87 protein-coding genes and 1 other annotated feature (2 of these 88 running past the window's edge) are annotated in these 115,343 nt (G+C 67.7%); of the genes, 32 read left to right on the top strand and 55 right to left on the bottom strand.

The genetic code is table 11. The annotated features are described in order from the left end of the window. On the top strand, nucleotides 1-190 hold the 3' end of the coding sequence (hemA, locus tag FHW97_RS09535) for a 5-aminolevulinate synthase (RefSeq protein WP_062784148.1). Its footprint begins 1,031 nt before the window's first position; only the last 190 of its 1,221 coding nucleotides appear in the window; the start codon falls outside the window, past its left edge; its stop codon occupies nucleotides 188-190. A 184-nt stretch (nucleotides 191-374) separates the two neighbouring features. Then, entirely contained in the window at nucleotides 375-1,316 is a 942-nt protein-coding gene (locus tag FHW97_RS09530) for a hypothetical protein (RefSeq protein ID WP_171798645.1), read from the top strand. A gap of 42 nt (nucleotides 1,317-1,358) precedes the next feature. Here the strand turns inward: FHW97_RS09530 and FHW97_RS09525 are convergent, their stop codons facing one another. Genes FHW97_RS09525 through FHW97_RS09515 form a run of 3 tightly spaced genes read right to left on the bottom strand, consistent with a single transcriptional unit; the run spans nucleotide 1,359 to nucleotide 3,729 of the window. Continuing rightward, on the bottom strand, nucleotides 1,359-2,135 hold the full coding sequence (locus FHW97_RS09525) for an SDR family oxidoreductase (protein WP_171798797.1): 777 nt from the start codon (nucleotides 2,133-2,135) through the stop codon (nucleotides 1,359-1,361). An 11-nt stretch (nucleotides 2,136-2,146) separates the two neighbouring features. Further along, nucleotides 2,147-2,947: an SDR family NAD(P)-dependent oxidoreductase gene (locus FHW97_RS09520; RefSeq protein WP_107715314.1), complete on the bottom strand. Its 801-nt coding sequence runs from the start codon at nucleotides 2,945-2,947 to the stop codon at nucleotides 2,147-2,149. A 2-nt stretch (nucleotides 2,948-2,949) separates the two neighbouring features. After that, the gene (locus FHW97_RS09515) at nucleotides 2,950-3,729 is read right to left on the bottom strand and encodes an SDR family NAD(P)-dependent oxidoreductase (RefSeq protein WP_370525361.1); all 780 of its coding nucleotides are present in this window, start codon (nucleotides 3,727-3,729) and stop codon (nucleotides 2,950-2,952) included. Between the two features lie 171 nt (nucleotides 3,730-3,900). Between FHW97_RS09515 and FHW97_RS09510 the strand changes: the two genes are divergently transcribed. Further along, nucleotides 3,901-5,361, top strand: coding sequence for an SRPBCC family protein (locus FHW97_RS09510; RefSeq protein ID WP_171798795.1), 1,461 nt, complete (start codon nucleotides 3,901-3,903; stop codon nucleotides 5,359-5,361). Nucleotides 5,362-5,429: 68 nt separating this feature from the next. After that, nucleotides 5,430-6,134 (top strand): ThuA domain-containing protein, encoded by a 705-nt coding sequence (locus tag FHW97_RS09505; RefSeq protein ID WP_216647727.1) that lies wholly within the window; start codon nucleotides 5,430-5,432, stop codon nucleotides 6,132-6,134. Nucleotides 6,135-6,262: 128 nt separating this feature from the next. Here FHW97_RS09505 and FHW97_RS09500 read toward each other — a convergent pair whose 3' ends face one another. The 4 genes from FHW97_RS09500 to FHW97_RS09485 all read right to left on the bottom strand — a co-directional run bounded on the left by FHW97_RS09500 (nucleotide 6,263) and on the right by FHW97_RS09485 (nucleotide 13,335). Further along, on the bottom strand, nucleotides 6,263-8,338 hold the full coding sequence (locus FHW97_RS09500) for a phosphocholine-specific phospholipase C (protein WP_216647710.1): 2,076 nt from the start codon (nucleotides 8,336-8,338) through the stop codon (nucleotides 6,263-6,265). A gap of 57 nt (nucleotides 8,339-8,395) precedes the next feature. After that, nucleotides 8,396-10,702 carry a TonB-dependent receptor gene (locus FHW97_RS09495; protein WP_054131408.1) on the bottom strand — a complete coding sequence of 769 codons (2,307 nt, stop codon included), beginning with the start codon at nucleotides 10,700-10,702 and terminating at the stop codon, nucleotides 8,396-8,398. A 126-nt stretch (nucleotides 10,703-10,828) separates the two neighbouring features. Next, nucleotides 10,829-12,241, bottom strand: a complete 1,413-nt coding sequence (locus FHW97_RS09490) for a cytosine permease (RefSeq protein ID WP_171793063.1) — start codon at nucleotides 12,239-12,241, stop codon at nucleotides 10,829-10,831. Between the two features lie 104 nt (nucleotides 12,242-12,345). Then, nucleotides 12,346-13,335, bottom strand: coding sequence for a GlxA family transcriptional regulator (locus tag FHW97_RS09485; protein ID WP_171798793.1), 990 nt, complete (start codon nucleotides 13,333-13,335; stop codon nucleotides 12,346-12,348). A 112-nt stretch (nucleotides 13,336-13,447) separates the two neighbouring features. On the opposite strand from FHW97_RS09485, the gene FHW97_RS09480 reads away from it, so the two are divergent. The 3 genes from FHW97_RS09480 to FHW97_RS09470 are packed head-to-tail and all read left to right on the top strand — an operon-like array spanning nucleotide 13,448 to nucleotide 16,895. Further along, complete coding sequence (locus FHW97_RS09480; RefSeq protein ID WP_022675654.1) at nucleotides 13,448-14,341, top strand: 3-keto-5-aminohexanoate cleavage protein; 894 nt, start codon at nucleotides 13,448-13,450, stop codon at nucleotides 14,339-14,341. Beyond that, entirely contained in the window at nucleotides 14,341-15,822 is a 1,482-nt protein-coding gene (locus tag FHW97_RS09475; protein WP_171798792.1) for a carnitine 3-dehydrogenase, read from the top strand. Before FHW97_RS09480 ends, FHW97_RS09475 begins: the two co-directional genes overlap by 1 nt. Before the next feature lie 17 nt (nucleotides 15,823-15,839). After that, on the top strand, nucleotides 15,840-16,895 hold the full coding sequence (locus FHW97_RS09470) for an alpha/beta fold hydrolase (RefSeq protein WP_253941703.1): 1,056 nt from the start codon (nucleotides 15,840-15,842) through the stop codon (nucleotides 16,893-16,895). A gap of 4 nt (nucleotides 16,896-16,899) precedes the next feature. Here the strand turns inward: FHW97_RS09470 and FHW97_RS09465 are convergent, their stop codons facing one another. The 16 genes from FHW97_RS09465 to FHW97_RS09390 all read right to left on the bottom strand — a co-directional run bounded on the left by FHW97_RS09465 (nucleotide 16,900) and on the right by FHW97_RS09390 (nucleotide 37,128). After that, nucleotides 16,900-17,439 carry an RES family NAD+ phosphorylase gene (locus tag FHW97_RS09465; RefSeq protein ID WP_245652472.1) on the bottom strand — a complete coding sequence of 180 codons (540 nt, stop codon included), beginning with the start codon at nucleotides 17,437-17,439 and terminating at the stop codon, nucleotides 16,900-16,902. A 2-nt stretch (nucleotides 17,440-17,441) separates the two neighbouring features. Next, nucleotides 17,442-17,804 carry an antitoxin Xre/MbcA/ParS toxin-binding domain-containing protein gene (locus tag FHW97_RS09460; protein WP_054131413.1) on the bottom strand — a complete coding sequence of 121 codons (363 nt, stop codon included), beginning with the start codon at nucleotides 17,802-17,804 and terminating at the stop codon, nucleotides 17,442-17,444. A 181-nt stretch (nucleotides 17,805-17,985) separates the two neighbouring features. Continuing rightward, the gene (gene treF / locus FHW97_RS09455) at nucleotides 17,986-19,533 is read right to left on the bottom strand and encodes an alpha,alpha-trehalase TreF (protein ID WP_171798791.1); all 1,548 of its coding nucleotides are present in this window, start codon (nucleotides 19,531-19,533) and stop codon (nucleotides 17,986-17,988) included. Further along, nucleotides 19,530-21,005 (bottom strand): tryptophan halogenase family protein, encoded by a 1,476-nt coding sequence (locus FHW97_RS09450; protein ID WP_171798790.1) that lies wholly within the window; start codon nucleotides 21,003-21,005, stop codon nucleotides 19,530-19,532. Before FHW97_RS09450 ends, treF begins: the two co-directional genes overlap by 4 nt. Next, complete coding sequence (locus tag FHW97_RS09445; protein ID WP_171798789.1) at nucleotides 21,002-23,020, bottom strand: hypothetical protein; 2,019 nt, start codon at nucleotides 23,018-23,020, stop codon at nucleotides 21,002-21,004. The genes FHW97_RS09450 and FHW97_RS09445 overlap by 4 nt, the downstream gene beginning before the upstream one ends. A 191-nt stretch (nucleotides 23,021-23,211) precedes the next feature. Next, nucleotides 23,212-26,046, bottom strand: a complete 2,835-nt coding sequence (locus FHW97_RS09440) for a TonB-dependent receptor (RefSeq protein WP_171798788.1) — start codon at nucleotides 26,044-26,046, stop codon at nucleotides 23,212-23,214. Between the two features lie 141 nt (nucleotides 26,047-26,187). Beyond that, on the bottom strand, nucleotides 26,188-27,171 hold the full coding sequence (locus FHW97_RS09435) for a FecR family protein (protein WP_171798787.1): 984 nt from the start codon (nucleotides 27,169-27,171) through the stop codon (nucleotides 26,188-26,190). Next, entirely contained in the window at nucleotides 27,168-27,764 is a 597-nt protein-coding gene (locus tag FHW97_RS09430) for an RNA polymerase sigma factor (RefSeq protein ID WP_253941702.1), read from the bottom strand. Before FHW97_RS09430 ends, FHW97_RS09435 begins: the two co-directional genes overlap by 4 nt. A gap of 65 nt (nucleotides 27,765-27,829) precedes the next feature. Continuing rightward, nucleotides 27,830-29,563, bottom strand: a complete 1,734-nt coding sequence (locus FHW97_RS09425; protein ID WP_171798786.1) for an FAD/NAD(P)-binding protein — start codon at nucleotides 29,561-29,563, stop codon at nucleotides 27,830-27,832. Between the two features lie 74 nt (nucleotides 29,564-29,637). Beyond that, on the bottom strand, nucleotides 29,638-30,234 hold the full coding sequence (pnuC, locus tag FHW97_RS09420; RefSeq protein ID WP_171798785.1) for a nicotinamide riboside transporter PnuC: 597 nt from the start codon (nucleotides 30,232-30,234) through the stop codon (nucleotides 29,638-29,640). Then, on the bottom strand, nucleotides 30,231-31,340 hold the full coding sequence (locus tag FHW97_RS09415; protein WP_171798949.1) for a phosphotransferase enzyme family protein: 1,110 nt from the start codon (nucleotides 31,338-31,340) through the stop codon (nucleotides 30,231-30,233). Before FHW97_RS09415 ends, pnuC begins: the two co-directional genes overlap by 4 nt. 26 nt (nucleotides 31,341-31,366) lie before the next feature. Further along, on the bottom strand, nucleotides 31,367-33,703 hold the full coding sequence (locus tag FHW97_RS09410; protein ID WP_253941701.1) for a TonB-dependent receptor: 2,337 nt from the start codon (nucleotides 33,701-33,703) through the stop codon (nucleotides 31,367-31,369). Nucleotides 33,704-33,805: 102 nt separating this feature from the next. Further along, entirely contained in the window at nucleotides 33,806-34,834 is a 1,029-nt protein-coding gene (arsB, locus tag FHW97_RS09405; protein WP_171798784.1) for an ACR3 family arsenite efflux transporter, read from the bottom strand. Nucleotides 34,835-34,837: 3 nt separating this feature from the next. Continuing rightward, nucleotides 34,838-35,266: an arsenate reductase (glutaredoxin) gene (gene arsC, locus FHW97_RS09400; RefSeq protein ID WP_168352276.1), complete on the bottom strand. Its 429-nt coding sequence runs from the start codon at nucleotides 35,264-35,266 to the stop codon at nucleotides 34,838-34,840. A 13-nt stretch (nucleotides 35,267-35,279) separates the two neighbouring features. Next, the gene (locus FHW97_RS09395; protein ID WP_169048394.1) at nucleotides 35,280-35,612 is read right to left on the bottom strand and encodes a helix-turn-helix transcriptional regulator; all 333 of its coding nucleotides are present in this window, start codon (nucleotides 35,610-35,612) and stop codon (nucleotides 35,280-35,282) included. Between the two features lie 46 nt (nucleotides 35,613-35,658). After that, entirely contained in the window at nucleotides 35,659-37,128 is a 1,470-nt protein-coding gene (locus tag FHW97_RS09390; protein WP_171798783.1) for a SulP family inorganic anion transporter, read from the bottom strand. A gap of 109 nt (nucleotides 37,129-37,237) precedes the next feature. Further along, nucleotides 37,238-37,293, bottom strand: a sequence feature (sul1 is cis-regulatory element that is thought to sense ions involved in sulfur or methionine metabolism; They are found in Alphaproteobacteria). Nucleotides 37,294-37,448: 155 nt separating this feature from the next. On the opposite strand from FHW97_RS09390, the gene nfsB reads away from it, so the two are divergent. Continuing rightward, on the top strand, nucleotides 37,449-38,147 hold the full coding sequence (nfsB, locus tag FHW97_RS09385; protein WP_216647726.1) for an oxygen-insensitive NAD(P)H nitroreductase: 699 nt from the start codon (nucleotides 37,449-37,451) through the stop codon (nucleotides 38,145-38,147). A 106-nt stretch (nucleotides 38,148-38,253) separates the two neighbouring features. Beyond that, a complete protein-coding gene (locus FHW97_RS09380; RefSeq protein ID WP_171798782.1) occupies nucleotides 38,254-41,271 on the top strand; it encodes a sensor histidine kinase in 3,018 nt (1,005 codons plus the stop codon). Here FHW97_RS09380 and pip read toward each other — a convergent pair. Both pip and FHW97_RS09370 read right to left on the bottom strand, forming a co-directional pair. After that, entirely contained in the window at nucleotides 41,259-42,203 is a 945-nt protein-coding gene (pip, locus tag FHW97_RS09375) for a prolyl aminopeptidase (RefSeq protein WP_054131427.1), read from the bottom strand. The two genes, FHW97_RS09380 and pip, sit on opposite strands and share 13 nt — an antisense overlap. 30 nt (nucleotides 42,204-42,233) lie before the next feature. Continuing rightward, a complete protein-coding gene (locus FHW97_RS09370; protein WP_171793047.1) occupies nucleotides 42,234-43,496 on the bottom strand; it encodes an MFS transporter in 1,263 nt (420 codons plus the stop codon). A 109-nt stretch (nucleotides 43,497-43,605) separates the two neighbouring features. Here FHW97_RS09370 and FHW97_RS09365 point away from each other — a divergent pair, with 109 nt between their 5' ends. From FHW97_RS09365 to FHW97_RS09350, 4 genes are all read left to right on the top strand, one after another. Then, complete coding sequence (locus tag FHW97_RS09365; RefSeq protein WP_171798781.1) at nucleotides 43,606-44,301, top strand: TetR/AcrR family transcriptional regulator; 696 nt, start codon at nucleotides 43,606-43,608, stop codon at nucleotides 44,299-44,301. Then, nucleotides 44,298-45,164: an alpha/beta fold hydrolase gene (locus FHW97_RS09360; protein WP_171798780.1), complete on the top strand. Its 867-nt coding sequence runs from the start codon at nucleotides 44,298-44,300 to the stop codon at nucleotides 45,162-45,164. The genes FHW97_RS09365 and FHW97_RS09360 overlap by 4 nt, the downstream gene beginning before the upstream one ends. Nucleotides 45,165-45,248: 84 nt before the next feature. Further along, nucleotides 45,249-46,496 (top strand): MFS transporter, encoded by a 1,248-nt coding sequence (locus tag FHW97_RS09355; protein ID WP_370525362.1) that lies wholly within the window; start codon nucleotides 45,249-45,251, stop codon nucleotides 46,494-46,496. 8 nt (nucleotides 46,497-46,504) lie between these two features. Next, on the top strand, nucleotides 46,505-47,755 hold the full coding sequence (locus tag FHW97_RS09350; protein ID WP_171798779.1) for an arsenic transporter: 1,251 nt from the start codon (nucleotides 46,505-46,507) through the stop codon (nucleotides 47,753-47,755). Nucleotide 47,756: 1 nt separating this feature from the next. On the opposite strand, the gene FHW97_RS09345 is transcribed toward FHW97_RS09350, so the two are convergent. From FHW97_RS09345 to FHW97_RS09330, 4 genes are all read right to left on the bottom strand, one after another. Then, the gene (locus FHW97_RS09345; RefSeq protein WP_171798778.1) at nucleotides 47,757-48,755 is read right to left on the bottom strand and encodes an alpha/beta hydrolase; all 999 of its coding nucleotides are present in this window, start codon (nucleotides 48,753-48,755) and stop codon (nucleotides 47,757-47,759) included. A gap of 34 nt (nucleotides 48,756-48,789) precedes the next feature. Continuing rightward, nucleotides 48,790-51,153: a TonB-dependent receptor gene (locus FHW97_RS09340; RefSeq protein WP_171798777.1), complete on the bottom strand. Its 2,364-nt coding sequence runs from the start codon at nucleotides 51,151-51,153 to the stop codon at nucleotides 48,790-48,792. A 205-nt stretch (nucleotides 51,154-51,358) separates the two neighbouring features. Continuing rightward, nucleotides 51,359-52,348, bottom strand: a complete 990-nt coding sequence (locus FHW97_RS09335) for a LacI family DNA-binding transcriptional regulator (protein WP_062784204.1) — start codon at nucleotides 52,346-52,348, stop codon at nucleotides 51,359-51,361. Between the two features lie 90 nt (nucleotides 52,349-52,438). Beyond that, nucleotides 52,439-53,560 carry an alpha/beta hydrolase gene (locus FHW97_RS09330; RefSeq protein ID WP_253941700.1) on the bottom strand — a complete coding sequence of 374 codons (1,122 nt, stop codon included), beginning with the start codon at nucleotides 53,558-53,560 and terminating at the stop codon, nucleotides 52,439-52,441. A 104-nt stretch (nucleotides 53,561-53,664) separates the two neighbouring features. Between FHW97_RS09330 and FHW97_RS09325 the strand changes: the two genes are divergently transcribed. After that, complete coding sequence (locus FHW97_RS09325) at nucleotides 53,665-54,189, top strand: DUF3237 domain-containing protein (RefSeq protein WP_171798776.1); 525 nt, start codon at nucleotides 53,665-53,667, stop codon at nucleotides 54,187-54,189. Here FHW97_RS09325 and FHW97_RS09320 read toward each other — a convergent pair whose 3' ends face one another. The 6 genes from FHW97_RS09320 to FHW97_RS09295 all read right to left on the bottom strand — a co-directional run bounded on the left by FHW97_RS09320 (nucleotide 54,190) and on the right by FHW97_RS09295 (nucleotide 63,285). Continuing rightward, nucleotides 54,190-55,917 (bottom strand): tannase/feruloyl esterase family alpha/beta hydrolase, encoded by a 1,728-nt coding sequence (locus tag FHW97_RS09320; protein WP_216647707.1) that lies wholly within the window; start codon nucleotides 55,915-55,917, stop codon nucleotides 54,190-54,192. 94 nt (nucleotides 55,918-56,011) lie between these two features. Then, entirely contained in the window at nucleotides 56,012-57,871 is a 1,860-nt protein-coding gene (locus FHW97_RS09315; RefSeq protein ID WP_171798775.1) for an aspartyl protease family protein, read from the bottom strand. Nucleotides 57,872-58,014: 143 nt separating this feature from the next. After that, the gene (locus tag FHW97_RS09310; protein WP_370525363.1) at nucleotides 58,015-58,551 is read right to left on the bottom strand and encodes a hypothetical protein; all 537 of its coding nucleotides are present in this window, start codon (nucleotides 58,549-58,551) and stop codon (nucleotides 58,015-58,017) included. 147 nt (nucleotides 58,552-58,698) lie between these two features. Continuing rightward, nucleotides 58,699-61,704 (bottom strand): TonB-dependent receptor domain-containing protein, encoded by a 3,006-nt coding sequence (locus tag FHW97_RS09305; RefSeq protein WP_171798773.1) that lies wholly within the window; start codon nucleotides 61,702-61,704, stop codon nucleotides 58,699-58,701. A 28-nt stretch (nucleotides 61,705-61,732) separates the two neighbouring features. Next, on the bottom strand, nucleotides 61,733-62,683 hold the full coding sequence (locus FHW97_RS09300; RefSeq protein WP_171798772.1) for a FecR domain-containing protein: 951 nt from the start codon (nucleotides 62,681-62,683) through the stop codon (nucleotides 61,733-61,735). Then, on the bottom strand, nucleotides 62,680-63,285 hold the full coding sequence (locus tag FHW97_RS09295) for an RNA polymerase sigma factor (protein ID WP_171798771.1): 606 nt from the start codon (nucleotides 63,283-63,285) through the stop codon (nucleotides 62,680-62,682). Before FHW97_RS09295 ends, FHW97_RS09300 begins: the two co-directional genes overlap by 4 nt. 220 nt (nucleotides 63,286-63,505) lie before the next feature. Here FHW97_RS09295 and FHW97_RS09290 point away from each other — a divergent pair, with 220 nt between their 5' ends. From FHW97_RS09290 to FHW97_RS09275, 4 genes are all read left to right on the top strand, one after another. Beyond that, complete coding sequence (locus tag FHW97_RS09290; protein WP_253941699.1) at nucleotides 63,506-66,328, top strand: TonB-dependent receptor; 2,823 nt, start codon at nucleotides 63,506-63,508, stop codon at nucleotides 66,326-66,328. 132 nt (nucleotides 66,329-66,460) lie between these two features. Next, nucleotides 66,461-67,711 carry a histidine-type phosphatase gene (locus FHW97_RS09285; RefSeq protein ID WP_253941698.1) on the top strand — a complete coding sequence of 417 codons (1,251 nt, stop codon included), beginning with the start codon at nucleotides 66,461-66,463 and terminating at the stop codon, nucleotides 67,709-67,711. Nucleotides 67,712-67,771: 60 nt separating this feature from the next. Further along, nucleotides 67,772-67,996, top strand: coding sequence for a DUF2945 domain-containing protein (locus FHW97_RS09280; RefSeq protein ID WP_022677806.1), 225 nt, complete (start codon nucleotides 67,772-67,774; stop codon nucleotides 67,994-67,996). A 4-nt stretch (nucleotides 67,997-68,000) separates the two neighbouring features. Further along, nucleotides 68,001-68,324, top strand: a complete 324-nt coding sequence (locus FHW97_RS09275) for a hypothetical protein (protein WP_171798770.1) — start codon at nucleotides 68,001-68,003, stop codon at nucleotides 68,322-68,324. Here the strand turns inward: FHW97_RS09275 and FHW97_RS09270 are convergent. The 4 genes from FHW97_RS09270 to iolC are packed head-to-tail and all read right to left on the bottom strand — an operon-like array spanning nucleotide 68,321 to nucleotide 73,373. Next, on the bottom strand, nucleotides 68,321-68,734 hold the full coding sequence (locus tag FHW97_RS09270; protein ID WP_233253881.1) for a hypothetical protein: 414 nt from the start codon (nucleotides 68,732-68,734) through the stop codon (nucleotides 68,321-68,323). The genes FHW97_RS09275 and FHW97_RS09270 overlap by 4 nt on opposite strands. A gap of 6 nt (nucleotides 68,735-68,740) precedes the next feature. Continuing rightward, a complete protein-coding gene (gene iolE, locus FHW97_RS09265) occupies nucleotides 68,741-69,658 on the bottom strand; it encodes a myo-inosose-2 dehydratase (RefSeq protein ID WP_171798769.1) in 918 nt (305 codons plus the stop codon). Continuing rightward, nucleotides 69,655-71,478 (bottom strand): 3D-(3,5/4)-trihydroxycyclohexane-1,2-dione acylhydrolase (decyclizing), encoded by a 1,824-nt coding sequence (gene iolD / locus FHW97_RS09260; protein WP_171798768.1) that lies wholly within the window; start codon nucleotides 71,476-71,478, stop codon nucleotides 69,655-69,657. The genes iolE and iolD overlap by 4 nt, the downstream gene beginning before the upstream one ends. After that, entirely contained in the window at nucleotides 71,469-73,373 is a 1,905-nt protein-coding gene (gene iolC / locus FHW97_RS09255) for a 5-dehydro-2-deoxygluconokinase (protein ID WP_171798767.1), read from the bottom strand. The genes iolD and iolC overlap by 10 nt, the downstream gene beginning before the upstream one ends. 156 nt (nucleotides 73,374-73,529) lie before the next feature. Between iolC and iolG the strand changes: the two genes are divergently transcribed. Continuing rightward, nucleotides 73,530-74,513 carry an inositol 2-dehydrogenase gene (gene iolG / locus FHW97_RS09250; protein ID WP_171798766.1) on the top strand — a complete coding sequence of 328 codons (984 nt, stop codon included), beginning with the start codon at nucleotides 73,530-73,532 and terminating at the stop codon, nucleotides 74,511-74,513. A 12-nt stretch (nucleotides 74,514-74,525) separates the two neighbouring features. On the opposite strand, the gene FHW97_RS09245 is transcribed toward iolG, so the two are convergent. The 3 genes from FHW97_RS09245 to FHW97_RS09235 all read right to left on the bottom strand — a co-directional run bounded on the left by FHW97_RS09245 (nucleotide 74,526) and on the right by FHW97_RS09235 (nucleotide 80,860). Beyond that, complete coding sequence (locus FHW97_RS09245) at nucleotides 74,526-76,877, bottom strand: GH92 family glycosyl hydrolase (protein ID WP_216647706.1); 2,352 nt, start codon at nucleotides 76,875-76,877, stop codon at nucleotides 74,526-74,528. Between the two features lie 92 nt (nucleotides 76,878-76,969). Beyond that, nucleotides 76,970-79,783, bottom strand: a complete 2,814-nt coding sequence (locus FHW97_RS09240; protein ID WP_171798764.1) for a TonB-dependent receptor — start codon at nucleotides 79,781-79,783, stop codon at nucleotides 76,970-76,972. Between the two features lie 156 nt (nucleotides 79,784-79,939). Next, nucleotides 79,940-80,860 carry a MurR/RpiR family transcriptional regulator gene (locus FHW97_RS09235; protein WP_171798763.1) on the bottom strand — a complete coding sequence of 307 codons (921 nt, stop codon included), beginning with the start codon at nucleotides 80,858-80,860 and terminating at the stop codon, nucleotides 79,940-79,942. A gap of 114 nt (nucleotides 80,861-80,974) precedes the next feature. Here FHW97_RS09235 and FHW97_RS09230 point away from each other — a divergent pair, with 114 nt between their 5' ends. The 5 genes from FHW97_RS09230 (at nucleotide 80,975) to FHW97_RS09210 (ending at nucleotide 89,058) form a co-directional block, all read left to right on the top strand. Then, complete coding sequence (locus FHW97_RS09230; protein WP_171798762.1) at nucleotides 80,975-82,372, top strand: APC family permease; 1,398 nt, start codon at nucleotides 80,975-80,977, stop codon at nucleotides 82,370-82,372. After that, nucleotides 82,369-83,304: a carbohydrate kinase family protein gene (locus FHW97_RS09225; protein WP_171798761.1), complete on the top strand. Its 936-nt coding sequence runs from the start codon at nucleotides 82,369-82,371 to the stop codon at nucleotides 83,302-83,304. Before FHW97_RS09230 ends, FHW97_RS09225 begins: the two co-directional genes overlap by 4 nt. After that, on the top strand, nucleotides 83,276-84,667 hold the full coding sequence (locus FHW97_RS09220) for a hypothetical protein (RefSeq protein WP_216647705.1): 1,392 nt from the start codon (nucleotides 83,276-83,278) through the stop codon (nucleotides 84,665-84,667). The genes FHW97_RS09225 and FHW97_RS09220 overlap by 29 nt, the downstream gene beginning before the upstream one ends. A 3-nt stretch (nucleotides 84,668-84,670) precedes the next feature. Further along, the gene (locus tag FHW97_RS09215) at nucleotides 84,671-87,568 is read left to right on the top strand and encodes a glycoside hydrolase family 2 TIM barrel-domain containing protein (RefSeq protein ID WP_171798760.1); all 2,898 of its coding nucleotides are present in this window, start codon (nucleotides 84,671-84,673) and stop codon (nucleotides 87,566-87,568) included. A gap of 98 nt (nucleotides 87,569-87,666) precedes the next feature. Further along, nucleotides 87,667-89,058, top strand: a complete 1,392-nt coding sequence (locus tag FHW97_RS09210; RefSeq protein ID WP_171798759.1) for an FAD/NAD(P)-binding protein — start codon at nucleotides 87,667-87,669, stop codon at nucleotides 89,056-89,058. A gap of 6 nt (nucleotides 89,059-89,064) precedes the next feature. Here FHW97_RS09210 and FHW97_RS09205 read toward each other — a convergent pair whose 3' ends face one another. Genes FHW97_RS09205 through FHW97_RS09185 form a run of 5 tightly spaced genes read right to left on the bottom strand, consistent with a single transcriptional unit; the run spans nucleotide 89,065 to nucleotide 93,019 of the window. Then, a complete protein-coding gene (locus FHW97_RS09205) occupies nucleotides 89,065-89,877 on the bottom strand; it encodes a copper resistance protein B (protein WP_171798758.1) in 813 nt (270 codons plus the stop codon). Further along, nucleotides 89,874-91,658: a copper resistance system multicopper oxidase gene (locus tag FHW97_RS09200; protein WP_370525364.1), complete on the bottom strand. Its 1,785-nt coding sequence runs from the start codon at nucleotides 91,656-91,658 to the stop codon at nucleotides 89,874-89,876. The genes FHW97_RS09205 and FHW97_RS09200 overlap by 4 nt, the downstream gene beginning before the upstream one ends. A gap of 4 nt (nucleotides 91,659-91,662) precedes the next feature. Continuing rightward, nucleotides 91,663-92,241 (bottom strand): RNA polymerase sigma factor, encoded by a 579-nt coding sequence (locus tag FHW97_RS09195; protein ID WP_062784246.1) that lies wholly within the window; start codon nucleotides 92,239-92,241, stop codon nucleotides 91,663-91,665. 14 nt (nucleotides 92,242-92,255) lie between these two features. Then, nucleotides 92,256-92,714, bottom strand: coding sequence for a periplasmic heavy metal sensor (locus FHW97_RS09190; protein WP_062784248.1), 459 nt, complete (start codon nucleotides 92,712-92,714; stop codon nucleotides 92,256-92,258). Then, nucleotides 92,714-93,019 (bottom strand): hypothetical protein, encoded by a 306-nt coding sequence (locus FHW97_RS09185; RefSeq protein ID WP_171798756.1) that lies wholly within the window; start codon nucleotides 93,017-93,019, stop codon nucleotides 92,714-92,716. The genes FHW97_RS09190 and FHW97_RS09185 overlap by 1 nt, the downstream gene beginning before the upstream one ends. A 160-nt stretch (nucleotides 93,020-93,179) precedes the next feature. Here FHW97_RS09185 and FHW97_RS09180 point away from each other — a divergent pair, with 160 nt between their 5' ends. Continuing rightward, nucleotides 93,180-93,557: a copper resistance protein CopC gene (locus tag FHW97_RS09180; RefSeq protein WP_171798755.1), complete on the top strand. Its 378-nt coding sequence runs from the start codon at nucleotides 93,180-93,182 to the stop codon at nucleotides 93,555-93,557. A gap of 1,075 nt (nucleotides 93,558-94,632) precedes the next feature. Here the strand turns inward: FHW97_RS09180 and FHW97_RS09175 are convergent. The 4 genes from FHW97_RS09175 to FHW97_RS09160 form a co-directional block, all read right to left on the bottom strand. Then, nucleotides 94,633-95,862 (bottom strand): replication initiator protein A, encoded by a 1,230-nt coding sequence (locus FHW97_RS09175; protein WP_171798754.1) that lies wholly within the window; start codon nucleotides 95,860-95,862, stop codon nucleotides 94,633-94,635. A gap of 286 nt (nucleotides 95,863-96,148) precedes the next feature. Then, the gene (locus FHW97_RS09170; RefSeq protein WP_171798753.1) at nucleotides 96,149-97,327 is read right to left on the bottom strand and encodes a ParB/RepB/Spo0J family partition protein; all 1,179 of its coding nucleotides are present in this window, start codon (nucleotides 97,325-97,327) and stop codon (nucleotides 96,149-96,151) included. Between the two features lie 64 nt (nucleotides 97,328-97,391). Continuing rightward, complete coding sequence (locus tag FHW97_RS09165) at nucleotides 97,392-98,594, bottom strand: AAA family ATPase (protein WP_028658115.1); 1,203 nt, start codon at nucleotides 98,592-98,594, stop codon at nucleotides 97,392-97,394. A 288-nt stretch (nucleotides 98,595-98,882) separates the two neighbouring features. Continuing rightward, nucleotides 98,883-99,890, bottom strand: a complete 1,008-nt coding sequence (locus tag FHW97_RS09160; protein ID WP_171798752.1) for an MBL fold metallo-hydrolase — start codon at nucleotides 99,888-99,890, stop codon at nucleotides 98,883-98,885. A 266-nt stretch (nucleotides 99,891-100,156) separates the two neighbouring features. Here FHW97_RS09160 and FHW97_RS09155 point away from each other — a divergent pair, with 266 nt between their 5' ends. Then, entirely contained in the window at nucleotides 100,157-100,855 is a 699-nt protein-coding gene (locus FHW97_RS09155) for a hypothetical protein (RefSeq protein ID WP_054131563.1), read from the top strand. A gap of 703 nt (nucleotides 100,856-101,558) precedes the next feature. After that, the gene (locus FHW97_RS09150; protein ID WP_253941721.1) at nucleotides 101,559-103,154 is read left to right on the top strand and encodes a PAS domain-containing hybrid sensor histidine kinase/response regulator; all 1,596 of its coding nucleotides are present in this window, start codon (nucleotides 101,559-101,561) and stop codon (nucleotides 103,152-103,154) included. Between the two features lie 161 nt (nucleotides 103,155-103,315). Here FHW97_RS09150 and FHW97_RS09145 read toward each other — a convergent pair whose 3' ends face one another. Further along, nucleotides 103,316-103,954, bottom strand: coding sequence for a response regulator transcription factor (locus FHW97_RS09145; protein WP_062784258.1), 639 nt, complete (start codon nucleotides 103,952-103,954; stop codon nucleotides 103,316-103,318). Further along, the gene (locus FHW97_RS09140) at nucleotides 103,951-105,615 is read right to left on the bottom strand and encodes a sensor histidine kinase (RefSeq protein ID WP_171798751.1); all 1,665 of its coding nucleotides are present in this window, start codon (nucleotides 105,613-105,615) and stop codon (nucleotides 103,951-103,953) included. The genes FHW97_RS09145 and FHW97_RS09140 overlap by 4 nt, the downstream gene beginning before the upstream one ends. Before the next feature lie 179 nt (nucleotides 105,616-105,794). Between FHW97_RS09140 and FHW97_RS09135 the strand changes: the two genes are divergently transcribed. The 3 genes from FHW97_RS09135 (at nucleotide 105,795) to FHW97_RS09125 (ending at nucleotide 109,237) form a co-directional block, all read left to right on the top strand. Further along, entirely contained in the window at nucleotides 105,795-108,221 is a 2,427-nt protein-coding gene (locus FHW97_RS09135; RefSeq protein WP_171798939.1) for a TonB-dependent receptor, read from the top strand. A gap of 153 nt (nucleotides 108,222-108,374) precedes the next feature. Then, on the top strand, nucleotides 108,375-108,722 hold the full coding sequence (locus FHW97_RS09130) for a helix-turn-helix transcriptional regulator (RefSeq protein ID WP_171798750.1): 348 nt from the start codon (nucleotides 108,375-108,377) through the stop codon (nucleotides 108,720-108,722). An 86-nt stretch (nucleotides 108,723-108,808) separates the two neighbouring features. Next, on the top strand, nucleotides 108,809-109,237 hold the full coding sequence (locus FHW97_RS09125) for a hypothetical protein (RefSeq protein ID WP_062784264.1): 429 nt from the start codon (nucleotides 108,809-108,811) through the stop codon (nucleotides 109,235-109,237). Nucleotides 109,238-109,255: 18 nt separating this feature from the next. Here the strand turns inward: FHW97_RS09125 and FHW97_RS09120 are convergent, their stop codons facing one another. Then, on the bottom strand, nucleotides 109,256-110,827 hold the full coding sequence (locus tag FHW97_RS09120; protein WP_171798749.1) for an ATP-binding cassette domain-containing protein: 1,572 nt from the start codon (nucleotides 110,825-110,827) through the stop codon (nucleotides 109,256-109,258). Next, nucleotides 110,824-112,491, bottom strand: coding sequence for an ATP-binding cassette domain-containing protein (locus FHW97_RS09115; RefSeq protein ID WP_171798748.1), 1,668 nt, complete (start codon nucleotides 112,489-112,491; stop codon nucleotides 110,824-110,826). Before FHW97_RS09115 ends, FHW97_RS09120 begins: the two co-directional genes overlap by 4 nt. A gap of 259 nt (nucleotides 112,492-112,750) precedes the next feature. On the opposite strand from FHW97_RS09115, the gene FHW97_RS09110 reads away from it, so the two are divergent. Continuing rightward, nucleotides 112,751-114,331 (top strand): cytochrome ubiquinol oxidase subunit I, encoded by a 1,581-nt coding sequence (locus FHW97_RS09110; RefSeq protein ID WP_022674872.1) that lies wholly within the window; start codon nucleotides 112,751-112,753, stop codon nucleotides 114,329-114,331. A gap of 12 nt (nucleotides 114,332-114,343) precedes the next feature. Beyond that, on the top strand, nucleotides 114,344-115,343 hold the 5' portion of the coding sequence (gene cydB, locus FHW97_RS09105; protein WP_022674873.1) for a cytochrome d ubiquinol oxidase subunit II. 149 nt of this gene lie beyond the right edge of the window; the window shows 1,000 of its 1,149 coding nt (coding positions 1-1,000); its start codon is at nucleotides 114,344-114,346; its stop codon lies off the right edge, out of view.

Here is a 115,343-nt window from a genome sequence, read left to right as displayed (position 1 = left end):
CGACTGGCTGATGGACAACCACGGCATCTATGTGCAGCCAATCAACTATCCCACCGTGCCGCGCGGCACCGAACGCCTGCGCATCACGCCTTCGCCGGTGCACAGCGACGGCGATATCGATCGTTTGATCGATGCCTTGAGCGACATCTGGTCGCAATGTGAACTGGCCCGCCGCTCCGCCGCAGCGTGACGAGAATGCAGGAAAGGGGCCCGCAACCAAGTGGTTGGCGGGCCCTGCGACCTGGCTATCCTACCAGCACGTAACGCGCCCCAGCCAACCCTTTTATCGGCTCGTCGCAAAGCGGAAAAACCGTCAGCATCCGTTCACGCGCCCGGCCATAGCCACGACGCATCACAGTGAGTGGATCAAGCCGATGGCACAGCCTCTTTCCCGCATCATTCTTGCAACCGGCGCCGCGGCCATGGCGGTCTTGCCGCTGATGGCTGGCAGCGCCTCTGCTCAGCAGGCCGGCAGCTATTCCGATTATCCGCCCCCGCCGCCCCAGCAGGGCTATCGCGCGCCGCCGCCGCCTCCGGGCGATCAGGAGGGAGAGGATCAGGGCCCGCCGCCGGGCTATTACGATCAGAACGCGCCCCAAGGTTATAATCAGCAGGGATACAACCAACAGGGGTATGACCAGCGCGGCTATAACCAGCAACCGCCCCAGGGCTATGCCCCCAATGGCACCACCACGACGCTGTCGGTGCAGGTGCAAAGCTATGATCAGGGCCCGCCGCCCGGATACGATGGCACCCGCCCGCCGCCACCGCCACCTGGCTACAGCCCCGCCGCGATCGACCAGGCACAGGCAGAGCGTGACGCGCGCTATGCCGCCGATGCCGAGGCCTGGGCCCGCGACAACTGCGTCAAGGCACGCAGCAATGCCACGGCCGGCGCGGTGATCGGCGGGATTTTCGGCGCGCTGGTGGGCAATGGCCTGTCCAGCCGCCACGATGGTGGCTTTGGCACGCTGGCCGGCGCGGCCGTGGGTGCCGTGGGCGGCGCCGCGATCGGCGGCAGCACGGCCAACCAGACCAGCCCGGGCTGCCCGCCGGGCTTTGTCGTGCGCTCGGGCGCAGCGCCCTACAGCTATGACACGGTGTATTTTTCCAACTATTACTATGCCGCGCCGGGCTGGTATCGCCCGTGGGTCTATGTCGGCGACCGCTGGACCTATCGCCCCTACCCCTACCACGATTACTATTACCGGGCCTATCGCCCCTACCACCCCAATGGCTGGGGCAATCGCGGCTATTATGGCCGGCCGGGTTACTACCGCCGTCCCTATGGCCATCAGGGCTACCGCCACTTCTGACGGCCCCACTCATGACGCCGGTGCGTGGGCCACGCACCGGCTTCAGCTCATGCAGTAACCGCCGTCCATCATGAACTCGCTGCAGGTGACAAAACTTGCCGCGTCAGAGCAGAGATAGACCACACCGCCGGCCATTTCCGCGGGCCGGCCGAGCCGCCCGATCGGATGCGCGGCGACAACGCCCTGCATCGAAACCTCGAGCGAGGGCACCGCACCCAGATCGACATAGCGCTGCATGATCGATTGCAGCATCGGCGTGTCGATCCCGCCGGGATGCACGCTGTTGGCGCGGATGTTGTAGCCGAGCGCGGCAAATTCGGCGCCCATGCATTTAGACAGCATCTTCACCGCCGCCTTGCTGGTGCAATAGGCGCCATTGAACGGCGCGCCCTTGATGCCGCCCACGCTGGAAAAGTTGACGATCGAAGCGCCGCTGGCGCGTGCCTTGCCGCCCGCCTTCAACAGCGGCAGCAGGGTCTGCACGCCGATCACCACGCTTTCCACGTTGACCGCATTGATCCGCCGCCATTCTTCCAGCGGGGTTTCCTCGATGCTGGCTACCACGCTGATGCCGGCCACGTTGACCAGAGCATCGATGCGGCCATAGGTTTCCGCCGCCAGATCCGCCACGGCCTGCCAATCGGCCTGGCTGGTCACGTCATGCGCCAGGGCATGATCGGCCACACCGTCATCGGGCGCCGCCACGTCGGTGGCGATCACCGTAGCCCCTGCCGCTTTCATCGCGCGCACCACCTCGCGGCCAATGCCGCCGCGCGCGCCGGTCACCACGGCGACCACGTTATCGAGTTCAAATGCCATGGCGTCTTTCCCTATTGCGCGGTCCAGCCGCCATCGATGACGAGTTCGGCCCCGGTCATATAGCTGGCGTCAGCGCTCGCCAGGAACGCGGCGGGGCCGGCGAGTTCTTCCGGTTCGGCCAGGCGGCCGTTGGGCGTGGCTGCTTCCATCGCCGCGACCAGATCTTCGGGCTTTTCGGCAAAGCCCTTGTCCACCCAGCGCTGGAACCCGGCATTGAGCAGCGGTGTGCGGACAAAGCCGGGATGCAGCGAATTGGCGCGGATCGGCATGCGCTTTTGCGCAAATTCCACCGCGATGCCCTTGGTGAACAGGCGCACCGCGCCCTTGCTGGCGTTATAGGCGGATACTTCCGAATAGCCGACCAGCCCCATGATCGAGCTGACGTTGATGATGCTCGCCCCGCCGGCGACCTCGGCGCCGCTGCGCGCCATCAGCGGCACCAGCGCGCGCGTGCCCAGGAACACGCCATCGACATTGATCGCCATGATCTTGCGCCAGGCGTCCAGGCTCAAGGTTTCGACCGCGCCGGTCAGATCGGTGCCGGCATTGTTGACCAGGATATGGCAGCCGCCCTTGGCCTCCATCTGCGCGGCGATACTGGCCCAATCGGCTTCGCTGGTAACATCTGCGCGCAGATAGGCCGCATCGCTGCCCAGCGCGGCCAGGGCCTGCGCCACCGCCGCGCTGTCGGGCGCGTCGAGATCGCTGATCGTCACTGCCGCGCCTTCGCTCGCCAGGCGCGTGGCAATCGCCAGGCCAATGCCGCGCAGGCCCCCGGTAACCAGGGCGATGCGCCCGTGCAGACGTGCCATCGTCATACCCCCATCATCCCGGCCGTGGTGGCGCCGTCGATCGTCAGTTCCGCGCCCGAAATGAAGCTCGCCTCGTCACTTGCCAGATAGGCGACCAGGCCTGCCACTTCCTCCACCTGCGCCATGCGGTTCATCGGCGCCATGCCTTCATAGATCGCGCGCACGGCGGCCGGATCGGGCTGGCTTTCCATGATGGCGCGGATCAGGTCGGTTTCCACCACGCCCGGCAGGATCGCGTTGACCCGGATGCGATAGCGCTTTTGCCCGCAATAGACCGCGGCCGACTTGGCCAGCGCCACGACAGCGGCCTTGGTGGTGGAATAGGTGACATAGTTGCCCAGCGGGCGCGCCGCGTTCATCGAGGAATTGATGATGATCGATCCCGTCGCGCCCTGGTTGCGGGCCATGGCGCGGATCGCGTGCTGCACGGTCAGCATCACGCCGGTCTGGTTGATGGCCACGATCTTGGACCAGCCTTCGATCGTCACGTCCTCGATATTGGCGTCGCCCTGTTCGGTGCCGGCATTGGCAAACGCAATGTCCAGCCGGCCATGCTCGGCCAGCAGACTCTCGATCAGGCCCGGCCAGGCGGCGGCATCTTCCACGCGGTGGCTGGCAAAGCGGCCGCCCACCTCCTGCGCCAGTGCCTCGCCCAGTTCGGCGCGCGATCCGGTAAACACCACCTTGGCGCCTTCGGCCGCCAGGCGGCGCACCACGCCTGCGCCGATCCCGCTGGTGCCGCCGGTTACCAGCGCCACTTTTCCTTCCAGCCTCCTGGACACGGCCATTCTCTCCCGCATTTTGGTCTTGATGGGTGATCATGCCGCGATCCGGGCGCGCGCGAAACCTATGCTTTCAGCAAGGTGACTTGCGCCGCGTCGCCGTCCTAGACCATGCTGGCATGTAGGCCGGGCAGTCACGATCCGGCGCGAGAGGACAGGATGGCACCCACCATGGCAGCACCCGATACCGCAAGCGCAGACACCGTGGCCCAGCGCCCTACGCCCGAAAGCTGCGGCCTGCCGGTCAGCGAGGGGATCAGCTGGCTGGAACTGATGGCCGCCGATTCGCGGCCCGCGCCCGAGGTGCTGACCACGCCCAGCTATCAGAACCGCGGCAGCACGCCGATCGCCGCCGCGCGCTATACCAGCGAGCATTTCGCCCAGCTGGAACGCGAGCGGATGTGGCCGCGCGTGTGGCAGTTCGCCGCGCGCGAGGAAGACCTGCCCGAGCCGGGCGATTATGTCGTTTATGAAAACGCCGGGCGCAGTTTCCTCATCTCGCGCCAGGACGATGGATCGGTGCGCGCCATGCACAACGTGTGCCTCCATCGCGGCCGCAAGCTGCGCACCGAAGATGGCACGGCCGATCGCTTCGTCTGCCCGTTCCATGGCTTTGCCTGGAACAAGGACGGCAGTTTCAACCACATGCCATGCAAGTGGGATTTCGCCCACCTCGATGAAAACAAGCTGGCGCTGCCGGCGGTAGAGGTGGGCCAGTGGGGCGGCTACATCTTCCTGCGGGAAGAGCCCGGCGGGCCGAGCCTGGAGGAATTCCTTGCCCCGCTGCCCGATCACTTCAAGCGCTGGCGCCATGAAGAATGCGTGACGGTAATGTGGGTGGGCAAGGAAGTGCCGGCCAACTGGAAAGTCACGGCCGAAGCCTTCATGGAAGCCTGGCACACCGTGGTCACCCACCCGCAGCTGCTGCCTTTCACCGGCGATTGCAACAGCGCCTACTGGACCTGGGGCGATCATGTGAACGTCAACCTCGTGCCGTTCGGCACGATGTCTCCGCACCTCGATCCGGCGGGCAAGAGCGAGCAGTGGATCGTTGACCAGTTCGTCAAGTACAACGGCCGCAGCGGCGACAACTATGATACCTCCGCCGATCCCTATGCTGTCGAAGTGCCCGAAGGCATGACCGCGCGCGAGGCGCTGGGTGCCAAGATGCGCGCCGCCTATACCGCGCAGACCGGCTATGACCACGATCACGCCACCGATGCCGAACTGCTCGATGCGCTGGTCTACAACGTGTTCCCCAACTTCGCCCCGTGGGGCGGGTTCATGCCCAACATCGTCTATCGCTGGCGCCCCGGAAAGACGCCCGATACCTGCATCATGGAAGTGCGCATCCTGATGCGCGTGAAAAAGGGTGAAAAGCATCCGCGCGGCGTGCCGATGAAGTTCCTGCGGCTTGACCAGAAATGGACCGAGGCGCCCGAACTGGGCATCCTGGGCGACGTGTTCGAACAGGACATGGATAACCTGCCCTATGTGCAGGAAGGCCTCCACGCCTCCAAGACCGGCAAGGTGCAGCTGGGCAACTACCAGGAAATCCGCCTGCGCCAGTTCCAGCAGACGCTCGATCAATACCTCGGCATTCCCGAAGGCAGCGACGGAGCCGGTGCGTGAGCGAACCCGGGCAGAGCCACCCGCGCCGCATCGACTGCGTGCTCATCTGCGGCGGGGTGTGGCACGACATGGATTTCGCCCGGCTGGAACTGCTGAAACTGCTGGCCGACGATCCCGCCGTGCGCACCCGCGTGTTCGAGGATTACGAGAACATCGCCGCGATCGAAGCGGCCGATATCCTGATCACCTATACCTGCGACGTGACGCCCTCACTGGCCGCGCAGGAAGCGCTGCGCGCCTGGCTGGCGCGCGGCGGGCGCTGGTATGCCCTGCACGGCACCAATTCGGTGCTACGCCTGCTCGACCAGGGGCCCAACGCCGGGCTGTGGGATGCGCCGCGCTGGGCGCCGCTGTTCATGGACATGCTGGGCAGCCAGTTCATCAGCCACCCACCGATCGCACCCTATCGCGTCGAAGTGGCCGATCCTGATCACCCGCTGGTTGCCGGGGTGGAACCGTTCGACACCACGGACGAGCTTTATCACCTCGAAACCCACGGCAACCTGCACGTCCTGCTCGATACCTGCTGCACCGAGCCGGGCACCGGCTTTGTCGAGGCCGCTGCCGCCCCCGGCCGCCATCCAGTGTTCTATATCAAGGAGCACGGCCAGGGCGCGGTGCTCTACCTCACCCTGGGCCACTGCCGCGGGCACTATGATCTGCAACCGATGCTTGACTGGTGGCCCAGCGTGGACCGCTGCGCCTGGGATTTGCCGGTATTCCACGATCTGCTGCGCCGTGGCGTGGCCTGGCTGAAAGAACCGCTGGGCTGAGGCGGCGGGATCAAAGCGGGACCCCGGATCAAGTCCGGGGTGACGGTAACATGTTAGGATAGCTTTATTTTCTCGTCACCCCGGACTTGATCCGGGGTCCCGCTGTAATTATCAAAACCGCAACCAGCCTACACCTCGACCATCGTCCCCATCGCCGGGTCAGACCAGCTCGGCTTGCCGGTCTCGACGTGGCCGGCAAAACGGCGGCGAAAGCCATCGGGGCCGTCCACGGCCAGATCATACCAGTGATGGCTGGCAGCAATCGGCACCCGCACCGTGCGGGCCTGGCCGGGCGCCAGCACGATGCGCTGTGGCGTGGCCGAGGCCGAGCCATAGGCCAGGTGCCGCAGCGACAGCGTGACCGGCGCCGCGCCAGGATTGGCCAGTGCCACCAGCAGCGTATCGCCCGCTTCCTGCACCGATACACGCGCGGGCGGCGGCAGCGGCCCAGCCAGATCGCGCACAAAGCCATTGGGCCCGCGCACCGTCAGGCGGCACGGCCCGGCAGCCAGGCCGGGCGGCCGATCGCGCAAGGTGGCACCGGCGGCCACGGTATAGGTCCACGGGCCGGCGGTGCCGCCGCGATCATAAACCTGGAATACCGCGCCTTGGCGGCCGGTATTGGCAAATTCCAGCTGCCAATCGGCGCCGCTGCCCACCTCGCCCACCGCCAGGCGATAGGGCAGCGCGCGCGCCGGGCGCTGGCCGGGTTCCTGCCGGGGCATGGCCTGGTCAGCCGGCGGATGCGGCTGCGGCAGGGCGGCCTGCGCCGCCACACGCGCGCGATAATCGCCGATCGCGGGCAATGCCTGCAAGGCATGCAGCGCCGCTCCATCGGGATCGGCAAAATCGAACATGTCGACCAGATCGCCGGTGACCGCGCGGCGCCAGGGCGAAATGTTGGGCTCCATCACGCCAAAGCGCCGCTCCAGGAAGCGGATCACCGAGGTGTGATCATTGACCCCGGAATGGACAAAGCCGCCGCGCGTCCAGGGCGAAACGATCATCAGCGGCACGCGGATGCCCAGGCCCACCGGCTCGCCCTTGTAGGCCTCGCCATGCGTGTCCACGCTGCTCAGCCCCTGGGCACGGTTCACCGCCGGCACCGGGCCCGGCACATGGTCGAAAAAGCCGTCGTTCTCATCATAGTTGATGATCAGCGCGGTCTTGGCCCAGACCTTGGGATTGGCCACCAGCGCTTCGATCAGGCGCGCGGTCAGGCTTTCGCCAAAGGCCGGCGTCGCCTCGGGATGCTCGGAATAGCGCGCCGGCGCCACGATCCACGAAACCTGCGGCAGCGTATCGGCGGCCACGTCCTTGGCAAAGGCAGAGACCAGATATTGCGCCTGCGAGGTTTCGGCCGTTTCTGCGCTCGATCCCGCCACCCACGCCCGCCCGCGGCGATAGAGCGACGACGCACGATCGAGCCCGCGGAAATTGGCGAAGTACGGCAGCGAGTTGTCGCCGAAATTCTCGTATTCCTGATAGACCTGCCAGCTTACCCCGGCCTGTTCCAGCCGCTCGGCATAGGTCGTCCAGCGCGCCGCGCCGGGGAAATCGGCCTTGTCGCGCGCCATGTCGGCCGTCCAGTTGCCATCGTCGGCATTGTCCACCGCCTGGGCGCGATCGTCGCCTGCGCTCAGCCCGCTGGTGCCGGAAAACAGGAACATGCGGTTGGGATTGGTCGGCCCGTGGATCGAGCAGAAATACTGATCGTTGATGGTAAAGGCATCGGCCAGCGCGTGATAGAACGGGATGTCCTCGCGCACGAAATGGCCCATCGATTGCGGCGTCTTGTGCTTGATCCAGCTGTCGTATTCCGCCCAATCGGCAAAGGCGCCCTTCCAGCTGTGGTCCAGGCTTTTCAGGCCCTGGGCATTGCTGATCCGGCCATCCATGCGAAACGGCAGCACCACGCCCTGGCGATCGGGCGTGGGCTGGTGAAACACGCTTTTCCCATTGCGCAGCAGCAGCGGGCGCGGATCGCCATAGCCGCGCACCCCGCGCAGGGTGCCGTAATAGTGATCGAACGAGCGGTTTTCCTGCATCAGGATGACCACATGTTCGACATCGGCCAGCGTGCCGGTGCGCCGTGCGGCCGGCAGCGCCAGAGCCGTGGCGATCGATTGCGGCAAGGTTCCGGCCGCCCCGGCCGCCGCCACCGCTTTCAGGAAACTGCGGCGCGCCGGCCGATACGTCATCATGCTTGCCTCAATAAACAGGCGGATGCCGGCGCTGCGCTCGCCGGCATCCGTACTCTGTCAAAACCGCTTGCGCAGCGTGATCGAGGCCTGGCGCGGCGCCCCCACCAGCATCGACTGCAGCGTACCACCGGGGTCGGTGAAGGCCAGACCGTTCTCACCGAGCGTCGCGATATACTTCTTGTCGAACAGATTTGTGACGTTCCCCTGGATTTCCAGATTATGCAGCGGGCCGTCGGCGGCATCGAAGTGATAGCCCAGCGAGACATCGACCAGCACGCGGCCGGGCACGCTGGCATCGTTGGTATAGGTGTAATAGCGCTTGGACTGGTAATTGGCGCCGATCCGGCCGCTGATCACGCCATCGTCATAGGCGATTTCGGCGTTGGCGAGGTGCGCCGGAACCGTCGCCACCTGCTTGTTCTTGGTGGGGTAGAGCACGCCGCTCAGCACGTCGTCGTCATACCGCGCATCGGTATAGGAATACGAGCCATAGAGCGACAGCGCCCGGGTCAGGTGATAGGTGCCGGCCAGTTCCACCCCGTTGGTGGTGACCGAACCCACGTTGGACAGCACCGTGGCGCAGCCTACGATGATGGCGCAGGGCTGCACCGAAAGCAGCCGGTTCTCGAACTTGACGTGATAGCCCGCGATAGAGCCTTCGAAGTGATCGAGATGGAAGCGCAGGCCGCCTTCCACCGTCTTCGAGGTTTCCGGCTTGATCGTGTTCTTGATGGCCTGGAAACCGGCCTGGTTCGTCATGAACGGATCGGTGGTAAAGGCGCGCATGTTCTCGGCATAGCTGAGGAACGCCTCGACCTGGGGATTGAACGTATAGTTCACGCCCGCCTGCGGCAGGAACAGGTCACGCGCCTTGAGCCGGCCCGAGGTATCGCGCGCGGCAGCGCTGGATTGGCTGGCGGGATCGTACTGGTTGTCGACGATCACGCTGAGGCCCTTGAAGCCGGCGTTGATCTTGAGGCTGTCGGTGGCCTGGAACGTATCCTGGACAAAGAACTGCGCGGTGGTGATTTTGAAGTTGTACTTATACTGCGTGTAGAACGGATTTTGCGGCCACTCGCGGTTGTCGATGCTCGACGTGGTCGAGTCCGCCAGCGGGAAGAACTGCCGCGCCGTGGTATACTTGTTGGATTCGTACCAACCGCCCAGTTCCAGCTCGTTGGTGCCGATCTTGTAGGTCAGCGCCCCGGTCAGGCCGCCGCGCGCAATCTTGTACGAAGTGGAACGGATCGACAGCGCCGCGCCGCCCGGCGTTGGGGTATAGGGCGTCCACCACGTACCGATGCCCTTGTTGTGGTGATAATAGGGCGAAATGCGCAGCGACAGGCCGCTGCCGAGGTCCGCCGTCAGGCTGGCGCCGGCCAGGAAGTCCTTACGCAGGCCATAGCCGTTGTAATAGGTATCATCGGCGCAGATCGTCTGGCTGTATCCGGCGTAATTGGCGCAATACTTGGAATAGTTGACCAGATCCGATTGCAGGTTCTTGGCAATCGCCAGAGCGGTCTTGTAATCGTTGCGGATATAATCCCAGTTCCAGCCATATTTCTGGATCAAGGCCGGCGACATATCCATGTAGTCGTCGTCCTTGAAATCGGAATAGTTGGCAAAGGCCGTCAGCTTGGCACTCGTGCCCAGCGGCACCACGATCTTGCTGTTGACCGACCAGGCCTGCTGCTTGCCTTCGCCCTTCCACTTGGGCGCATCGAGCCACGATCCGCTGACATAGGCCTTGACCCCGCCACCCAGATCGCCGGTGTTGAGCCGGCCGAACAGGCGATAGGCGTTTTCGCTGCCATAGCTGGCCTGGGTATCGACGCCGAAATCGTCGGTCGGCGTCTGGCTGAAGAATTGTACCGTGCCGCCCAGGTTGGAACTCGACGGCGTATCGAGCGCGCCCGAACCCTGCGCCAGGGTGGAACTGCCAATGTTTTCCGAGGCGATCGCGCGGCTGATGTGCAGGCCGTTGAAATTGCCATAGCTCATGTCGCCCAGCGGCACGCCATCGAGCGTGAAACCAAGCTGGTTCTGGCTGAAGCTGCGCACCGAAAAGCGCGTGGACCATTCGTTGGTACCCAGCGCATTGGCCGATTGCACCGAAACGCTCGGCAGCTTTTCCAGCACCTTGAGCGGGCTGGTACCGGGCGTGGCGGCCTTGATATCAACCGCGGTAACGGTCTGGACCTGGCGGGTTTCGCCACGGCCATAGACAACGATGGGACTGCCTTCGTCATCGCCCCCGGCAGCAGACGCCGGCGTTGCCGCATCGGGTGCTGATTGCGCGAGGACGGGTGAAGCGGCGCCGGCGAGCGCAAGCAGAGCAACGCCGGATAGATGCTTATAACGCATATGAATTCCCCCATGTGTTGTACTGAATGATCACGGGAACGCGGGCGTTATGCGCTTGTGCGGACTCACCGGATCAATTCAGCCAGGTCCTCCTGTCAAAAAAGTTATGCAAAGCGCAACTTATGGTCAACAAACGCTTTGCTTATGCTGCGGCACCTCCATCTGTTGCGTTGCCGAAACGTTTCTGCACAAGACGAGATAGGCCAGCGCCGAGACCGGCAAGCCGATCAGCATCGAGATGTCTGCCCCGCCCAGGGCGCGCGCGACCGGCCCTGTAAAAACATGCGTGCTGAAGAACGGCACCATGGCCAGGAACCCGGCAAGATAGGCGATCAGCCCGCGCGCATTCCACCGCCCATAGATGCCGTCTGGATCAAATATCGCCGCAATCGAATAATGCCCTTTTCGCACGATGTAGAAATCGACCAGATTGATCGCCGTCCATGGCGTGAAGATATACAGCAGCACCGACAGCAGCAGTTCGTAATCGTGCATGAAATCCTTCGATGCGGAAAACGATAGCGCCGAAGCCAGCACCGTGACGATCACCAGCGACACCACTCGTTCGCGGATCGTGCTGCGCAGGGTCATGAAGGAATCGGCAATCGACAGCAGCGTCAGCGACGCGCCGTAGAAATTGAGCGAAGTGGCCGTGATCAGCCCGGCAAAGGCCACGACCAGCAGCACCATGCCAAACCCGGGCACGATCTGGTCCCCCACCATGCGCGCAGCGGCGATCACGCCATCCTGCGGCAGCGCGGCGGCGGCGATCGCCCCCACCGCCATCATCCACACCCCGCCCAGCATGGCACCGCCAAAGGTCCACCAAAACGCCGCGCGCACGCCCACTTCGGGCGGAAGATAGCGCGAATAATCAGAAACATAGATCGACCAGCTGAGCTGATACGCGGCCGCGGCAAAGAACTGCAGCAGGAACGGGATCATCACGAAGCGGTGCGGATCGAACTGCCCAGCGGGCAATGGCACCAGCCAGGCTGCGCCGGCAGTAAACACCGCCAGGATCGCGATCAGGGCAAAGGCCAGCGTGCGCTGCGCCCGGTGGATCAGGTCATAGCCGATCAGCGCCACGCCCATCGCCAGAATGGTGAAAACCGCCATCGTCGGCCGGGGTGGCAGGCCTGCCAGTTCCTGCACCGTCTGCGCCGCCAGCACCTGGTTGAACGCGTTGTAGCCAACGTAGGTGATCAGCGCGACCACCCACACCAGCAGCGCCCCGCGATAGCCGAACTGCGGGCGCGACTGGATCATCTGCGGCAGGCCCAGCTGCGGCCCCTGCGCCGCATGGAACGCCATGAAGAACGTGCCCAGCGCGCAGCCGCCCACGATCGCCACCAGCGACCAGAACAGGTTGAGCCCCATGGCAATGCCCAGCGCGCCGGTGGCCAGCGTGGCCAGGTGCGCATCGCCGGCAAACCACACCGGCCACAGATGCCAGACTTTGCCATGCCGCTCGGCCAGCGGCACGAAATCGATCGAATGCGCCTCTATCCGCGAGCGCGTAACCGGTTGGCTGGACATGGCCCATTTCCCCCGTCTTGGCGGGTCGTGCCTGTGCACGCCCGTGTGTACACGCGATGCTGGGGGGCTTGGCCGGGGGCCGCAAGGGGGGAAATGCGCAAGGCTCACTCGGCGGTGGTAGCGCGGGCAAAGCGGGTGCCACGGCGGGCGGCGGTGGCGGTGATGCCAAACGCGCGGCGCAGATCGCGGGTCAGCGCCGATGCCGAATCAAAGCCCGTGGCCAGCGCCACGTCGAGCACGCGCAGGTCGGTGGTTTCGAGCAGCACCCGCGCCCGCTCCAGCCGCAGCCGGCGGTAGTGGCGCTGCGGCGAAACCCCCAGATGCGCCAGGAACAGCCGCTCCAGCCGGCGCACGCCCACGCCTGCCTGGCGGGCGAGGTCGGCCGAGCGCAACGGCAGGTCGAGGTGGGCCTCCATCGCGGCGATCGCGCGCAGCAGGTGCGGATCGCGGATCGCCAGGCGCTGGCCGGCCGCCATGCGCTGCCCTTCGCCGGCCGGGCGAATGCGGTCGTGGATGAACTGTTCGGCCACGGTATTGGCAAAAGCGAGGCCATGGGCGCGGGCGATGCGTTCGAGCATCATGTCGAGCGCGGCGGTGCCACCGGCACAGCTGAACAACCGCTCGCTCAGCGTGTAGAGCGCATCGGCCACGGCGATCTGCGGCCAGGCCTCGCGAAACCCGCTTTCCGCTTCCCAGTGGATCGCCACCGGGCCCGGCCCGGCCACCCCGGCCTGGGCCAGCAGCACGATGCCGGTGTCGATCGCGCCAAACCGCCCGCCGCCGCGCCCAAAGCGGCGCAGCGCGGCCAGCCCGGCGCGCCCAAGGCCGCGTTCGGGATGGAACCCGGCGCACACGATCAGCGTGCCCGGCGGATCGAGCGCAGCCAGCGGCGCATCGACCACCACGCGCATCCCGCTCGATGCCGCCACCGGCTCGCCATCGGCGGAATGCAGGCGCCAGGCAAACAGCGGCTGGGCGGCCAGGCGATTGGCCACGCGCAGCGGCTCCACCGTGGAAAAGAACGCCAGGGCGGAAAAGCCCTCCACCAGCAGGAAATCGATTCGTTCAGGCGGGGGTATCGCGGGTTCGGTCATCGCCGCGCAGGAAAACACGCCGCGTCGCAAATTGCATCATCTGTGTCGTTTTTCGCGTCAAATTTTCACGGCACCTGCCGCATGCTGGCATCATCAGCACGGGGGAGTTGCGATGCAGAGCGACGTGTTCATCACTTGCGCGGTTACCGGTTCGGGCGACACCGCCAGCCGTCATCCCGACCTGCCGATCACGCCGGCGCAGATCGCGCAGGCCTCGATCGAGGCGGCCAAGGCCGGCGCCGCGATTGCCCACATCCATGTGCGTGATCCGCAAACCGGGCAGGCCAGCCGCGATGTCGCGCTTTATCGCGAAGTGGTGGAGCGCATCCGCGAGTCCGATACCGACGTGATCATCAACCTGACCGCCGGCATGGGCGGCGATGTGGTGTTCGGCGCGGGCGAAAATCCCCTGCCGCTCAATCCGGTGGGCACCGACATGGTCGGCCCGATGGAACGGCTGGCCCATGTGGTGGAACTTCTGCCCGAAATCTGCACGCTCGATTGCGGCACGATGAACTTTTCGCTGGGCGACTATGTGATGACCAACACGCCCAGCCACCTGCGCGCCATGGCGGCCAAAGTGCAGGAACTGGGCGTGCGGCCCGAACTGGAAGTGTTCGATTTCGGCCACCTGGTCTTTGTCAAAGACCTGATCAAGGAAGGCCTGCTCGATGATCCGGTGATGATCCAGCTGTGCCTGGGCATCCCCTATGGCGCGCCCGATGATCCGGGCACGACCATGGCGATGGTCAACCAGCTGCCGCCAGGCGCCACGTTCTCGGCCTTTTCGATCGGCGCGCGGCAGCTGCCGTTCGTGGCCATGGCCGTGCTGGCCGGTGGCAACGTCCGCGTGGGCCTGGAAGACAACCTCTATCTCTCGCGCGGGGTCAAGGCCTCCAACGCCGATCTGGTCACCCGCGCGCGCACCATCATCGAGGCGATGAACGTGCGCGTGATGGGCCCGGCCGAGGTGCGGGAAAAGCTCAAGCTGCGGAAGGTGGCGTAATGGCGGCGCATTCCATCGCCCGGGCGGGGCTGGTCGGCGGCGGCGTGATCGGCGCCGGCTGGGCGGCGCGCATGCTGCTCAACGGCATCGACGTGGCGATCTTCGATCCCGATCCGGAAATCGAACGCAAGGTGACGACCGTGCTGGCCGCCGCACGCCGCGCCTGGGACAAGCTGGTGCCCGGCGCCCTGCCCGCGCAAGGCCACCTGCGCCTGGCCAGCAGCGTGGAAGACGCCGTAGCCGATGCCGATTTCGTGCAGGAAAGCCTGCCCGAACGCGAAGACCTCAAGATCGCGATCCTGGCCCGCATCGATGCCGCCACGCGGCCCGACGTGGTGATCGGCTCGTCCACCTCGGGCCTTTTGCCCACACGCCTGCAATCGGGCATGGCCCATCCCGAACGGTTGGTCGTGGGTCATCCCTTCAACCCGGTATACCTCCTGCCGCTGGTTGAAATCTGCGGCGGCGCCCAGACCTCAACCCAAACCAGGGACCGCGCCGCCGCCTTCTATTCGGCCATCGGCATGCACCCGCTGCATGTGCGCAAGGAAATCGACGGGTTCATCGCCGATCGCCTGCTCGAAGCCTTGTGGCGCGAGGCGCTGTGGCTGGTGAACGACGGCGTGGCGACGACCGAGGAAATCGACGACGCGGTCCGCTTTGGCGCCGGGCTGCGCTGGTCGTTCATGGGCACGTTCCTGATCTATCGCATGGCCGGCGGCGAGGCCGGGATGCGCCATTTCCTGGCGCAGTTCGGCCCTGCGCTGAAACTGCCGTGGACCAAGCTCGAAGCACCCGAACTGACGCAGGAGCTGATCGACGCGGTTGCCGCGCAGTCTGACGACCAGGCCGGCGACATGTCGATCCGCGCGCTGGAGCGCCAGCGCGACGATTGCCTGATCGCCGTGCTTTCGGGCCTGCGCGGGCAGGATTACGGCGCTGGGCAAACCCTTGCCAGCTATGCCCGCCGCCTGATGGAGCAGGCCCCCGCCCCGCTCGCCAGCAGCATCGACGAACGCCGGCCCCTGGCCCTCCACGCCACCGACGTGGCGCCGGAATGGATCGACTACAACGGCCACATGACCGAGCATCGCTACCTCCAGGTGTTTGGCGATACCACCGATGCGCTGCTGCGGCACATCGGCGTGGATGCGGCCTACCTGGCGCAGGCCGGCAGCTGGTTCACCGTGGAAACCCACATCCGCCATCTGGGCGAAACCCACGCGGGCGATCGCCTGGTGGCCGCCACGCAGATTCTGGGCGCCGATGCCAAGCGCGCCCACGTGTTCCACAGCCTGTTTCGCGGCAGCGACGGGCAACTGGTGGCCACGGCCGAACAGATGCTGTTGCATGTCAGCAAGGACACCGGCCGGGCCGGGCCGGCCACCGGCGTGCCAGCGGCGCGCATGGCGGAACTGGCAACGGCGCAGGCCGATCTGCCGGTTCCCGATGGCGCCGGCCGCCGGATATCGCTGGGCTGAACAGAAAGGAAAGACCGATGCGCCGCCTGATGATCGCGTTTCTTCTGGCGGCGACGGCCGCAACCCCGGGCCTGGCCAAAGCACCAGCCCAGCCCGCCGCAGTGGTCCCGCCGCTGCCCGATCGCTTCGACGATTTCGGGCCGGCGGTCCAGGCCTTGACCCTGCCAGGCGGGCGCGTGGTCCATTTCACCGACAGCGGTGACCTGGGCGGGCGCAGCGTGGTGTTCATCGGCGGCACCGGCACCAGCGCGCGCGCCAGCGGGATGACCGATTTCCTTAAAAGCCTGCGCGTCGCGCTGAAGCTGCGGTTCATCACCGTGGAACGCAACGGCTTTGGCGATACCGCCTATCAGCCGGGATGGACCTATGCCGATTATGCCAGCGAGGTGCGCGCCGTGCTCGATCACCTGGCGGTGCAGCGCTTTGCCGGCGTGGCGATTTCGGGCGGTGGCCCCTATATGGCCGCCGTGGCCGGGGCGATGCCCGATCGCGTGATCAGCCTGCACATGCTGGCCACCGCAGCCACCAATCCGCAGGGGCGGCAATGCGGCGTGCCGCTCGCCACGCTGGCGCAATCCCTTGCCGGGCAAGTGCAGAACCCGCAAAGCTGGTGGGCCTTTCCCGCCACCAGCCCAACGCGGCGCATCCCCGGCTTTGCCGATCGCGCGTTCGAGGAAGGCGCGCGCACGTTCTTCATTCGCGGACAGATGGGCGATCCCCTGCCCGAGGCGGCCGAGATGCAGCGCTATTGCGGCGCGGCGCCCGATGTTTCCAAGGTTACCGCGCCGGTGCACATCTACCAGGGCGGTGCCGATCCGCTGGTCACGCTCGACCAGGCGGAATACTGGCACCACCATTTCCCCAACGTGGTCGTCTTCCGCGTCTATCCCGGCGAAGCGCACGACGTGCAATATCGCCATTGGGACCAGGTGCTGATCGAACTGGCCGGGATCACCGGGCAAACCGTGGTGTGCCAGGGCGGACACAGCGCAGCCCTGGCCGATGCCAAGGTGCCCGCCGCGCTGGCCAAGGGTGCCAGCCTGGGATTGTGCGCATGGCAGGCAAGAAATTGAAGGTCTAGCGCCAGGAACTGTCGTCGCGCGGCAGGCGGCCATGGTCGTCCACCACGCGCACCTGGTGGGGCGGCGCCTCGGCCCAGGTCCAGAACACCACGTTGCGATCGTCTGCCTGGGCGCGGTGGGCAAAGCTGGGAACGATCACGCCCGCCGCACCCTGCGCCACCAGCCGCGTTGCCAGGTGCCAGGTGGGTGGGGTGTGCCCGCGATCGGCCAGGTCTTCCCAGGCGCAGGCCAGATCCGCCGGGGCCACGCCCAGGGCAGCCAGCGTGGCCGTGTCGGTCAGGTCCACCAGATCGGCGCAATCCACGTCATACGAACACAGCGTTAGCGGCTGCGCCTTGAAGGCAAAGCCCTGCTGCGCTTCCAGCCAGGCGGTTTCCGGGCGCAGCGCGGTATAGAGCGCGGGCATGCCCACGGGATTGAAGCGCCCGCCATGGCGCGCCGCGCCTTCTCCCGAAACCGGATCAAACGCCCAGCGCGGATGATGCGCGCGATAGACGGCGCCGCTCAGGCGGCTGAACGGCAAAGGATCGGCCACGATCAGGCAAAGCCGCCCTCGGCCATGCGGCTGAGATAGCGCTTCACCGCTTCCCCCCGCCCGGCGTGGACCAGATCCTCTGCCGTCTGATCCCCGAACGAAGGCAGCGGCTGCGACCGATACCAGGCAAAGGCGGCCAGTTCCGAGCCGGCCCAGGGGATCACGCGGTTGACGATCTCCACCATGTCACGCAGCCGCTTCTGCGTGGCGGGCGATGCCACGCGGCTGGCCTTGGACACGCTATCGCGCGACAGGCCCAGGGCATGGGCCAGTTCGGTCTTGGTGATGCGCAGACGGCCCGAGACGACATCGGGCGAAACCGCCCCGCCTTGCCCCACCACATCCACCAGAAACGCCGTAGCCACGCTTGCCTCACCAATTGCCGCGATATAGGGGCAATATACGCGGCAATGGCGGATTTGCAAGATGGGGTCGGCTTAGGTTTCCACCACCCCCAACCCCCTCCTCTAAAGAGGAGGGGGCTTTAGAGCGGCGTGTCAGCTCCCCCTCCTCTTCAGAGGAGGGGGTCGGGGGGTGGTGCGAACCCTAACGCTGATCCCCGTACCGTTCCAAAAACACCCGCGTCACGCCGTTGGTCCAGCCAAAGCCATCCTGCAGCGGATATTCCCCGCCACCGCCCGGCGCATGCGCTTCCGCGTCATACTTTTCCAGCATCTTGCCGGTGCTGTCATAGGCGGCCTGCACCGTGCCCAGCCACGCGCGCGCGATCGTGGCGGCAAGATCGCTCTCGCCATAGCGCAGCAGGCCTTCGTGGGCGATCCATTGCAACGGCGCCCAGCCGTTCGGATCGTCCCACTGCTGCCCCGTGCGCAGCGGCGTGGTGCGCAAGCCGCCCGGCGCCAGCAATTGCGCGCGCACCAGCCGCGCCACGGCCTGCGCCTGATCGGGCCGGGCCAGGCCCACGAACAGCGGATAGAGCGTGGCAGCCGAAACGCGCGGGCTGGCCTGGCGGCTTTCGCGATCCCAATCGGCAAAGCGCCCCTGCGCCGGCAGCCACAGCCAGCGCTGGATGGCGCGGGCGCGGGCATCGGCCTGGGCGGCAAAGTCAGCCGCGCAGGCGCGGTCTCCCGCCTCGGCACAGCGGCGGGCGATGGCCTTTTCCTGCGCCCATAGCAGGCTGTTGAGATCGACCGGGACGATCTGCGTGGTGCGGATCGTTTCCAGTCGCGCCGGATCGCCCAGCCAGCGTGAGGAATAGTCCCACCCGCTTTCCGCCCCGGCGCGCAGATCGGTATAGACCTGTTCGGCCGGCCGGCCCGACGCGCGCGCCGTGGCCACGTCTTCGCGCCAGGATTCATCGCGCGGACCGGGGGCATCGTCCCAATAGCGGTTGAGCAGGCTGCCATCGGGCATGCGCACCACGCGCGCGAATGCGCCGCTCTTGCGCGCGGCGGTGGCGCCTTTCATCCAGAATGCATGCTCGGCCCGCAGCGCCGCGAGGTGCCGCGCTGCCGTGGCGGCATCGTGGCGCGGATCGAGATCGGCCATCAATGCCAGGAACGGCGGCTGCGAGCGGCCGAGGTAATAGGTGCGCGTGCCATTGGGCACAAAGCCATAGCGCGCCACCAGGCTGTCGAAATCATCGAGCATGCCGGCGATCAGCGCATCCTGGCCATCGGCCTTGAGGCCGAGCATGGTGAAATAGCTGTCCCAGTAATAGATTTCGCGAAAGCGCCCGCCCGGCACGACATAAGGCTGCGGCATGGCCAAGGCGGATGAACCCGGCGGCGGGGTGAGCGCCGGGCGGGTCAGCTGCGGCCACAGCGCGGCGATATGCTCGCGCAGCGATGGCCGCGCCCCCGGCTCGGCCGGCACCACGAAGTGCCGGTTCACAAACGCGCGCAGCGCCGCCAGGCCCTGCGGCTGCTCCGCCCGCCACGCAGCCATCACCGCATCGGGTGCCTCGCGCGGGGTGGCATCGGCAAAGGTCTTGCTGTCGGGATAGAGCCGCGCTGCCTGCACCGCTTCGAACAGCGGACCGAACAATACCTGCGGCGGGGGCTGTGGCGAAGGTGCCGCCTGCCCCATCGTGGCCAGTGCTACCAGCGCGAGCGCGAGGGGGCGCAGCCTCATGCCCGGCCCGCCTGCAATTGGGCGAGGCTCTTGGCCACCGCCGCCTTTACGGCATCAAGGTGGCGCAGGTTTTCCATGTCGCTCATGCCGTCCAGCATCGGATTATGATCGCCCGCGCGCAAGCCCTGCCCGGTCATGACGGCAAACCAGCTGGCATCGCGGAACAACTCTTCGCCACGCAGCATCAGGCGCCCACTCGTGGTGAACTGGTCCACCTTGTAGGCCAGGCTTTCGGGCAGAGCCGTGGCCTGGCAGTGCTGCCACAGCGGCTCGCTCCGCCCTTGGGTGAAGTGATAGTGCAGCACCAGGAAATCGCGCACGTCTTCCATTTCCTGCGCGAACACGCGGTTGTATTGCTCGGCCAGCAGCGGCGCGCAGTCCTGGCGCGGGAACAGCGACAGCAGCTTGCCGATCCCGGTCTGGATCAAGTGGATGCTGGTCGATTCCAGGGGTTCGAGGAACCCGCTGGCCAGGCCGATCGCCACGACATTGCCGATCCAGGCGCGGCGGCGGCGGCCGGGGGTAAAGCGGATCAGGCGCGGATCGGCCGTGGGCGTGCCGATCGCGGCGATCAGGCTGTCGCGCGCGGCGTCCGCCGTTTCGAACCGGCTGGAAAAGACATAGCCATTGCCCACGCGGTGTTGCAGCGGAATGCGCCAGCGCCAGCCGGCCGCCGCCGCCGTGGCGGTGGTGAACAGCGGCGCGGCCGGATCGGCGGCGGTGGGCGCGGCCCAGGCGCTGTCGCACGGCAGCCAGTGCGACCAGTCTTCAAAGCCAGCCGCCATCTGCCCTTCGATCAGCAGGCCAGTGAGGCCAGAGCAATCGATGAACAGGTCTGCCGCCACGCGCTCCCCCCGCTCGGTGGTGAGCGCGCGGATGAAACCGGTCTCGCCATCGCGGTCGATCGCCGTCACGCGGCCCTCGTGGCGGCGCACGCCGCGCTCTTCGGCCATGCGCCGCAGGAACGCGGCGTAGAGGCCGGCATCGAAATGATAGGCATGGCCCAGCGTTGACAGCAGCGAGCGTGGATCGCCGCTGCCCCGCACAAAGACGCCGGCCCGCGCCAGTTGCGTGGTCAGCGACACCGCCTCGATATCGATCGGGTGCCCGCCGTTCCACGCGCGGATCAGGCGGTGCGGCAGCATCTGCGCGTCACCCGGCAGGCCATAGGTGCCGAACGGATGGAAATAGGCGCTGCCCTCGCCCTGCCAGCCGCGAAATTCGATGCCCAGCTTCCAGGTCGCGCCGGTTGCCTGCATGAACGCCGCTTCGTCCAGGCCGATCAGCTGGTTGAACCAGTGGATCGTCGGGATCGTCGCCTCGCCCACGCCGATCGTGCCGATCGCATCGGATTCAATGAGGGCAATCGCCACGCCTTGCGGCGCCAGCGCCTTGGACAGGGCCGCCGCTGTCATCCACCCGGCGGTGCCGCCACCCAGGATGGCGATCGAGGCGATCGGCGCGCCGCTCATCGCGGGCCGCAGCCCGTCATGCCCGGCGCGGGGCGCTTGAGCGCGAGATAGACCGTGCTCCACAGCTGCGCGGCATTGGATTCATCGGCATCGCCGCCGCGCGCGCCAAAGGCTTCCACCTTGTAGCGCCCGCCCGTCACGCTCCATGACCACAGCTCGGAACTCTGCACCGCGCGGCTGGCATCGATCGCCTGCCACAGGGCGCCTTGCGCCCCGCGCACCTTGGCGCAGACCGCGCCGGGCAGATCAGTGCGCGCGGCCTGGCGCGCCAGGCCCGCTGCTGCCAGCGCCTGGTGCCACGACCACACCACCGTGCCGTGATAGGCATTGCGGCCAAAGCGCGCCTGCAACGGCGCCGGGGCCAGCGCCGGATCGGCCACGACCATGCCCGCCCCGGTCATCAGCCCGGCGGGAAAGGGCCGCGCCATGGTATCGGCGGCCAGGGCCACCTGATCGGCATCGGGCTTGCCCATCAACAGGGCAAAGCCTTCATCGGAATGGATGATCGGCACTGGCTGCCCGGCGGCATCGAGCGCAATGGCGTGATAGCGCAGCGGGGCATTGCCCAGCGCGGCCAGCGCGGGCGCGGCCGGCACGCCTTCCTGCCGGGCATAGGCATCCACCCGCGCGCGCGCCGTGGCGGCATCCACGCTTTGCAGGAACAGGCGTGGGGCTTCATCGTGCCACACCTGCGCCATGTGCCCCACGCGCGCCAGCATCGCGCGATCATCCGGCGTGGCATAGGGATCGAGCAATCCGGCCTGGGCCATGGCCGCCGCCGCATCGAGCGCGGCCGGCACCAGCACGGCATTCACGTCATAGGGATAACGCCCGCCGCCCAGGCCATCGTTGCTGTCACGCCATTCGCCCGCATCCATGCCGGGTTTGAGCGCGATGAGGTTTTGCCAGCGCGGATCGCGGGCAAAGGCATCGGCCGCCTGCACCACATGACGCAAGTTGCGCATCAACGCGGCGCCCAGCGCGGTATCGCCATCGCGCTCGGCCAGGAACGCGGCGGCGCGCGCCTGCCCGCGCGGATCGTCCACCATGTAGGCGCGCGCCACCGGCGCCAGCAGAAACGCGCTGTCGATCATCGCATAGTTGTAGGTGGGCGCATCGCTTGCGCCCTGCCCGGCCGCAAGATGATCGAGCACGGCAAATTCGCCGATATCTTCCTCGTGCGCGACATTGCCATCGGCCGACAGGCGGGTGAGCACCGAGCGCAGGCCGGTTTCCACCGCAGGGGGCGTCAACACCGGCATGAGCAGCCGCACCGACATCAGCGTATCCCGTCCGAAATAGGTGTTGAACCGCCACGAACCGGCCAGGAATTTCTCATGATAGCTCAGGAATTGCAACGCGCGCCGCGCCGCTGGATCGGCGGCGGCCTGCGGGGTGAGCAGGGTTGGCGCGGTATAGGGCGTGAGCGCGGGATCGCCGCTCAACGCCGTGATCGCCAGGGTGATGCGCCCATCCGGCCCGGCCAGGATCGCGCCATCGGCCACGCGGCCATGGGTTACGGTCAGTGCCAGGCGATAGCCGGCATGGCCATCGAGCCGGTCACGCTGCCAGACGATCATGTTGCCATCCACGCGCGGCGCCACCAGCACTTGCGCCGGCGCCTTGCCCAGCGCCTGGTAATCGCGCAGCACCCGCACGCTCGACAGCACCGCCTGCTTGAGATCGAGCCGGGGCGTGGTGATCTGCGCGGCCAGGCGCACCCCGCGCAAGGGACGGCCTTGCGCGTCGGCTTCGTGCACCGGCACCGGCGGCGTGGCCAACGTCCAGCGCGCCGGCTGGGCAAGCTTGCTGAACCACAGCCCGGTGCCGCTGTTGCCCGCGGGAAACGCCACGATCAGGCGCGGATCGCTGCCAGACCGTAGCACGACATGCGCCGCGACATCGCCTGCTTGCACGAAGGAATTGAGATTGAGCCCCTCCTCCACCACCGGCGCGGGTGCCGCCCCGGTAAGCAGCAGCAGGGCAAGCGGGGCCAGCACGCGGGTGGGGATCATGGGGTGTCCTATGAATAGCGCAGCAATCGTTCCTCCTATCGTCACCCTGGGCTCGACCCGGGGTCCCGCTTTTTCTTGCTGCGTCACGCCAAGCTCCAAGAAGCGGGACCCCGGATCAAGTCCGGGGTGACGAAGGATAAGAGAGGGTGTGCCGGGGGCCATGGGAGGGCAGCCCCCGGCACGAGGGGGCTTCAGAACCGATAGGTCAACGAGGCCAAGGCGTTGCGCCCGGCAATCGCGCGGCCATAGAAATAGCCGTTGACGATCGTCTGCGTCTGGCCCTGGCGCGGATTGCCTTCGGTAAAGCCCTTGGCGTTGGTCAGGTTGTCGATGCTCACCGCCAGGTTGAGCTGGTCGGTCAGGTTGAGGTTGGTGCCGATCGTGAACACGCTGTAGCTGGGCAGCGCCACGCCATTGCCGGCGTCGGCAAAGATCTTGCCCACGTATTTCCAGCGGCCATAGATTTCACCCAGCCCATGGGGCAGCGTGAACGACGGCGTCACGGTCAGCAGCTTTTTCGGCGTGCGTTCGGGCGTGTTGCCTTCGTATTGCGGCTGCGCCGTGCCATCAAAGCGCAGGTTCACCAGGCGCGGCACCTGATAGACGCCGGTGGCGGTGATGCTGAAGAACCGCGTGGGCCGCAATTCGGCGTCAAGCTGCACGCCGTTGGTGGTGTTGTCAGCCAGGGCGTTGACGGCATTGGCCGGATCGGCCGGATCGATGAACTGGTACGACTGGTTCTTGAACAACGTGCGGAAGCCAACGATCGAGGCCGACAGGATCGACGTGCGCAGGCGCACCCCGCCTTCGTAAAGCGTCAGGTCGGTCGGGCCATGGGCACCGCCGGTGTCGGCCCCGTTGGTCTGGAAACCCTTGGCCCCGCGCAGATAGAGCGAGACGTTGGACGTCAGCTCGTAGTTGATCCCGGCGGTATAGGCCCAATCGCTGAAACTGGCGGCGACATGGGTATAGGTGCCGTCAAACGTGCTGCCCACGTCACGCGCCAGGCCCGGCGTGCCGGCCGGCACTGCCTCGTTGACCATGGCGGTGTTGCCGATGTTGGCGGAAATGTGCTGATGCTCATACCGCGCGCCAAAGTCGATGTGCAGCTTGTCGTTGACGGTCAATTCGTCATTGAAATAGCCCGACAGGCTTTCGACGTGGCTGTTGTAGATGCCCTGGCCCCAGTTGCCATAGCTGAGCATGCCGTTGTTGGTCAGTTGGCCCAGCACTTGGCCGCCCTGGTCCAGTGCCACCACGTCATAGATATGCGAATTGTCGCGCACGTCGTTGATCAAGGTGGCCACGGCCGATTGGTCGTTGCGCTGGCGCACATCGTAATACATGCCGCCCACGGTCAGCGAGTTCTGGATCGCATCGCCGCGCGCGTCCCAGGTCACGCCGAAATTGCTGCCGAAATCCTTGGTGGCCAGCGTCTGGTGGTTGAGCACGGTCTGCTGCAACAGGCCATTGCCGTTGAGCGCGTTGAGCGTGCCGGTATCCGAGGCGGCGATCACGTTGCCGGTCAGCGTATCGCGAATGCCGAACTGCGTGGTGCCCGGAAACGCCGCCGCGCCCGCCGCCAGAGTGCTGGCAATGGGCGAGGTGCCCGGCGTCAGATAGTTGACTGCCGAGGCCAGGCCCGCCGTGCCCGAGCCACTGCCCGGGAAGATGCCGTTGAAATCATACTTGCCATCAAGATAACGCGCGCGGGCAAACAGCTTCACGCCATCGGCCACCGGCTTTTCCATATCGATGCGATAGGTCCACGAGGTGGTGTGGATGCCGTCCTCGCCGCTGAACGTGCGCAGGCGATTGCCCGTGGCCGAGGCATCGGGCACCGCGATCGAGCGGAACGCCTGGCCCAGCACATTGTCATAGCGCAGGTCGGTGCCCGGCACGCTGCCGATCTTGCCCGAGGCATCGACGGCAAACGGCATGTCGGCGTAATAGGGATCGTGCTCGTCACGACGCTGCAGCGTCAGGCGCACAAAGCCATCGTCGTCGAAGCGCTTCTCGATCTGGCCCTTCACCTGATAGCTGTTGTAGCGGAACGGCGAATGACGCTGGCCGCGCTGGCTCCAGTAATAGCCGCTCAGGCTATAGGCCAGGCCATCGCTGATCGGGCCCGACAGATAAGCGTCGGCACGGAAATCGGAATAGGTCGTGCCGGTGGCGCGCACCGCGCCGCCCAGCTTGTCGAAATTGAGCTTGCGCGAGATGAAGTTGATCGTAGCTCCCGCGCCATTGGGGGCCAGCACGCCCGAGGTGCCGCCTTCGACCGCTTCCATGCGATCGACCGACAGATCCTGCTGGAAATAGAAATCCGCGCCGCCGCCGCCATAGAGGATCGGCAGGCCATCCTGCTCCAGCGTGATGAACGTCTGCCCGCCGCCGCGCAAGCCGCGCACCGAATAGTTGTTGGAGGCAGGGCCGGCCGTTGCCTCGACAAAGATGCCTGGCACGAGTTCGAGCGTTTCGGCGGTGGAACGCGGCGCCTTGCGCTGCAGTTCGGCCGCATTGGCCAGCGTCACGTTGCTGGAAGAGTTGAACTGCGTGCGCCGGCCCGAGGTGCTGCCGGTCACCACGATGACATCGGCAGGCGAGGCTTCGACCGGCGCGGGTGCTTCGGCTGCGGCGGGGGCTGGCGCAGGATCGATCGTCTGCGCGGCAGCAGGCGTGGCCATCGGGCGCGGTTCGGGGCGCAGGCGTGGCTGCTGGCCCGACATCCGCGCATCGGGCATGCCCGCATCGGCCAAGACCGCCGTGCGCCCATCGAACGAAACCAGGCGCATGTGGCTCGACGCGGCCAAGCGGCGCAGGCCATCGGCCACGGTATAACGGCCCTTGAGCGGGGCGATGCGGCGGCCTTGCGTGGCCGTGCCCGGCGCCAGGATCTGGATGCCCGCCTGATGGGCAAAGATCACGATGGCGTCCTTGGCCGGCTGGCCGGGAACGTCGAACTGGCGCACCTGTTCATCCGCCTGGGCCGGCGCGGCGGCGATCACCGCCGTGGCGGCGAGCATGGATGACGAAATGCAGAAGCGATGGATCGATCGCAAGGTATCCTCCCCTGAAGGTTTGTCACGCCTTTGCGGCGTTCGGCCCTACAGATGACTGGCCAACGATTTTCCGTCGGCTCGGTCCCAAAAAAATTTCGAATGTATCTATTTCAGGATGCGGATCACGCCGTCGCCGCGTTCCACCCGGCCGCCGACCATCGCCGCGCAGGCCTGGGCAAAGCCATCCATGTCATTGGTCTGGAACGAACCGACCACGCGCCGGTCGGCCAGTGCCGGGTCCACTTCCAGGCGATCTTCGTGATAGGCGTTGAACCGCTGCGCCGCCTGGGCCAGCGTCACATCATCCAGCACGATCTGCCCTTCGCGCCAGGCCAGTTCCTGCTGCGCGGCATCGGGCGCGATCGCGCTGACCGCCAGGCCCACGCCATCATCGAGCCGCGCGCGCTGCCCGGCCTTGACCAGTTGCGGCTCGCCGCCTTCGCTCCACACTTTCACCGTGCCTTCGGTCACCACCACATCCACGCCAACGCCAGCGCGGCGGACGTTGAACGCGGTGCCCACCGCCTGGACCCGCACGCGGCCGGCGGTGACGGTAAAGGGCCGGTCGGGCGCCTTGGCCACCTGGAACCAGGCCTCGCCCTGGGCCAGTTCCACGTCGCGGCGGCGGCGGGTGAACGACACGCTCAATTCGCTGCCGCTGTTGACCACGGCCATCGAGCCATCGGCCAGCGGCACACGGCGCATTTCGCCGATGCGGGTGCGGATGCCCGAGCCTTGCGGCCACAGTGCCAGTGCGCCCGCGCCGATCAGGCCACCGGCCACGCCCACCCCGGCCAGCGCCATGGCTTGGCGGCGGGTGGTGCGCCAACCAGGGGTGGAAACATCTTCCTCCGCGTCAGCAGCACCATCATCGCCGCTACCATCCCCCGTGCCCAGCGCACGGCAGCGATCGAGCAGGGCCATGCCCGCCTGCGCCCGCAGCAGCGCGCCGCGATGGCGCGGGTCGGCCGCCAGCCAGGCGTCCAGCGCGGCTTCCTCCTGAGCGCCCAGATCGCGATCAAGCGCGGCGGCCCACTGACAGGCCTGCGCATCGATCGGGTTGGTGACGGGGTCTTCGTGGTCGATCATGGCCGGTCTCCCTGCCGCGCGGGGCGGGCAAACAGCGGGCGCCGCCTGCGGCGCGTGGGCATTTCGGCGCGTTCGCCCTCGGTCAACTGATCCAGCACACGGCGCAGACCGCGCGCCACTTCGTTTTCGACCACGTTCTCGCTCAGGCCCAGAGACAAAGCGATTTCGCGCTGGGGCAGGCCATCGATCTTGCGCATGCGCAGGATGCGGCGGCTGCGTTCGGGCAGCGCATCGATCAGGCGCTCCACCCGCTCAAGCGCCATGCGCCCGGCCACGATCCGCTCGGGACTGCATTCCTCGTCCACCGCCCCCTGTTCCAGCACCGCCAGGCCGCTGGCCGCCTCGATCCGCACCACGCGTTCGCGGCGCACCTGTTCCAGCACGATATTGCGCGCGATGCGAAAGAAATAGCGGCGCGGATCATCGATATGGTCGACGCTGGAAAGCCCGGCCAGCCGGCAATAGGATTCCTGGATCACGTCATCGACGTCGATCGCCGGAAAGGCCGTGCGCAGCCACGTGCGCAGCGCGCGCTCGTGCGGCAGCACATGGCGGCTGACCCAGCCGATCAGGAACGAAGACATTGCAGGCATCAATGCATCGATGCACCGCGCAGGCGTTTCCGTCATCCCGCGCGCAAAAATATTTTCGCGATGCGTCAGGCCGTTGGCCGCGCCACCATCAGCACGTCGGTGCCCTGATAGATCGGATCGGTGCGATCGAGCCAGGCCAGCGCGGCGTGGATATCGTCGCGCGAGCGGGGCTTTGCCTCGGCCCGGCGACCCAGTGCCGCCACGCAGGCGCGGGCCATGGCCGCGCTTTCGGTCAAGCCCTGGATGAACGGGTGGCGATGCAGCAGGAACGGCAGCGACAGCACATGCACGCGCGACAGCGCCGGATCTTCCGGATCGAGCACGTGGCCTTGCGCCGGCGCCAGGCCTTCATGCCAGTGGCGGTCTTCGGCCAGGGCCTGCGCGCAGATGTGCAGGCGCAGCGTGGGAAAGGGAAAGTCTTCCAAACCCAGCGGCGCCTGGCCGCGGGCATCGATCACTTCGTCAAACTGGTCGACCGCGCCGGGAGTGCCGATCGTCCAGCCACCATCGGCCGCGCGCGCCATGCTGGCATCGCGGCCGATGCACTGCACGGTCAGCACGCCCGCCTCGTGCAGTGCCAGCAGGCGCGCCACCGACAGGTGCGGTACAGCGGCGTAATTATCGACAAACACGCGTTTCAGCCCGCGCGAAAAGCGCGCCAGATCAGCGTCGCTCAGGTCAGGCACGATCGTGGCAAAGGCTTCGTGCATGCGCAGGATGGCGTGGCGCCAGGCGATCGTCTGCGCGCGGGCATGGCTGTCGCGCGCCTGGGCCAGGTTGGCGCGGGCATGGACAAAGGGATCGCTGCCCATGCGCGCGGCAAAATGGCGCGTGGCAAAGCTGTCAGCGTCGCACGTCGGCAAGTCGATCGTGCGGGCATAGTCGGGGTCTGCCTCAGCCAGTTCGCGGGCGAACAGGGCAAACGTACGGTCAAGATCGCCATCGGCGCCGTGCACGACGGCGGCCAGCGCAGCCGGCGTGCAGTGGCGCAGCGGTGGCGCCTGTTCCGGCACCCAGAAATCCGCCTCGGGCAGCAGGCCATGGCGCGACAGGAACGTTACGGCAAAGGGCTGCTCCATCGCATAACGCAACGTGCCATCGCCCGCCTCGTGGAATTGCCCGTGGCGCACGGCCAGTTCCACCGCCGCGTCGATCGCGCTGAGCGAACTGCCGATCACGGCCACGCGCCGTCCGCGTGCGGTGCGTGCGCTGGCCCCGGCCAGCCGCGTGCCGACATCGGGTTTGCCATAGCCGCTGGCCACGATCACTGCGTCGAAATCGGCAGCGTGGCGCTGGCCCCGCTGCGTCCAGATCACCCGCGCGCCATCGGGGCGGGCGACGATATCCTGCACTTCGGCATGGCAGTGTAGCTCTGCCTGGCACGGGCCAGCCTCGGGCGTCATCAGGCGGCCCAGCTGGTCGGCATAATAGGCGCCCAGCGCCATGCGCGGGAAAAACGCGCGCGGATCGTGCGCCATCCCGGCCACGCCAAGCGCGGCCTGGCGCCGCACACTTTGCCGCATGGCCCAGGCATTGAGCGTTTCACCCACCGGCGGCAGTTCAAAGCCGGCAATATTGGCCAGCAGATGCGCGCCATTGTTGCGCGCGTTGAACGGGATGCCCTGCCCCGGCTGGCCGCCCGCCTCCAGCAGCGTGACGCGACAGGCTGGCCCCTGGCGCTGCAACGCATCCAGTGCATAGACCGCCGTGGGCCCGGCACCGACAATGGCGATGGAAGGGAGGCTGGACGACGCGGGAAATGGGCCGGATGACGACGGCGCGCAAGGCAGGGGTTGCATGATAGGCGATGAACGGCACGGCCGCCCGATCCGTTCCACCCTGCCCTGCGAAATCGTGCTTTCCTTGATATGGGTTACGAGATTGCCATCTCGCCCGGCATGGCGCCGCGCCGCCATTGCCGCCAGCCCAGCACCGCCAGCACCACCAGCGCGGCATAGAGCCCGGCGGTAAGCCACAGGCCCTTGAACACGAACATGCCGACATAGACGAGATCGGCCGCGATCCACAAAAGCCAGTTTTCCGCGTGGCGCCGCGCCGCCCAGAACTGCGCGACCAGGCTGAAGCTCGACAGCGCGGCATCGATCCACGGCAGCGCGGCATCGGTATAGTGGCTGGTGAACCAGCCGATCGCCACTGCGCCCAGCGCGCCGCAGCCCAACCCGGCCAGCAACGCCAGCGGGCGCAGCGGCACCACGTCCACCGCGTCGCTGGCCCCGGCGGCCGGTGCGCCAGGATGCCGGCTGCGCGCCCAGGCCACCCAGCCATAGATCATGGCCAGGCCGAACAGCGCCTGCAGCACCATGTCGGCATAGAGCTTCACATCGAGGAACAGCTTGAAATAGAGCGCGCAGGCCAGGATGTTGACCGGCCAGCACACCATCATCCGCCGCGCGGTCAGCCATATCCCCAGCAAGCTGACGGCCACGGCCACCAGTTCCAGTGCGCTCATGCTTGATCCTCTTGCGCAATTGCGGAGAGCAGGGCCTGCCCCTCTGCCCCGGCGAACCACGCGGCATGGCCAATGAGATAGCCCTGCCAGGCCAGCGCGGCATCGCCCGGGCGCTGCACCTGCCCGGCGAAATAGTCCACCTCCGCCAGCGCGAATTCGACATGCGCCAAGGGCAAGAGCCGCGCCAGCAGCGCGCGATCGGCCTGGTCGAGCGGCGCTTCCTGGGCATAGCCCGCCACAAGCGCGCGGGCCTGCGCCATTTCGGCAAGGGGTGCGGTCCCCTCCCCCAGTTCCAGCCAGCGCACCACGCTGCGCTCCAGCGCGATCGCCAGGTCGAGCAGGGCAAAGCCGCGATCTGCCAGCCCGAAATCGAGCACGGCAGCCACCGTGCCGCCGCTCGTCCAGGTCAGGTTGGAGGGGTGCCAGTCGTTGTGTGTCCACAGCGTGGGCCGGGTGCGCAGCGCGCTGGCCACGCCGGGCGCATCATGCAGCGCCAGCACGGCGGCCAGTTCATCGCGCCAGGCGCGCCCCGCCGCCCAGCCGGCAAGAGCCGGCCGCGCGGTGACATAGGCGCGCGCCGCCGCCTGCGGATCAGCGCTGCCCAGGATCGTCGCGCTGCTCACCAGTGGCTCGGCCGGGCGCGCCGGGGCGGCATAATCGGCTGCGGCGCGGTGCAGGCGGGCCAGCGCGGCGCCAGCGGCATGGGCCTGGCGATCGTTGAGAAACGGCGTCCACGAGGGCCGATCGCGATAGAGATCGTCGCCCGGCGCCAGGGGATGGGCTTCCCACACCCACTCGCCCGCCGGCAGCACGGTGTGCCCGGCGGCATCGGCCAGCGGGCGCAGCACCGGCTGCCCGCGATCGGCTAGGTGGCGCATGAAGGCATGCTCTGCGCCCAGGCCCGCCACGCTGCGCATGGCGCGGTGATGCCGCTTGAGAAATACCGTGCCATGCTCTGCCTGCGCCAGCGCGGCGGCCGAGAACGGGCGCGGGCTGTGCCACTCCAGGCGCCGCAGTTCACCCCCTTGCGGCAGGCGCGCCAGCACCTGTGCCGCTTCAGCCAGGGTGATCGGCGGCCAGGCCGGCGCTTCCAGCGCCGTGCCCATGCCATGCACGCGGTGTTCGTTCCCGCTCAAAACTGCCGCGCCAGGGTGACCATGAAGGCCCGCCCACTGCCGATGTAATAGCTGGGCGCGGCGCCCGCGATCAGTGTGCCGCCGGTGCCGATGGTGTCGCGCGCCGCCGGGGTTACCGCCTGCACGCCCGACAGCACATGGGGATCGGTCACGTTGATGGCGTTGAGACGCAGATCGGTGCGCTTGCCGTCGAGCCAGCCGGCCAGGTGCACGCCGATCGACAGGTCAAGCGTGGCATAGCCGGGAATGCGCTCGTCATTCATGAACGTGGCGAACTGGGGCCCAAGGTATTTCATCGCGAAACTGCCGAACAGGCGGGTGTCGTCATAGGTGCCGCCCAGGGCAAACTGCCAGGCCGGGCTCGACACCGCAACCTTGCCCGCCGTGGGCAGGAAATCGCCGCCTGCGGGCAGATTGTCCTTGATCCGCGCGCGCAGCCACTCGCCCGAGGCATAGAGGCTCATCCCCGCAAGCGGGCGCCAATCGACTTCGGCATCGACGCCCCAGCTTTCCTGCCGCCCGGCATTGAGCGTGGTGTTGACCATCGCGCCGTTGACGTTGGCCATGGTGGCGACCAGGCGGTTGCGGAAGGCATAGTGGAACCCGGTGGCCGAGGCAGACAGATTGCGCCCCTGCCAGCGCCAGCCCAGCTCCTGCGCCAGCGAATATTCGTTCTTGAGCGCCGTGGTGCCATAGCTGGCGATGCCGCCATAGCCATCATAGGTATCGTAAAGCGTATATTCGTCGGGCGCGCGGAAGTTGGTGGTGATATTGGCAAAGACCTGCTGACGATCGGTAAGCCGCACATGCAGCGCCGCGCGCGGCAGCGCGGCAAAGCTGTCGAAATGCAGGCGGCCCTGGTTGCCGGGCAGGTTGTTGCGCCCGGCGTGGAGCAGGTCCACCCCCTTGAAGCCCAGGTCCAGCGTCACGCGCGGCGACAGGGCCACGCTGTCGGCCAGGAAGAACGCCTTGGCCACAGTGATCGTCTTGGTATCACCGATCGAGAACAGCCGCCCATCGGCGGTGCGTACGGCGTGCTCGTCGCGCGCCCAGCCATCGACCGGATCGCCGTTGGCGCCAAGCGGGGTAAAGCTTTCGACCACGCGGTCGCTGCCATAGTCGATCCACAGCCCGGCCGTCAGCGTGTGGGCGCCGCGCGCCAGGGTCAGCCGCGCGATCTGCCCGGCGCGCATCTGTTCGCCCAGCCAGTTGCCCAGCACGTTGACCGTGCCGCCATTTTCCAGGCCAGCGAGCTTGAGCGGCGCGTCAAGCGCCTGGGTGCCCAGATAAGTACCGGGGTAATAGCCATCGGGCCCGAGCGAGGCGCCATAGGGCGAGTTGCCATAGCCGAACTGGAGATAGCTGGTGGTATCGAGCGTCAGCCCCGTGCCCAGCACCAGATGCACCGGCGCTGCGAAATAGAGGTTGCGGAACGGCTGGCGATAGAGCCGCCAATAGTTGAGATCGCCCGCGCCATAGCTGGCCGACAGGTTGAACCCGCGCCCCTGCGCCTGCCAATCGGCCAGCGTCGGGCTGAGATAGGTGGAATTGCTGGCGTCGTTATAGGAAACCGACAGGCTGGCGGTGTTGCCATTGCCCCATTCGCCGGCGATCTTGGCGTCGATGTGCTGGCGCTTGTCCACGCCCGGCCCGCGCCAGTTGTCGGCGCTGTTGTTGGAATAGGACAGGAACGCGCGCACCGGCGCCTGGCCCAGGTTGCCGCTGTCCACACGCACGAACACGCGGCGTTCGTTGAACGAGCCGAGCGAGGCATCGGCCATGACCCCGAAATCGCGGTGCGGCGCGTCCAGGCTCAAGGCCAGCAACCCGCCCACGGCATTGATCACCGGCGCGGCGATATCGGCCGAGCCCTGGCTCAATTCCACCCGCGCCACATTCTCAGGATCGGCAAACTGCGCCGGATAGGCAAAGTAATAGCCGATGTCGTTCTGCGGCGCGCCTTCCATGGTCACGCCGATGGCATCCTGGCCCAACCCGCGCAGGGTAAGGCTGGACGAGGTGGACAGGCCGAACGGATCGGTGCCGGCCACATTGGCGCCGGGCAGGATGTTGACCAGCTGGAACGCGTTGAACGTGGCGGCCTGCTTTTCGATGAACGCCGCGCCGATCGTGCTGACCGCCTTGGGCGCGTCGGTATCGGGCAGCAGCCCTTCGGGATCGGGATGGCCGATGACGCGGATCGGCCGGGTGCCGTCACCAGTATCAGCATCATTGGCCGCAGCGGCATGGGCAGCGACGGCGGCCGTTCCCGCCATCATCGCCAGCGCCATGGCCGCGCCCCGCATGGCCCGCTTGCGCGTCGTGCCGATCATCCCTGTTACACTTTCTTTTGCCTGCAAAGGGGGCGCGCCTACACCCTTATGCGCGGCGGCGAAAGCATGGCCTTTTGGCGGGGGGCAAGTTTGCCGCAGGGTTCAGGCCGGTGCCTGTTCGTACCAGCCGCGCGTGGCCTTTACCACGTGCACGATCGACAGCATCACCGGCACTTCCACCAGTACGCCCACCACCGTGGCCAGCGCCGCACCCGACTGCAGCCCGAACAGGGAAATCGCGGCCGCCACTGCCAGTTCGAAAAAGTTCGACGCGCCGATCAATGCGGCGGGCGCCGCCACGCACCAGGCCACCCCCATGCGGCGCGACAGCCAATAGGCCAGCGCGGCATTGCCATAGACCTGGATCAGGATCGGCACGGCCAACAGCGCGATCACCACCGGCTGTGCCACGATCGCCTGGCCCTGGAAGCCGAACAGCAGCACCAGCATGGCCAGCAACGCGACCAGCGAAACTGGGCCAAGCGCGGCCAGCAGCCTGCCGAGCGCCGGCTGTCCGCCGCGCGCCAGCACGGCCCGGCGCAACACTTGCGCGGCAATCACCGGCACGACGATATAGAGCACGACCGACAGCAGGAGCGTGGCCCAGGGCACCTGCACCGCCGCCACGCCCAGCAGCAGGCCGACCAGCGGCGCGAACAGGAACACCATGATCACGTCGTTGAGCGCCACTTGCGACAGCGTGTAGGTCGGCTCCCCATCGCAGAGGTTGGACCATACGAAGACCATCGCCGTGCACGGCGCGGCCGCCAGCAGGATCAGCCCGGCGATATAGGATGGCCCCTGCCCGGCCGGCAGCAGCGGCGCGAACAGCCAGCCGATGAACAGCGTGCCCAGCAGCGCCATCGAAAACGGCTTTACCGCCCAGTTGATCAGCAGGGTTACACCCACGCCTTTCCAGTGCTGGCGCACTGCGCCGAGCGCCGCGAAATCGATCTTGAGCAGCATCGGCACGATCATCAACCAGATCAGCCCTGCCACCACCAGGTTGACCTGTGCCAGCTGCGCGGCGGCAATCGCGGCAAACAGCCCGGGCAAGACCTGGCCCAGCGCCACGCCGGCCACGATGCACAGTACCACCCACAGCGAAAGATAGCGTTCGAACGTGCCCATGGTTCAGATCACCCGCAGCCCGGCGGCATCGACCACAACCTCGCCATCTTCCTTGGCAAAGGCGCCCAGCTGCGCATGGGGCAGCAGGTCCAGCACCGCTTCGGACGGGCGGCACAGCTTGACCCCCAGCGGCGAGACTACCAGCGGGCGGTTGATGAGGATGGGATGGGCCATCATCGCATCAATCAGGGCGCTGTCATTCAGCGCGGGATTGTCGAGGCCCAGTTCGGCATAGGGCGTGCCCTTTGCACGCAACAGTTCGCGCGGCGTGATGCCGGCGCGGACGATCAGCTGCGCCAGCAGATCGCGCGCCGGCGGCGTCTTGAGGTATTCGACCACGTGCGGCTCGATCCCGGCATTGCGGATCAGCGCCAGCGTATTGCGCGAGGTGCCGCATTCCGGGTTGTGGTAGATGACAATGTCGACGCTCACGCCGCAGATCCTTTCAGCAACAGGGGGATAGCGCGGCCACCAGCGGCGCGCACAGCGCGGCATTCCCCGCGCAGCAATCGGTGACCAGGAACAGCATCACGGCGCGCAGGCCATCGAGGTCTGCCCGATAGACGATCGTGCGCCCTTGCCGTTCTGACTGCACCAGCCCGGCGCGGGCGAGGATGCCCAGATGCGCCGACATGGTGTTTTGCGGCACGCCGAGCAGGCGGGCGATTGCGCCCGCCGCCAGCCCGGCCGGCTCGTGCCGCACCAGCACGCGAAACACGTCTAGCCGCGTGCCCTGCGCCAAGGCACCCAGCGCCGCTATGGCCGAATCACTATCCATATATCCAGATTAATGGATATGTTTCGCGTTGACCAGTCCCTGTGCGCTAGGAAATCGCCGGCGCCAGGCGATCGACCAGGATGGCGCTGGCCTGGTTCAGCCCGATCAGTTCCACCGCGATGCCATGATGGCGCATCTTGGAAACCACGTCTTCCAGCGCGCCCACGGCGGTGACGTCCCACAAGTGGCTGGCGGTCAGGTCGATCCGCACGCGCCTGGCATCATCGCGCAGGTCAAACCGGTCGGCAAAGATATCCGCGCTGGCAAAGAACACCTGGCCCGTCACGACATAGGTGCGGGTATCGCTGGCCGCGTCATAGCTGTCGCGCACTTCCATCATCCGCGTCACCTTGAAGGCAAAGAACACCCCGCTCAACAGCACGCCCACGGCAACACCGGCGGCAAGATCGTGGGTGGCCACGGTCACCAGCACGGTGGCGACCATGACCACGCCCGAAACCTTGGGATGGCGCGCCAGATCGCGGATCGAGCCCCACGAAAACGTGCTGATCGACACCATGATCATGATCGCCACCAGGGCCGCGACCGGCACTTGCGCCACCCACGGGCGCAGCGGCACCATCACGACGAGCAGGAACACCCCGGCAACCAGCGTGGACAGCCGCCCGCGGCCACCATAGCGCACATTGCCCACCGTCTGGCCGATCATGCCGCACCCGGCAATGCCGCCAAACAGCCCGGCGGCAAGATTGGCCAGGCCCAGGCCGGTGCACTCGCGCGCCTTGCTGCTCGATGTTTCAGTCAGATCATCGACCACGCTGGCAGTCATCATCGATTCGAGCAGGCCCACCGCCGCCATCGCCAGGGCATAGGGCATGACGATGCGCAGCGTTTCCCACGCCATCGGCACGCCGGGCCAGGTCAGCGACGGCAAGGTGGCAGGCAGGCGGCCGAGGTCGGCCACGGTGTGGACCGGCATGGGAAACGCCATGCTGATCGCGGTCAAGGCCACGATGCAGATCAGCGGCGAGGGGATCGCCGTGGTGATGCGCGGCGCCAGATAGATGATCGCCAGGCCAGCCGCGATGAGGGCATAAGTATGCCACGTCACATCGAGCATCTGCGGCACCTGCGCCGAAAAGATCAGGATGGCGAGCGCGTTGACAAAGCCTGTCCGCACCGAACGCGAAACGAAGCGCATCAGCACGTCGAGCTTGAGCAGCCCGAACACGATCTGGAAAACGCCGGCGAGCAGCGTGGCGGCCAGCAGATAGGGCAGGCCATGGGCATGCACCAACGCTGCTGCAACCAGCGCGACAGAGCCTGCCGCGCCCGAAATCATGGCAGGCCGCCCACCGGCAAAGGCAATGACAATGCCGATCACGAACGAGGCGAACAGCCCCACTTCCGGGTCGATCCCGGCGACGAAGGAAAAGGCGATAACCTCTGGAATCAGCGCAAAAGTGCCGACCATGCCGGCAAGGATGTCGCGCCGGGCGCTGGTGGCGCTGTCCCACCATTCGGCGCGATAGCGCGCAAAACTGCTGTTGTTCATGCTGACAAAAAACCGAGGAGGTCGCAACGGGCGAACAGGCGGCCGATCTGGCGGGCAGCAGGGGCTGCCGTCCGCCGGCCACAGGGCTGAATAGCGCCCCGGCGACAAGCATTGTCCGGCGGATTGGCGGCCGGAATAGCCACCCGGGGTTGCACCGGGTCCATGCGATTGGCGCCTCACTATCGCCGCGCGGCGCCCAGGGCAATGCCCTGCGTGCAGAGAAAAAATCATGGCCCGATCTGATCGGGCCTGCCCCAAAGGCCATGGAATATGCCGTGGGCAATACCCATAACGCGGGCTGACACCCGGCCGGGCGCCCGCTGCCCGGCTGCCCAGCCCCAGGAGAATCTCCCCTGTCCGACATTCTTGCCACCGCCCGCCGTCGCCACACGGCGAAGGCCTATGACCCCGCGCGCCGCATCAGCGACGCTGATATGGAAACGCTGGAAAACCTGCTGCGCTTCAGCCCGTCGAGCACCAATTTGCAGCCTTGGCACTTCATCGTGGCCGGCACGGCAGAGGGCAAGGAACGCGTGGCCAAGGCCGCGCAGGAACGCTTTGCCTTCAACGCCAAGGCCATCCGCGATGCCTCGCACGTGGTGGTCTTTGCCAGCCTGATCGATGCCAGCGCCGAACACATCGCCCGCATTACCGCCCAGGAAGAGGCCGATGGCCGCTTTGCCGCCGATCCCGAAGGGATGAAGGCGCGCGCCAATGGCGGACGCATCACCTTTTCGGGCATCCACAAGTTCGACACGCGCGACCAGCAGCACTGGCTGGACAAGCAGGTCTATCTCAATCTCGGGCAGTTCCTGCTGGGCGCGGCCACGCTGGGCATCGATGCCACGCCGATGGAAGGGATCGACACGCGCCTGCTCGATATCGAATTCGGCCTGCGGGACAAGGGCTTCACCAGCCTGTTCGTGGTCGCGCTGGGCTATGCCGACAAGGATGCCGATTACAACGGCCGCCTGCCCAAGTCGCGCCTGCCGATCGAGACCATCATCACCCGCGTCTGAGTGAGCGGGCGGTAAAAGCCTGCGCGCTGGGGCAAGCCCCGGCGCGCAGGCTTTTACACACACCCTTGCGCAAGCGCCCGCGATTGCCGATGGACGGCGACCGGGCATGACACACACGCAAGGCAAACTTCTTCCCCTCTGGCGCGGCGGCGCCGTGGTGCTGTTCGCGCTCTGCGGCCTGGCAGGCCTGGCGGCGTCCGGCGCGGGCGCCCCGCCAGCGACGGTCCAGCCCCACGCGGCCCAGCAGCCCGCACCGCCGCCCGCACCACCGCCGGCTTGGCAGCACCGCAGCTGGACCGCGCGCGATCATGCCCCGCGCTTTGTGCAATCCCTGGCGCAAGACCGCGACGGCTTCCTGTGGGTGGGCAGCGTCGAAGGGCTGTTCCGCTTCGATGGCACCACGTTCGAGGCGGTGCCGCCGCCGCCTGGCCACCCCCGCGCCGCCACCGCCGTCAGCGCGCTGGCCGCCGCGCCCGATGGCAGCATCTGGCTGGGCTATGCCGGGCGCGGCGGCGTGGCGGTCTATCGCGACGGGCGCCTGCACGATGCTGGCCGCCCCGGCGATGCCGCCGAAATCACCAGCATCACGATCGGCCCGGATGGCGAGCCGTGGATCGCGGTGGGCGATGGCGAGCATGCGGTCTATCGCCACACCGCCGGTGGCTGGCAGGCGATGATCGCCCCCACGTTCGACACCAACGAGGCCGAACCGCAGCTGCTTTCGCGCCAGGGGGACATGTGGTTCGTCACCTGGGGCGGGCAGCCGTTCCGCTGGCCGATTGGGCCTGGCCCGTTTCACCCCATGGCGGTGCCGCTCACCGTGTCGGGCGGCGGCGCCATGATGCAGACGCCCGACGATGCGCTCTATCTCATCGATTCCCAAGGTCTGCGCCGCGTGCCGGATCGCGGCGCCGCCGCTCGGCTTGTCGTGCCGGGCACCGCGCTGCCGTCGGCCAACTTCTATCGCGCCGTGGCCGATCCGTTCGGGCGGATCTGGGCCACCACCGCGATCTCGGGCCTGGTGGCGATCTGGCCGCGCAGTGGCGCGGTGGAGCGGATCGGCGAAGAGCAGGGCCTGACCTCTGATCGCGCATCTCCGATCCTGGCTGATCGCGATGGCAATGTCTGGGTGGGGACAGAGCGCGGGCTTGACCGGTTTTCTCCCTCACCGCTGCGCGTGCTGCCGAGTATGGCGCCGCGCGGCGGCAGCGGTCTCTTGGCCACGGCCCAGGGTGGCCGCGTCTATCTTGCCAACGATGCGGCGGTGTACCAGATCGATCCCGGCCAGGCGCCGCGCGCGCTGGCCCAGGTGCCACCGTGGGTCATGGGCCTGTGCGCGGGCGCCAATGGCGATGTCTGGGCGATCAGCCCGGATCATGCCCAGGTGGTGGCCGGGCCGCACCGTGGCCAGACGCTTCCCCTGCCCCGGCACGTGCTGGAAGTGAAGGATTGCGCCGCCGATGCCAGTGGCGCGCTGTGGCTTTCGCCCAGCGGCCTGGGGTTGTTGCACCAGGTGGGGGCACGGCTGGAACCGGTGGCGCTCGACCCCCGGCTCGGCCAGCCGCAAAGCCTGGCCTTCGACCGGCAGGGGCGCCTGGTCATGATCCTCGATCGGCGCACCATCGCCCGGCTCGATAATGGCGCGCTCAGCACCTGGGATGGCAGCAAGATCGGGTTCGAGCGGCCCGGCACGCTCAGCGTGCGCGCTGACGATGTGCTGATAGGCGGCACCACCGGCCTGCTGCGCCTGGATGACAAGGGCGTGCAGATCCTCGACGCGCGCGATCATCCCTGGCTGTTCGATACGCGCGGGGTGGTGTCCACCGCCGCTGGCCAGACCTGGCTGATCGGCTATCACGGCCTGTCGCGGGTCAGCACCGCCGCGCTCACCCAAGCCTTTGCCAACCCGATGCGGCCGATCCCGCACGTCACGTTTGATGATGACGATCGCCGCATTGCCCTGCCCCAATCCGGTTCGGGCGAACAGATCGTGCGCGATGGGCAGGATCGCGTCTTTGCCCTCACCCGCCAAGGCGTGCTTGAAGCATTGCCCTGGGCCAATTCCCTGCCCGAAACCCGCTTTTCGCTGTTCGTGCGCGCGCTGGGCGCCAATGGCCACGAATGGCCAGCGCGGCCAGGCCTGGCGCTGCCGGTGGGGACGACGCAAGTCACCATCCGCTATGGCGTGCTCGATCTTGCCACCCCGGCGCAGCGGCGCTTTCGCGTGCGGCTTGGCGGGCTGGACGATGGCTGGGTGGCCAACGGCACGGCGCAAGACATCTCCTATGCCAACCTGGCGCCCGGCACCTATCGCTTTGACGTGCAGACCACCGACCGTGAGGGCGCCTGGCAGCCGCAGGGCGCGGCGCTGACGTTCACCATTCGCGCGGCATTCTGGCAGACCACCTGGTTTCGCCTCGCCGTCGCCGCGCTCGTGCTGTTCGTGGCCCAGGCGCTCTATCGCCAGCGCACCCGCGTGCTGATCGCGCGCGCCAAGGCCAAGCGCGAGGGCCAGATCGCCGAGCGCGAGCGCATCGCGCGCGAATTGCACGATACCCTGCTGCAAGGGGTGCAGGGCCTGATCCTGCGGTTCCAGGCGGTGGCCGCGCGTGGCGCACTCGATCGCACCACGCGGGCCGAACTCGATGCCGCACTCGAACGCGGCGATGACGTGGTTGCCGCCGCGCGCGACCGCGTGATCGACTTGCGCTCCCCGGCGCCCGATGCCGTCGATCTGGCGCGCGCGCTGGCGCCGCTATGCAGCGATGGCCATGTGCCGCCCGTGATCCTGCGCTGCAGCGGCAAGCCGCGCACGGTGGCGATCGCCGTGGCCGAGGAGTGCGTGGCGATCGCCCACGAAGCGGTGGCCAATGCCCGTCGCCACGCTCAGGCAAAGACCATCACCATCGCCCTGCATCACGGCCGTCGCATGCTCACGCTGCGGATCAGCGACGATGGCGTCGGCTTTACCGGCGCGACGCAAGGCGCGGCGGGCCATTTCGGCCTGATCGGCATGCGTGAACGCGCCGCCACGCTGGGTGCCCGGATCGAAATTCGCAACGGCGCTACCGGCGGCGTGGTGGTGCAGTTGCAGGTGCCCGGCCGCCGCGCCTATCGCGCGTAGCGATCGGTGGCGCGGATCAGCTGATCGAGAATGCCCGGTTCGGAAAAGGCATGGCCGGCCCCTTCGACCAGGTGAAACTCCGCCTCGGGCCAGGCCTGGTGCAGCGCCCAGGCATAGTGCGCCGGGCACGGCATGTCATAGCGGCCATGCACGATCGTGGCGGGGATATGGCGCAGCCGCTCTGCCCCGGCGAGCAGCTGGCCTGGCTCCAGCCAGCAGCCATGCGTGAAATAGTGGGTTTCGATCCGGGCAAAGGCCAGGGCGAAATGGCCATCATCGTGCTGCGCGCTGTTGGCCGCATCGGGCAGCAGGGTGATCGTCTCGCCCTCGTACAGGCTCCATGCCCGCGCAGCGGCAATGCGCTCTTCCATCGGCCCGGTGGTCAGGCGGCGGTGATAGGCGGCCAAAATGTTGCCGCGTTCCTCGGGCGGGATCGGCGCGACAAAGCGGGCATATTTGTCGGGAAACATCTGCGACACGCCGAACTGATAGAACCAGTCCAGCTCTGCCTGGGAACACAGATAGATGCCACGCAGCACCATGGCGCTGACGCGGTCGACATGCGCCTGGGCATAGGCGAGCGCGAGGGTGGAGCCCCACGAGCCGCCGAACACCAGCCACTGCTGCGCGCCGACCATCTCGCGCAGCCGCTCGATATCGGCCACCAAGTGCCAGGTGGTGTTCGCCTCAAGCCCGGCATGGGGAGTGGAGCGGCCACAGCCGCGCTGGTCGAACAGCAGCACGTCATAGCGCGCCGGGTCGAACAGGCGCCGGTGGGTGGGCGAAATGCCACCGCCCGGCCCGCCATGCAGGAACACCGCCGGCGTCGCGCCGGGCGTGCCGCAGCGTTCATAGGCGATGACATGCCCCTCGCCGGTATCGAGCGTGCCGGTTTCATAGGGTTCGATCGGGGGATAGAGCGTGCGCAACATCGGCCTATGTTGCGCCGTGGCGCGGCAAAATCAATCCACCCATTCCCGCGCCAGATGGCGCGCGCCTGCCAGCATCAGCACGGCCGCGAGCAGGTAGAAGCCCAGGCCGATCTGGATCGCCTGGCGAAGCGCATCGTTGCCGAACTGCGGGGTGAGCAGGTCAGACAGCTTGCCGATGGTCAGCGATCCCAGCCCCACGCCGATCAGGTTGTTGATCAGCAGGAACGCGGCAGATGCGGTGGCGCGCATCGGTGCGGGCACAAGGTGCTGCACCGCGGTCAGGATCGGGCCCAGCCAGATATAGACCAGCGCCTGGGGCAACAGGAACAGCCAGAACGCCAGCGCGGCGCTGCCGGCATGGAGCCCGGCCACGAACAGCGGCACCCCGGCCAGGAACGCCAGCGCCGGCACGCGGGCATAGGCGGCGCGGCTGCGCGTGCCCAGCCAATCGGCCAGCACTCCCCCGGCCATGACCCCGGCAGAGCCCCCCACCAGCAGCAGCAGGCCAAAGAACTGCGAGGTTTCGACCAGGCCCAGCGCGAACGAGCGGCGCATCAGCGAGGGCAGCCAGAACGCCAGGCCATAGCCCATCATCGAACACGATGCCGCGCCCAGCGCCAGCAGCCAGAAACTGCGCTTGCGCGCCAGGATCGCCAGAACCGCGCGCATCGCCGGCGCTTCCCCCGCTTGCGGACGGCGCGGATCGCGCACGGCCCAGGCAAACAGCGGGGTGAATGCCAGGCCGGCCAGGCCCACCGCCAGGAACGCCGCGCGCCAGTTCACCGCCGCCGCGACATAGCCACCCAAGAGGATGCCCGCTGCCGATCCCAGCGGGATGCCCAGCGAATAGATCGCCAGTGCGCGTGCCCGCCGCTGCGGCGGAAAGGTATCGGAAATCAGCGCATAGGATGGCGCTACGCCGCCGGCCTCGCCCACCCCCACCCCCAGCCGGCAGGCAAACATCGCCCAAAAGCCCGAAACCATGCCGCACAGCGCGGTAAACGCGCTCCACACCGCCAGCGAGGCCGCAATCACCCGCGTGCGCCCGCGCCGATCGGCCAGCCAGGCCAGCGGCAGACCCATGGTGGAATAGAGCAGGGCAAAGGCAAAGCCGCCCAGCGCGCCGAGCTGGGTGTCGCTCAGGCCCAGATCGGCCTTGATCGGCCCGGCGAGAATGCCCAGGATCTGCCGATCGATGAAATTGAACGTGTAGACCACCAGCAGCATCGCCAGCACGAACGCCGGGCGGCGCAGCAAGGGCAGGCTATCGTGCGATTCTGGCGCAGGTGGCATTCGTCTCTCCCATTGAGCGCGGCATGGGCTTGGCTGTACCTTGCGCTGCCGGCCGGTTCCGGCATACTAGTGAAAAATGAATCACTCTTCAAATTAGAACTGGCTGCTCATGGCTGAAACCCGGACTTCTCCCGCGCCTTCCTCCGCCACGGCGGCACCGCAGCCCGATGCCGCGGCGGCGGCACCAGCGCCCCGCCCGTCCAAGGTGCCCAAGACCGAGCGCGGTCGGCGTACGCTGCGCGCGCTGCTCAATGCGGCGGCCGAAGAGTTTGGCGAAAAGGGCTTTCACGATGCCGCGATCAGCCAGATCACCGCGCGCGCCGGGGTCGCCACCGGCAGCTTCTACGTCTATTTTGACAGCAAGGAAGCGATCTTCCAGGCGCTGGTGCGCGATCTTTCGGGGCAGGTGAAGGATTTCGTCGGCCCCAGCATTGCCGCCGCGCCCAACCAGCTTGCCGCCGAAAGCGCCGGCCAGCTCGCCTATCTGAACTTCGTGCGCCAGCACAAGGAGATCTACCGGATCATCGATGAATCCGAATTCGTCGATCCGGCCGCCTATCGCGAACACTATACCAATTCGGCCGCGCGCATCGCCGCCCGGCTGGAAGCGGCCGCCCAGCGCGGCGAGATCAGCGCCGGCGACAGCGAGGTGCGCGCCTGGGCGATCATGGGCATGAACGTGTTCCTGGGCCTGCGCTTTGGCGTGTGGGGCGATGAGGCACCCGAAGGCGTGGTGCAGGAAGCCGGCCGCCTGCTGGCCCATGGCCTGTCATCGCCAAGTGCCAACGCGGAGGAACCCGCGTGACGGGTCTTGCACCGTTCGCCCTGCGCCAATGGACATCGCCCGATGGGCTGGCGCTGTCGAGCCGGGATTACCCTGCAGCGCCCGGCCCGGCGCGGCTGCCGGTGGTGTGCCTGCACGGCCTGACGCGCAATTCCCGCGATTTCGAGGCGCTGGCCCCATGGCTCGCCGCGCGCGGGCGGCGCGTGCTGGCGCTCGACATGCGCGGGCGCGGGCTTTCAGCGCGCGATCCGGCGCAGCGCTATGACGTGGACACTTATGTGGCCGATGTCTGCGCCCTGCTCGATGACCTGGGCATTGCCCGCGCGGTGTTCATCGGCACGTCGATGGGGGGGCTGATCACGGTGGCCCTCGCCACCCACGCCCCCGCCCGCGTCGCGGCCGCCGTCATCAACGATATCGGCCCGCAACTGTCTCCGCGCGGCCTAGCGCGCATCGCCGGCTATGTCGGCAAGGGTGGCGCGATCGCCACGTGGGACGATGCGGCCAAGGCCTGCGCCACGCTCAACGCCGATGTCTTTCCCCACTATGGCGCGGCAGACTGGCTGGCCATGGCCCGCCGCCTGTTCCGCGAAGAGGACGGCGCGATCGTGGCGGATTACGATCCCGCCATCGCCCAGGCCTTTGGCAAAATCGTGGCCGATCCCGATCCCTGGGGCAAATGGCATGCCTTTGCCCAGGATCGCCCGGTCCTGCTGCTGCGCGGCACGGCCACCGATCTGCTGGATGAAGCCGTGGCCCAGGCCATGGTTGCGGGCAAGCCGCGGGCCCGGCTCGCCGCCATTGCCGGCATCGGCCACGCCCCGATGATGGACGAGCCAGACAGCCTCGCCGCGCTCGACGCCTTCTTCGCCACCCTGCCCTAAGCCGCACCCCATGCCCCCATTGCCAGGGAAACATCCCGCCACGGCAGAGTTCACCAGCCAAAGCGGGTTCAAAGGGTTAAGGGCGTGGGCGCAGCAGCAACGGACAATGCCGATCGGCGGCGCGCAACCCGCGCCCTGCAGGCGCTCAATTTCTTCATGGCCGATATGCAGGCCGGCATTGGCCCGTTCCTGGGCGTGTTCCTGCAGCAGCGCGGCTGGCAGACCGGACCTATCGGCACGGTGATGACCGCCGGCGGCATTGCCGGCATGGCGATGACCGTGCCGGCCGGCGCCTTTATCGATCACACCGCGCACAAGCGCTGGGTGGTGGTGATCACCGGCATCTGCACCGTGCTCGCCTCGTTCCTGCTCTTGTGGTCGCAGGCGTTCCTGGTTGTCGCCGGCAGCCAGGTCGCCACCGCGATTGCCGGCGCGGCGATCGGCCCGGCCGTGGCCGGGATTACCCTGGGCGTGGTGCGGCAACGCGGCTTCAACGCGCAGAATGGCCGCAACCAGGCGTGGAACCATGCCGGCAATCTGGTCGGCGCCGGGCTGTCGGGCTGGCTTGGCTGGCGCTTTGGCATGCCGGCGATCTTCTTCCTGGCGGCAGCGTTCGGCGTCATGGCGATCACCGCCGTGCTCTCCATCCCCGAACGCGCGATCGATCACCGCGCCGCGCGCGGGCTGGAGCCGGAACACCAGGCCACTGCCGATGGCCAGGCCGAAGGCTTTCGCGAACTGCTTGCCAACAAGCCGCTGCTGATCCTCGCCGCCGCGCTCGCCTGCTTCCACCTCGGCAACGGGGCGATGCTGCCGCTTTATGGCATGGCGGTGGTGGGCATGGGCAAGGGCGATCCGGCCATGTTCACCGCCACCACGGTGATGGTCGCCCAGGCGGTGATGATCGTGGCCAGCCTCGCGGCGATGAAGCTGGCGCATCAGCGCGGCTATTGGCTGGTGCTGCTGGTGTCGTTCGCGGCGCTGCCGCTGCGCGGGCTGCTTGCCGGCGCCTTTATCGAACACTGGGGCGTGTGGCCGGTCCAGGCGCTCGACGGCATTGGCGCCGGCCTGCAAAGCGTGGCCGTGCCCGGCCTGATCGCCTGCCTGCTCGATGGCACGGGCCGCGTCAACGTGGGCCAGGGTGCGGTGATGACCGTGCAGGGCGTGGGCGCCAGCCTGTCTCCCGCGATCGGCGGGTGGCTGGCGCAGATGCTGGGCTATCACGCCACGTTCTTCATCCTCGGCGGCTTTGCCCTCGCCAGCCTGGCACTGTGGATAGGTTTTGCTGGCACGCTGCGCCCGGCTTGCGCGGCCGGCGCCGGGCGGCCATGACGGCGCCGATGCCAACTGCCACCGGCGCCATCTGGGCGATCGCCAGCCTTGCCACCGCCGGCGTGATCGCGCGCCCGATGCGCTGGCCCGAATGGATCTGGGCCGCCAGCGGCGCCGCATTGCTGGTGCTGACCGGACTGATGCCGCTGCCTGCCGCCGGCGCCGCCGTGGCCAAGGGGCTCGACGTCTATCTGTTCCTGACCGGCATGATGCTGCTGAGCGAGGCGGCGCGCCAGCACGGCGTGTTTGACTGGGTCGCCGCTGCCGCCGTCAACCACGCCGGCGGATCGCGCGCGCGGCTGTTCACGCTGGTCTATGCCACTGGCGCGGTGGTCACCGTGTTCCTGTCCAACGATGCCACCGCCGTGGTGCTGACCCCGGCGGTCTTTGCCGTGGCGCGCAAGGCGCGGGCAGAGCCTTTGCCGCTGCTGTTTGCCTGCGCGCTGATCGCCAATGCCGCCAGCTTCGTACTGCCCATCTCCAACCCCGCCAACCTCGTGCTCTATGGCGGGCACATGCCGCCGCTGGGGCCGTGGCTGGCGGCCTTTGCCCTGCCCTCGCTGGCGGCGATCGGCGCCACTTATGCCGTGCTGCGCTGGTATTTCCGCCGCGATCTGGCGGGCACTTGCGCCGCCGTGGTGGAGCGGCCCGCCCTGTCGCGCGCGGGCAAGGCGGCGGTGCTGGCCATTGTGCTGACCGCCGGCGTGCTGCTCGCCGCCTCGGCGCTCGATCGCCCGCTGGGCCTGCCGACGGCCGTGGCGGGCCTCGCCTGCGCCATCGGCGTATCGCTGTTCGCGCGGCAATCGCCGTTGGGCCTGGCGCGCCACGTGTCCTGGGGCGTGCTGCCGCTGGTGGCGGGCCTGTTCGTGGTGGTAGAGGCGGTGGACCGCACCGGCGCGATCGGCGCCTTGGCGCGGATGCTGGCGCAGGCCACGGCCCAGCCGGCAACGACGGCGCTGGCCGCCGGCACGGTTCTGGCGTTTGTCTGCAACATCATGAACAACCTGCCCGCCGGGCTGGTCGCGGCCGGAACGGTGGCGCTGGCGCATCCGCTGCGCGTGGTCGTCGATGCCCTGCTGATCGGTGTCGATCTTGGGCCGAACCTGTCGATCACCGGCTCGCTCGCCACGATCCTGTGGCTGCAGGTGATCCGGCGCGAAGGCGAAGACGTGGGCTTTGCCACGTTCTTCAAGCTGGGCCTGATCGCGATGCCGCCCGCCCTCGCCCTCGCGCTGCTGTGCCGGGTATTCCTGGCCTAGCCTAGCCCAGCTGGCGGTCCAGCCAGCTTGCAGTCAGGTTGGTCCACTGCCCGGCCGGCGCATTGGCCGGGCCGGTGCCAAAGCCGTGGCCGCCTTCCTCAAAGAAATGCGCTTCCACCGGGCGGTGGGCAGCCTGCATAGCCTCGATGAACTGCGTGCTGTTTTGCCACGGCACGGCCGGATCATCGAACGCATGCGCCAGCATCACCGGCGGCGTCTGCGCGCCGACATGGCGCGCCGGCGATCGCCGCGCGATCAGCGCCGCATCGGGATGATCGCCCAGCAAGCGGCTGCACGAATACGCGTGGGTATAGGGCGGCTCCATCGCGATCACCGGATAGACCAGCACGCCGCAGGCCGGCCGTGCATCCAGACGATCGATCGCATCGCCCGGCGCGAACAAGGCCTCGTCATACCCGGTCAGCAGCGAGGCGGCGAGATGGCCACCAGCGGAAAAGCCGATCGCCGCCACCTGCGCCGGATCAAACCCGTGCGTGCCGGCCAAGGCGCGGATCTGCCGCATCGCGCGCTGGGCATCGGCCAGCGGCACATCGGCGCGCGGGGTCCAGCCTTCGCCGGGCAGGCGATAGACCAGCACGAACACGGTATAGCCCAGCGCGGTAAACCGCGCGGCCACGTCCACCCCTTCGTTGCGCACCGAAACGAAGGTATAGGCGCCGCCCGGAATGACCAGCAGCGCGCGGCCATTGCCGTGTTGCGGACGGAACACGCGCAGTTCCGGCGCGGCCACGTCGGTCACCAACGTGGCGGCCAGATCGGCCGCGCGCGCCACCGGGTGAAAGGTTCCACCCGGCGCCACGCGCCCCTGCCACAGCGGCACGGCCTCTGCCGCCTGCCACGCCGGCGGCAGGGCGCTCGCCCCGATCGGGGTTTGCAGCGGCGCGCGCGCATGGCCCGCCGCGGCATCGGCAAACGAACCGGCCATCATGGCGCCCCCCAACAGGCCCAGCATGCCCCGCCGGTTGATTGCATGGTCCATCGCCCTTCCCTTCGCACGTTCGCGCTTTCCAGCGTCAATACTTGAAGCCGATGCGAATGCCATAGGTGCGCGGCGGCGCATAGCTTGCCGTGGTCGAACTCCACACCGGCGTCACCAGCGTGGGAATGCGGCGATCTTCCAGATTGTTGACGAACAGGTTGACATAGGCGTGGCCGCTGGCCTCGTCGAACTGCAGGTTGAGGTCGGTCTTGGTATAGCCATCGATCAGGCCCTGCGCGATGTTCTGCGCCGTGGCATAGCTGTGGGTCTGGTAATAGAAATCCACCGCCGGCGTGATCTTGGCGCCAGAGGCAAATGTGAACGTGTGGCCATAGCTGGCGCGCGCGCTGAACGTCGGGGCATTGGGCAGGCGCTTGCCGGTGTTGTCGGTCGTGGCGGCATTGATTGGCGCATAGCCCAGGAGCGGCGCAAAGATGTTGTACATCGTATCGGCATAGAGCAGCCCATCGGGCGTATTGGCAAAGCTGCGGAACTTGGCGTCCATCAGCGAGATATAGCCCGAGAAGCGATCGGCCGAGGTCGGCCGGAACGTGGTTTCCAGCTCCAGCCCGCGAATGCGCGCCTTGGCGGCATTGGTCGTCACCGCGATCGGCCCCTGCACCGGATCGACGATGATCGTCGAAACCTGCAGGTCGCGATAGTCCATCTGATAGGCGGTAAGGCCCACGAACAGGCGGTTGTTGAGCAGGTTGGCGCGCAGGCCCGCTTCATAGTTGGTCACGGTTTCAGGCGCATACTGGCGGAACGCAGCGGGGTTGGTGCTGGCCTGCAGGCCACCGCCGCGATAGCCGGTCGATACCGAGGCATAGCCGATCACGTCAGGCGTGATGTCGGCATCGAAGCCGATCTTCCAGTTCACCTTGCTGAACTTGGCCGCCGGACGGTTGCTGTCGTCGGTATAGGCGAGGGCAAAGGTCGGGCAGGTGGTGCCGCTGATATTGGCGCGCGTCACCGTGTCGCCCTGGCAGACCAATTGCTGCTCGCGCGAAAACACCTTGTCCCAGGTCGAACGCAGGCCCAGGTTGATGCGCAGGCCCGATACCGGCTTGAGCGTCGCCTGGCCGAACAGCGCCTTGGAACGGCTGCCCGTGCCGGAATAGGTGTTGACCACGTCCACCGCGCTGATCGTGGAAATCTGGTTGCCGGTGCCGGCCACCTTGGCGCCAAAGATGTTGTACACGCTGTTGAACGGTGCCGGCGCGGTGTTGCCGGCGTGCAGCAGGCGCTGGCCCGAGGGCTGCTTGTCTTCCGAGATATAGGCGCCGGCAACCAGCTTGATCGGCCCGCTTTCATAGTTCACGTCAAGTTCGTGCGACCAGGTCTGCATGCGCTGGTTGATGTATTCCTGCGAGAATACGCCGCTGGTTGCGGTCACGCCGTTGTTCTTGAGTTCGGAATAGCCAGCCAGCCAGGTCAGCGTCAGCGCGCCCGATGCGCGCCACACCATCTTCGAGCGCACGTCATAGCTTTTGACCGCCTGGCGATTGTTGGTCACCAGATCGAGGCCGGGATTGACCGCATCGCTCGGCACGATCACGCCCTGGCCAAACGTGCCGGCCTTGAGATCGGCATTGGGGTAATAGGTGTAGTTGCGCAGATAGACCGCCGGCACGGTGCTGTTGTTCTCGCCATAGGCGCCCGAAACGCGCCAGCTCAGGTTGGGCGTGATATCCCACTTGGCAGTGACACGCACGGCCGACAGATCGGTCTTGTCAAAGCGGTCGGTCTTGAACTGCGGGCCATAGCCGTCGTTGATCTGGTGGAAGGCGGCAATGCGGATGCCGAACGTATCGGCAATCGGCAGGTCGATCGCCGCCTGGGCGCGGATATCGTTGAAGCGGCCATATTGCACACTGGCGCTGCCACCCAGGTTGCGCCCCGGATCAGCGGTATTGATGTTGACGACGCCGGCCGTGGCATTGCGGCCATAAACCGTGCCCTGCGGCCCGCGCAGCACTTCGATCGAGGCCACGTCGAACACCGCCATGGTCAGCGCGGCGGAAAACGGATTGTAGATGCCGTCGATCTGCGTGGCGACGGTGGAATAGCCGCTGAAGCCGTTGTTGCTGCCGATGCCGCGAATGGCAAAGCCGTTCTGCGACAGCTTGAGCGAAGGCACCGTGGTGGCCAGCTGTTCGCCCGTGGTCAGCCCTTGGCGATCGAGCAGGCCCTGCGCCACCACGCTGACGGCGATCGGCGCCTTGCTGATGCGCTCGCTGCTCTTTTGCGCGGTAACGACGATTTCGGCGGGTGGCGTATCGGCCACTGCCTCGGGCGCGGCCTGCGGGGCGGCTTCCTGCGCCAAGGCGGTGGTGGGCGCCGTCAGGGCCAAAGCCAGGATGCCGGCCGAGCCGAGCAGGATGGTGCGATGGATCATGTGTCTCTCTCCCTGGTTGGATCGGCGCTGCACCGGCCGGGCCGGCGCGTGGTCGTCCGCGATTCGACGCTACGCCTACGCCATCATTTTCGTTTGCGCAATCGATTGCGCATCGATGCGCAAAAATTGCCTTGGCCGCCTTGGCGGGTGTCTCACGCTGTCACATTGGCTGTTTTCAGGTGGGCTGTCGTCAGGTGGCTTGCGCTCAGGTTGACTGGCGCACCAGCAGGCGCGGCTCGATCCGCACCGAGGGCGCGTCTTCGCCGGCAATGCGCCGCATCAACAGATCGACCATGATCCGCGCCCCTTCGCGCAAGTGCTGGTCGATCGTGGTGAGCGCGGGCACGAGATGCCCGGCGATCGGCAGCCCGTCATAGCCGATGACCTTGATCGTGCCTGGCACGTCGCAGCCCATTTCGGCCAGCGCCTTGAGCATGCTGGCGGCGGTCACGTCGGCGCCGGCAACGATGCCATCGGGCATGCTGTCGAGCGCGCCCAGGTGCTTGGCCAGATCGCGATAGGCGGCATCGGGCTCGAAGTGCGAGGGCAGTTCCACCGGCGGCGGCAGGCCGGCAGCAGCCAGCGCGGCGCGCACCCCGGCCAGGCGCTCGCCAAATTCCACCCCCAGCCCCGGCCCGGCAAAGGCCAGCAGGCGGCACCCCCGCGCGATCAGGTGTTCGGCGGCCATCTGCCCGCCGCGAAAATTGTCCGATCCCACCGCGCAATGGCGCTGCCCCGGCATCTGCCCGCCCCACACCACCATCGGGCGATAGCGGCGGGCCATGCTTTCGATCACATGGTATTGATCCGATTGACCGATCACCAGAATGCCATCGACCCGGCCGGTGCCGATGTAACGATCCAGCCAGCGCTCATCATCGGGCAGCACGCGCGAGAGCAGCAGGTCATAGCCATGCTCGACCAGGGCATCGGCGAGGAAGCCGATCATCGTGTTGAAGAACGGGTCAGACAGGTGCTGCAACGCATCGTGGCCCATCGGCACCACCACGCCCACCGTCATTGTGCGCTGGGTGCGCAGGTTGCGAGCGATCGCGTTGGGCTGATAGCCCAGCTTTTCCGCCAGGGCGACGATCCGGCTGGTGGTCTCTTCGCTGACCCGGCCCGTCCCGCTCAGCGCGCGGGATGCGGTTGCGGTGGAAACCCCTGCCAGTTCAGCAAATTGCTTGAGATTCATGTGGTCCGTTTCATCGTATCGCCGCTGCCGCCGGCACCATGACGCGGCGGCTATCCCACGGCAAGGCCATGCCTGTGCGCAGGCGGGCGCCTATCCCGCCGGCTGGCCAAACGCGCGGCGCAAGGCCGCCAGCCGCGCCGCAATCAACCGGCGCGAGGGCGATGCATCGGGCACCACGCGGTCAAACCCGTGATAGGCGCCGGGGATCACCAGCAGTTCGGTCGGCACGCCGGCATCGGTCAGGCGCCGGGCATAAGTGATGTCTTCATCCACGAACAGATCGATCCCACCCACCGCGATGAACGCTGGCGCCAGGCCGGCCAGGCGCGCGCAGCGGGCCGGCACCCCGGCGGCCGGCACCGCGCGCGACCCCGGCGTGGCGCCCAGAAAACTCTCCCAGCCAAAGCGATTGGCCTGCGCGTCCCAGCCCAGCTTGCCGATGCCGGGCGGCGGCATCACCGTGCTGCCGGTGCGATCATCGAGCATGGGATAGGTCAGCACTTGCAAGACCAGCGGCACCTCGCCCCGGTCGCGCGCCTGGATCGCCAGCAGGGCGGCATGGCCGCCGCCGGCGCTTTCGCCCATCACTGCCAGGCGCCGCCGATCGACGCCCAGCGCCTCGGCCTGGTCATGCAGCCAGCGCAGCCCGGCATAGGTTTCCGCCACCGATCGGGTAAACCGTGCCTCGGGCGCCAGGGTGTATTCCACCGAGACGATCACGCAATCGAGCGCGTGGGCAAAATCCTGCAGATAGCCGCGCTCGGCCAGGGCCGAACCGGCCACGAAACCGCCGCCATGGGTGTGCAGGATTGCCGGGCGCGGGCCACCGCTGGCCCGGCCGCCGGCCCCGGTGCCGGCATTGATCACCTGTACCGTCACGTCGGGAATGCCTGGACCCACCGCGATCTTGCGCGCCTCCACCGGCACATCGGCGCGCAGCGGCCCGGCCATCGCCGCCCCGCCCCCCCGCAGGATCGGCAGCCGCGCGGTGGTCAGCGGGGAAAGCTTGGCCCCCATGGCCAGGACAGTGGCAGCGCCAGCGCGCAGTTCGGGATCGACGCCGGCCAGTGGATCGGCGGCAGCTGCGCTGGCAAAGTCCAGCCCGCCGATGCCCAGGCTGCTCAGGCCCACGCCGCCCAGGCCCATTCCACCCAGGCCAACCCCCAGCGCCACGCCACCCCGGCGCAAGACCGACCGTCTGTTGATCATCATCGTCTCCCTCGCCGTCGCGGCCATGCCATCTTGCATAAGGCGGCTATTTGCACAATCGTTTACTCAATCGCACAACAGCGCCATCCTGAAAGGCCCACCACCCGATGTTCGCAGCCCTGTTACCACGCCTTGCCGCCCCGGCGCTGGCCCTTCTCGCCGCGCTACCCGCCGTGGTCCATGCCGATGCGCCCATGGCACCGCCCCCCGTGCTGGAGCCGGCGTTCCGCGCCCATGTCCTGTTGGGCGAAAGCCTTGACGTGGGCCAGACGCCGCGCGGCGGGCGCAGCCTGGTGCGCATTACCGGGGGCACGGTCGATGGGCCCATGCTGCACGGCGTGGTGCTGCCCGGTGGGTGGGACTGGCAGTTGCACGGCGCGGGCGGCTGCATCGAACTGCATGCCGACTATATGCTCAAGGCCGCCGACGGGGCCGTGATCAACGTGGTCAACCACGCCAAGGCCTGCCCCGGCCCCCACGGCGAAAAGCCACAGATGGTGGGCATGCCGATGTTCGAGGCGCCGCTCGGCCCGCAAGGCTGGCTCAACAGCGGCGCCTATGTCGCCACGGTCACGGGCGGCAATGACCCGGCCCACCCGGCTGTCGACATCGCCGTCTACAAGGTGCGCTGATCAGCGGCGGGCGGTCTTGGGTGGCATGGCGCAGGCCGTCACGCCGCCCTTGGTCCTGGCCACCAGCGGATAGCGGCACAGCGGCCGCTCCCGCCCGGGCCAGGGCGTGGCCGGGCCGGCCTTGGCCGCCAGCGCTTCGGGCGCCTTGCCCTGCTCCACCCAATCGACCAGCGCGCGCAACGCGTCATAGCGATCGGTGGCCGGGCCACCGGCGCAATGCGCCATGCCCGGCACCGGAAACACCCGGGCATAGCCGGCCGCACGCCCGCCACTGTGGCGATCGAGCGCGCGCCACCAGCCCAGCGTATCGTTGAGCGAAAAGACCGGATCGGATGCGCCATGTGGCACGATCAGGCGGCCGCCGCGCGCCTGGAAGCGATCGAGATCGGGCACATGCGCGCCCACGTCCTGCCAGGCAGAGCGCGGCCAGCCCGGCGCGGTGGCGGTCACCGCCGCGGCATCGCGCGCCGGATCAAACGCCAGTTGCGCGGCCAGGATGGCATCGGGCGCCAGCGGCACATTGCCCGGCGGCGTGGCAAACAGCACCACGCGCGATGGCCCGCCCAGCACGACATTGAGCGCCGGCACGCGCCCATCCGGGCTGCCGGTCATCCAGATACGCCAGCCTGGATCGAACCAGCCGGCATCCCAGCCAAAGCCGGGATAGATCTGCCGCCCGGCGCCATCGCTCACCCCGTCGTGGATCTGCTCCAGCGCGGTGACCTGGGCCGGGCTGAGGCCCGCAGCACGCAATTGCGGCACCACCAGCGCGCTGGTGCAGCGCGCGCCATCGGCGACGATGCCATCCTTGGCACCGTCCAGCCCGTCGCACGCGGCCAGGATCGCCTGGCGTACGCGCGTGCCGTCTTCCACGGAAAAGGCGCGGGCGAGGTTTGCCACGGTGGGCGCGTCGCCGCGCGCGGCCAGCACGCCGCCCATTGCCTTGGTATTCCACGCCTCTGCCAGGGCGGCGCGCGGCAGGGCAAAGCCCGGCGCCGCAGCGACGATGCCGTTGTAGAGATCGGGCTCCTGCTGGGCCAGGACCATGCCTTCCTGCCCGCCCTTGGAACAGCCATAGAAATAGCTGAAGCGCGGATTGCGCCCGTAATAGGCCGCAACCAGCGCCTTGGCCGCCAGAGTCACCGGGCGCAGCGAAGCGCCGCCGTAATCGGCGCGGGCCTGGGGATCATGGGCAAAAGCCACCATGCCGCCGCGCGCGGGATCGGTGTTGGTGGCATTGTCATGCCCTGAATCCTGCGCCAGCACGGCAAAACCCTGGGCAAGCGCCGGTGCCTGGTCCATGCTGACCTTGCCGATCGCATCGCCCACCGTGCCGTTGGTGCCGCCCCCGCCCTGCATCAGGAAGCGCCCGTTCCAATCGCTGGGCAGGCGCAGGCGGAAGCGGATGGCATAGGCCTGGGCATCGACGCCACGGCGTTCGTGCATCACGCCTTCGACCTCGCAATGGGCCGGCAGCACGGCCTGGGTGGGCGGGGCATCGGGCTGGCCCACCAGCGGCACGGCATAGCCGGCCGGGCGCCAGGTCGCCGCCACGATCCGCGTGCCGGCCTCGGGCCAGGCAACATGGCCCGCCTGCGTCAGGGCGGCGCAGCTATCACTGCCCAGCGGCGCCGGTGCAGCCGCGGCGGCATGGGCCAGCGGGGTGAACGCGAAAACCGACATGCCGGCCAGCAAGCCGCCAAGACAACGCAGGGACACGCGCATCATTACCTCTTCCCGCCCGATCGGGGCCTTGTCATATCGTAATGACACATAGCAGTTGATCGGGCCTTTGCAACGCAGTGGCCGCGCCTGTGGCGTCTTATTCGTCCTCGTCCTCTGCCTCGTCCGCGTCACCCGCAGGCGGCTTGGCCGGCGCGGCATGCGGCGCTGGCGGGGCGATCAGGCCATAGGCCCTGTAGCGCCGGTCGATGCGCGGCGCGATGGCGCGGGCGGCGGCCAGATCGGCCGCGCCGCCGGTGGCATCGCCGCTGGCATCGCGTGCCAGCCCGCGCACGAACAGCGCCGCGGCCAGGCGCGGGTTGCTTGCCAGCGCAGTTGTTTCGTCGGCAATGGCGGCGGCATAGGCCTTGCGCCGGTATTGCACCAAGGCGCGCGTATCGAGCATGGCCGGCTGCGGCCCGGCTTTCTTGATCGCCAGATCGCAATCCTTGAGCGCGCGATCGAGATCGGCATTGGCCAAGGCGCGGTTCCAGCTGCGCGCGTTGAGCAGGCTGGGATAGACCGAATCGTCGCGGTGCAGCGCCACTACTGCATCGATCAGTGCCAGCCCGCGATCGGCCGCGCCCAGCCGCTCATAGAGATTGACCACCTGCATCACGTCGAGCGATCCGGGCGGCAGATGCGCCGCCGCCGCATCGGTATCGGCGCGCGCGCTGGCGCGGTCCCCGGTGGCCAGCCGCAATTGTGCGCGCCGCGTCAGCAGGCGGTGATCGGTGGGGCGGATCGCCAGCCCGGCATCGAGATCCTGGCGCGCCAGATCCAGCTTGCCACTGCGCAGATAGGCATTGGCGCGATGCTCCAGCAGATCGGCCCGCGTCGGCGCCAGGCGCAGCGCCTCGGAAAAATCGGCAACCGCGCCGGCAGTATCGCCGCGATCCATCCGGCCAGAAGCGCGCCCGGCAAATTCGTCGGCCGTCTTGGGATCGGCCGTGGTTTCGGCCTTGCCCATGTTTTCGGCACGGGTTTCCAGCCGCCCGATTTCGCCATCGGTCGTTGCGGAAAAGATCGGCCCGCCATTGTACGTCACGAACATGAGCCTTTGCGCGCGCGACACGATAATGTGGTGCGACAGCAGAAAGTCGACGCCCAGGATCATGTCGCTCGATCGGTCATCGTCGGCATCGTCGATCACCCGGATCGGGCTGTTGCGGATTTCCTCGCCCCCGATCGAGATCGTTTTGGTGCGCACGATCCAGCTTTCCCGCCGCTTCATGCCAATGCCGCCCATGCGCATCGAATTGACCACATCGGGCGCGGACATATCTATGCCAGCGCGCTCGGCCGCCCGGCGGCCCAGCAGAGTGGTGGGCGCCCCAGTATCGAGCAGGGCGTGCATCGACTGCCCGTTGATCATCACTTCGACGATGATGTGGTAATCATGCTCGTCGGTCGGGCGGAACACGCGCGCCTCGCCCACCGACATGCCCTTGCCCCAATAGGCCAGGCTGATCCCGTCGCAGCCGCGCTCCTGGAACAGGTTGACCACGCCCTTGGCAAGATCGAACTCGGTGGTCTGCACGCCCAGCAGGTTGGCGCCGAGGAAGCCATTGCCGGCATCGCTGCCGCCCACCAGGAACTGCACGTTGTGCAGCGTGACGCCCACTATGCCAAAATCACGCACTTGCGCCAGTTCGGGCGTCACCGTGCCGCCGATTCCGGTCATGTAGAACCCCATCGGTAGCGGCTCGGTCCGCAGGCCCAGTTCCACCGCGCGGGCCTTGGGCATGAAGTTGAAGAACGCCCCGCTATCGAGCCAGACGCGGGTTTCCTTGCCGTTGACGGTTACCGGCACGCTGGCGCGGGTGTTTTCCATCACCACCGGCAGCTTGGCGATCAGGCCCACCTTGCACTTGTTCGCGCCCTCGGCATGGGCAGCGGGCGCGGCCAGGCCAGACACGGCAACCCACAGCCCTAAGCTGGTCAACAACACCCGATTCATGGTGGCATGCCCCTTGTCCAAGCGACACGCCGTTTGATCACGAATCCCGGCAAGCGGCCAGAGGCAAATAGCGCCGAATCAACTGTTTTTCCGGTTGGATCGAAGCGCGCCCGGCCCACCCTGGGGCAGGCCGGGCCACCGCATTACGCCCCCGGGGCAGCCGCCTTGGTCGCGGCATCCAGTTCGGCTGCGGTCATCGAGATGAACAGGCCATCCGCACCCAGGCCAAACGCCGTCTTGGGCAAAGCGACCGAACCGGCGCTGCGCGCCACGATCACTTGGTCGCCCTTCACTTCCTTGACTGTGCCGATCGCGCCGCCGGCCTTGCCTTTCACCGGTGCGCCGGCAACCATCGCCGCTTCCACCGCTACGCTGGCCTTCTGGTTGGCAGCGGCCACCTGCTCGTCGATCTGGGCCTTGGTCATGGCGATGATCGGGCCCTTGGGTCCGGTGCCGATGGCGCTCTTGGGCAAAGTGGCCTTGTTGGTCCCGGTATCGACCACCACGGCATCACCGGTCATGCTCACGATCTTGCCCACTTCGCCGCCCTGCGGATCGAAGATGGTGCCACCCACGGCCACGGTTGCCGCAGCGTTCGCCGCCGGTGCGGTCTGGGCCTGGGCCAGCGCCGGAACACTGGTCATCGCCGCTGCTGCCACCAGGAAATGGAAAACCTTCACGTGTCGAACTCCCATCTTGCCATAGACTTAGCGCTCGACCGGAAAAACCCGGCCTGGTTTCGCAACCGGCCATCACCCGATGTGGTTCCCAAGATTGTGTCGACAATCTTTTTCCTGAAAAGAAAACGGACGCAAATTCGCGTCGTTTCAGAAGCCCGCCGACCAGGTCAAGAGCAGTTGCCGCCCGCCCAGGATCGTCTGCGGCACGGCGTCGCTATAGCGGCCGATCGTGGCGCGATAGGCGGTATCATCCAGCGCGTTGCGCAGCGCCAGGCGCAGCGTCTGCCGGCCCCAGTGGCGCGCCATGGCCAGGTCCACCTGCCGCGATGGACGCACCCAGGTATCGAGCGCGCTGCCCGATAGCGGCGCGGTGCCGGCAAAGGTCGGCACGTCGATCCCGTATTCCTGGATATAGGCGCCGGTCAGCCGGCAGGCGGCATCGGCAGACCAGCGGCCATCATCATAATGCAGCCGCAGCAAGAGGTTGCTGGCCGGGGCATATTGCGTGCGCTCCACCCGGTCGAGCGCGGGATTGTCGAGGTGCACCGCGCTGTGCAGCAGCGTGAGATCGGCCGCAACGGCCAGATGGCGCAGCACGCCGGAAACCAGGTCCAGCGGCACGGCCATGCTCGCCTCCAGCCCCAGGATCGTCGCGGTGCCGCCGTTTTCCGGGCGGATCAGGCGGATCGCGCGGTATTCCAGCACGCTGGCCGGATTGTTGAGATCGTTGCCGGTATCATTGAGATAGCGCGCCAGGTGCTTGGCAAAGCCGCCCAGCGCCAGGTGCAGCCCGCCCGGCCCCTGCCAGGCCACGCCCAGATCGGCATTGGTGCCGCGCACCGATTTGAGATCGGGGTTGGACAGCTGGATTTCGGTCACCCCCTGGCTGTCGCGCGTGGCGCTGCCACCGCCGGTAAGCTGATAGGGCGATGGCCGCGTCAGGCTGGTCCACAGCGCCGCATCGAACGTCCATTGCCGATCGGGCCGCCAGTGCAGCGTGGCGCTGGGCAAGAGCGCGGCATAGTGGGCCGACAGGTGGTTCCAGCCATAGGCCACGCCATCGGCCGGCACGCCATCGTTGCCCGCCAGCCAATAGCGCCCGCTCACGCCAGACCATTCGCCGCGCAGGCCCAGCGACAGGTCAAGCGCGCCCTCCCCCGCATCGCCCTCCCCCGCATCGTCATCCCCGCCCAGGTGCCGCGTCACCATGGCATAAGCGGCCAGGCGGTCTTCATGCAGGGCATAGGCATTGGCGTTGCTGTCGTCGATGGTGCGCGGCTGCACGCTGGCCCGGCCGATCGCACGCAGCAGCGCGGCATCGGCGATGGTCGGGATGGCATAGTCATAGACCCCGCGCAGCACCGGCCCGATCTGCCCATCGACCAGCCCGCTGTTGCCCAGCGTCGTGCCCGCCGGCAGCGTATCGGCATAGAGGAAATGCGCGGTCTCCCGGCTGCGCCACGATCGCAGCGCCAAGCCGCCAATCTCGGCCTGCCAGCCCGGCGCGGGGCTGGCCTGCACGCGCCAGTCCCCGCCCAGGCGGTGGTCCTGGCTCGTCTCGCTTTCGCGCTCCCCCTGGTTGTGCACCGGAAAGGCGAGTGGATTGGCGACCAACGCGGCATCGGCCGGGGCGAGCTTGAGCACGGGAAAGCCGCGCACATCGGCCACGTTGACCCCGCCGGAAAGCCGCGTGGTATCCGCGTCCCAGAACGAAATCTCGATATGGTCGGGTCGGTCGGTGCGGCCCAGCGCGGCAAACACGCGGGCCTGCGCCTTGGTTGCGCCAGCGTCCCACGCCAGCGCCGCCTGGGCCATGCCCAGCCGGTCGCGCTCGGGGTTGGTTTCGAACCAATAGTGCGCATCGGCGCGCACGCTCTGGGTGCGCAGCAGGCCATCGGCCGTGGGGGTCTGGGCAAAGAACCCGGCGGCGCGGCCGCCCTGCACGCTGACCTGATAGACATCCTGGGCAATCGCGCGGCTGGCCCACATCGCACTCGCCGTCAGCGTCAGCCGGTCGCTCGCCCGCCACCCCAGCGACAGGAACGCGGTCTCTTCGTGCGCGGTGCCGCGCGTCACTTGCGCGTTGACCGAGGCGAGCAGCAGATTGGCCGCCGGGTCCAGCCCCGGCGCGCTGTTGCCCTGCGCATCGGTCAGGGCATAGGCCAGGTTGCCAGATTGATAGGTCTGCTCCACGCTGGCGAAATGGCGCCGGCTCAGCGCCGCGCTGGCCACGAGCGCCAGCCGCCCATCGGGCGATTGCCAGCCGAACCCGGCATTGGCGCCCCAGGTGCCGGCATTCTGGCCAAAGCGCCAGGCCTGGTCATCGGCCCCCGCGGTCAGGCCCAGGCGCAGGCCCTGCGCGCGCGGCGCGAACGGCGCCAGGTGATCGATATCGAGCGTGCCGGCAATCGCTTCCCCCGCCAGCCGGGCATCGAGCACGCGGTGCACCTGCAGGCCCAGATCGGGCGCCAGGGCCATCAGCCCCAGTTGCGTGCCCCGGCTATAGGGCAGGCTTTGCGGTATCTCGATGCCGTCGATCCGCGTTTCGACATAGGCACCGGGCAGCCCGCGCATCGCCACGAAATCGCCCGTGGCGCGGCCCGCGTGGTCCACCCGGCCCATCGCCCCTTCCAGCGAGGTCGCCAGCGTGATGATGCCGGGCAGGCGGCCCAGCGCCTCGGCGATGGTGCGATCGGGCAAGCGGCGGATCTGCGCGCTGGCCAGGGCATCGGGCGTGTCTTCGGCCGCGCCGTCGCGCCAGGCCCGCGCCGCCAGCGAGGCTTCCACCACGATGGCGGTGCGATCCTCGATCATGGGCGGGGGCAGCGGTGCCACGGCCTGGCGGCGCGGTGCTGCGCGCAGGGACGCGGGCGGGCGCCGCCGCGGGGCAAGCCGCACGGCGCCGCCGGCCAGCCGCGTAGCCACCAGGCCATTGCTGCGCGCCAGGATGGACAAGGCCTGGTCAAACGTGGTGGCGCGCACGGGTGGCGCTTGCGCCCCGGCCACGTCGGCAGCGGCAAACAGGATGTTGCGCCCGGCCTGCCGCGCCAGGGCCAGCAAGGCCTGGCCCAGCGGCATGGCCGGCAGCACGATGCGCGTGGGCGCGCCAACGGGCTGCGCCGTCGCGGCCATGGCCGGAACGGGCGCGGGCACAAGGCACGCCGCGCCCAGCAAAGCGGCGCTAGCGGCGGAAAACCTCATACCCACGCTCGGTTCGGCGCCACGCCACGGGGTAGAGCGCGCCAACGGCATCGAGGAACTGCGCCACATCGCCAAGGCGATAGGTGCCATAGACGCGCAGATCGCCCATCGCGGGATCGCGCAGCGCGATCGGCACGCCGCTCAATTGCGAGAACCGCGCCATCACCGCCGCCAACGGCAGATCCTGCACCACCAGCCGCCCGTCGCGCCAGGCCAGCGCGGCATCGGCATCGATCGCAGCGATCGTGGCAGTATCGCCGGCCAGCGACACCTGCTGCCCGGGATGGGGCGTGGCGATCAAGGCGCCGCTGCGGCTGTCTTCGATATCGATCGCGCCGCGCGCCAGGATCACCGCCGTTTGCCCGGCGCGCCGCGCCACGGAAAACAGCGTGCCGCGATCGACCACGCGCACGTCACCCGCCGTCACCGCAAACGGGCGTCGCTCGTGCTTCACGTCAAACGTGCCTTCGCCATCAAGCGCAACCGAACGGCCCAGCAGGGTGGCGCGCATCGTCACCGCGCTGCCCGGCGTCAGCCACACCCGGCTGCCATCGGCCAGGGCAAAGCTGGCCATGCGATCAGCCGGCGCTGCCAGATGCTGCTCGTGCACGGTCAAGGTCCAGGCGGCCACGGCAGCCAGCGCGGCGCAGGCCGCGCCCAGCAGTGGCCCCGCCATGCGCCAGCGCCCCGCACCGCGCGCCGCGGCGGGTTCAGCCAGGCGCGCGCGCGGGCGCAGGCCACGCCCTGCCGCGGCACGCGGCGCCTCGCGCCAGGCGCGCTCGACCAGGTCCATCGCCGCGACATGCTCGGGCCGCTCGCGCAACCAGGCGCGAAAGGCCCGGCGGTCTTCCTCGCTGCCATTGCGGGCGCGTTCCATCCAGCGCGCGGCCTCGGCCAGGATCGGGCTGTCGTGCAGGTTGGGCGCCGTCATCGCGCGGCTCTCCCGCCGCTGCCCCTGCCGCTACCCTCGCCCAGCGCCAGGCGCCCGGCCATGCGCGCCAGCGTGCGCTCCACATGGTGCGAAACCGCCTTGGGCGTGATGCCCAGCCGTTGCGCGGCTTCCTTGTGGCTCAACCCTTCCACCCGCACCAGCAGGAACGCATCGCGCGCCACTGGCACGATCGCCTCGAGCGCATCGCCCAGCAGCGCCAGCTCCTGGCGGCCAGAGGCAATGCGTTCGGGCGCCAGGGCGCCATCGTCGACGATATGCTCGTCCAGCGTGGTATGGTGTTCGGACAAGCGGGCAGCCTTCCTGCGGTAACGGTCGATCAACAGGTTTGACGCAACCCGGCGCAGAAATCCCCGAATATTGGCAACAGGATCGGCTTCCGGCGTCGAAAGCACGCGCAGATAGACGTCCTGGACCATGTCGTCCAGGTCCTGCCCATCGCTCATGCGCCGTTTGAGATAGGCGCGCAGCGCGGCCATCTCGCCGGCACTGGTGGCCGCCTCCAGCTCTTCGGCACGGCACGATGCCGCCCCCTGCGGCAGCTCTGGTGGCGGCGCATGACTATCCCCGTCGATGCTCCGCATGGTCGACCCCGTTCTTGCCATCATTGCCCCCCGGCGGCACCCGGCCAAAACGCGCGGGATTGATCCCCTGGGGCACATGGCCGGGCGCCCTAGGCGGCAGGTGTGACAGCGCCGTGACAATCGCGCCATCAAATTTTTTCGGGGAATCGTGGGGCGGCGCTGCGTCCTTTCCAGCAGACCCGCCCGCCGTGGCTGGTCGTGTTTCCTAAAGGGGGAAAACATGCCCGTTTCGTATCTGCGCCCGGCCCTGCTCGCCAGCGCGCTGCACACCATGATCGTTCCCGCGCTGGCGCAACAGGCGCCGCAGGCCGCGCCCGATGCCGCCACCGATTCCGCTGGCGATTCCGCGGCCCCGGCCGATGCCGAACGCGCCATCGTGGTGATCGGCACGCGCAAGCAGGCCGCCGATATCCAGTTCCAGTCTTCCCACCCGATCTCGGTTCTGTCGGAAGAAGACCTGCGCCACACCGCCGTGCACAACGTGGCCGAGGCGCTGGGCCTGCTGCCCGGCGTCAACGTGGTCAACACCGGCTCGTCGTTCATCGGCGGCGTCGATGGCGCCTCGCGCGGGGAAGGCATGTATGTCGCCATCCGTGGCCTCAATTCCGAATACAACGTCAACCTGATCAATGGCGTCAACGTCGCTCAGGGCCAGCCCTACAGCCGCGGCGTGCAGCTGACCCTGCTGCCGCCCACGGGCCTCAACACGATCGTGCTCAACAAGGCCTCGCGCGCCGACATGGATGCCGATGCCATTGGCGGCACGGTCGATTTCCGCACGCCTTCGGCGTTCGACTATTCCGATCGCCTGCACGGCAGCGTGACGGCCTCGGGCCGCCTCGAAACCCGCGCGCGCACCTATGGCGACAGCGGCCTGGGCGGCGGTCTGGCGGCGGAAATCTCGTCGCGCTTTGGCCCGGGCCACACCATGGGCATCTACGTCAGCGGCTATTACGACAAGCGCACCTATACCAACAGCGAGATCCGCGGCGCGCAATCGGCGCACGACGATGGCAGCTGGGGCTATCTCAACGCGTCGGACAGCAAGGGCACCAGCTATCCCGGCCTCGATCCGCAGCGCAATGCCGCGCTCACCGGCTTTGACGCCGGCGTATCGAGCGGCAAGACCCGCCGCTTTGGCGGCAATGCCTCGCTCGACTGGCACCCTGACGATACCACCCGCGTCTATCTGCGCGGCACCTATGCCAAGGCGCTGACCGAGCAGGATTCCACCCTGGCGCAGTTCAACGGCGGCACCAAGGCCTGGATTCTCTCGCCCGGCACCGATCGCTATGTCCTCACCGTGCCTTCGGTTTCGGTGCGCAACTACTTTGAAACCAACCCCGAAACCGCGATCCTGGCGACGGCCGCGTTCGGCGTGGAAAAGCAGCTCGGCGACTGGAAGATCGCGCCCGAGGTGTTCTACAGCGAAGGCCACAACAACCGCCCCAACCACATCGAGGCCTCGGCCCGCATCAACCAGTCCGACAAGTACACCAACGGATCGAAGATCCCGCTCGGTGGCCAGTCGGTCGGCTATTCCGACAACTATCCGGTCGCACTGTATAACCAGGCGATCTTCAACGCGTTCGACAATTCGGCCAGCGTGCTGCCCGCCCGCCGCGCCGGCCAGTTGACCGAGCAGTTCAGCGGCCAGCGCAAGTGGGGCGGACGCCTCGATATCAGCCGCGATTTCACCGATGGCGGCCTGCTGCAAAGCATCGCCTTTGGCGCCAAGCTGCAAAGCAGCAAGCGCAACGTGACCAGCCGCGACTGGACGACCGACTATGTCGCCAACTATGTCGGCCACGCCGTCACCTGGGGGCAGCTGGGCCTGACCAACGGCACGTATGCCCACACCTATCCGGGCCTTTATGACTGGTCGCTGCCACGCTTCAACAAGACGGCGCTGTTCAACCTGTTCAACAAGTACCAGTTCGCCAACGAAGCCGATGGATCGAGCTACAACAGCTTCGACACCTGCGGTTCGCTCTATGTGAACAACTTCAACTGCGGCACGCTGTCGGGCCGTGAAACCGTGGCGGCGGCCTATGCCACGGCCACGCTCAAGGCCGGCAATCTGGAAATCATTCCGGGCCTGCGCTTTGAACACACCACGATCAACAACACCTATTGGGTCATGGCCTATAGCGGCGGCGTGGAACAGCCCGGCGCCTTTGCCAGCAACCGCACCACCTACAACGAACTGCTGCCCAGCCTGTTTGCCAGCTGGCGGCCCAGCAGCACGCTGGTGGCGCGTGGCGACGTGTGGTTCTCCTATACCCGCCCGCCGTTCTTCCAGCTTGGCGGCAGCTCCACCGCGCGCACCGGTGACGATGGCAAGACCACGATCGTGCAGGGAAATCCCAACCTCAAGCCGATCCGCGCGATCAATGTCGACAGCTCGGTCGAATGGAACTTTGCTCCCTCGGGCCACGTCATGCTGGGCGGCTATTACAAGCGGCTGACCAACTATCTCTATGACAGCGGCACCACCCTGCTCAACACCGCCACCAACGACGGCACCAACCAGACGTTCATCACCCGTCCGCTCAACGGCGGCAGTGGCAATGTCTATGGCCTGGAATTCCAGGTGCAGAAAACCTTTGTCGAACTGCCCGGCGCGCTGCGTGGCTTCGGCATCGGTGCCAACCTCACCCGGCAGTGGACCAAGGTGGACATCGGCAACGGCGTGATGCGCAATATCCAGAACGCCCCTGATGTGATGGGCCAGGCGCGGGTGTTCTACGCGCTCGGCGGCTTCTCGATCGACGCCATCTACAACTACACCGGCGCTTATCTGGAATCCTACAATTACCTGGGCCAGCCCACGGGTTGGGACGATCGCTGGGTGCGCCCGGTCAAGCGGGTTGACCTGCACGCCGGCTATGATTTCGGCAATGGCCTCAAGGCCGATGTCTCGGTGGCCAACCTGTTCAACAACTACACCTACTGGGCCCACATCGGGCGCCACTCGCTGGCCATTTCCGACATCGTCAATTCCGGCACCACGGCGCTGGCCAGCATCAAGTACTCGTTCTGATCGCCTGATCCCCCGGGTCGTCCCTCACTGACCCGATCGCAAACTGGGGCGGCGGCGCGTTTATCGCGGCCGCTGCCCCCCCTTTTTGCCGCGTCGCTTCTGTTTCACATTTGCCAGGTAAGGCTGCCCGCCATGCTCGCTCGTGCCCGCTTCACCCCCCGCCTTGCGCTGTGCCTGCTCGCCGCGCTGATCCCGGCCATGGCGATCGCCCGCCCGGCGCCAGACAAGGCTCCGCACTACCGCGTCGATCGCGTCGTGCTGCTCATCCGCCACGGCATCCGCGCCCCGCTCGATGGCGAAGCGGCCGCTGCGCCGCTGGCTGATCACCCCTTTCCCCACTGGGATACCCCGCCCAGCCAGCTTACCCCGCACGGCGCCCAGGCGCTCGGCCGCCTTGCCGATTACGAGCGCGCGCGCCTGGTGCGCCAGGGACTGTTGCCTGCCGGGGGCTGCCCGCAAGCCGGCAGCATCGCGATCTGGACCAACAGCAAATCGCGCACCATCGCCAGCGGCCAGGCCCTCGCCCAGGGCCTCGCGCCCGGTTGTCCGCTCGCGGTCGATCACCTGCCCGAAGGCCAGGCCGATCCGCTGTTCGACGCGCTCGATACGCCGGCCGTGCCGTTCGATGCGCGCGCCGCTGCTGCCAGCATCAACGCCGAACTCGACAATGGCCGCGCGCTGATGGTCGGCATGGGCCCGGCCGTCGCCACCATCGAACGCGTGCTGGGCTGCCGCGCGCCCTGCCCGATTTCCACCCAGCCCAACCGCATCGCGCCTTCGGCCGATGGCAAGGGGTTGAGCCTGGCTGGCCCGATCGATCTCGCCTCGGGCACGGCGCAGGTGTTCCTGCTGCAATACACCGAAGGTATGCCGCTGCGCGAGGTCGGCTGGGGCCGGGCCAGCGCGGCCGACATCGCCACGATGTCTCCGCTCCACGCCCGGCTGTTCGATGTCTTTGCCCGCTCGGCCTATATGGCGCCGCGCGTTGGCGGGTTGATCGCGCGCAGGATCGCCGCCACGCTGACGGCGCGCCAAGCACCGGCGTTCAGCGTCTTGGTCGGCCATGACAATACCATCGCGGCGGTTACCGCGCTGATCGGCACCGGCTTTACCCTGCCCGGCTATGGCCGCAACGATCCGCCGATCGGCGCGGGCCTGCTGTTCGAACGCCTGACCGACACGCGCACCGGCCGCCAGTTGCTGCGCCTGTCCTATCTCGCGCAAACGCCCGATCAGGCGCGCCGCCTGCTGCCCTTGCCGCAAGCGGGCGCCGGCGCGCCGCTGCATCCGCTCTCGCTTGGCCGCTGTGGCACCGCGTGCACGCCGGCAGGCTTTGCCCGGTTGATCGCCCGGCAAACCCGGGTGCTCGATCAGGCGAAATAGCCCCCTGCCCCAAGGGCCATACGGAACTGTCCTTCGCGATGGTGGGTTCCTTTACCGCATATGGAAGAGGAACCCACCATGGCCGAAACCCTGCGCAAGGGCGCGAAAGTCAAATGGCACAGCAGCGGCGGCACCGCCCACGGCAAGGTCGTGCGCAAGGTGACCAAGCCGATGAAGATCAAGGATCACAAGGTCGCCGCCTCGCCCGATGATCCGCAGATCCTGGTGGAAACCGCAAGCGGCGCCCGCGCCGCGCACAAGCCCGCAGCGCTGGAAAAGGAATAGCGCCATGGCCGGGCAGACCTTTACCCCCACGCTCAAGATGGCGGCCAATGCCAAGCGCGGCCTGCGCCTACGCGAAAAGTTTGGCCGTGGCGGCACGGACGTCGGCGTGCGCCGCGCGCACCAACTGGCCGAGCGGGGCGATGTGAGCGAGGCTGACGTGAAAGCCATGGCCAGCTATTTCGCCCGCCACAAGGTGGACAAGCAGGGCGCGGCGCACCAGTGGAACAGCAACAGCGATCCCTCTGCCGGGTTTATCGCCTGGCTGCTGTGGGGAGGAGACGCCGGGCGCACCTGGGCGGAGGCCAAGCGCGCCAAGCTGGCGGATTAGGAATTGCTGCGCAGATAGCTGCTTGCCGCCTGGGCATCCTGCACGTCATAGGCGAACCACGTGCTCTGCGCGTGGTCAAACACCTGCACCACGCCATCGCCCACGCGCGCCTCGAAATGAGCGCCGCTGGCCCGATCAAAACCGCGCACCTGTTCGCCGTCGATGGTGAACGAAACGAAGGCCTTGCTGCCCTCGTCGTGGATTTCGGGCAGCGTGCCAGCAAAAGCCACATTGCGTTCGCCGTCAAAGCCCTGGACCTGGTCGCCGCGCCGCTCTGCCGCCACGCGCAGATCGCGGCCGGCGGCATGGTCAAACAGCCCGGCCACCGTCTTGCCGGTGGTGGAGGCAAAGGCGACGGCAGCGATCATGGCGCGGGTATCGGGGTTCATGCCCGCCGATGTCGCATGCATGGCGGCCTACTTCAACCCCTGCGCCCCCGCTCCCGCCGCCGGCACCGCCGACATCCACAGCGCGCGCAGATGGGCCAGACCAGCGCGGGCATAGGCCGCTGGCGGCGCCAGCGCGGGGTCTTGTTCCGCCTCGATCACGATCCACCCGGCATAGTCGATCGCGGCGAGCGCCGCGCAAATGGTGGCAAAATCCACCGCGCCATCGCCCGGCACCGTAAACATGCCGGCAATCACGCCATCGAGGAACGAGGCGCCCTGGCCGATCGTCTCGGCCGCCACCGCCGGGCGCACGTCCTTGGCGTGGACATGCACCACGCGGGCGGGATGCTCGCGGATCAGTGCCGGCACATCGATTCCGCCCAGCCGCGCATGGCCGGTATCGATCACCAGGCCCACACCCTCGCCCGTGGCATCGATCAGCCGCGCCAGATCCTGGGCATCCTCCACCACCGTGCCGAGGTGATAGTGATAGGCCAGGCGCAGGCCGCGATCGGCGAGCCGCGCCGCCACGCTGTCGAGCATGGCGCCAAACGCGGGCCATTCGCTGGGCGCCAGGCGCGGCCGCTGGCGCAGCGGCGTGTGGCGCTGTCCATGCACCGCGCCGCTGGTTTCCGCCAGAATGAACACGTCGCAGCCACACGCCGCCAGCAGCGTGCCTTGCGCCTCGATCGCCGCGCTTTCCCCCGCCAGGCCATGGGCAAGCAGGCCGCTGCCGTGCCACGCCCCGGCCAGCGCCAGCCCGGCCTGGTCCAGCCTGGCGGCCAGCCCCGCCGGTTCGGCCGGAAAAATCCCGCCCCGCTCGATCCCGGCAAAGCCGATTGCCGCCGCATCGCTCAGGATCGTATCGAGCGTGGTGCCCGCACCCAGGCTGGGCAGGTCATCATTGACCCAGCCAATCGGGCTGACGCCCCAGCGCACGGTCATGGCCGCTGCTCCAGCGCTGCGTCATAGTCCGCGCGGGCGGCCTTCACCGCCTCACGCGTGGAAATTTCCGGCACAGCCACGTCCCACCAAGCGCCGCCCAGATCGCGCCCGCCGTCGGGATCGGTCTCGATCACCAGCACGGTAGGCCGATCGGCGGCGCGCGGGGCCGCCAGTGCCGCTTCCAGCGCGGCGCAATCGGCCACCTTGTGCGCCACCGCGCCCAGCGCGCGGGCATGGGCGACGAAATCGATCGCCGGCAGCCCGTCCCCGCGCAGTGTGGCGAAAGAGGCATTGCCGGTGCGCCCCTGCAGGCGATGGATGCAGCCAAAGCCCCGGTTGTCGAGCAGCACCACGGTAAACGCCACGCCCAGCGCCGCCGCGCTGGCCAGTTCGGAATTGAGCATCAGATAGCTGCCATCGCCCACCATCACCACCACATCGGCGGCGCGATCGGCCAGGGCAATGCCCAGCCCGCCAGCCAGCTCGAAACCCATGCAGGAAAAGCCGTATTCCACGTGATAGCGCCCCGGCGCCGGGCACGGCCAGAAGCGGTGCAGATCACCCGGCAAGCCGCCGGCCGCCGCCACGATCGTGGCATCGGGCCGGGCGCGCTGCACCGCGCCGATCACGGCCACGTCATCGGGCAGCGTGCCCGCCGGCACCGGCCAATTGCGCGCGTCCTTGGCCGCCTGATGCCATTGCGCGGCCCAGGCTGCGGTCTGCTCCGCCCAGGCGGCCGGCACGGTCCAGCCGTCCAGCGCGTGGGCTAGCGCATCGACCACCACGCCGGCATCGCCCAGCACCGGCTGCGCGCCATGCTTGGCGCTATCGTGCAGTGCCACGTTCACCTGGAACAGCTGCGCATCGGCGCCGAACAGGCGGCGCGAGCCGGTGGTGAAATCCTGCAACCGCGTGCCCAGCGCCACGATCACGTCTGCCTCGCGCGCCGCCGTGTTAGCCGCGTCGGTGCCGGTCACCCCGATCGCGCCCAGCGCGCCGGTTGCCGCATCAGGCAACGCCCCCTTGCCCGCCTGGGTTTCGGCCACGGGCAGCCCCGTCTGCGCCGCCAGCGCCGCCAGCGCCGGTGCCGCCCCGGCATAGTGGACCCCGCCCCCGGCAATCACCAGCGGCCGCCGCGCCCCGCGCAGCGCCGCCACCAGTGCGGCCAGTTCGCGCGCATCGGGCGCCGGCCGGCGGATATGCCACAGGCGCGGCGCCAGGAAATCGGCCGGCCAATCGATCGCCTCGGCCTGCACATCCTGGCACAGCGCCAGCGTCACCGGGCCACACGCGGCCGGATCGGTCAGTACCGCCATGGCGCGGGGCAGCGCATCGATCAGCTGCTCGGGCCGGGTAATCCGATCGAACAGGCGCGACACCGGGCGCAGGCAATCGTTGGCCGAGACCGTGGCATCGGCAAAATGCTCGATCTGCTGCAACACCGGATCGGGCCGGCGCGAGGCATAGACATCGCCCGGCAGCAGCAGCACGGGCAGGCGGTTGACATGGGCCAGCGCCGCTGCCGTCACCAGATTGGTTGCCCCCGGCCCGATCGAGGTGGTGCACACCATCGCCCGCCGCCGGGCATGGGCGCGGGCAAAGCCGATCGCCGCATGGGCCATGCCCTGCTCGCTATGCGCGCGATAGGTGGGCAGGCGCGTGGGGTCTGCCTGCGCCAATGCCTCGCCCAATGCGGCCACGTTGCCATGGCCGAAAATCGCCCAGACACCGCCGAAAAACGGCACGCGCACGCCATCTTCCCCCACCACGTCCTGCGCGGCGAGCCATTGCACGAGGGCCTGGCCGGCGGTCAGGCGCAAGGGGCCAGCGCCTTGGCCCGCGCCCGGCGCCAGGTGGCGACCATGGCGGCGAAATTCTCGGTCAAACGCACCAGTGCGGTTTCATCATCGATCATGCCGGTAAACCATTCCTGCGCCACGTCTTGCCAGATCGCCCGCCCCACGGCAAAGCCCTTTACCACCCGGCGCGGCGCGGCTGCGGCAAAGCTGGCGGCCAGATGCGCCTGGCTGCTTTCCGCGCCCAAGACCACCACGCCCCGGCACCACGGATCAGCCTGCGCAATCACCGCCTCGATCGCTGTCCAGGCGGCCGGGTCATCAGTCGCTTCCAGCTTCCACCAATCGGGATAGATGCCCAGGGCATAGACATGGGCCATGACCCGCGCCACGGTATCGTGATGCACCGGGCCATAGGGCGCGGCGATGATTTCCAGCAGCAGTTCGTGGCCGGTGCTGCGCGTGGCATCGAACAGGCGCGCCAGCTGGGCATCCTGCTCGGCGCGCAGATCGGCCGGATCATCAGGGTGATAGCGCAGGTTGCATTTCACCGCATGCGGGCGCGGCCAGGATCGCAGCGTGATCGCCACATCAGCCCCGCCCTCGAACCGCAAGGGGCGCGAGCCGGAAATCTCGATCGGCCGCCCGATCCAATAGGGCGCATCGGCGGCCTGGGCCAGCGCGCGTGCGCCAAACCGGCCATCGAGCAACAAGCCACAGGCACGATCGCCGGCTGCGGTGCGCTCCATCGCCATGCCGGCCAGATCCTTGAACGTCGCCACGCGCGCGGCATCGCCACCGCCGCTGGCGATCAGGGTTTCGAACAGGCCGCGATGGTCGATCGCCAGGATCGTCAGCGCTTCATCGGCCGGGGCGCGGGTGGTGGCCCAGTGCACCTGTTCCAGGCTGGCCGGGCTGCGCGCGCCCTGCCCCGCCATGAACGCGTCGAGTTCGGGCCAGGTCGGCATCGCCGGGGCACAGCCATGGCGCGCCACCACGATCGCGCCACAGGCATTGCCCCAGGCCGCCGCCCGCGCCATCGGTTCGCCGCGCAGCCAGCCCCGCAGGAACCCGGCCATGAAGCCATCGCCCGCGCCGAGCACATTGGTCTCCGGCACCGTGAACGCCGGCGCCACCAGGCCTTCGTCCAGCTCGCCCGGGATCACCCCTTCGAACACGACGCAGCCCCTGGCCCCGCGCTTGACCACCACCGGTGCGTCGGTCAGCGTGCGGATCGAGCGCAGCGCATCCAGCGTGTTGGTCGATCCGCCCAGGATGTGGATTTCCTCTTCGGTGCCCACCACCAGGTCGACCAGGTCAAGCACGCCCTGCAGCGTCGCGGTCACGCTGTGGCTCGGCACATAGCGATCCTCGCCACAATCGCGCGGCGCCAGATCCCACAGCACCGGGCGATAATCCACGTCGAGCACCACGCGCCCGCCCTGTGCGCGCATCAGTTGCGCGGCGCGGCGGCTTGCCGCGGCAGTCTGCAGCGTGGAAAAATGCGTGCCGGACAGCAGCACCGCTCCGGCCTGGGCGATCAGCGCGGCATCGATATCAGCCTCGCACAGCGCCATGTCGGCGCAATCCTGGCGATAGAAGATCAGCGGATAGGTGCCGTTTTCGCGAATGCCCAGCAGGACCAGCGCCGTCAGCCGCGCCGGATCGCTGCGGACGCCGCGCGTATCCACCCCTTCGCGCACCAGTTCCTCGCGGATGAAGCGGCCCATGTGATCGCCGCCCACGCGGGTGATCAGCCCGGCGCGCAGGCCCAGCCGTGCCATGCCGATCGCGGTGTTGGTCGGGCTGCCCCCCACATACTTGGCAAAACTGGCCATGTCTTCCAGCCGGCCGCCCACCTGCTCGCCATAGAGATCAACCCCGGCGCGGCCGATCGCGATGACATCGAGTGGCTTCATGGACGGCGCCGTTTCCCTGGCTGGTGAAGGTTGCCCCGCTATGGCGCCAAGCGCGCGCTCTGGCCAGTGCCGCTCTTGTGCCGGCGCGCCAGTTTCGGCACAGACGCGCCAGACCACGTCAACGGAACCGCCACGCCAAAGGAACCGCCAGGCCTCATGCACACAATCGCTCTGCTGGGCGCCGGGCGCATCGGCGCCGTCCATGCCGCGCATATCGCCCGCCATCCCGGCCTGCGCCTGGCCGTGGTGGCCGATATCGATCCCGCCGCAGCCCAGGCACTGGCCGACCGCCACGGCGCGCTGGCGCTGTCACCCGATCAGGCACTCGATCATCCGGGCCTTGCCGGCGCGGTCATCGCCAGCCCCACCGCACTGCACGCGCCGCAAACGCTCGATGCTGCCGCGCGCGGCCTGGCCGTGCTCTGCGAAAAGCCGCTCGCGCTTGATCTGGCCGTGGCGCAGGCAGCGCTGGCCCGCCTCGACGCGCTGGGCGCGCGGGTGTTGATGGGCTTCAACCGCCGCCACGATCCCGATTTTGCCGCGCTGCAGGCCGCGCTTGCCCAGGGCGCGATCGGCGGCATCGAAACGCTGCACATCATCAGCCACGATCCCGCCCCGCCGCCACCGGCCTATGTCGCCACCTCGGGCGGGATCTTTCACGACATGGTGATCCACGATTTCGACATGGCGCGCTGGCTACTGGGCGAAGAACCGGTGGAAGTGATGGCTGCCACGGCCTGCCTGATCGATCCCGCGATCGGCGCTGCGGGAGACGCCGATACCGCCAAGACCATCCTGCGCACCGCCAGCGGGCGCATGGCGATGATCAGTTCCAGCCGCCGCAGCGGCTATGGCTATGACCAGCGGATCGAGGCGTTCGGCGCGCGCGGCGCGCTGCGCGTGGGCAACATGCCGCACAGCCGGGTGGAACACTGGGGACCAGCCGGCGCGGCCGGCGCGCCGTTCATGGATTTCTTCCTCGATCGCTATGCCGCTGCCTTTGCCGCGCAGATCGCCCACTTTGCCCAGGTGATAGAGGGCGCCGCGCCGCTGATCAGCGCGGCCGACGGGCTGCGCGCGCTGCTGCTGGCCCAGGGCGCGCAGGCATCGGCGCGCAGCGGCGCGTTCGTCCGCGTCTGATCGGCGGGGGCGTCAGCCCAGCACGTTGCGCGGCGGGCGTGTTTCGGGCGCATGACCGAATGCGGGATTGGGGCGGGTATCCATTTCGAACACCAGGTGCCCGCCGCGCGCCAGTTCGGCATGGCTGATCCAGCTGCGGTCCCACACTTGGCCATTCCAGCGCACCTGCCGCACATAGACCGCCGCCGCGCTGTTGCCCGGCGCCTCGATCACCAGCCGCCCGCCGGGCACAGCCAGTTCCGCCCGGTTGAACAGCGGTGAGCCAAACACCCACACCCCGCTGACCGGATCGACCGGATAGATCCCCAGCGCGCTCAGCACGAACCACGCGCTCATCTGCCCGCAATCCTCGTTGCCCGCCAGGCCATCGGGCGCGGCGCGATACATGCTGGTCAACAGGCTGCGCACCCGCGCCTGGGTTTTCCACGGAGAGCCTGACCAGGCATAGAGATAGGCCACGTGGTGGCTCGGCTCGTTACCATGGGCATATTGCCCGACCAGGCCGGAGACATCGGGCGGCGCATCGGCCGGCAGCGTGCTGTCGGCGGCAAACAGCGCATCCAGCTTGGCCTCGAACGCGGCGTCCCCGCCCATCAGGTCGATCAGGCCTTGCGGATCGTGCTGGGCCATGAACGTCGCCTGCCAAGCGTTGCATTCGGTAAAATCGCGCCAGTGGTTGGTATCGTGGCCCAGCGCGCGCGGATCGAACGGCGTGGCCCAGGCGCCATTGGCCAGGCGCGGGCGGACAAAGCCGGTATCCTTGTCAAACAGGTTGCGCCAGTTGCGCGACCGCGCGCGCAGCGCCGTGGCATCCTCATGCGCGCCGGCCGCTGCGGCGATCGCGGCCATGGCCCAATCGTCATAAGCATATTCCAGCGTCTTGCTGGCCGCCTCGCGCACGGTATCGGCCGGGATATAGCCCAGCCGGCGATAGGGCTCCAACCCGCTGTCCTCCCGCTCGAACGCCAGGTGGCGCAGCGCCGGCCACAGCGTGGCCAGGTCCAACCCGCTGGCGCCCTTGTTCAGCGCGTCGGCCATCACCGCCACCGAATGCCAGGCGATCATGCAATGCGTCTCGATCCCCTGCAACGGCCACACCGGCGGCCCGAACGGGCTTTCCAGCGTCATCCGCGCCAAGTTGCGGGCAAAGGCGGCGTTGCGCGGCGCATCGACCAGGCTGAGCAGCGGATGCAGCGCGCGATAGGTGTCCCACAGCGAATAGGTGCTATAGTTCGCCTCGCCGGCCGGCAGCGTACGCACCGCGCTGTCCATCGCGCGATAGCGCCCATCGACATCGCAAAACAGGTTGGGCGCGGCCGCCGCGTGATAAAGCGCGGTGGCCATGATCTTGCGCTGATCGGGCGTGCCACCCGACACCTGCACCGCGCCCAGCCGCCCGGCCCAGGCCGCCCGTGCCGCGCCGCGCACGGCGGCAAAATCCCAGCCCGGCACTTCGGCATCGAGCGCGGCCAGCGCGCCTGCCACGTCCACGCCCGAAAGCCCGACCTTGACCAGGACCGGCGCCTGCGCGGCATCGGGCAGCATCACGGCGGCTTTCAGGTTTGCCCCGGCCACCTGCGTGGCGCCCTCTGGCAGCGGCGCATCGTTGCTGAACAGGCGCACCTGCGCCACCGGGCGCGACAGGCGCAGCGCGAAATGGATCTGCCGCCCATCGGCCCACTGGTGCACGCGGCGGCTGCCAGTGATAAGGTCGGGCGCGGCCAGCTGCAGGCTCGCCTCGGTCACCTTGGTCGGGCCCGATGGATCATCGGCAATGCTCGCCTCGTCCGGCTCGTCCCGCGCGCCGTGGGCCAGGTCGATCAGCAAGTGCCCCGCCCCGGCAAAGTGGTAACGGTGCAGCCCCACCCGCGCCGTCGCAGTCAATTCCACGCCGATGCCGCTTTCGCGCAAGTGCACCGCATAATAGCCCGGCTCGACCGTCTCGTCGGCATGGTCAAAGCGCTGGCGATAGCTGCCCTGCGGCTTGGCCCGCGTGCCGGGCGACAGCACCACCGGCCCGGTGCGCGGCACCACCAGCACGTCCATCAGGTCACCCACGCCCGTGCCGCTCAGGTGGTTGTGGGAAAAGCCCAGCAGCGTCGTATCGTCATGGTGATAGCCCGAACACGCGTCCCACCGCGCGTTGTCGGTATCCGGGCCCAGTTGGACCATGCCGAACGGCACCGTGGCCGCCGGCGTCACATGGCCATGGCCGCCCGTGCCGATCATCGGATCGACCAGGGCCAGCGCCGCATCGGGCGCGGCCTGCGAGAGCGCAGCGGCCTTTTGCGCAATCCCGCTGGCCAGCGTTCCGGCCAGGCCGGCCGATCCCTTGAGCATGTCGCGACGCGTGGGCTTCATCATCTTCTCCTGCTGCCAGGGCAGAAAAGGGGCCGGGCAGCCCCCTTCTGCCCGGCCCCTTCCCCGAAATACCGCCCGCAGGCGGGAAGGAATGATCAGAACTTCATCGTCGCCGTCACCAGCGAGGTGGTTCCCGAATTGACGATATCGGAAATCGCCAGGCTGTGCTGCCCGATGTGCGACCAATAGCTGGGCGTATTGAACAGGTTGGCGATCGACAGGTCCAGCTTGAACATGCGGCTGAAAGTATAGCCGGCATGCACGTCCACGCGGCTCACCGGGCGCACCCACACGTCGTCCCATGTCGCATTCTTGCCCAGCGTGTCGTAGATCGAGACATAATCGCCGGCATAGCTGTAGTTCACGTCAAGCGAGACCGGGCCCTTTTCAAAGAAGACTTGGCCATTGGCCATGACTTCGGGCGCGTTCTGGATGCGGTCCATGCGCGTGCCATCGCCCAGCACGTCAACCCGCGTCCACTGCCGGGTAAAGTTCACCGCCACGCCCAGGCCGGAAAGCAGGCCGGGCAATGCCGAAAACTTCTGCCGGGCCTGCAACTCGATACCATAGACATGGCCCGATCCACCGTTCTGCGGCTGATAGGTCACCGTGCCGGTGGTGACGCCGGCATTGCTGCCGGTCACGATCCCGGCGCTGCTGCCGTTGTCATAGATATAGTGCGCCAGGTGCTTGTAGAACCCGGCCAGCATCACGTGGCCGCCGCCCGGGATGGTCCATTCGCCCGAAGCATCGAGGTTGATCGCACGGATCGCCTTGAGGTTGGGATTGCCCTGGGTGATGGTGGTCACCCCGCCCGACACGCTGGTCGAAGCGCCGCCACCCAGTTGCAGGAACGGCGGACGGACATAGCTGGTCCAGGCCGAGGCGCGATAGACCGCCCCGCCATTGTCGCGATAGGTAAAGGCGATGCTGGGCAGCACCGCATCGAACTTGGCCTTGTTCGAACCGAAGGCGCCGGTCGCGGTGTTACCATCGGTGGTCGGCGTCACCCAGAACACGTTCTTGATGTCGGTGTGCTCGTACCGCACGCCGGGCACGATCTCGAGGTTGCCATACTGCAGCTGGCCCATGACATAGCCGGCCCAGACCGTCTCGTTGGCCTTCTGCGTGTTGCAGTTATAGCTGTTGATCGGGTTCGAACCGCAGGTATCGATCGTCGCGTCGGTGGCGCCGCCCAGCTGGTTGAACAGCGAGAAGACCTTGCCCTGGTCGATCACCGGCACCTGCCAGGTATAGCGCTTGGGCCAGACCGCCGGATAGATCTGCTTGATCACACCCAGATCGCCCAGCGTCGCGGCATTGCCATAGCCGGGCACGGTATAATCGCGGTTGGTGATTTCGCGGTGGCTGGTTTCCACGCGGAAGCCGGCCTTCAGGAACGTGAGATGGCCGCCATCGAAATCGAGCTTGAGGTCGATCTTGCCGCCGCCCTTGCGCTGGAAGCTGGTCTGCGGGGTATATTCCGGCGGGCCGCCATTGGCGGGCATGCCGCTGATATTGTTGAGCTGGTTGCGCACGGTGGCAGGCAGCAGCGGCACAGGATAGCCATTGTCATAGCCAAATAGAGTGGAGCCGCCATAAGCCACCGGGGCATAGCGCCCGGCCACTTCGATGTGGTTGGGCCGCGCGTTGCTGCCCCAGCTGTAGAACAGGCTGGGCGACACGGTCAGCTTGCCGGCATGCTTGTCCATGCCCAGCTGCACAGTGCCGAGCGTGGCGATCGCCGGGTTGGTTTCATACCAGAACCGCGCCTGAACCGCGCCGATCACCGGGGCATAGGTGCCGTTGCCCAATGCCGTGCCGTTCGACCCGTCCTGCTTGTTGACCCCCACGATCTGGGTCAACTGGCTGTTCTGGTCGGTCTTGGCGCGGGCATAGCTGGCGCGCAGGTAGATCGAGGTATCTTCATCCGGGCGCCAGTCGAACGTGCCGTTGCCGCCAAAGCGTTCGGTATAGCCGCTCGACAGGCCAAAGTTGGCCGCCGTCTGGATCAGGTTGGCGGCCGGATCGAGGCCGGGCGCGCTGTTGCCGGCGGCATCCTGCACGGCAAAGTCATAGCCGTTGTCGCAGCAGCCCGATTCCTGCACGCCGCCAACCAGGCTGTTGGCAAAGTGGCGGATATCGTAAAAGCCGCTGACATAGACGCCGAACTGGTGATCCGCGCCGAACTTGCGCGAATAGTCCGCCCCCGCGTTCCAGCCCAGGCCGTTCTGGCCATAGGCGCGCGCGCGGCTTTCCACGCGGCCGCCGATCGTTACCGACCCGCGCGAATCCGCCGCATAGTCGAACGCCGAAGGCGTGCGGAAATCGATCGTGCCGCCGATCGCATCGCCCAGCATGTCGGGCTGCGAGGTCTTGTTGACGATGATCGTCTGCAGGCCTGACGGGGGCAGCAGGCTGAGCTGTACGCCGCGGCTATAGGGATTGCCCTGCGCCACCGACACGCCGTTGATCAGGTTGATGTTGTATTCGGAATTGAGGCCACGCACCGAAACGAACATGCCCTCCCCGCGCGAGGCGCCGTCGACGCCGCCGGCAAAGGCCGAACCGGTGTTCATCACGTTGATGCCCGGCACCATGCCCAGCGCTTCGGCCACGTTGTGCACGGCCGTATGCTCAAGATCCTGGGCGGAAATCACGTTGACCGTGTTGGCCGAACGCATCTGCAGGGTGGCCGCCTGATAGCGGTTGCCCACCACCACGATGCCGGCGGCCAGATCCGCCTCGCTGCCGGTGGGAGTGCCCGCCGTCGCATCGGCCAGTGGCGCTGCCGATGCCGGCGCCGTGGCGGGAAGGGTTTGGGCGGTGGCCGGCGTTTGTGCCGCCAAGGCCAGCATCATGGTCGATCCGCTAAGCAGCAGACGCGACCGACAGAGCAATCCGATCATTTCACAAACCCCCATATCCCTCTCGCCACGTTTCGGGCGTTGAGCGTATGGAATGGTATTGCCCGTCTTCTGTCAATATGATTTTTCTGTTTCTAATGTTTTTGATATAAAAATTTCAGAATTGCGACGGTCGCGCCACAGCAGGCCATCGCTTTGTCACGAGGCATCGCCGCCGCTGCCGGGTGCCCCTGCAGCCACGCTGCGCTGCTGGTCATAGGCCAGCCCCACCACCAGCGCCTGCGCCAGGCACAGCGATGAGGATAGCGAGCGAAAGCCGCGCACTTCGGATTCGCGCACCAGCAGTGTCTGCGCCGCGCGCTTGGCTATCGGGCTCAGCAGGCTGTCGGAAATCGCCAGGACTTTGGCCCCGGCGGCGCAGGCCGCTTCCACTGCGGAAACCGTTTCCGGGGCATAGGAATGATAGCTGATCGCGATCAGCACGTCGTCCGGCCCGATCGCGCGCAATTGCTGCGCCGCCAGGCCGCCCACGCCATCGACCAGCATGGTCGGCTTGCCCGCCTGCGGCACGGCATAGGCCAGATAGGCCGCCACCGGAAAGGCGCGACGCATGCCGACCACGTGCACCACGCGCGCCGCCGCGATCAGCGCCACGGCATTGGCCAGCCCTTCGCGCCCCACCATCGACCGCGTGTTCTGCAGGGCCATGATGTCGCCCTCGGCAAACTCGTCGATCAGCGCGCCGATGCCCCCGGCCGAGACCGAATCCTCCACCGCCGCGCCAAACTGGTGCACCCGCTCGCTATAACCCAGCGCGCTGTTCTGCGCGATCAGGCTGTCGCGCAGCAGGCGCTGCATCGGCCCTGCCCCGGTAAAGCCCAGCGCCTTGGCAAAGCGCACGATCGCCGATGGCTGCGTGCCCGAACGCTCGGCCAGTTCGTTGAGCGTGAGCAGCGCCATGTCTTCGGGATGATCGAGGACATAGCGGCCGACCTGCTGCAACACCTTGGTCATGCCGTCGTAACGCGCCAGGATCATGTCACGCAGCGCATCGGCGCTGCCGGGCAGTCCATCGCCGTCTGCCGCAGCATCGGGGGCATTGTCTTGCGAGGCGGTCATCGCTGTCTCCACTGTCCTGGCCGGTATATGCCAGTGGATCGGCGATGCAACATTTCATCATGGAATAAAATTTTCATATTGACGTAATCATGGCATTTCCTGATTAATATGGCGATGAGCACGGCACCCATCACCGCTATCGGCACGCCGCCCGCAGGGCGGGCGCGCATGACGTTTGCCGGCGCGCTATCGGCCAACATGCTCAACATGATCGGCGTGGGCCCGTTCATCACCATTCCGCTGGCGCTGGCCGCCATGGGCGGGCCACAGGCCCTGCTGGGCTGGCTACTCGGCGCCGTATTGTGCCTGTGCGACGGCTTTGTCTGGGCCGAACTCGGCTCGGCCCTGCCCCGCTCAGGCGGGTCGTTCCATTACCTGCGCGAGGCGTTCGGCCCGCAGGGCCTGGGGCGCCTGTTCGGCTTTCTCTACCTGTGGCAGACGCTGCTGATCGGGCCGATGTCGATCGCCTCGGGCACGGTGGGCATGGCCCATTATCTCACCTGGCTTGAGCCGGGCCTGTCGCCCTGGACGCTGGCGGCGATCGCTGCCGCCGTGTGCCTCGTCAACCTCGGGCTGTTGTGGCGCGATATCCGCGCGATCGGCGTGCTCTCTGTCGCCACCAGCGTGATCGTCATCGGCTCGTGCCTGTGGATCATCGCCTCGGGCGCGGTCCATTTCGATGCCGCGCGCGCCTTTTCGTTTCCGCCCCATGCCTTTGCCATCAACGGCGGGTTCTGGATGGGCCTGGGCGCGGCCACGCTGATCGGCGTCTATGATTACGGCGGCTACAACACGATCTGCATGCTCGGCGATGAAGTGGTGGAGCCGCGCCGCAACATCCCGCGCGCCGTGCTGCTGTCGATCCCGCTGGTGGCGCTGCTCTATATCGGGTTGAACCTGGCGATCCTGGGCGTGCTGCCCTGGCAGCAGGCGATGCATTCGCAGGCCGTGGTGGCCGATTTCATGGCCGCGATCTATGGGCCCACCGGTGGCCGCATCGTCACCGTGCTGATCCTCATCGCCAGCTGGGCCTCGGCACTGATGAACCTGCTCGGCGCCTCGCGCGTGCCCTTTGCCGCGGCGCGCGCCGGTGATTTCCTGGCGGTGTTCGCCCGCACCAATGCGCGCGGCGATGTGCCGGCGGTTTCACTGCTGTTTATGGGCCTGGCCTCGGCCCTCGCCTGCCTGGTCTCGCTCGATACGCTGATCGCAGTGATGATCGTGGTGCAGACGATGTTCCAATATACCGCGCAATGCATCGCCGTGGTCCTGCTGCGCCGGCAGAACCCGCAGGCCGCGCCCGGCCAGTTCCGCATGCCGCTCTATCCGCTGCCGGTGATCATCACCCTGGCGGGCTGGGCCTATATCGTCACCACCGCGCGCCCGCTGCACATCCTCGCCGGGGTGGCGATGATCGCGGTGGGCAGCGTGCTGTTCCTCGCCATGGCGCGCCGCACGCGCCAGTGGCCGTTTTCGTCAGACAATTCCTTGCACAAGGCTTCTCGCCCATGACCGTCCGCTTCGATGTCGCCGTGGTTGGCGAAATCTATGTCGATCACATCTTCAGCGGCTTTCCTGCCTGGCCCCTGCCGGGTGAGGAAGTGACCACCGATGCCTATACCCGCGAAATGGGTGGCGGCACCATCGCCACCGCCTGTGGCCTTGCCCGGCTTGGCCGCAAGGTGGGGGTGGTCGGCCTGATCGGCGCGGATGATCGCGCCTGGTTCGAGCAGCGCCTCGCCGGCTATGGCGTGGCCTTCGACGGCATCCGCATCGGCGATGGCTTTACCGGCACGACGATCTCGATCTCCACGCCGCAGGATCGCTCGTTCTTCACCCACATCGGCGTCAATTCCGCCGTCGGCGCGCTGGCCATGGACGATGGGCTGGCCACGCTTTGCGCCGCATCGCACGTCCACTTCGCCATGCCGGTGCCGCACACCGTGGCGCAGGTCGTGCTGCCGCTGCTCGCCGCGCGCGGGATCACTACCTCGCTCGACATGGGCTATCAGCCCGAATGGCTGGCCAGCCCGGTCAACCGCCCGACGATCACCCAGGTCGATTACCTGATGCCCAACGAGAAGGAGGCCGAGCTGCTGTTCGGCAGCACCGACGTTGGCACCTATTTCGACCACGCCGCGCGCATTGGCATCCGCAACCCGCTGCTCAAGTTGGGCGCGCGCGGTGCCGCCGCGCTCGACAATGGCGAAATCGTCCACGTGCGCCCGCCGGTGGTGCAGGCGGTCGATGCCACGGGCGCGGGCGATGCCTTCGATGCCGGTTTCATCGATGCGCTGCTCGATGCCGCGCCCTTGCGCCGCCGTCTCGAACGCGGCTGCATCACCGGCGCCCTTTCCACCCGCAAGCCGGGGGCGCTTGGCGGCATCCCCGATGCACAGGAGCTTTGGACTGTTCATGACCGCAACTATGCCCTCCACGACTGATCGCAAGCTGACCCTGATCGGCGGCGGCGGTGTCCGCACGCCGCTGGTCACGTTCGGCGTCAACGATGCAGCCCAGGCGCTGGGCGCGCGCGAACTGGTGCTGTGGGATCCCGATGCCGATCGCCTGGCGATCATGGCCGCGCTGGGCCGCGCCATCGTGCGCGCCGAAGGCGGCGCCCTGATCGTGCGCGAGGCCACCAGCATCGAAGACGCGATCGAGGGCTCCTCGTTCGTGATGAACTCGATCCGCGTGGGCGGCATTGCCGGCCGCGCCGCTGATGAACGCACCGCGATCGAGCATGGCTTTCCCGGCCAGGAAACCACTGGTCCGGCGGGCGCTGCCATGGCGCTGCGCACCGTGCCGATCGCGATCGAGCAGGCCCGCCTGGTGCAGCGCCACGCGCCCGACGCGTGGATCGTCAACTTCACCAATCCGGCCGGCCTGATCACCCAGGCGATCGCCAACCACACCGATGCCAAGATCGTGGGCATCTGCGACACGCCCACCGAGCTGTTCCACAACATCGCCCATGCGCTCGGCGCCACGCTGGCTGATGTGGAATGCGATTATGTCGGCCTCAACCACTTGGGCTGGGTGCGCGGCATCCGCCTGCATGGCGAGGACGTGTTCGACCGAGTGCTGGCCGACGATGCCGTGCTCGACAAGCTCTATTCCGCCCCGGTGTTCGACAAGGCGATGATCCGCGCGCTGCGCCTGATCCCCACCGAATACCTGTTCTTCTATTATGAGCGCCGCCGCGCTCTGGCCAACCAGCAGCGCCACGGCTCCAGCCGTGGCACCGAAGTGGAAGCGCTCAACGTCACGCTAATCGAAACGCTGCGCGATCGCCTCGGCGCAGACGATGGGCCGGGCGCGATTGCCGCCTATGCCGCCTACCTCAACCGCCGCTCTGGCTCGTACATGAAGCTCGAGGCCGAAGGCGGCTCTGCCTTCGATCCCGAGGCCACGTTCCACATCGATCCGTTCCGCGTCGCCAGCGGCTATCACCGCATCGCGATCGACGTGATGAGCGCGCTGACCGGGGCCAAGCCCGCCACCATCGTGGTCAACACGCGCAACCAGGGCGCGCTGCCCAACCTGCCGGCCGGCGATATCGTCGAAACCAGCAGCCGGATCGATGCCAACAGCATCACCCCGCTGCCCATCGCGCCGCTGCCCGATGTGGCACTCGGCCTGGTTCACGGCATCAAGGCCTATGAACGCGCCGCGATCGATGCGGCGCTCACCGGCGAACGGCCCACCGCGCGCAAGGCGCTGCTGATCCACCCGGCGATCGGGGAATGGGACCCAACCGGCGCGCTGCTGCACGATCTGCTCGATCCCACCTGCCAGCACTGTTGAGTGATGCTGTCGGCAAGCCGGCGCACGATCCTGGCCAGCACGGCGGCAATGGCTGCCGCGCTGGCCCAATCCCCGATCGTTGCCCAGGCGCTTGCCGCCCCGGCGGCGGGGGCGCCTCCACAGCCTGACAGCCCCCGCCGCCGGTTATCGCTGGAGGCAGACTGGCGCTTTCACGCCGGTGACATTCCCTTTGCCCCGCTGCGCGATCACGAAGCCGCCTATGCCCATGCCAAGGCGGGCAATGCCACGGGCGGCGCGGCGGAGGATTGCGACGATGGCGATTGGGCCATGGTCACCCTGCCGCACGATTTCGCCCTGGGCCAGGCACCCGATCCGGCGGCCAATCCCGACCAGGCCTATCGCCCGCGCGGCATTGCCTGGTATCGGCGCGGCGTCCTGCTCGATCCCGCCTGGCGCGAGGGCTCGCTCGATCTGGTGTTCGATGGCATCGCCACCAACGCCACGGTGTGGATCAACGGCACGCTCGCCGCGCGCCATTTCGGCGGTTACACCCCGCTGGTCATAGACCTGTTGCCCTTCGCCCGCTTTGGTGAAGAACCCAACACCATCGCCGTGCAGGTTGACGCGCAAGACAGCGAAGGCTGGTGGTACGAAGGCGCCGGCCTCTATCGCCACGTCTGGATCGAACGCCGCGCGCCCGTGCACATCGTGCGCCACGGCCTCGTCGCTCGGCCCCACCCGCTGGGCCAGGGCGATAATGCGGCAACGTCCGGCGATTGGGCCGTTCCGCTCACGCTCGATCTGGCCAACTCCGGCGCGACCGACGCCGCCGTTACTGTCGCTGCACGCCTGATGGCGCCCGATGGCACCCCTGTCGCCACCGCGCAGGCCGCGCTCACTCTGCCCGCGCAAGGCCAGGCGCAGGCCGCCCTCACCCTCACCGTGCCGCGCCCCCGGCTGTGGTCGCCGGCCGATCCCGCCCTCTATCGCCTGGAAACGCGCGTGCTGGCCGATGGCGCGCTCACCGATCAGGAAAGCGGCGCGCTGGGCCTGCGTACCGTGCGGTTCGATGCGGATCACGGCATGCTGCTCAACGGCGAGCCCTGCCCGATCAAGGGCGTCTGCGCGCATCAGGATCACGCCGGCGTCGGCGTCGCCGTACCCGACAGCCTGTGGGACTATCGCCTGCGCCGCATCCGCGCGATGGGCGGCAATGCGCTGCGCACCGCGCACCATGCTCCCGCGCCCGAACTGCTCGAAGCGGCAGATCGTCTTGGCGTGATGATCCTGGCGGAAAACCGCACGCTATCGGCCGCGCCCGATACGCTCGATGCCCTGGCCGCGCTGGTGCGCCTGGGCCGCAACCATGCCAGCGTCATCGCCTGGTCCTTGTGCAACGAGGAATCGATCCAGGCCAGCGGCATTGGCGTGGCCATGGTCACGCGTATGAAGGCCCTGGTCCGCGCGCTCGATCCAACCCGCCCGGTCACCGCCGCGCTCAACGGCGCGATGGAGGCTGAGCCCAACATTGCCGACATGCTCGATGTGGTTGGCTTCAACTATGGGCGCGGCAGCATCGATGCCTATCACGCCGCGCATCCCACCCGTCCCTTGCTCAGCAGCGAAGACACCTCTGCCCTGATGACGCGCGGCGCGGCGACGGGCGATCCCGCGCGCCACGTGATCGCCGATGATGACATGACCGCCGTCGCCTGGGGCCAGACCAACAGCGCCGCCTGGGCTTTCATCGCCCAGCGCCCCTGGCTGGCCGGTGGCTTCCTGTGGACCGGCTTCGACTATCGCGGCGAGGCAACGCCGTTTGGCTGGCCCAGCACATCCAGCTTTTTCGGCGCGATGGACCTGTGCGGCTTTGCCAAGAGCGGGTTTCACATCCGCCGCGCGCTGTGGAGCGCCACTCCGGTCATCGCGATCTGGCCGCACTGGACCTTTCCGAGGCAAGAGGGCCGCGCCGTGCCGATCCTGGTCGCCAGCAATGCTGATCTCGTGTCGCTGCACCTTGATGGCCGCGAACTGGCCCGCGCGCCGGTGCATGATGGCGTCGCGCGCTTCTCCCCGGTCTATGCCCCTGGCCATCTCGTCGCCCAGGGCTGGCGCGACGGGCGCGTGGTCGCCAGCGCCACCTGCGTCACCGCCGGCCCGCCGGTGGCGCTGCGCCTGGTGCCCGATCGCCTGCGGATCAGGGCCGAACGCCGCGATGCCGTGCCCGTCACGGTCATGGCGGTCGACGCCGCCGGGCAGTCCGTGCCCGTGGCGCAACATGGCTTTGCCCTGCACGTCGAGGGCGGGCAGATCCTCGGCCTCGGCAATGGCGACCCCAACCTCGCCCTGCCCGAAACCCCGGCTGCCGATGGCCGCAGCGGGGCCATGGCGCTGTTCAACGGGCTCGCCCAGGCGATCGTCTGCGCCGATGGCAGCGGCCCGCTCCACCTGGTCGCCACCGCAGCCGGTCTCGCCCCGGCGCGCTGTGTCTTGCGCGTCGATCCCGGCATTATCGCCGCGCTGCCGGCCGTGCCCCCGGCACAACCACTCACCGAATGGCGCCAGGCACCCGCCAGCGCGCAGCGCCCGGTGCCTGGTCAGCGCCTGGGCGATGGTGACATGAACTCCTGGGCCTGGACCAAGCCGGGCGCCACCCAGCCCACTGACCCTGCCGCGCCCTGGGTGCTGCTGCACCTGGCTTTCACCCCGCGCCGCGCCGTGGCAGCCAAGGGCGGCACCTTGCGCTTTGCCAGCGTCGTCGGCCGCGCCGAAATCTGGCTCGACGGCGTGCGCGTCGCGCTCAAGGCCGATCCCGCCCCTGCCCCGCTGGCCATCCCCCTGCCGCCGGGTAACGGCGAACGCCTGCTCGATGTGCTGTTCGATAACCGCACCACCCCCGGTCGCTGCGGCCTGGCCGGCATGGTCAGCCTCGGCCCATAAGGCCGGCACCACGCCCCGCCACTGCCACCGTTCATAGAATGGCTATTGACCGTTAAGGAAAAACTTGCGAGCCTAATATCAACTTGAAAGGTTGAGTTATGGCGAATCCGTTTCCGTTCCATGACTTGGCGCGGCGTGCCAGCCATGATGATCTGCCCGTGGCGATCATCGGCGGCGGGTTCAGCGGCACCTTGCTGGCTATCCACCTCGCCCGGCGCGGGGTGCGCGTGGTCATCGTGGAACGTGACCCCCAGGCGCTGGCCCATGGCCTGGCCTATGGCGCCTGCGGGCCGCAGCACCTGCTCAACGTGCGCGCCGGCAACATGAGCGCGTTTCCCGACGATCCCACCCATTTCCTGCGCTGGCTTGGCCATGGCGAAACCGACGCGGCCAACCGCTTTGCCACCCGCGCCAGCTATGGCGCCTATATCGCCAGCCTGCTGGCCAGCGCGCGCGCCGCCATGCCCGATCGCATCACGATCGCGATTGCCAGCGCGCAAGGCGTTACCCCGCTAGGTGATGGCACGCTCCAGGTCGCGCTCGATCAGGGCGCGCCGCTCCATGCCCGCGCCGTCGTCCTGGCCCAGGGCAACCTGCCGCCCCAGCGCCACCGCGCGCTGGCCGCCCTGGCCCCGCCCCTCGCCCTGCCCGATCCCTGGGCGCCCGGCGCGCTCGATGCGGTCGCGCCTGATGCCCGCGTGCTGCTGCTCGGCACCGGGCTTACCGCGATCGACGTGATCCAGTCGCTTGAGGCGCGCGGCCATCGCGGGCCGATCGTCGCGCTGTCCCGGCGCGGCCTGGTGCCGCGCGCCCATGCTGCCAGCGGCCCGGCGATTTCACCGCAGCCGATGCCCGCCGCGCGCGGCAGCGCCTTGCTGCGCCACATTCGCGCCCGCGCCCGCGCCGTGGGCTGGCACCATGCCATCGATGAACTGCGCCCCCACACCCATGCCTTGTGGCAGGCGCACGATGGCGCGGCCCAAGCGCGCTTTCTGCGCCATGCCCGCCCGTGGTGGGACGTGCACCGCCATCGCATGGCCCCGGCCATTGCCCAGCGGATCGAGGCGCTGACGGCCGCCGGGCGCCTGCTGGTCGTGGCGGGCAGCCTGCAACAGGTCGTGCCCGATGGCGATGATGGCCTGCTCGCGCAATGGCGCGCCCGCGGCAGCGACAGTGTGGCCACGCTCGCGGTCGATCACGTCGTGGTCTGCACCGGCCCCGGCGGCGATCCCGCGCAAAACCGCGATCCCCTGCTTCGCAGCCTGCTCGCTGCCGGCCTGGCGCGTCCCTGCCCGCTGCATCTCGGCCTCGATGTCTTTGATCACTGGCGCCTGCGCGATGCGCGCGGCCGCGCGGCCTTGCCCATTCACGCCATGGGCGGGCTGTCCAAGGGCCTCAACTGGGAAATGGTCGCCGTGCCCGATATCCGCCTCCAGGCACAGCGCCTGGCCGATCACCTGGTTGCGGCGCAACCCGCTGTCGCGGCCTGATCGCCCTCACCACCACAGCCGCACGCCGGCCAGCGCGCGCAGCACCGAGGCACGCTCTCCCACCGAACGCGCCGCGCGCGCGCTGCCACCCAGGCTGCGTTCCCAGCCCAGCCCCACATAAGGCGCGAAATTGCGCTTGATTTCATAGCGCAGGCGCAGCCCACTCTCGATGCGGTTGATCCCCGCGCCCTCGCCCAGATCGGGCATGCCTTGCGCCGCCCAATCCATTTCCACGCGCGGCTGCGCCACCAGGCGCTGGGTCAAGCGCTGGTCATAGCTCGCCTCGGCCCGGCCGGTCACCTCGCCCCGCGTCGACAGGAAAACCGATCCTTCCACGTCGAACCAGTAGGGCGCCAGCCCTTCGATCGTCAGCGCGGCATGGGTGCGCCGCTGGCCCGTGCCCAGCACGCCGCGGTCCAGATCCTGCCGCACCCCGGCGCGCAGGTTGAACCACGGGTCCAGCGCGTGCAGCCAGCCTGCCTGCACCTCGGCGCGGTCCACCCGCCCGGCAAAGGCCCCTTCCCCGCGCGATTCCAGCGCCAGGCGGTCGCTGTCCCCACCCCACCAGCCCTTGGCTTCCCAGGCATAATCGCCGCCGCCGCGCGCCTCCAGCTGGTCGATCATCACCTGGCTCACCGCCATGCCGCCGTTCTCGTGCACCAAGGCCGCCCGCGCGCGTGCCATTGCCTGCGGATCGAACAGGGCATCGGCAGCATGGTCGCTCGGTGGCGGCGGCGGAGCCGCAGCATCTTGCGCCCGCGCCACCCCAGCGCCGCTCATCAACACCGCCAGCGCGATGGCCAGACCGCACCCGCTCATGCGGCCTGCTCGCGCACGGTCACCACGCGAAACATGCCGGCATGCATATGCAGCAGCATGTGGCAGTGAAACGCCCAGTCCCCCACGGCATCGGCGGTCAGGTCAAAACTGGCCTTGCCGCCCGGCAGCACGTTGACCGTGTGCTTGCGCGGCGCCGCCTCGCCCGCACCGTTCACCAGGTCGAAGAAATGGCCATGGATATGAATGGGATGGGGCATCATCGTGTCGTTGATCAGCGTCACTCGCACCCGCTCCCCAGCGCGGAACGCCAGGGGCGCGGGGTTCTCGCTCAGCTTCACCCCGTCGAACGACCACATATAGCGTTCCATGTTGGCGGTCAGGTGCACGTCCAGGTTGCGCGTCGGCGGCGCCTGCGGGCGCGGCACGGCGGCCTTGAGATCGGCATAAGTCAGCACGCGATGGTCCACGTCTTCCAGCCCGGTGGGCCGGTCCGCCAGGCGATCGGCCGGCGCGGCAGACAGCGTCGCCACGCCCGGGCCCAGGCGCATGCCCGGCGGCGCCAGGGACTTGTCCCGCATCTTCATCGCGCCATGGCCGCCGTGCATGGCATGCCCGCCCTGCCCCGGCGCCGGCATCGGTGCCGAAAGATCCAGCGTGCCGGCGGCCATGTCCATGCCCGTCATGTCCATGGCGCCCATGCCCATGTCGCGCATGGTCAGCAGCGGCCGCGCGCGCAGCGGCGGGATCGGCGCTGCCGTGCCCGCAGGCGCGCCCAGTGGCGCCAGCGTCGCCCGGCACTGCCCCGATCGATCGATCGCTTCAGCAATGATCGCAACGGGTTGCGCGGATTTTGGCTGCACCAGCACGTCATAGGTTTCGGCAATGCCAATCTGCAATTCATCGGTGTCCACCGGCACCACATCCTGCCCATCGGCCGCCACCACGCGCATCGGCACGCCCGGCAACCGCAGGTTGAAATTGGTCATCGCCGCCGCATTGATCACGCGCAGCCGCACCGCCTCCCCCGGCACGAACGCACCGGTCCAGTTCGCCGCGCTGTCGTGCCCATTGATGCAATAGGTATAGGTCGATCCGGTCACATCGGCGATGTCGGTCGGGTCCATGCGCATGCGGCCCCACTCCAGCCTTTCGCCCAGGGGCTGGTCGCGGCCCGCCAGCAAGCCTGCCAGCGTCTGCTGCTGCCGATTGTAGAACCCGCCCTGCTGTTTCAACCGCTTGAGCAGCACATGCGGATGCACGTCGGTCCAATCGTGCAGCATGATCACGTGCTCGGGCGCCGCGGGAATGGCTGGCACCGCCGGATCGATCACGATCGGGCCGAACAGGCCCATCGCTTCCTGCATCCCGCTATGCCCGTGATACCAATAGGTTCCGGCCTGGCGCACGGTAAACACGTGGTCAAAGCTCTGCCCCGGGGCGATGCCGGGATAGCTGATGCCTGGCACCCCATCGAACTGGAAAGGCACCAGCAGTCCGTGCCAGTGGATCGAGGTATCCTCGCCCAGGCGGTTGTGCACGCGCAGGCACACCTGCTGCCCTTCGCGCAGGCGGATCATCGGGCCCGGCGTGGTGCCGTTGACAGTGATCGCATGGCCGCTGCGCCCCCCGACGCGCACGGTGGCTTGGTCGATCACCAGTTCGATCAGATCACCCGACAGCGCGGTTGCTGGCGCGCCCATCGCCCCCTCGGCCATGCCCGGCATCATGCCAGCCATGGCGGTGCGCGCGCGTGCCAGATCGGGCAAAACACCGCCCAGCCCGGCTCCAGCCAGTCCCGCCAAAATCGTGCGCCGATCCACTCTATCAGTCCTTTTCGCCAAGCTGTTGTGCAAGCTTCTTTCTTGCGCGGTAAACTCTTGTTTCAATTGTCTTTTCGCTAACATCCAACATCATGGCAACCTCGCGCTGCGGCATCCCTTCCACGCCATGCAGCACGATCGCCTCGCGCAGCGGTTGCGGTAGGGTATCGATCGCCCGCGTCATGCGTGCCAGATCGGCACGCCCTGCCGCTTCGCGCTCCGGCCCTGGTGCGCTGTCCGGCACGTGCTCTACGGCGGCCTCGCCCTGCCCGCGCCAGCCCAGAAACAGCCGCCGCACCGCCTGCCGCCGCCGCCAGTCGCGCCCCTTGTTCAGGGCAATGCGCGCCAGCCACGCCGCCAGCGGCCGCGCCGGATCATAGCGGCGCAGCGCGGCAAAGGCGGCGATGAACGTATCCTGCGTCACGTCGAGCGCGGCATCGGCCTGTCCGGTCTGCGCCCAGGCCACGCGATGCACCACGGCGCGGTGACGCGCCATGAGCTGGCGATAGGCCTGCTCGTCGCCCACCAGCGCGGCGCGCACCAGGGCGGCATCATCGGCCTGGTCCAGAAGATCATCACGCACCGCCGCGCGGCCGCTCAGGGCCGCTGCGAAGCGCTGGGCGCAGGGGATTGCATCAGGGCCGCCACCATCGCCTGGTCGAACCGCGCCTGCTGATCGGGGCGCAGCAGCGCGCGCATGGCAAACAGGTGCTGCAGGGTTTCCTTCTGCAACATGCCCATGGCCGCATGCGAGCGATCTACCGCCGCGGCCACGCGCGGGCCATAGCCGCGCTCGGCAACGATCGCCTGGGCCAGATCGCGGTTATCCTGCGCCATCTGCGCGCCATAACGGGCCTGCGCGGCGGCATAATCGGCCTCCAGGCGCGCCATGGCCTGTTCCTGCCCGGCATCGAGCGCCAGATCGCGGTGGATCAGCGTGTGAAAGGCGTTTTCCGCGGGCTGTGCGGGCTTAAACAGCATGCGCCCCACCCCCACCCCTGCCAGGGCAGCTGCAAAGGCCAGCAGGGCCACAAACACCATCTGGCGGGCGCCCATCACCCCGCCCCCATCAGCACGACCGAGGGCGCCTGTGCGGGCAAGGCCAGCGGGCTCACCAGCCTGGCAGGCTCATGACGCGGGCCAAAGGCATGCCAGGGCTGCTGGGCCACTCCGCCCGCCAGGCCAACCACCAGCGCCAGCGCCCCGGTCCAGGCCAGTTGCCGCCGTGCCTGCGCGCGTGCCTGATGACGGTGCAGCCCGCCGATCACCGCCTGTTCCAGCGCCGCCCAATCCGCCACACCGTCTGCCCGCATGGCCGCTGCATGGCGCAGCCCGGCCAGCCCTTGCTCCACACTGCCCATCGCCCGCGCTTCTCCTGTCCTTGCCCTGCCTGCCCCCTCATACGCACCGGCGTGGCTTGTCCCTCATCCCGTCGCCACATTTTTTGCACATCGGCCAAGGGGTGATGATCGACGCTGCGTATCAGAAGGCAGCCCCGTTTCGAAAGGATCGTCGATGTTCATGCGCCATGCTGCCCTCCCCCTTGCGCTTGCCGTGCTCTGCGCTGCCGCCCCTGCTCTTGCCCAACCGGCATTGACCGCCGCCAGTCCCTCGGCTGATGCGGTGGTCAGCGCGCCAACGGTCATCACGCTGTCCTTTACCGAGGCGGTGGCCGTGCCGCCCTCCTCGCTTGCTCTGGTGATGACCGCAATGCCCGGCATGGCAAACCACCAACCGATGAAGGTCACCGGCTTTGCCACCGCCCTTGCTGACCAGGGCAAGACTCTCAAGGTTACCCTCCCCCGCGCCCTGCCGGCCGGCACCTATCGCCTGACCTGGCATGCCGGCTCCAGCGCGGGCGAAAGTGCCGATGGCAGCTACAGTTTCACGGTGAAATAGGAAACTGTCGCAAAGGCCCCTTCAAACAACTGAAAAACATGAGATTTCCTACTTCGGCCGGTTTTGCTCGCTTTTCGCGTAAAGCCGGCCGAAATACGTTTGCGGCTCGGCGCGGCGCAAATTCAGGCTATCGTTCTAAAAAGAATGGATAATTCTGATAGTGCCCCAGTTCCGGCTCGGCACGCGCGTCTATCGCTGACCGTATGAACGCGTTCAGTCCGTGGGCTGCCGCAGGTTTAATCTACATGCGGTGGCGCCTTGCGCCCTTCCCCCATTTCAGCTCGTCAAAAGACACTTCCAGCGGGTTAGATCCTGTTTAGAGTCGTTAGACAAGTTAAGCGCCGCGCTCACTCGCGCGAATCGCCAGAGTTTCGCGATTCGCCTGCAATGCGCTGTTCCCGATAGATCGACGTTCCGTTCCTGATGGATCGAAGCATCGTTCCCGATGGATCGAAAGGCCGTTCCTAAAGGATCGAAACACGCGTTTTGCTGTTCCCGAAGGGTCGATCTTTGCCATCAGGTGGGCGGTAACCACGGCGGATTGAATTTCTTTTCGGGAACGCAGTGCTTTGGACGTTCAATCGCTGTGGATGATTTCACTGGTGTGACGGGGGGACGATCGGCGCACGACACTTCGCGAACGGCGATTGCGAGCAACAGCACGCGACACGTTCTTTCGAGAACGGCATTGGGGCATTGGCGACTCTTGCGAATGCCGTGAACCGCACTTGCATCGCTGTCATGCTGTGTTGATCGCTTATCCCGCGCGCCACTAAAGACGAACCGCGCGAAAGCAGAAAGCTGGAGCCCGGATCAAGTCCGGGGTGACGCAGGTGGTGACATAGGGGGTGGGCGCTGCCTTGGTACTGCCCCCCTCCCCCCCCCTCCCCTCGCCCCTTCCCTATCATCAAGCGTCTGATGGCAGGCGTGCAAATCGCTGCGACTCAGGCCGACGCACCTGCAGGCTTACCCGAGACTGGATTAGCGTCGTTCGTGATGGTGGAGGTAAAGTGCGATCGTAGTGGCGCGCTGAGGCCCGCTCCGTGCGCATGAGGCACGGAGCGGGCGGCGCTGGTCAGCGCAGGGTGTGGCGGTGCTTTTCGTGGTGGCGCTTGGCCCAACCGATGAAGGCGCGCTGCCAGTCGGCCGGGGTGCGCGCGGGGTCGGCCGAAACCCAGCGTTCGAACTCGGCATGGAGCGCCTGGAAATCCCAGCCCGGGCAGGTCTCGCGCAAGTGCGCCAAGGTTTCATCGGTCATGAAACCGCGCGTGGCGGCGTGGCTGAGGCCGGCAATGGTCGAGCGGATCAGGCTGCGTGCGTCGACGATCACGGGCGCTGGCGCGGACGCCGCTACGTGCCCCGCGTTGCGCGATGCCGGCTTGGCTGGCGCAGGTGCGGGTGAGGGTGCGGCAGTGGCTGCGGGCAGGGGGGCAGGGCGTTTCCCCGGGGAAACGACTTCGGCGCCATCCTTGCCATCGACGCGGCGCATGCGCAGCAGCGGCTCGCCGGTCTTGCCAGGTTCAACGCTCAGGGCGTAGCCGGGGAGGGCGTCCTTTTCCGCCAGCTTGAGAATCTCGAACTTGAAACGGCGATATTCGCCTTCTGCCCCGGATTTCTCGAACAGCGTGGGCATGGCAATGGCAAAGCCTTCCTCGCCCGCGCCCCCGGCATGCTTGCGCGCCACTTTGTAGAGCCACCGCTCGCGTCCGCCGGTGATGTTGAAGTAGGCGCGATCGATCGCCAGGACGCCGCCCTGCATCATCACGCCTTCCCAGAACCAATTGGACAGCTCCAGCGTCATGCCCTTGGAGCGTTCGGTGCGCTCGTCCACCAACTGGGTCCAGCCATCGAGCCAAGAGAACGTGGCCTCGCGGCGGTTTTCGGCGCGGATGTTGGTCTTGATCGTGGTGGCAACCAGGCGATCGAGCGCCTGGCCCAGCAATTCGTAGGCGCGGCCGGTGGTGGGGCGGCCGATCGCGCGCAGCAGGTCATAGGGCATGATGGTGAGCTTGCGCGGCACATCGTTGACCCCGCGCCGCACCATGTCAGCCAGAACGCTGGCGCAATAGATCAGGATGTCGGCGTCCCAGATCGTGGCCATGCCATAGTCGGGATTGCCCGAGACATGAACCCACAGCTTGCCATCGGGGCTGGTGTAGTCGATCGGCTTGGTGCGCTTGGTCTTGGCCAGCGAGAAGAACGGGCGCTCCATCATCTCGCGCTGATCGCGCAAGGGCATGTCGGCCACGTAGGGCAGGAACACGTCAAAGCGTTCGCTGCTGACGGAAGGTTTGCTGCGGGTCATGCGATGCCGGAGTAAGGGGAGGAGGAGGGAAGGGCGGGTGACAACACCGCCAACCGGTACTGGCGTGGGCCAGCCCGGGGCAAGATGCGGTGGCGATGAAACGTGTGGAGGGCGACGCGCACGATCGTCAGCGCGCCAAGCACTGGCGGCGGACGGAACGCGTCACGCGAGGTTTGCGGGATAACACATGCGTCAGCGAACGGCACGCCGCGCGCGCCGTTCGCCAGGGGAGGGGGGTGCCAGGGAGGGGGCGGTGTTTCCCCGGGGAAACGGGGAAACGATGGCCTCACCGCTGCATGCCCTTGCCTTGGGCTTCGAGCGCTTCGAGCGCGGCGCGCACGCCTTCGATCAGGTCTTCGGTAGTGGCGCCAGTGCCGTTGTGCAGCTTGAGCGTCACGCCCTGGCGCCCGGCCGACAGCACCGATACGGCGCGGCGGCCGCTCATCGGGGCGTCCCAGCTGAACAGCGGGCCCGATGGGCTGTTGCCGGCCGTGGGCGCAGCCAGCAGGCGCTTGAGCACCTCGGGCGAGGGCACCGTCGGCCGGCCCGTGCTGCGGGCGGCGTCCTGCTCCCGCGCAAGTTGGCGCGCTTCCTTGAGGATGGCAACCTGGGCGTTCTTGTCATCCAACGCCTGGGCGAGGGCATAACCAGGCTTGAGCTGGACATCGGCGGGGGAGGCAAAGGCGGCGACAACGGCATCGGGGATCGTTGCCACGCGCAGCATCTTTGAAAGCCAACCCTTTGAAAGTTTTAGCCTTTCTGCCATCCGCGTGAGGTGGTTGCCGTAATGGTCCTTGAGCGCGAGAGCATAGTTGCGCGCGCGTTCCAGGTCAGACACGTCCTTGCGGGCGCGGTTTTCCAGATCGGCGAGGCGGAAAGCCGCTTCGTCATCGAGCTGGGCCACCTGGGCCAGGAACTGGAACTGGGGATAGGAATTGGCGCGCAGCCAGGCGATCGACCAATGGCGCCGCGTGCCGGCGATGACCTCGTAATCATAGGCCGGATCGTTTTCGATGCGGCGCACCACGGCGGGCACTTTCTGGCCGCCTTCGGCGATGATCGAATCGATCAGTTCGCGGCAGGATTCCTCGCTCAGATGCGCATAGGACCGGGCATTGCCTGCCCATACCCGCACCCGCGCGGGATCGAGCAGCAATTGCGTGACCTGGCGCACTTCGCCGCTGGCGACGCGGGCCAGCGCGCTTTCGCGGTTGAGCAGCGTGGTGCCGCGCAACGGGCCAAGGCCTGGCGCGGCCGGGCGCGGTGGGGAGGCTGGGGCAGGGGACACAGGCGGCGTGGGGGCAGGCTTGGCCTGCGCACCCGGCACGGGCGCTGGTTCATCCGCCACGCCCGAGGGACGCGGCGCGGGCGTGTTGTCGATCACCACCGGCGCAGGGGTGGTGTCTGGCGTTTCTTCGTCTTCCGCCAGCAGCGCGGCGAGGTAATCGGATTGCTTGCGCGCCATGGCTTAGAACCTTGCGAAGGGCGGGAACGAGGGGAGGGAGGCGGCGCAGCGGCGGGCGGCGTGGTCAGGCATGAAGCACATCCTCTTCCCGCGCCGGGGCAACGCGACCCCAGCCCGCGCGCACCAGCTGTTCGAGCTGGCCCAGCGCCTCGTCGAGGTTGGCGCGGCAGCGCTTGTGGGTCTTGGCCGTGCCGATCGGCTTTTCCAGTTCGTAGATCGTCATCATGCGCAAGGCGGCATGGCTGATTTCCGCGCTTTCCAGGATGGGAACGGGCAGGAGCGCCGGGCCAAAGGTCTGCTCCATGATGGTGCGGACCATGGCGTGGCTGGGATCGTTGCCGTCAAACTTGGAACAGATCAGGCGAACAAACTGATAATCCACGGCAATTCCCGCTTCAACCAGCTGCGCGATCACCTGGTCCATCATCGAGAGGAACTGCACGGTGGAGCAGAAATCGGGCGTGGTGGCGGCCAGCGGCACGAGCAGGGCATTGGCCGCCTGCATCACCGCGAGCGAGATCGTGCCGAGTGCGGGCGGCGGATCGAGGATCACCACGTCATAATCGCGGGCCAGATCGAGCAGCCCCTGCTTGAGCTTGCGAAAGCGTGCCGCCAGCACCGATTGGCCATCGGCGCCGGCCGCGGCCAGTTCGTATTCCACGTCGAACAGTTCAAGGTTCGACGGGATCAGATCGACATTGGGCCAGGGCGTGCGCTTGACCGCATAGAGCAGATCGGCCTGGGTCGGGTCGATCGACAGATAGGGGTAGAGCGTTTCTTCGCGCGTGATGTTGAAATGCGGGTTGAAGCCGAACAGCGTGGTGGTGGTCGCCTGGCTGTCGCAATCGACCACCAGCACGCGATAGCCTTGCACGGCGAAATAGTGAGCCAGGTGGGTGGTCACGGTGGACTTGCCCACGCCGCCTTTGAAATTCTGCACCGCGATCATGGCCGGCACATCGTGCGGCCCGCGCGTGGGCATGGCGCCCAGCACTTCGCGCATGTGGAGCATTTCCTGCACGCCATAGCCAATGCGCCGGCCATTGTCGCCCGACGGCGGGGGCGGCAGGCGCCCATCGTCCTCGGCCATGCGGATGCGGTTGGTGGAACAGCCCATCAGCTGCGCGGCTTCGGCAATGCCAAAGCGCACGTTGAGTCCCTTGCGGCTTTCGGGCAGAAAGGCCTTGCGCCGCAGGCGCTCGATCATTCGTTCGCCGGCCTGGGCCAGATCGCCGATTTGCCCCACGATTGCACTGCTATCAGCCATCATTCGCCCGTTTGAAGCTGTTGATGGGTATGCATAGCAAATTTCATTCAATTGAGCAACGCGTGGCTTGGCAATCTCTCGCGCGCGCAAAAAGACCGCAGCATGCATCCCTTGACCGGCTTGGGCGCCGTTCGGCATGCTTTTGCGATATCCATTTATCTATCTGATATTAAGAGCTATTTATGAAAATCGAACGGATGCGCCGGCGCTCGCTCGTTCAGGCAAGCTTTTGGCGAACGGTCGAATTTGCCGGCCGGGGGGCGCATCGGCGGGGCGCCTGGGCGAGAATCACGGCAGCGGCCCGCGTGGCGGAATGTCGATCGCGTCACCGGGATGGAGCGCGCGAAACCGGCCCGGTGCCACGCCTTGCGCGGCCAGCGCGGCATCGAGCTGGCGCAGGGGATCATGGCGCGGTTCGTCGGTCAGCTTGAACGTGCCCCAATGGATGCCGAGCGCCCATTGCGCGTCGAGATCGTGCATGATCTGCACCGCTTCGGCCGGATCGGTATGCTGCGCCGCCATGAACCACCGCGGGTCGTAGGCGCCGATGGGCAAGAGTGCGCAATCGACCGGGCCAAACTGCTGGCGTAGCTGGCGAAAGATGGCGCCCGTGCCATAGCCGGTATCGCCGGCGAAATAGATCGTGCGCCCCGCCGCCTGGATCATGAACCCGCCCCACAGCGCCATGCGGCGATCGCGGGGCGAGCGGGAGGACCAGTGCAGCGCCGGTACGAGATGCGCCAGGGCCTGCCCTGCGGCATCGAGCGGGTGGGCTTGCTCCCAATCGAGCGGCGCCAGGCGGGCATGGCGGATGTGGCGGCGTACGATGCGATCGTTGCCCAGCGGCGTGATGATCAGCGGCGCGTGGGCGCGGTGCAGGGCCTTGAGCGTGGCCACGTCAAGATGATCATAATGGTTGTGCGAGAGCAGCACGGCATGGATCGGCGGCAGATCGGCCAAGGCGACGCCGGGCGCCGTCACGCGGCGCGGGCCGGCAAAGCTGACCGGGCTGGCGCGCACCGCCCAGACCGGATCGGTCAGGATGTTGAGCCCGTCGACCTGGATCAGCACCGTGGCATGGCCAATCATGGTCACGCGCAGGTCGGCGACGGCCATTTCGGGATGGGCTGGCACCACCGGCACATGGCGCGGCCAGGCATGGCGCGGCGCGCTGCGCCGCCAGCGCAGCACATCGCCCAGGCTGCGGTCGGTTTCCGGCTCGCCGGCCAGGTTGCGGAAGCGCAGCCCATCGAAATGATCGCTGATCGGGCCATGGTAATAGGGATTGCGCGGCATGAAGCCCTTTCGCGGCGGGGAAACCGGCGGAGTTGGACAAGGGACCTGGCAATTGGGAACGGCCTGCCGCGATTTCCAGGGGGCGGGCGGCCGATTGCCGTTACCCGGCATTGCAATGCCGGGCCAACGCGGTATGGACTGGCATTGCGTCGGTGCCGTGCCTTGTTTCTTGCGGGGTGGCATTTCCCCCCTCTTGCTCGCCCGGTGGATGGCTTTGTGATGCCATCGCCTACCCGGCCGGGTCGTTGCCGCGATTGGAATATTTCTTGGTCCAGACCACGCTTGCCCCGGTGCGGGACGAGACGATCCGCCTTATCGACAAGGCGCGCCTGCCCGATGGCGGCGAACTGCTTCTGCTGCAGAGCGGCGACAGCTTTTCGATCGAGCTCGATGATGAAGAGCTGATGGGCAATACCGACCATGTTTCGGAAGAGGCGCTAGCGCTGATGACGGCGCACCGCCTGGGCCGCCACGATGCCGCGGTGCTGATCGGCGGGCTGGGCATGGGCTTTACCCTGGGCGCCGCGCTCGATGCCTGGGGACCCAAGGCGCGCATCCAGGTGGCCGAACTGGTGCCCGAAATCCTGGCGTGGGCGCGCGGGCCGCTGGCCCATGTCATGGCCGGCAAGCTGGATGATCCGCGGGTGAGCGTGACGCTGGGCGATGTGCACGACGTGATCGCGCAAGGGCGCGGCGCCTATGATGCCATCCTGCTCGACGTCGACAACGGCCCCGATGGCTTTGTGCAGAAGCAGAACGACCGGCTCTATGCCGCGCCGGGCCTGACCGCGGCCTATGCGGCCCTGCGCCCCGGCGGCATCCTGGCGATCTGGTCGGCCGATCCCGATGGCCAGTTCACGCGTGTGCTTTGCGATACCGGGTTCGATGTGGAAGTGGAGTTCGTCCCGGCCTATGAAGGCGCCAAGGAAGATGAGCACTGCCTGTGGTTCTGCCGCCGCGATTGACGAAAGCGCGCCCGGCCTGATCCAGCTGCCGGATTAAATTCCTTCTTTCCGAAAGGTTGGGCACGTTTCCGCCAGCGGTGCGTTGCGCTGGCGGGGGCCTATCTTGCCCTTGTCGTGACCAACACCAGGCAAGCAGGGAAACACCGTGAATCAACCGGCACTCGAGACTCTTTCCCGCGCGGAACTGGAGGCAGAAGTGCTGCGGTTGCGGCAGGCCGGCGTGGTGTCGGGCGATGCCGCCGATGCCGCCGATGCCCACCGCCAGGCGCTGTTCGAGGCGATCGACGACGGTTTTTGCATCATCGAGTTCTTTGATGGCCCGCATGGCCCGATGAGCGACTATCGCCATATCGAGGCCAACAGCGGCTATGAGCGCCATACCGGCATTGCCGGCATTGTCGGCAAGACGCTACGCGATATCGCTCCGGCCGAGGCCGATGGCTGGCTGGCGCTTTATGGCGAGGTGCTGCGCAGCGGCGAGCCGGTGCGGTTCGAGCGCGAGTTCGTGACCGCCGAGCGCTTTATCGAAGTATCGGCGCGGCGCGTCGGGCCGGCCTGCAATCGCCAGGTTTCCGTGCTGTTCCGCGATATTACCGCGCGCAAGGCGCAGGAGGCGGCGCTGCGGCGGAGCGAGGCCCTGGCGCGCGACAACGTGCAGCGGGTGCAACTGGCGCTTGCCGCTGGCGCGATCATCGGCACCTGGATGTGGGACATCCCGAACGGGCAGGTGGCCGTGGATGAAGGCTTTGCCGGCGTATTCGGCTTGCCGCCCAGCGCTGACCCGGTGAGCTATACCATCGATCGCCTGCTCGAGGCCGTGCACCCCGACGACAAGCCCGGTGTCGATGCCGCGATTGCCGCATGCCTGGCCGATCTGGGGCACTATCGCCACCAATACCGCGTCAGGGGCCACGAGGGCCGCTATGCCTGGGTCGAGGCGGTGGGCCGGGTGGAAGCTGATGCGCAGGGCCAGGCCCGGCGTTTTCCCGGCGTGCTGCTCGATCTGGAGGCGCGCCGCGCGGTGGAGGCCGAGCGCGACCGCGTGACCGACGAATTGCGCCGCCTGACCGATACGCTGGAGCAGCGCGTGGCCGATCGCACCGCGGAACTGATGCACGCCGAGGAACAGCTGCGCCAGGCCCAGAAGATGGAAGCGGTGGGGCAGCTGACGGGCGGCTTGGCGCACGATTTCAACAATCTGCTGGCGGGCATTTCCGGCTCCCTGGAAATGATCGGCACGCGCCTCGCCCAAGGCCGCTTTGCCGAGGTGGAAAAGTATCTGGCCATGGCCCAGGCGGCCGGGCGCCGTGCCGCTGCACTGACCCATCGCCTGCTGGCCTTTTCGCGGCGCCAGACGCTCGATCCCCGGCCGACCGACATCAACGACCTGATCAACGGCATGGCCGATCTGGTGCGGCGCACGGTGGGGCCGGCGATTGCGGTGGAATGCGTCGGGGCGGCGGGGCTGTGGACCGCGCTGGTCGATGCCAGCCAGCTGGAAAACGCGCTGCTCAACCTGTGTCTCAACGCCCGCGACGCCATGCCCGATGGCGGCCGCATCACGATCGAGACGGCCAATCGCTGGTTCGATGCACGCAGCGCCGACGCCCACGAAATTCCGCCGGGCCAGTATCTCTCGCTGTGCGTCTCTGACACTGGCGTGGGCATGTCGGCCGATGTCATCGCCAAGGCGTTCGATCCGTTCTTCACCACCAAGCCGCTGGGGCAGGGCACGGGGCTGGGCCTGTCGATGATCTATGGTTTTGCCAAGCAATCGGGCGGCCACGCGCGGATTTATTCGGAAGAAGGCAGCGGCACCACGGTGTGCATCTACTTGCCGCGCTATTACGGCGCGGAACAGGCGCAGGGCGAGCTGAGCGGGCACTTCATGTCGGCCACCGATCTTGCGCCGGCGCCTGGCCAGGGCACCGTTCTGGTCGTGGACGACGAGCCGCTGGTGCGCATGCTGGTGGTGACCGCGCTGGAAGACATGGGCCACCATGTGCTGGAGGCCGAAGACGGCGCGCAGGGGCTCAAGATCCTGCAATCGGATGCGCCGATCGACATGCTGGTGACCGACGTGGGCCTACCCGGCGGCATGAACGGCCGCCAGATGGTCGACGCCGCGCGCAGCCACCGGCCCGCCACGCCGGTGCTATTCATCACCGGCTATGCCGAGAACGCGATCATCGGCAGTGGCCATCTGGAGCCGGGGATGCAGATCCTGACCAAGCCCTTTGCCGTGGGCGATCTGGAGCAGCGCGTGCGCACGATGTTGACTGGGCGTGAGGACGGCTGAGGCCTGGGTGGGTGTTATCAAGCGGGACCCCGGATCAAGTCCGGGGTGACGACAAGTTTTTACGTTCCCTATATTTTCTCGTCACCCCGGACTTGATCCGGGGTCCCGCTTTTTACTTGTGCAAAACGCCAGAACGTCAGCATTTGCCCACGCGCCCAAGATCACGGGCGCGGGTGGGCGCCGGTCTTGACCAGCAGCGCCAGTTCGGTGCGGTTGGCCACGCCCAGGCGGTCATAGAGGCGGTGCAGGTTGATCTTTACCGTGCCTTCGGTCACGCCCAGGCTATCGGCGATATCGCGGTTGCGCAGGCCGGCGGCGACGCCCTCGGCAATCTGGCGGTCGCGATCGGACAAGGCGGCCATGGCGTCTTCGCCCGTGGCCGCAGGGCGCGTGGCGGCGGCAAAGGCGCGCTCCATCAGGTCCATGGCAATGGCGCGCTCTCCGGCCATGACGGCGGTGATTGCTGCTTGCAGCGCGCCGGGCGGGGCATGCTTGAGGACGATGGCGTTGACCCCGCGTTGCACTGCCGCCACCAGGCTGGCGTCATCGAGTTCGGCCGCCAGGATCAGCACGGGCAATGCATCGCCGGCATCGCGCAGCGCGGAGAGAACGCCCACGCCATCGGGCGCGGGCATGCGCAGATCGACGATCGCCAGATCGGGCCGAGTCTGGGCAATGGCGGCAAGCGCGGCCGCGCCATCACCGACCGAGGCAACGATCTCGTGCCCCAGGCGGCCCAGCACCTGTTCCAGCCCGGCGCGCAGGAAGGCGTGATCGTCGGCAACGAGAATGCGGGTCATGACAGGTCCAGCGGCAGGGTGAAAAGCAAGCAAGTGTGGCCGGCACGCGTTTCCAGCGCAAACGAACCGCCCAGCGCGGCGGCGCGCGTGGCGAGCGACGCGGGCAGGGCATGGGGCGGCGGCCCGGCAAAGCCCTGGCCATCATCGCCGATCGCCAGGCACAGCGCGCCATCGCGTTCGGCAAGATCGATCGTGATCATGCGCGCCTGGCCATGGCGCACGGCATTGGCCACGCTTTCGCGCACCAGGTGCTGGCATTCATAGACCAGCGCGGTGGATACCGGCAGCGGAGCGGGCGCTGGCGTGGGCGAGATGGCCACGTGCCAGTGACGCGCCAGTTGGCGCGCCAGCGCGGCGATTTCGGCATGGATATCGCGCTGGCCGGGCAGGATCTGCCCGTGCCGCAACTGCGCGATGATCGCGCGCACGTGGTCCTGCTCGCCCGCGACGCTCTCGCAGATTTCGGCAATGGCGTGGCTGGCGGGCGTGGCGGGGTTTTCCCCCTGTTCCAGCCGTAGCGCTTCCAGGCGAAAGCGCGCGCCGGCCAGCGTCTGCACCACGCTGTCGTGCAGGTCGGTGGCGATCTGGCCGCGCAGGCGGGCCATGGCCACTTCGCGGGCGAGGGCGCGGGCTTCCTCGTCGTCCAGCGCGGCGGCCACTTCGCGGGCGAGGGCCTGGGCGAGGAACAGGTCATCGGCATTGAGGCCGGGCATGCCATAGAGCACGAGCTGCCCGCGCCCGGTGCGCCCGGACAGCGGGATCGAGAGGCCTTCGTCTTCCGGGCCGGCCATCACCAGGGCGGGCCACTCGGGGTGGCTGCGCGCCACCAGGCGGCCTGATGCGGTAAGGCACAAGGCCCGCCCGCGCGTGCGATCGAACAGCATCGGCGTGGCCTGCGGCGGGGGCAGGGGCGGGATGGCGGCAGGCCGCGCCGCACTGCCGGCGGCATGGACGCGGGGATGTGGTTCTGCCGTGGCGGCCCAGGCCAGGAGGCCGCCCTGCGCCTGGCACAGGCCCATGGCATAGGCCAGGACCTGGGCCGGCAGCACGGCGTCGTCGCCCGCGTCCCCAGGCAGCGAATCCGCCGGGTCAAGGCGCGGCAGGGCGGGGCGCTGCCGCCCCTGGACGAACCAGGCGAGCAACAGCGACAGCACGCCCAGCGTACTCAGACGTCGCAGGAACTTGGTGGTATCGATCGGCACGCCGGCCCAATCGACCGCCAGCCCTGCCACGAGAAAACACAGCGCCAGTCCCACGGCTGCCAGCATGGCGTTGCGCCGGCTCCATCGCGCCAGCGAGGTGAGCGTGAGGAACGCGTAGAATGTCAGGAACGCGCTGAAGAAATCGAACGTGACGGCTTCTGTGGCGGCGAGCCCGATCAGCATGGTCAGCGCATCGATGAAAAAGGCCAAGCCGCCGAGGCGAAATTCGAACCACCAGCTGCGCCAGGCGATGGCCAGCATGACCAGGGCAAACACCAGATAGCCTTCGAACAGGAACGCCGGTTGCGTGCCGCCGAGCACGGCATGGGGCGGCGCGATCCACAGCCACAGCGTGAACAGGCACGCGATCAACGCCCGAATCGTGGCCAGGAACAACCCGGAGCGCGAGCGCACGCCAGCAGCGCCCATGCCATGGTGTGGTGATGTGGCCCCGGTCATGGCGGCCTCCATGCCACGATCGCCGCGCGGTTCAAAGCCGGTGGTCAAGACGCGGCGTGATTGTGATGGTCTGTCACACAAGTGCAATTATCGATGGGTACTGGCCCCGTAACGAAAGATACAGACTCGTTGCGGAGGAGTGCACAGTGACTTACCCCAAGGCCGCCCTGGCCTCGTCGATGATGGTGCTTGCCTGGCTCAACGCCGGTGTGGCGCATGCTGCCGAAGCACCGGCCGCTGCGCCCGCAGCTGCTGAAGCCGCGCCCGATGCATCGGCCAGCGCCGATGGCGGCTCGCGCCTCTCTGAAATCGTGGTCACCGCAACCAAGCGCGAGACCAACCTGCAGAAAACCCCGGTGGCGATCTCGGTGGTGAGCGACCAGCTCATCAAGGACCGCCACGTGCAGAGCCTGATCGACCTCGCCGATGGCGGCGTGCCCAGCTTGCGCGTCGCCACGTTCGAAGCACGCCAGTCTGCGCTGACCGTGGGTATTCGCGGCATCGTGCCGTTCGACCAGAACCAGACCGCGCGCGACACTGGCGTTGGCGTCTATATCGACGGCGTCTATCTCGCCCGCTCGCAAGGCCTCAACGCCGCGCTGTTCGACGTGCAGCGCATCGAAGTGCTGAAAGGCCCGCAGGGCACGCTGTTTGGCCGCAACACCGAAGGCGGCGCGGTCAGCATCGTGACCAAGGACCCGACCGGCCAGTTTGACGGCCGCTTTTCGGCAGGCGTGGGCAATTTCGGCAGCCACAGCGTGGAAGGCCACCTGGACCTGCCGGAATTCAACAACATCGCCATCAAGATCGACGGCGTGCAGCAGCATCAGGACCCCACGGTGAAGAACCCGCTGGCGGGCCAGGCCGGCTGGAACCAGTATGATCGCACCGGTGGGCGCATCTCGGCCAAGTGGACGCCGATGCCCGGTTTCTCGGCGATCGTTTCCTATGACAAGGCCAAGGACGAAAACACCCCGAACTACAGCCAGCTGATCACCTACAACCCGCAGGGGCGCACGGTTGGCCAGTACATCCAGAATCCCAATGGCAACGGCAAGTATATCCTGGTGGCGCCCGGCACCACCTCGGCATGCTCCTCGTGCATCGCGCCGCTTTCGTCGCTGATGACGCCCACGGGTGACAACCGGGTCAAGGTGGCGCCGATCGGCGTGCCGCAGCAGCCCAGCGTCGATCGCACGCAAGGCACCTCGCTGCACCTCAACTATGACGTGGCGCCGCACATGCAGCTGCGCTCGATCACGGCATGGCGCACGGTTTCGACCGAGCAGTGGGACAACTCGGGCGGCGCCGCGCGCACGATCTTTGCCCCCAACACCGGCTTCTCGCGCTACAGCCTCTCGTACCTCAACCAGCGCCAGTTCAGCCAGGAGCTTCAGCTCGTTGGCAGCCTGCCGCAGGTGGATTACGTGCTGGGCGCCTATTACTTCAACGAACGCGCCCAGGAACAGGCATCGACGCCCTCGTCCAACACCTGGAACGTCGATGGCACCGGCTATACCATCAACAGCGAAACCGTGGTTGGCCCCGTCACTTCGTCCAACCAGGGCTGGGCGATCGGGCAGCAGTTCCTGCAGCGCGCCAGCCAGGCCTTTGCCAAGAGCTATGCCGCGTTTGGCCAGGCGACGTTCACTCCCGATGCGCTGGGCGACAAGCTGCACCTGACGGTGGGCGGCCGCTATACCCACGACAAGCGCGACGGCACGCTCTATCTCGTGCAGGGCGCGGCAACCAACTATCAGTTCCACGAAAGCGTCAGCCGCTTCGATCCGCTGGTCGTGGCCGCGTTTGACCTGACCGACAACATCCACGCCTATGCCAAGTATTCCACCGGCTATCGCGCCGGTGGCGCCAACGACCGTTCGCAGACCTTTGCCGCGTTCGGCCCCGAAGCGGTCAAGGCCTATGAAATCGGCACCAAGATGGACCTGATGGACCACCGCGTGCGCCTGAACCTGGCCGGCTACATGATGGACCGCACCGGCACCCAGACCGATTTCGACAACGTCGATACGCGGCCCTATCTCGACAATGGCCTGCCCAACCCGACGTTCAACCTCCACACCGAGGAAACCCGCAACGCGCCGGGCACCTCGCGCATTCGCGGCGTGGAAGCAGACCTGACGGTGCAGGCGGCCGAGGGCCTGACGCTGAGCGCGTCTTACGCCTATACCTATACCCACGTGCCGGCGACGGCGAACCCGTTCCTCAACAACCAGCTCTATCAGGTCTATGTGGTCTATACGCCGGCCAACGCGGCGTCGGGCGCGATCGACTATGCCCTGCCGGTCAATGCCAATGGCAGCGAACTGCGCGTGCACCTCGATGCCAACTATGCCGATCCGCAGTACAGCTTCCAGAACGAATCGGTGAAGACCGACTCCAGCTTCGTGGTCAACGGCCGTATCGCGCTGGCCTCGGTGCCGCTCAATGGCAGCGCCAAGGCGACGTTCTCGGCCTGGAGCCGCAACCTGCTCAACACCACCTACATCTATCGCCGTTCGGGCGCCAACGATGCGGTGCTGGGCGATTATGGCAACTTCAACCCGCCCCGCACCTTTGGCGGCGAGATCGCCATCAGCTTCTGATCACAACGAAATTCCGAGCCCTCACTGGGCGGGCAGTTCCACCGTGGACTGCCCGCTTTTTTTTGCCCGTTTTCCAGCCCGTTTGGGCAGGATCGCGCCAAATTCCGGCGGTGTCTTGCCGTGCGGGCGGTTTGCCCTATTTCGGGAGGTGCGATGAAACCGACCGATCTTTCCCAGCTCAAGGCCAATGCCGCGCACATGGCCGGCCGTCTCAAGGTGATGAGCCATCCCGAGCGGCTGCTGATGCTGTGCCGGATGGACGAGGGCGAGGTGAGCGTGACCGAACTGGTGGCGCTGACCGGGCTGTCGCAATCGGGCGTATCGCAGCACCTGGCGCTGCTGCGCGGCGAAGACGTGGTCAACGTGCGCAGCGAGGCGCAGGTGCGCTGGTACAGCCTGAAGGATCCCGTCGTGGCCGGCGTGATCCACGCGATGTGCGCGATGTGCGACAGCGGCGTCGTGGCAGCCGAGCAAAATTTTGGCCAGCAACATTCTGAATGAGAGACGACAGCCAGTTCAAGTTTGCGGCAGCGGCCGCGTCATAGCGTGTCTTCCGGGACGACAAGACCCGAGGTGGGAGACACAAGATGAAGACCATTCGCATTGCCGCCATCATGGCCGCCGCGCTGACCATTGGCGGCACGGCCGCGCAAACCGCCCAGGCCCAGGCCTGGGGCGGATATAACCAGGGCTATGGGGGGCAGGGCTATGGCGGCGGCTATTACGGCGGCGGTGGCGACTGGCAGGGCCGCCGCATGGCTTTCATCTGTTCGGGCCAGCGCGCCCATGGCCTGGAAGCGCGCCTGCGCCACGAGGTGGACGAAGGCGATATCGATCCGCGCCAGGCCGGCCGCATCCACGATGCGATCGACGATCTGGAAGGGCGCCAGCGCAACGAATGCGGCGAGGGTGACTGGCGCTCGGTCAACCGCATCGCCATGCGCTATGACCGCATCGAAGGCTGGATCAACGCCTCGGCCCATCAAGGCGGCGGCTGGGGCGGGCGTGGCTGGTAACGATCAGGCCTGGCAAGATCAGCCGAGGGCGATGGCCTGCTGTGCCAGGGTGGCCATCGCCGGGCGATGGCTGACCAGCAGCAGGCCGGTGCCGGTCTGATCCAGCCAGGCGGCGAGGCGCTGGCGCAACTGCGCCTCGGTCGCCAGGTCCAGCCCCTCGCTCGGCTCGTCGAGCACGAGCCAGGGGCGGCCTGACAGCAGCGCCCGCGCCAGGGCAATGCGCCGGCGCTGTCCGCCCGACAGGCGCGCGCCATCGCCGCCCAGCCACTGGTCGAGACCGTGGGGCAGGGCGGCCACCACGTCATCGGCACAGGCCACGTGCAGCGCCGCTTCCATCGCCGCGCGATCGATGCCGGGCCGCGCCAGGGCGAGATTATCGGCCACGGTGCCGGCGATCAGCGGCGCTGCCTGGGGCATCAGCGCGATCGCCGGCCGCACCGCTGCCAGGCCCAGCGCGCGCGGATCGTACCCGTCGATCGCCAGCGCCTGTGGCGCATCATCGCGCAAGCCAGCCAGGGTTTCGACCAGCCGCGTCTTGCCCGCGCCCGATGGCCCGGCGATCAGCACCCGCGCGCTGGGAGCCAGGGCGGTGCCGGCAATGGTCAGCGTGGGCCGCGCCGCCAGCACTGGCGCGGGCTGCGCCGTGGCCAGGGTGGCGCCGGCCTGTTCCAGCCGTTCCTGCGCCAAGCGGGTATCGGGCGCGTTGGCATCGTGCGCGGCCAGTGCGCTCCACGGCTCCAGCGCGGCCATGGCCGCCAGGAGGGCGAGGGCCAGCAGCGGCGCGGTGCCTTGGGCCATCAGCACGATCGCCGCCAGCGTCACCGCCGCGATCAGCGCCTGCACGGCGGCAAGCCAGGCTTCGGCCTGGGCCACGGCGTGGTGCGCCCGGCATTGCGCAGTGGCGCGCTCGTGCAGCGCCTCGGCCAGCGCGGGAGCCAGGCCATAGACCGCGATATCGATCGCCGGTGCGGCCATTTCGGCATAATCGGCGGCCAGTGCGGCATGGGCGCGGGCGCGCTCGGCCTGGCGCGCGGGCAACAGGCGCGTGGCCATCGCCGGGCCGGCCACGCGCATGGCTGCCAGGCCCGCGGCCAGCACGATCAGCGCCGCCACCCCCAGCGCCAGCGCGCAGGCCAACGCGACGATTGCGGCCGCCCACGCCCCTACGCGGGAGACACGGCGGATCGCGGCGTCTTCCAGCAGATCGACATCGCGGCCAAAGCGCGCCGCCATTTCCCCGCTGCGCCCGGCCTCGCGCCCGGAAAGCGCCGCCTGTGCAATGCGGGCAAACAGGCCGGCGCGCACTTCTGCCAGGGCAAACAGCGCGGCGCGGTGGCCCAGCATGCGTTCGCCATAGCGGCTGGCAGTGCGGCCGATCGCGGCGGCGCGAATCCCCGCGCTGGGCAAAAGATAGTTGAACCCGGTGACCGCGAGCGGCCCGCCCAGACCCGCTAGGGCGGCCCCAGCCAGGAACCAGCCGGCAGTGGCCAGCAGGCCCACCCCGGCCAGCGCGGCCACGATCGCGCAGGCCATCGCCGCGCGCAACACGCCGCGCTGGCGGGCAAGCGGCGCTTGCAGCAGGGCGATCATGCCGCGTTCCTGGTGGCGGCGGCGTCAACCGCGCAGCGCGTTTGCGCCAGGGCGGCGAGATCGGCATCGTGGGTCGCGGCCACCACCAGGCGGTCTTGCGCGCAGCGGGCCAGCACGGCGCGCACCGCCGCCGCGCTGGCGGGGTCGAGATCGGCGGTGGGCTCGTCCAATAGCAGGAACGGCCGGCCCGACAGGATCGCACGGGCGAGGCCAATGCGCCGCCGCTCTCCGCCTGAAAGCCCGGCGCCGCGATGATCGATCGCCATGGCAAGGCCGCCGCGCCGCGCCAGCATCGGGCCCAGGCCAAGCTGCGTCAGCAGGTCGACCAATGCGGCATCATCGCGTTGCGCGCCGGGCTGCGCCAGGTGCAGGTTGCTCGCCAGGGTGCCAGGCAGCAGCGACACTGCCTGCCCGGCCCAGCCGATCAGGGCATTGGCCGCGCCGCCAGGCCAGGGTGCCCCGTTTGCCACGATCTGCCCTTCGGCCAACGGCGCCTGCCCGATCAAGGCGAGCAGGAGCGAGGATTTGCCGCTGCCGGTGGCGCCGGTCACGGCATGAAGGCCAGGGCCACGCCAATCCCACGCTAATGGACCGATCCGCGTGCCATCGGGATAGGCGATCACCACACCCGCGCCGTGCAGGTGGCGCGGCGTTGCCGTTGCCGGTTGTGCTGGCCGTTCCGCGATCGGCGCGGCATGGGCCAGCGCCTGGTCGATCGCCGCCAATGCGGCCTCGCCGGTCTGCTTGTCGTGATAGGCGGCCGCCAGGCGCCGCATGCCAAGGTAGAATTCGGGCGCCAGCGCCAGGGTATAGAAGGCGCGCGCCAGGGTGAGATGCTCAGGCGCGGGAAACGGCAGCAGGCCGAGCAGGGCAAAGCCGCAATAGACCGCGACCAGCGCCACGCAGAGCGCCGCGAAGAATTCAAGAATGGCGTTGGAGGCAAAGGCCACTGCCAGCACGCCCATCGTGCGCCGCGCCACATCCTGCGTCGCCATGGCCAGTTGCCGACCGATGCGCTCTTCCGCGCCGGATGCCAGGATCAGCGGCAGATGGGCGATGCGATCGACGAACAGGCCCGAGGCGCGCTCCAGCGCGCGATGCTGCGCCTGCGCGCGGCGTGCCGCCATGCCCCCGGCCAGGATCAGCCCGGACACGAAGGGCACCAGCGTGGCCAGCATGATGGCGGCCGAAACCCAGCTGGCCGGCGCCACGGCCAGGGCGATCAGCAGCGGCCCCAGCGCGCTGGCCCCGCGCAAGGGCAGGAACCGCGCGACCAGCCCTTCGGTGCGATCGACGGTATCGACCGCCAGGTGCACGTCTTCGCCCACCAGCGCCCCGCGCGCGGTGCGGCTGGGCAGCAGCGCGGGCCACAGCCGCTGGCGCAGGCCGTGCTGGAACCGCGCCGCAGCGGCCTGCCCGGTCAGCCGCGCACAGGCCAGCGCCAGGGCGCGCCAGGCGCCGCCCGCGAGCAGCAGCGCGGCCGCCGGCCAGGCCGGCAGCGTGCCATCGGCGCGCGACGCCACCGCCCAGGCCAGGCCCGCCGCAACCGGAATGGCGCCGGCGCTTTCCGCCAGCCACCACGCGGTGGGGCGCAGGCTGCGCGGAGGGCGGGTCGCCGGGCGGGAATCGCGGGCAGGTGCGGCCTTGTGAGACAATCTGTCCATCTTCTTATAACAGGAAATCGTGATATAAACGGTAATCGATTCGAGGAAACCCGCGTTTTGCCCGGTTTTCCTTTTCGTAATCGGCGTTTGCGCCAATTAAACCGGCGCTGGATTGATCGCCGTCAAAATGCTGCGGCGCAGCGGGGGCTAAGGGCGGTGGCGTGCCCCTGTCGCGCTTTTGGCAGGGCTTCTCCCGATCGTGTGGCCTGCCGCCGATCGGCAGGGCCCGACGGGGAGCCATAGCAGAGGGAACGCGGCCATGGACATGGCAGTCATCGAATTATCCCGCCTTCAGTTCGCGCTGACGGCCATGTACCATTTCCTGTTCGTGCCATTGACGCTTGGCCTGTCGTTCATGCTGGTGATCATGGAGAGCATCTATGTGATCACCAAGCGGCCGATCTGGCGCATCATCACGCGCTTCTGGGGCAAGCTGTTCGGCATCAACTTTGTCCTGGGCGTGGCCACCGGCCTGACCATGGAATTCGAGTTCGGCACGAACTGGGCCTATTACGCCCACTATGTCGGCGATATCTTCGGCGCGCCGCTTGCGATCGAAGGGCTGATGGCCTTCTTCCTCGAAGCCACCATGGTGGGGGTGATGTTCTTCGGCTGGGACCGGCTCAGCCGGCGCCAGCATCTGGCGGTCACGTTCATGGTGGCGCTGGGCACCAATCTTTCGGCGCTGTGGATCCTGATCGCCAATGGCTGGATGCAGAACCCGGTGGGGGCCACGTTCAACCCCGAAACCATGCGCATGGAAGTGACCGACTTTTCCGCCGTGCTGTTCAACCCGGTGGCCCAGGCCAAGTTCGTGCACACGGTCAGCGCCGGCTATGTCTGCGCGGCCACGTTCGTGATGGGGGTTTCGGCGTTCTACCTGCTCAAGGGCAAGTGGACCAACGTGGCGCGCCGCTCGATGATGGTGGCAGCCGCGTTTGGCCTGGCGTCCTCGCTGTCGGTCGTCGTGCTGGGCGATGAAAGCGGCTATACCCTGACCGACAACCAGAAGATGAAGCTCGCCGCGATCGAGGCGATGTGGGAAACCGAGCCGGCGCCCGCCGCGATCACGCTGGTCGGCTTGCCCGACGTGGCGGCGCGCACCACGCATTTTGCGGTCAAGGTGCCCTATGTCATGGGCCTGATCGGCACGCGCAGCCTGACCGGCAAGATCGACGGGATCGAGGAACTGGTGCTGCGCGCCGACGGGCGCATCCACAGCGGGCTGATCGCCTATGACGCGGTGGAGCGGCTCAAGGCCAACCGCACCGACCTTGCCGCCCGAGCCGCGTTCGAGGCGCACAAGCAGGATATCGGCTTTGCCATGCTGCTCAAGCGCTATGTCGCCGATCCGCGCCGCGCCGATGACAAGCTGATCCTCAAGGCCGCGTGGGACACGGTGCCCAACGTGCCGGTGATGTTCTTCCTGTTTCGCGGCATGGCGGCGCTCGGCTTTGGCTTCATCGCCTTGTTCGGTGCGGCATTCTGGTGCGCTTCCACCTGCCGGTTCCGGCGGCGCTGGTTCCTGAAACTGGCGGTGGTGGCGATCCCGCTGCCGTGGCTGGCGATCGAGGCGGGCTGGGTGCTGGCCGAGATCGGCCGCCAACCCTGGGCCGTGGACGGCGTGCTGCCCACGTTCCTGGGTGCGTCCTCACTCACCGTGCCGCAGGTCTGGGCCACGATCGTGGGCTTTACGGCGCTTTATGGCGGGCTTGCCGTGATCGAGGTGCGGCTGATGCTGGCGCAGATCCGCAAGGGGCCGATCGAACACCACGACACCGACGATCAAGACGCAACGCAACCCCTGGACGCGGGCTTTGCCCCGCTGCCGGCAGAATAAGGGGCAAGGGCCATGCATATTCCGCTCGATTATGAAACGCTGCGGGTCATCTGGTGGGCGCTGTTGGGCGTGCTGCTGATCGGCTTTGCCCTGACCGATGGTTATGACCTGGGCGTCGCCGCGCTGCTGCCGTTCGTGGGGCGCAATGACGCCGAACGCCGCCTGGTGATCAACGCCGTGGCGCCGCATTGGGAAGGCCACCAGGTGTGGCTGATCCTGGGCGGCGGGGCGATCTTTGCCGCCTGGCCGTTTGTCTATGCCGTCAGCTTTTCCGGGTTCTACCTGGCGATGTTCCTGGTGCTGGCGGCGCTGATCCTGCGGCCGGTGGCGTTCAAGTATCGTTCGAAAAAGCCCGATCCGGCCTGGCGCACGCGGTGGGATTGGGCGCTGTTCGTCGGTGGCTTTGTGCCGGCGCTGGTCTTTGGCGTGGCGGTGGGCAATGTCCTGGCCGGCGCGCCATTCCGCCTCGATAGCGATCTGCGCATGACCTATGAAGGCAGCCTGCTGGGTCTGTTCACGCCGTTCACGCTGCTAACCGGGTTGCTGTCGGTCACCATGCTGGCGCTGCATGGCGCGGGCTGGCTGGCGATCAAGATCGAGGAAGGGCCAGTGCTGAACCGCGCCCGCGCCATTGCCCGCGTCGCGGCGATTGCCAGCATCGCGCTGTTCGTGATCGGCGGGGTGATGGTGGCCAAGGGGCACATGGGCATGGCCCTGGCCGGTACGGTCGATCCGCAGGGGCCGTCAAACCCGCTGCTGTCCGCCAGCGTGGCCACGCCCGGCGCGTGGCTGGCCAACTATGGCGCGCACCCCTGGATGATCGCGGCGCCGCTGTTGGGCCTGGCCGGGCCGATCGTGGCGCTGTGGGGCATCGCGCGCCGGCAGGGCCTGGTAAACCTGGTGGGCACGGCCATGGCCACCACCGGCATCATCGCCACCGTGGGCTGCTCGATGTTTCCCTATATCCTGCCGTCCTCGATCGATCCGCGGTCCAGCCTGACAGTGTGGAATG

The organism is Novosphingobium sp. SG754, assembly GCF_013149315.1.
Classification (GTDB): Bacteria; Pseudomonadota; Alphaproteobacteria; order Sphingomonadales; family Sphingomonadaceae; genus Novosphingobium; species Novosphingobium capsulatum.
This window is presented reverse-complemented; position numbering and strand designations above follow the sequence as displayed.

Excerpts from the sequence above, each read along its gene's own strand:
- FHW97_RS09210 (WP_171798759.1), top strand. The coding sequence starts at position 87,667 with ATGGCGAATCCGTTTCCGTTCCATGACTTGGCGCGGCGTGCCAGCCAT.
- FHW97_RS09230 (WP_171798762.1), top strand. The coding sequence starts at position 80,975 with ATGAGCACGGCACCCATCACCGCTATCGGCACGCCGCCCGCAGGGCGG.
- FHW97_RS09525 (WP_171798797.1), bottom strand. The coding sequence starts at position 2,135 with ATGGCATTTGAACTCGATAACGTGGTCGCCGTGGTGACCGGCGCGCGC.
- FHW97_RS09440 (WP_171798788.1), bottom strand. The coding sequence starts at position 26,046 with ATGCTCGCCGCCACGGCGGTGATCGCCGCCGCGCCGGCCCAGGCGGAT.
- FHW97_RS09510 (WP_171798795.1), top strand. The coding sequence starts at position 3,901 with ATGGCAGCACCCGATACCGCAAGCGCAGACACCGTGGCCCAGCGCCCT.
- pip (WP_054131427.1), bottom strand. The coding sequence starts at position 42,203 with ATGTTGCGCACGCTCTATCCCCCGATCGAACCCTATGAAACCGGCACG.
- FHW97_RS09275 (WP_171798770.1), top strand. The coding sequence starts at position 68,001 with ATGGCCGGGCAGACCTTTACCCCCACGCTCAAGATGGCGGCCAATGCC.
- FHW97_RS09450 (WP_171798790.1), bottom strand. The coding sequence starts at position 21,005 with ATGAGCGGCGCGCCGATCGCCTCGATCGCCATCCTGGGTGGCGGCACC.
- FHW97_RS09390 (WP_171798783.1), bottom strand. The coding sequence starts at position 37,128 with ATGAACAACAGCAGTTTTGCGCGCTATCGCGCCGAATGGTGGGACAGC.
- FHW97_RS09140 (WP_171798751.1), bottom strand. The coding sequence starts at position 105,615 with ATGACCGGGGCCACATCACCACACCATGGCATGGGCGCTGCTGGCGTG.
- FHW97_RS09410 (WP_253941701.1), bottom strand. The coding sequence starts at position 33,703 with ATGATCGGCACGACGCGCAAGCGGGCCATGCGGGGCGCGGCCATGGCG.
- FHW97_RS09235 (WP_171798763.1), bottom strand. The coding sequence starts at position 80,860 with ATGACCGCCTCGCAAGACAATGCCCCCGATGCTGCGGCAGACGGCGAT.
- FHW97_RS09160 (WP_171798752.1), bottom strand. The coding sequence starts at position 99,890 with ATGCCGCGCAATCCCTATTACCATGGCCCGATCAGCGATCATTTCGAT.
- FHW97_RS09150 (WP_253941721.1), top strand. The coding sequence starts at position 101,559 with ATGTGGGACATCCCGAACGGGCAGGTGGCCGTGGATGAAGGCTTTGCC.
- FHW97_RS09300 (WP_171798772.1), bottom strand. The coding sequence starts at position 62,683 with ATGACGGCGCCCAACCTGCACGACAGCCCGATCCTGGCCGAGGCCGCG.
- FHW97_RS09445 (WP_171798789.1), bottom strand. The coding sequence starts at position 23,020 with ATGATCCCCACCCGCGTGCTGGCCCCGCTTGCCCTGCTGCTGCTTACC.
- FHW97_RS09330 (WP_253941700.1), bottom strand. The coding sequence starts at position 53,560 with ATGATGATCAACAGACGGTCGGTCTTGCGCCGGGGTGGCGTGGCGCTG.
- FHW97_RS09345 (WP_171798778.1), bottom strand. The coding sequence starts at position 48,755 with ATGGACCATGCAATCAACCGGCGGGGCATGCTGGGCCTGTTGGGGGGC.
- treF (WP_171798791.1), bottom strand. The coding sequence starts at position 19,533 with ATGAGGCTGCGCCCCCTCGCGCTCGCGCTGGTAGCACTGGCCACGATG.
- FHW97_RS09240 (WP_171798764.1), bottom strand. The coding sequence starts at position 79,783 with ATGATCGGATTGCTCTGTCGGTCGCGTCTGCTGCTTAGCGGATCGACC.
- FHW97_RS09505 (WP_216647727.1), top strand. The coding sequence starts at position 5,430 with ATGGATTTCGCCCGGCTGGAACTGCTGAAACTGCTGGCCGACGATCCC.
- FHW97_RS09215 (WP_171798760.1), top strand. The coding sequence starts at position 84,671 with ATGCTGTCGGCAAGCCGGCGCACGATCCTGGCCAGCACGGCGGCAATG.
- FHW97_RS09315 (WP_171798775.1), bottom strand. The coding sequence starts at position 57,871 with ATGAATCGGGTGTTGTTGACCAGCTTAGGGCTGTGGGTTGCCGTGTCT.
- FHW97_RS09495 (WP_054131408.1), bottom strand. The coding sequence starts at position 10,702 with ATGCGTTATAAGCATCTATCCGGCGTTGCTCTGCTTGCGCTCGCCGGC.
- FHW97_RS09415 (WP_171798949.1), bottom strand. The coding sequence starts at position 31,340 with ATGGGCACGGCGCTGGAAGCGCCGGCCTGGCCGCCGATCACCCTGGCT.
- FHW97_RS09480 (WP_022675654.1), top strand. The coding sequence starts at position 13,448 with ATGCAGAGCGACGTGTTCATCACTTGCGCGGTTACCGGTTCGGGCGAC.
- FHW97_RS09500 (WP_216647710.1), bottom strand. The coding sequence starts at position 8,338 with ATGATGACGTATCGGCCGGCGCGCCGCAGTTTCCTGAAAGCGGTGGCG.
- FHW97_RS09145 (WP_062784258.1), bottom strand. The coding sequence starts at position 103,954 with ATGACCCGCATTCTCGTTGCCGACGATCACGCCTTCCTGCGCGCCGGG.
- FHW97_RS09365 (WP_171798781.1), top strand. The coding sequence starts at position 43,606 with ATGGCTGAAACCCGGACTTCTCCCGCGCCTTCCTCCGCCACGGCGGCA.
- FHW97_RS09220 (WP_216647705.1), top strand. The coding sequence starts at position 83,276 with ATGACCGCAACTATGCCCTCCACGACTGATCGCAAGCTGACCCTGATC.
- FHW97_RS09320 (WP_216647707.1), bottom strand. The coding sequence starts at position 55,917 with ATGATGCGCGTGTCCCTGCGTTGTCTTGGCGGCTTGCTGGCCGGCATG.
- iolE (WP_171798769.1), bottom strand. The coding sequence starts at position 69,658 with ATGACCGTGCGCTGGGGCGTCAGCCCGATTGGCTGGGTCAATGATGAC.
- FHW97_RS09295 (WP_171798771.1), bottom strand. The coding sequence starts at position 63,285 with ATGCGGAGCATCGACGGGGATAGTCATGCGCCGCCACCAGAGCTGCCG.
- FHW97_RS09370 (WP_171793047.1), bottom strand. The coding sequence starts at position 43,496 with ATGCCACCTGCGCCAGAATCGCACGATAGCCTGCCCTTGCTGCGCCGC.
- FHW97_RS09520 (WP_107715314.1), bottom strand. The coding sequence starts at position 2,947 with ATGGCACGTCTGCACGGGCGCATCGCCCTGGTTACCGGGGGCCTGCGC.
- iolC (WP_171798767.1), bottom strand. The coding sequence starts at position 73,373 with ATGAAGCCACTCGATGTCATCGCGATCGGCCGCGCCGGGGTTGATCTC.
- FHW97_RS09395 (WP_169048394.1), bottom strand. The coding sequence starts at position 35,612 with ATGGATAGTGATTCGGCCATAGCGGCGCTGGGTGCCTTGGCGCAGGGC.
- FHW97_RS09285 (WP_253941698.1), top strand. The coding sequence starts at position 66,461 with ATGCTCGCTCGTGCCCGCTTCACCCCCCGCCTTGCGCTGTGCCTGCTC.
- FHW97_RS09335 (WP_062784204.1), bottom strand. The coding sequence starts at position 52,348 with ATGAATCTCAAGCAATTTGCTGAACTGGCAGGGGTTTCCACCGCAACC.
- FHW97_RS09475 (WP_171798792.1), top strand. The coding sequence starts at position 14,341 with ATGGCGGCGCATTCCATCGCCCGGGCGGGGCTGGTCGGCGGCGGCGTG.
- FHW97_RS09380 (WP_171798782.1), top strand. The coding sequence starts at position 38,254 with ATGACACACACGCAAGGCAAACTTCTTCCCCTCTGGCGCGGCGGCGCC.
- FHW97_RS09135 (WP_171798939.1), top strand. The coding sequence starts at position 105,795 with ATGATGGTGCTTGCCTGGCTCAACGCCGGTGTGGCGCATGCTGCCGAA.
- FHW97_RS09170 (WP_171798753.1), bottom strand. The coding sequence starts at position 97,327 with ATGGCGCGCAAGCAATCCGATTACCTCGCCGCGCTGCTGGCGGAAGAC.
- FHW97_RS09175 (WP_171798754.1), bottom strand. The coding sequence starts at position 95,862 with ATGACCCGCAGCAAACCTTCCGTCAGCAGCGAACGCTTTGACGTGTTC.
- FHW97_RS09205 (WP_171798758.1), bottom strand. The coding sequence starts at position 89,877 with ATGAGCGGGTGCGGTCTGGCCATCGCGCTGGCGGTGTTGATGAGCGGC.
- FHW97_RS09485 (WP_171798793.1), bottom strand. The coding sequence starts at position 13,335 with ATGACCGAACCCGCGATACCCCCGCCTGAACGAATCGATTTCCTGCTG.
- FHW97_RS09280 (WP_022677806.1), top strand. The coding sequence starts at position 67,772 with ATGGAAGAGGAACCCACCATGGCCGAAACCCTGCGCAAGGGCGCGAAA.
- FHW97_RS09290 (WP_253941699.1), top strand. The coding sequence starts at position 63,506 with ATGCCCGTTTCGTATCTGCGCCCGGCCCTGCTCGCCAGCGCGCTGCAC.
- FHW97_RS09245 (WP_216647706.1), bottom strand. The coding sequence starts at position 76,877 with ATGATGAAGCCCACGCGTCGCGACATGCTCAAGGGATCGGCCGGCCTG.
- FHW97_RS09325 (WP_171798776.1), top strand. The coding sequence starts at position 53,665 with ATGTTCGCAGCCCTGTTACCACGCCTTGCCGCCCCGGCGCTGGCCCTT.
- FHW97_RS09425 (WP_171798786.1), bottom strand. The coding sequence starts at position 29,563 with ATGCAACCCCTGCCTTGCGCGCCGTCGTCATCCGGCCCATTTCCCGCG.
- FHW97_RS09270 (WP_233253881.1), bottom strand. The coding sequence starts at position 68,734 with ATGCATGCGACATCGGCGGGCATGAACCCCGATACCCGCGCCATGATC.
- FHW97_RS09165 (WP_028658115.1), bottom strand. The coding sequence starts at position 98,594 with ATGGCTGATAGCAGTGCAATCGTGGGGCAAATCGGCGATCTGGCCCAG.
- FHW97_RS09190 (WP_062784248.1), bottom strand. The coding sequence starts at position 92,714 with ATGGGCGCCCGCCAGATGGTGTTTGTGGCCCTGCTGGCCTTTGCAGCT.
- FHW97_RS09435 (WP_171798787.1), bottom strand. The coding sequence starts at position 27,171 with ATGATCGACCACGAAGACCCCGTCACCAACCCGATCGATGCGCAGGCC.
- FHW97_RS09180 (WP_171798755.1), top strand. The coding sequence starts at position 93,180 with ATGCGCCATGCTGCCCTCCCCCTTGCGCTTGCCGTGCTCTGCGCTGCC.
- FHW97_RS09125 (WP_062784264.1), top strand. The coding sequence starts at position 108,809 with ATGAAGACCATTCGCATTGCCGCCATCATGGCCGCCGCGCTGACCATT.
- pnuC (WP_171798785.1), bottom strand. The coding sequence starts at position 30,234 with ATGAGCGCACTGGAACTGGTGGCCGTGGCCGTCAGCTTGCTGGGGATA.
- FHW97_RS09130 (WP_171798750.1), top strand. The coding sequence starts at position 108,375 with ATGAAACCGACCGATCTTTCCCAGCTCAAGGCCAATGCCGCGCACATG.
- FHW97_RS09185 (WP_171798756.1), bottom strand. The coding sequence starts at position 93,019 with ATGGGCAGTGTGGAGCAAGGGCTGGCCGGGCTGCGCCATGCAGCGGCC.
- FHW97_RS09470 (WP_253941703.1), top strand. The coding sequence starts at position 15,840 with ATGCGCCGCCTGATGATCGCGTTTCTTCTGGCGGCGACGGCCGCAACC.
- FHW97_RS09490 (WP_171793063.1), bottom strand. The coding sequence starts at position 12,241 with ATGTCCAGCCAACCGGTTACGCGCTCGCGGATAGAGGCGCATTCGATC.
- FHW97_RS09225 (WP_171798761.1), top strand. The coding sequence starts at position 82,369 with ATGACCGTCCGCTTCGATGTCGCCGTGGTTGGCGAAATCTATGTCGAT.
- FHW97_RS09110 (WP_022674872.1), top strand. The coding sequence starts at position 112,751 with ATGGACATGGCAGTCATCGAATTATCCCGCCTTCAGTTCGCGCTGACG.
- FHW97_RS09430 (WP_253941702.1), bottom strand. The coding sequence starts at position 27,764 with ATGCCTGCAATGTCTTCGTTCCTGATCGGCTGGGTCAGCCGCCATGTG.
- FHW97_RS09530 (WP_171798645.1), top strand. The coding sequence starts at position 375 with ATGGCACAGCCTCTTTCCCGCATCATTCTTGCAACCGGCGCCGCGGCC.
- FHW97_RS09120 (WP_171798749.1), bottom strand. The coding sequence starts at position 110,827 with ATGATCGCCCTGCTGCAAGCGCCGCTTGCCCGCCAGCGCGGCGTGTTG.
- FHW97_RS09115 (WP_171798748.1), bottom strand. The coding sequence starts at position 112,491 with ATGGACAGATTGTCTCACAAGGCCGCACCTGCCCGCGATTCCCGCCCG.
- iolG (WP_171798766.1), top strand. The coding sequence starts at position 73,530 with ATGCACACAATCGCTCTGCTGGGCGCCGGGCGCATCGGCGCCGTCCAT.
- FHW97_RS09340 (WP_171798777.1), bottom strand. The coding sequence starts at position 51,153 with ATGATCCATCGCACCATCCTGCTCGGCTCGGCCGGCATCCTGGCTTTG.
- FHW97_RS09350 (WP_171798779.1), top strand. The coding sequence starts at position 46,505 with ATGCCAACTGCCACCGGCGCCATCTGGGCGATCGCCAGCCTTGCCACC.
- arsB (WP_171798784.1), bottom strand. The coding sequence starts at position 34,834 with ATGGGCACGTTCGAACGCTATCTTTCGCTGTGGGTGGTACTGTGCATC.